Consider the following 115,343-nt stretch of genomic DNA (forward strand, 5'->3'; position numbering starts at 1 on the left):
CCACTGCTGCCTCCCGTAGGAGTCTGGGCCGTGTCTCAGTCCCAGTGTGGCTGATCATCCTCTCAGACCAGCTACGGATCGTCGCCTTGGTGAGCCATTACCTCACCAACAAGCTAATCCGACATAGACTCATCTGATAGCGCAAGGCCCGAAGGTCCCCTGCTTTCCCCCGTAGGGCGTATGCGGTATTAATCCAAATTTCTCTGGGCTATCCCCCACTACCAGGCAGATTTCTATGCATTACTCACCCGTCCGCCGCTCGTCAGCATCTAGCAAGCTAGATCTGTTACCGCTCGACTTGCATGTGTTAGGCCTGCCGCCAGCGTTCAATCTGAGCCATGATCAAACTCTTCAGTTTAAATCGCTTGCATCCCCACAGTCCGAAGACGGTAGAGAAGCGGCTCTATTACGCAAATTACTCTCAATAAATTGATGAGTCACTTGTTTAACAGAACAAAGTATTTTTTGCATTTCTTCATACTCACGAGGAGTGGAGAAGAAAGCTTCATCCTGCCAGACAAGCGCCCACACGAATTGTCTGAATTCTTTGTTAAAGATCACTCTTCATCGCATCTTGTGAAGAGGAAGACTTGAACTTGTTTCCAATCCGAGCTCTTTTTAAAAGAAGTTCGGGGCGCTCAAGCGAGGCCGCCATTTTACTGATGGCCCGATCACTGTCAAGTGGTTTGTTTTCGCTAACTTCTTAATAATCAATCAGTTAACTCTCACTCGACGAACCGAATCGTTTTCATTTCCGTTTCGGTTCCGTTGTCTCGGTGGTGACCGGTGACAACGGAGGCGCATTCTACTCAGAAGATTTTCATTGTCAATCAGCTTTTTGGATGTTTTTCAGCCTGATCAATGCAGATACGGGTCCGGACAGAGCATAGATCAAGAATCCGACCAGCAACACTCGGGGTGGATCGCTGAACACCACTGCAAAAACCAACACCAGGGCAATGATGACTATAAAAGGTACACGACCACGCAAGTCCAGCTGTTTAAAGCTGTGGTAACGGAAGTTACTGATCATCAGGATGCCAGCCATCCCCGTCATAACCGCAGCCATAAATGCCACTACGATACTGTCGCCCGTCACACCAAAATCACTGAATGCCCAAACCATACCCGCTACCAGCGCAGCAGCACTTGGGCTGTTCAGACCGGTGAAGTAACGTTTATCAGCGGTATCCGCCATGGTATTGAAGCGAGCCAGGCGCAGTGCTGCACAGGCGGCATATATAAAAGCAATCATCCAGCCAACCTTACCGAGACCGGACAACCCCCAACTGAAAGCCACCAGCGCCGGAGCTACGCCAAACGAAACCATATCGGAAAGACTGTCGTACTCAGCGCCGAACTTACTTTGTGCATTTATAAGGCGGGCAACGCGACCATCCAGACCATCCAGGATCATGGCTACAAATATAGCGATGGCAGCAGCGTCATAGTTGGGTTGCTCGGCAAGCACACTAACAATGGCATAGAAGCCACAAAACAGGGCTGCTGTAGTAAGCAGGTTCGGGAGCAGATAGACACCTCTCCTTTTTACCTTCTCACCACCCTCTGCCACTTCTTCTACATGCTCATCAACGGGAAGCAAAACATCCACGGTAGAAGACCGCTCTTTGTTCTGATCTTTATCCATTGCTATCAGCCATTCTTATTTGAAATTTTATTAGTTGCCTAACTCTACCACGAGTTCTGCTTTACCGTCGGCTAAATAGAGGCTTGCGAGGAGGGAATATAAAGGGGAAGGCCGGGATGCTTTACACATCCCGGCAGGACTTGCTTAGTTCTTGGACTTATCAACAATCTTATTGGAAGCAATCCAAGGCATCATCTCACGCAGACGGGCACCAACCTGCTCGATCGGATGTGCAGCATTATTACGACGACGCGCAGTCATGGATGGGTAGTTCATCGCACCTTCGGCAATAAACTGCTTGGCGTACTCACCGTTCTGGATGTTCTTCAGGCACTCACGCATGGCCTTGCGGGACTCTTCATTAATAACCCGCTCGCCGGTCACATACTCACCGTACTCCGCATTGTTGGAGATGGAGTAGTTCATGTTGGCGATACCGCCTTCGTACATCAGATCAACGATCAGCTTCAGTTCGTGCAGACACTCAAAGTAAGCCATCTCTGGGGCATAGCCGGCTTCAGTCAGAGTCTCAAAGCCTGCTTTTACCAGTTCAACCGCACCACCGCACAGAACAGCCTGCTCACCGAACAAATCAGTTTCGGTTTCATCTTTAAATGTGGTTTCGATGATACCGGTGCGGCCGCCACCAATACCGGAGGCATAAGACAGAGCAACCTGCTTGGCAGTGCCGGAAACATCCTGGAATACAGCAATCAGATCAGGAATACCGGCACCCTTAACAAACTCGGAGCGCACAGTGTGACCAGGAGCCTTTGGCGCGATCATGATGACATCAAGATCGGCACGCGGCACAACCTGATTGTAGTGAATGGCAAAACCATGAGCGAAAGCCAGAGTGGCACCCTGCTTCAGGTTTGGTTCAATCTCGGCTTTATAGAGCTGACCCTGAAATTCATCAGGCGTCATGATCATTACAACATCAGCATCAGCAACAGCGTCAGCAACGTCTTTCACTTTCAGGCCACAGGCTTCTGCCTTAGCGATGGAGGAAGAACCGGAACGCAGGCCAACGGTGACATCAACTCCGGATTCATTCAGGTTATTAGCGTGAGCATGGCCCTGAGAACCATAACCAATGATGGCAACCTTCTTACCGCGGATGATGGAAAGATCACAATCTTTGTCGTAATAAACCTGCATACCCCTGACTCCCGTGCAGCACTGCTGCTTCTGTTGTTTTGCTTTTACGGGAGCAACAATAGCTACCAGCCATCATTTCTAAAAGTGATTTATTTGCAAAACTTCATTTCATGAAGTGAAACACAATCTAATTACACCCTGACCCTGATTTCTTTTGCACATCAGCTGGCTGTTTCTTTTTAGCCTCCGCATCGGAAAGACGCTCATAGCGTTGTTTGGAAATAAAATCCCATCCGGCGGACATTGTGGAATAAGGCATGCTGTGCCCACGGGATTGCTCACACTCAATCACTTCATGGAATCCTCGCCCTTTCAGATAGGAGAGCAGATTTGCACTGGTATCGGCGAACTCAACAAGCGGAACCTTATCTTCCCCACGGGTACCGTAGGTGATGTAAGCACTGTAATAATTATTTTTCGCTCCCAGTGGCAGAGCCTTATACCAGGGAAGCTGACCACCGGAATAACTGGCAATGGCGGCTATATAGTTAGAGCGCAGCCGACCCATCGCAGCACTTTGCAGTCCACCAGCACTGAACCCCATGCTGTAGATGCGCCGGTTATCAATATCATATTGCTTCTCAGCACAGGCCAGCAGCTGATCTGCCAGCTGGAAATCGTTGTGCTTCCATACCGTAGCCGGATTCATTACATGCCAGGGCAGAGCAACCGGCGCTCCGGCATGGGGAGCGAAGATGATCCCACCCTGGCTGGTGATACGCCGAATAATGCTCGAACCCAGCACCCGGTAGACTTGCTCCCAATTTTCGTTTGACCCATGCCAGTAGAACACTACCGGTCCCTGCTTCGATGCGGCTTCCTTCTTATTTATAAAGACCTGGACCTTACGCTCTTTGAAAAAACCATATTCCATGGAGATTTCACCATCGGAAATGCCGGCACACTCATCGCGGGTACCGGGAAGCATCGGGCCGTTATCAATGGAATTGGTGTTGGCCTGCGCTGCGCTCTCAGGCTGGAGAGCAAAACCGTCCAGATGAATCCGTTGCCATACCTTAATTGCTGAGACGGCTTGCTCTATCGATAACTCTCCAGGCTGGCAGGGTAGAGCTCCACAGCTTTGTTGCAGCTGTCTGGCTAACTCTTCCAGATAGGGCGTTAACCTTTCTGCCTCATAGCCGGAGAGGTTATTCAGTACTAACTTCACCCGTTCTTTGTAATAGCTTTCGGTATCAATACCCTCTTCCGTTTCTGCCCGGGTGTGCCCCGCATAAGCCAGACTGAAACCCAGCCCGACAATACCCAGCCAGTACCAAGGCTCTCGCTTCGACTTTGCCATTTCCCTGCCTCACATAAATCCTTTGCGTGGCTATCGGCAGAGTCTGCCCGGTTCTGTATCATCACAGGCAACAATAAGGATCGAAAGCTATGGACTTCCGCCCGCTCAAGCATTTCCTTGCCCTCTCCGAGACGCTGCACTTTGGCCGTGCCAGTGAGCTATGCCATATGAGCCCGTCTACTTTGAGCCGCAGTATCAAGACACTGGAAGAACAGCTGGGCGTTGAACTCTTTGAGCGTGACAATCGCAGTGTGGTACTGACCAGCGAAGGCAAAACCTTCCTGGCCTATGCACGGGAAGCCCTGAGCCAATGGGAGACGTTGAGTCATAACCTCAAAACTGAGGCTCAGGAATTGAAAGGTGAGTTAAGTGTTTATTGTTCCGTCACCGCCAGTTACAGCTTTCTTTATGACATCCTCTATAACTTCCGTCAGCATCACCCAAAAGTGGAGATCAAGCTGCATACCGGCGCACCCGAGCAGGCGATAGCTCACGTTGTATCCGGCAAGGAAGATATTGCCATCGCTGCACGCCCCAGTACCTTGCCTGCCAATCTGGCCTTTCAGAATATCGCTGTTTCTCCACTGCTGTTTATTGCCCCACTGGATCTCGATCTCCCCAACACTGATGAAGAGTGGTCAACCGTACCGATGATTCTGTCTGAGGAAGGGGTGGCCCGGGAACGGGTTAATCAATGGTTTAGCAGCCGTGAGATCAAGCCGAGAATTTATGCGCAGGTGGCAGGCAATGAGGCCATCGTCAGCATGGTCAGCCTCGGCTTTGGTGTGGGTGTCGTGCCGCGCATAGTTCTGGATAACAGCCCACTGGCAGATAAGGTTCAGATCCTGAATGTGACTCCAACACTCCAACCCTATGATGTGGGTTTGTGTGTATTGGAGAAGAAGCTGAAAAGCCCGCTGATTCGAGCCTTTTGGTCACAGTCCTTCGGTAAAAAAGCGACCTTTTGACAGTCCTTTCACCTCAGAACACTCCTCAAACCGCAAGTATCTGATAGAGCAGCTAAATTGAGATAAAAGACAGGAATAAGGGAAGGTGATTGTATGCCAGAGGTCAGTCGCTCTGCTCCGAGTGGGCTTACTCAGCCTTATTTAAACAGCACACCGGAAAAGAAAGAATCACCGGCAACTCACTTCCCCAACAATCTGAGGCCCGGTAGTAGCAATGCTGTCGTTGCGATACCCAAACCTTATACCCCGGATACTAGCCAGCCATTTTATGAAGAATTAAAAAAGGCGCTGGATAATAACGTCAAGCTGGTAGCCTGCCTCGTCGATGCTTACGGTTGTAATACAACGGAGATTGGGGAGCTTGTTATATTTTGCAGAGACCATAACATCGAAATTCTTAATGTTGAGTTTGATATATATAGTGACCACGGCAAAGAAATTTCCGGTATCATTTCGTCAGAATTCCCCGAGCATACTCGTACTGCTATCAAAAGCACCCAGTCCATTTTTTCTTCCCCGCAAACCCACCATTTCCTGCGTCAGCACGCACCGGATGGCATAATCATCGCAGGTGAGCATTTCAACTCATGTATTCGTGCTACGACAGTAGGGATAAAAGAGGGTGATCCCAATCATGATATGTTTGGCGATGAATATGGTGCTCTGGAATATGGCTTCCCGGTATACACGCATTTTGGTTTGATTCGAGAGACGGGCTCGAAACAATGCCATGAAGAATACAAAAGCTTTACCAATGAAAATTATCACCGGTTTGAGGATGACAGCTGGTTAATGCGGGAATAATCATCCAAGGGAGCGCCTGCTCCCTCAGAATAACTATCGATCAAAGGCTCAACACCTTCTCACCTCGGGCAATACCCGTCACACCACTGCGCACGACTTCCAGCACCGATACTTCACCAACAGCGTCAATAAAGGCATCCAGCTTTTCGCCGGTACCGGTCAGCTGCACGGTATAGACATTACTGGTGACATCGACAATCTGGCCGCGGAAGATATCAGCGGTTCGCTTGATCTCCGCTCGCATAGCACCATGAGCTTTCACTTTAATAAGCATCAGCTCACGCTCAATATGGGAACCTTCTGTCAGATCCACCAGCTTGACCACATCAATCAACTTGTTCAGCTGCTTGGTAATCTGCTCAATGGTTTCCGGACGACCATCCGTAACTATGGTCATACGCGACAAGGTTTCATCTTCGGTTGGAGCAACCGTCAGACTTTCAATGTTGTAGTTACGCTGGGCAAACAGGCCAACAATGCGTGACAGTGCGCCCGGCTCGTTCTCAACCAGTACAGAAATTATACGACGCATCAGGTTCGCTCCGTCTTACTCAGCCACATATCACGCATGGATCCATCCTTGATCTGCATAGGATAAACATGCTCGTTGGGGTCTACCGCCACATCCAGGAAGACCAGACGATCCTTTAGCGAGAACGCTTCTTCCATTGCGGGGAGCAAATCAGAGGCCTTGGTCACACTCAGGCCAACATGCCCGTAGGCTTCCACCAGCTTTTTGAAATCCGGCAGAGAATCCATATAAGAATGCGAATAGCGGCTGTTGTACTGCATGGTCTGCCACTGTCGTACCATACCCAGAGCCTGATTATTCAAATTGATGATCTTCACACCCAGGTCATACTGCTTACACGTGGAAAGCTCCTGAATATTCATCTGAATACTGCCTTCACCGGTTACACAGGCAACTGTGGCATCCGGGTTGTGGAGCTTCACACCCATAGCGGCTGGTAGACCAAAACCCATGGTTCCAAGACCACCAGAGCTTATCCAGCGATTAGGCTTGTCATACAGATAGTGCTGCGCAGCAAACATCTGATGCTGGCCAACATCGGTAGTGATGTAGGCGTCATCATTCTTGGTCGTTTCGTATAAAGCCTGAATAACCTGCTGCGGCTTGATCACACCTTCAGCCTGTTCATACGGGAACAAACCACCACGACCGGTGCGCCACTCTTCAATCTGCTTCCACCAGTTTTCCAGTGCTTCCTTATCCTGAGAGGAAGAAATCTGGGCGACTTCATGGTTCAGTTCTTTCAGAACACTGCTGACCGGACCCACAATCGGAATATCAACCGGGATATTCTTGGCAATACTGGCCGGGTCAATATCGATATGAACGATCTTGGCTGTTGGGCAGAACTTGGAAACACCGTTGGTTACCCGGTCATCAAAGCGCACACCCACAGCAAGAATCAGGTCACTGTGGTGCATGGCCAGATTAGCGGTGTAGCTGCCGTGCATACCCAGCATACCGACAAACTGCTTATCTGAACCCGGGAAGGAACCCAGCCCCATCAGAGTATTGGTTACCGGTGCACCGGTTTGGCGAGCGAGCTGACGCAGTTCTTCAGAGCCATTGCCCATCACCACACCACCACCGGCATAGATCACCGGCCGACGGGCATTAACCAGCAGGTCAGCCGCTTTACGGATCTGACCACCATGACCTTTGGCTGGCGGAGAGTAGGAACGAATCTTGACCTTGTCCGGATACTCGTAAGGGTACTTCTTGGTCAGATCGGTAATATCTTTAGGCAGATCGACAACAACCGGGCCAGGTCGACCGGTCTGGGCAATATAAAATGCCTTCTTGAGCACTTCCGGAATATCTTCGGCCTTCTTCACCAGGAAGCTGTGCTTAACAATTGGGCGGGAGATGCCGACCATGTCGGTCTCCTGGAACATATCTGTCCCGATAAACTGGGAAGGCACCTGGCCGGAGAGTACGACCATCGGGATAGAATCCATATAGGCGGTAGCAATACCGGTAATGGTATTGGTGGCACCCGGGCCGGAGGTGACCAGCGCGACGCCGGCTTTGCCACTGGCACGGGCATAGCCATCAGCCATATGAGTTGCCGCCTGTTCATGGCGGACAAGAACGTGAGTTATTTTGTCCTGGCGAAAAATGGCATCGTAGACGTGCAGAAGTGCGCCGCCGGGATAGCCATAAATGTATTCAACGCCCTCATCTGCGAGCGCTCTTACAACCATGTCCGCTCCGGACAGAAGTTCGACCTGCTTACCCTCAGTCACGGAATCACCATTCTTATTGACTACTGCTTAAGAAACCCTGTGTTCAACACAGGTGTTCTGGGCAAAGTGAGATTTATTATCACTGCCGTCTATCGGTGGTCTGCTACCTCCGGATACCGGCAATTCATTTCTTCTATCTATTTTTATTAGGCTCACTTGTGTAAGCCGTACACTCCGTCGCAGGTTGTGCTTGGGAATGTTCTTCGGGTACTGCGGGTAAACTCTCCCGAAGCTAATAGACCGACAAACCTTTCTGCGTTTGTGGTCCGAAGCAATAAAATAGCTGCTAAAACTGCATTTTATCAGTGCAATCCAGCAGAATGAGGTCATTGTTGACCTTCATTTATGGGGAGTCAATAGCAGCTTTGGAAGCTGAGGCTACAAGCCTGCCAGATAGTGGAGTAAAGTTAGGCAAAACAAACAGAATCCGGGTGCATTATGAAGAAACTATCGTCCCTGCTCCTTGCAGCAGTGCTCTGCTCCGCAGGAGCCTCAATCGCTACAGCCAATGATACGGTTTATCGCTGGATTGATGACAAGGGCACGCCTCATTACAGCAAGCAGCCACCGGTTGGTGTGCAGTACGAAGTGATTAAAACCACCAAGGCCAGAGCCCCTCAGGAACAGGAAGAAACTCGGGAAGAAGATAGCAGATCTGCTGCAGCGGAGCCTCAGGACAAATACGCCGAGCAGCTTAACCGCCTTGCCCGTCAGCAGAACGAATCCTGCCAGCGCGCCAAGCAGAACAAAGAGCGTCTGCTGAACAATCACCGCATTCAAATCACCGAAGCCGATGGTTCCCTGCGCACGCTGAGTTATGACGAGAAAATGGAACAGCTTAAAAAGACCGACGAAGCTATCCAGGAATACTGCACCAGCCAGTAAGAACGGCTAAAGGGGGCAGCTAGCCCCCTTTTCTTTTGCCTTTGACCAATCTTTATAGATACATCCTTCCTCCCAACAGCAACACCCTTGAATTCCAGGGTAATTCCGTCACCTATTGTCAGTTGCACTGCCTTTCGGGATAGCAAACCTGACGGGATTACACATTCAGATGACACAGGCTGTCTACCATCCAAATGGCAATGACTGGCAAGGTGTCCCCATGGCTCACCCGTATGACAAAAGGTTAAGTGTTTCTTTCTCTAAGGGAAGCGACACCGTATCACTCAACCCTCCTTCGCCCTCTGAGACAGATAGAGAAGTAGCAACAACACCCGATCGAAGACGGGTTGAATCAAAACCCGAAAAGCGCCGCAGCTTGCCCCGCATCTCTGGGAGATTCGGCATACCCAAAGCAATGAGCCTGCTTAAGCGCAGCACTTCTCATTCAGAGGGCACGCCTGCGGTCCATAGCCCTGGGCAAACAACATGGTGGATTCCGGAGGAAAGTCACACGGCTGACACCTCTGACCCTAGTCGTCAGAACGAGGGGATCGATGACTTACCTCCCGTGACTCTCTATCCAGTCGCCCCTGATTCCCAAGATATCGAGGACAACAGAGTTGATTGCTCTGACGAATCTGATCAGGCGATGGATCGCTCGGACAAACAGCCCTCCCCAAGCGTCGAGAGGGAAGACACTTTGTGTGTTCGACAACTTCGCAATTCTTTTAAGTCGGCCTCAAAAGCTGCGACCAGCTTTCAGGCCGCGCGCAGGCGTACCGATACACTCACCGAACTTAAACGGCATTCTGATGAGGTCAACTCACTTTCAGACATTGATACCTCTGATAACCAGCCTGAAGCCACCGATATACCTGATGATGTTGTTTTGGCCTTGAGATCTGGCCTGCTCATCACCGACTCAAAAGCCATGCCGCAAGCATTGGCGGATTATGCTCTTGCTGTTGGCCGCTGTGTACGAGCCAAAGTCAAACTGACCCCAACGCAGCAGCGCTTGTTACGGAATGGTTATGTTGAACTCCTTGCCCATGACCAGGAACTGAACAATCCCTATGGGATTGTTCATAAGAAAACGGGAGGGATCTCCAGAGGCAAACTCGCCATTGCCATGCGCCTGGATATGCTGGAACAGGTGCGTGAATCTATCCGCAGCGGCGGGAGTGGCATGGCCACACAGATTTCTGGTGTTGCCAACCTTGGACCTCTTGAGGCCTTTAGAAGAGACATGCTGGGCTGCAAGAACCAGCCAGAGTTTGTCGATCTGGTCTTTTCTCAAGGCATGAATATTGATCTTTTCTGTATCTCTGGCCACCAAAAAGATATCCAGAAAGCGAACGTCACGGTGACCGACAAGACAGAGAAGCTGATCGCAGAGAAGACTAAGCCGTCGGCGCAGCAAAACGAGGAAGAAATCAGCCGCCTGGAATACTCAATCGCCACTGGTAAAAAATTCATTTCCGAAACACAGCAGACCCTGGATGAAAAACTGCGCACATTCAAAGAACACGCAACCTGCCACCTTGACCAATTATTTATTGAAGTTGCCACCTTGCAGGAGCAAATGCGCAGGGAATCTTTGCCCGGCGTACTAGACGAGATGGTGCAATCAACATCAGGTCGATCCAACAGGGAAAAATATCTTCACCCGGAGACTATCGTCAGCCACGCCCATGATGAATTGATGAAAGGCGCACGCCTTAAGGTTATGGGCCATACAACCGAGAATGCCTCCGATGTATCCGAGGCTCAGCTGCAAAAAAATATTGATACTGAGTTCCAGTCCCGCTCTCGCAAGGTCTGGCTGGCATGTCACGAGCTGCTACTGAACAGCCTTGGACTGGATCGCTATAAGGCACAAATATTTGAGAGCGGATTGAGCGACAATGACCGTATGACTTTACGGGATCATTTGATCAGCAACATTCCGGTCAACATTCCTCTGGCGCACAAAAAGAAGGTTCTGGAGGTGGGTCAGCGCAATGGCATCATCAGCCTGGATAGCTGTGACGAAGAGCAATTTCAGGATGATCTGGAATATGCATCCTCTCCCTTTAAACCGGATCTGTTGATTGCCTTGGCCGAACAGGAGCCGGAAACCTTTTCTTATCTGCTCAATGCTGTAAACCCCGATTATCTGACATCCGATGAGCTGGACGCGATCTATCAGGGCTGCAAGGCCTTGCTGAGCAACAGGCAGGTTGCACCACTGCTCACTCAGGGGCGTTTAAAAATCTATGGTGCACAAGCCGATGACCTGTACCCCGAATTGAAAAATACCCTTATTTATCAGGCTCAGGAGGGAATTAAGAAACAGCTTAAGACCATGCGAGGAGAAGGCGACACGGATATTGATTACACACCGGACGGTATCCAGTACATTGCCTTCACAAAATACAAGACGTTTGATCATGCCAACCCAGTCCATCAATTACTGCAGGCATTAAGCTACGGCCTCCATATACTCGCAGGAGTACAATCCAGTGCTGGCATGAAGGCTCGCTGTTCTGACAGCCTGCTATCGACCAGCGGAAAATTGACCATCTATAAAACCCGCCTGACCGCTTACGGACAAGAGCTGCTCAACAATACCCAGCCAGAGTTAAAAAACGGCACAGCCTCCCAGCGATTGCTGATCTGTGAAAACGGCTTGCCGGGGAAATGTGTTGTTAATACCGGCCCCTATCAAGTACGTGGTGCTCTGTGTCTGGATGCTCTTCTGGCATCAAAAGCCAAAGAGTCCAGTCAATAACAAGCATTGAAAAGGGCGCACAAGGCGCCCTTACAACAATCGGTATGCTATTACTGTTTAGCGCATGGCGATATCCAGTCTGGCAACCACCTCAAGGATCGCCTCTCGTCCCGATGCGATACCTTTGAGAGCTTCTTCCGCATAAGGATGCACTTGTGCCCCTTTAGGCAGGGCTGAGCCATGTTCAATCATGGCGCGCAGGCGAGGGATATAAAGCCATTGCAACCATTCCAGCACACTGAGCGTATCAATACAGAATGGTTCCTGGCTTGATAAGGCTTCAAAGGATGGCGTGATGGTTGTCCAGTGCCCTTCCTGACGGAGAACCTCTTCCAACTCTACCAGCAGGGCAGATACTTCCTGACTCAAAAGCTAACTCCAGCTTGTCATCAATATTAAATTGTTGAATTCCATTCTGATTGCTCCGTGCTGGCAATCAGCCGATCCAGATGCTCTCGTAGAAGCGGGTTATGGGCAAACGCCAGTCCACGGCGTGCCAGTGAGATAGCCTTGCCATACTCACCTTCTTCCTTACGAATGCGAGCCAGATAGTAATAAATCAGCCCATCATCCGGAGAGATACGCAGCGCCCGGCTGAACTTCTGAAGAGCCTCATTCAGATCCCCGTCCTGCCAGGCGATCCGTCCATCACTCAGCAGCTGCCCGGTTGCCGCGGGCCGGCCTTCCGCAGTCAGCTTTTCTAGATAGGCGTAATTATCTGTCTGAGACACAGAGGAATAAGGGTTAACGCTGGTGCCGCCAAACTGGCTACAGCCCCCCAGAGCAAGAATACCCACCGCCGCAAGAAGGCGTAATGATTTGCCAGCTGCCTGAATGTAACTCATCCGTTTGTGCCCATATTCAGGTTTCAGAGATTCAAAATACCGGCAGGAGGATAACAGCAGCTATAGCAGTTGACGAACAGAATCCACCAAATCCCCCATGCCAGCCTGAAGAGGGTCAACAACCGGGATATCGTATTCTTCCCGCAGATCCTCCTGGAAGCTGGAGAATTCGGACAGGTTCATACCTTCGGGAGTGAGGGTTATCGCTATGGGCTCGGAGTTGGTCAGCTTTCTGGTAAGGGCAATCTCATAGCGGATATCGGGCTTGGCAAACTCAGGAAAGCTTGCTCTGGCTTTACGCCCCGGTGAATCCTGCATGATGATAGCGTCAGGGCGACAGCCCTTCATAACCGCCATGCCGGTCATCAATCCCGGGTGGCTGGCTGATGCCAAGCCTTCTACCAAAATAATGTCTGGCCGCTGGTCTTCCCAGCACTTGATAATCAGCTGCTCAATACCACCGGCGGCGCTGTGTAGTGACCAGGCATCTGGACAGAGTCCATAACTCACGCCTTGCAGGATACCAGTCTCACTGGTGGCAACCATGGCACAGCTTACTCCACTCTCCTTCAGCGCCTGATATAAACAGTAGGTCGTGGTGTGCTTACCCTGATCACAGTCCGTACCGGTAATCAGTACCCGGCTTGCGCCAACATTTTCGACCGCACCGGAGAACAAGGGTTGTTCAGTAAGCGGCGGTGGTTTCTTAAGATCAAAGATCAGTCCATCAGCAGCAAAGCTTTTGAACTCTTCATCGTCAGAAAGAAAGTGGAACAGACCGGAGACAACGTGCAACTGCCGGGACAGGGCGTCCCGGATATATATACGTTCTTTGTCGGGTATAAACTCTTGAGACGGGAGTTTTCCGTAGATAAACCAGCTGATGCCTTTATGTGCCTGCATCACTTCGGCAAGGGTTCCATAAACAGGAATAGGCTGGCCGCCTTCTACTGTGGCATCAGCAGTAAGCCCATGCCAGTGGCTATCAATTACCGCACAGATATCGAAATAGTGTGACGTCCTGACCAGACCATTGGCGATCTTTCCTGCCCGCTTACCCAGCTCACCTTCACAGAAAACAACGGCTTTCCGGTTATCGGCATGAACACCAACCGCATGCATGGCCTACCTCGTTGGATACTTTCAAAATCCCTCCGCCGAGGTTAGCAGCCAGTACGCATTTCTGTTGTGATTATTGGCTATGACACCATTACTCCCAAAGAGCCTTGAACCAGTCCACAACGCCTTTTGCCGGTGAAGCTTTGGCGCAGGGTGCTTTCTGCAAAGGTTCCGAGCCTTTAATAAACGGCAGTGCCACATCATTCTGACAACCGGCTCCACCCATATGGCCGGTGGCTCTATCGATATTAAAGAAGGCAACCTTCGACGACACCGGCGGACTTAACGACTTAAGTGGACGCTGAGCCATAAAGTCAGACCAGATGCGCAACGCACCGGTTCCGCCGGTATAGCGGGCAGACTTGTTATCATCCCGTCCCAACCAGGTGACTGCGAGCGTGTCGCCGGAATAACCGGCAAACCAGCTATCCCGCAGCTCATCTGTTGTGCCGGTCTTACCAGCCACTCTTACAGACGACGGTATTTTTTTATAAGCCGATTTACCCGTCCCTTCCCACATAACCCGCTGCAGGGCATAGTTAATAAGGTCAACCTGCTCAGGCGGGAACGCTTCTTCAACCGACAGACTGTACTGCGTAAGTGGTTGGCCATGGGCATCGAGAACCGCATCGATAGCACGCAATGGCACACGGAAGCCGCCGGATGCCAGTGTCTGATACATGGCTGCCACTTCGACCGGCGTCATATCAATCGACCCCAACAGCAATGACGGGAATGGATTTACATCCCGGGTCAGCCCCATATTTTTCAGGGTGCTGACAACGGCTGGTACACCAACATCCATACCCAGCCTGATAGTTGCCAGGTTGTAAGACTTGGCGAGCGCCAGATAGAGCGGAACCTCACCATGCACCTTGCGGCTGTAGTTTTCCGGTGACCACTCCCGGCCATTGTTCTCCTTAAGGGTGATCGGTTCATCCTTAATACGAGTAGCCAGGGTATAACGGGATGGATCTGCCAGTGCAGTAAGGAAGACCGCCGGTTTCACCAGAGATCCAATCGGGCGGCGCGCATCCAGAGCACGGTTGAAGCCGGCAAAACCAGCATCACGCCCACCCACAATGGCCTGCACTTCGCCTGTACGGGAGCTGGTTACCACCATCGCACCTTCCAGCCCGGTGTCTTTACCACCATCCAGCTGCTTGATGCGTTTAGACAGGCTGTCCTGCGCCTGCTGCTGCACAATTGGATTCATATTGGTGAAAATGCGAAGACCTTCGCTGGTCAGATCTTCATTTCGGTAATCCTGGCGCAGCTGCCGTTTAACCAGATCAATGTAGGCAGGGAAAGCATTCGCCTGCAGACGTTCCCGAGATACCACCCCCAAAGACTGCTTCTGAGCCTGTTCAGCTTCTGCTGCGGTGATGATGCCCTGATCAGCCATCATATCCAGCACCAGATCACGGCGCTCCTTTGCTCGCTCAGGGTAACGGCGAGGGTTGTAGTAAGACGGCCCCTTCACAATCGCGACCATCAGAGCCTGCTTGGCCAGATTCAACTCACTGAGCGGTCGGGCAAAATAAAACTCGCTGGCCAGCGCAAAACCATGAACAGAACGCTGCCCCTGCTGGCCGAGGTAAACCTCATTCAGATAAGTCTCGAGGATTTCATCCTTGCTGTAATGCCATTCCAACAGCAGAGACATAAAGGCCTCTTCAATCTTCCGCGTGAAGGTTCGCTTGTTATTCAGATAGAAGTTCTTGATCAGCTGCTGGGTCAGGGTGCTGCCGCCCTGAACAATGCCACCGGCCTGGATATTGGCAACCATGGCCCGGGCAATGCCTTTCGGGGAAAGACCCCAGTGCTCATAAAAGTCCCGGTCTTCGACTGCGACCAGCGCCTTAACCATGGTTGCTGGAACGTCCTTGAGCTGAACCAGCATCCGATCTTCATGGCTGGCCGGATATATCCCGCCCATCATCTGGGGGTCGAGGCGGATAACAGGAACATCCCGGCCACTGGTGGTCTGGAGATTCCTCAGGCTGTTCCCGGAGAAATCGGCACGCAGAGCCATAGAGTCCCGTGGTCCATCAGGGAACCGGAAACCACGAACATAAATTTCAAAGGAGTCTCCAGCACGGGAGAAGGTACCCGGTCGGCTAATGCTTCTAACCGGCTGATAGCCCTGCCGGCGCAGCTGGCCCTGCAGAGTATCGGGATCCAGTGTCATGCCTTCATACAGCTCGACGGGCTGGGCATAGACCTTGGCCGGGATGGCCCACTTCTTACCATCGAAGGTACTGGTGATGACCGCATCGAGATAGATAAGCCAGGCACCCAGCACGACCAGACCACACAGGGCCAATCGGAAGAGCAGTCGCCAGGATGGCAGCCAGCGCCTTGTTTTCTTGACCGCTTTTTTCGGGGCCGGCTTTTTGGCCCGGGTCGTTTTTCTGGGTGATGCGTTCTTGGTCATGCCCGGATTATATGTGGCTACATAGGCTGGATAACAGAGTGAAAAAACCGAAGATCCAAAAGCGGCCAAGGTCTGCTCATAATGTCAGATCAGCCAACTTCTTTATATTCTTCGTCTATCATTACAATGTTGATAATGACTAACTGTTCTATCTGAATGCAAAAGGATTTGCCTTGATGGAGCTGATTGATATGAAAAATCTCGGCAAGACCTCTGTTCAGTGGTTAAAGGCCGTAGGTATACACAGCCCTGAACAGCTGCGCGCCGTTGGTGCCGCAGCAGCTTATAGCAAGGTTAAATCCCGGGGTTTTCGCGTATCAAAAGTGCTTTTGTATGCTCTTGAAGGAGCACTGCTGGATGTGCACTGGAGTGAGCTCAATGAAGACCATAAGAGCAAGCTGCTAAAAGATACACAGCAACCTCTCTCACCACCTACATAAAACCTAAGAAAAAATACGTATTAATACTTGCACATGCAAATGAGAACAATTATCATTTGTATTGCTAGCTGACTACTAGCACGTGTTCAAAAGAAAGCGGCTCCCAACCCTGCTCTCTTATGAGCACACCTCATCAGGCAATTCACGGCATTATTACCCCGGCTTCGGCCGGGGATTTTTTTGTCCGTCGTTTATGTGAAGGAGATAATTCCCCAAACGACCAAAGCGATAATGCCTGGTACAAAGAACCCGATCAGGGCGCCAGACTCCCGATCACCACCGCGTTTCTCGGTAAATTCACCCAGCCACCAGGTCAGCCCAACCCAACCACCTGTTCCTGCGGTAATACCCAGCCACTCCCAGAGATCGAAACCAGCCAATAGTGCCAATAAGTCCATACTGCCCCCTGCATCCCAAGTTTGCCAACCCTGATTGCCGGCCTGCTTGTTAACCAAAGGTCCGACGGGTTTATTGTGATTCCACACAGTATGGCAAAGGACGAAGATTCCACTTCCCAATCATGAAAACACCGCCTTATTTATGGCGGTGTTTTCCGTACTTGGGGTTAGACAGAATGAAGGGGCGAGAGTTCAGGGCTGGGCCGTTTCCGCTTGCTCAGGAGCCTTAGCTTTCTTAGACACAACTCCTTTAGACATGGTCCCGTTTTTGAACATAGCGCAGTAATCAGGACGCTCAACACCAGCAGTTGCCCAGACGATGTCATACTGCTGGCTGTTGGAAGCTTCCACCTCTGTGCTTTCTGTAAAGCCAAGAGCCAGGATCTTTGCATCGGGATCGTTCGCCAGCACATAACGCGGCACACCGATATCTTTACGGGCATGCCAGCTACCCGCCAGCAAAACTGTGCCTTTCATTTCTGTCAGGCTGGCAGCCATCCGAACATCACGGCCAACCTGAACACGCAGCATGGTTTCCGCACGGTCCGCTGGAATACTGCCGCAATGTGCCGCCTTGAACTGATCCTTGTGCATCTTCACACCTTCTTCACCCAGCAGCAGATTGCCGAGTCGTGCAGGGTTGGCACGAGCAGTGACCAGCTCACCCTTATCAAGGTTGGCTGACTTCAGGGGAACACCGTTGGACGTCGCCCAGCTGACAATCGGGCCATAGAGCTCCCAGTCCCAGCCTTTTTCCCAGCTCAGCATGGTATTGAGTTCGGTCAGATCAGAAACCCGATCCTTCACAGCAAGGTCAGCACCTGGCTGCTGGGAAGGTACCAGCATTTCCATAGCAACCTGCTTCAGCCAGCCGCGCTTATATAGCTCAACCAGGACCTCCTTCTGCAGGGCGTGGTGCTCAGGGTTATCATGTCGCTCACCAAGAATGACGTAATCGGCCTTCTGCAGCTGATCCGCCAGTTCTGAGACTGTTCCAATGGAATGCTCCGGCTGGGAATCCGTGGCAAACATAACAGCAGGCTTGGCTGCACAACCGGATAAAACTAACGCCGCAGTAGTCATACAAATATTCCTGATGAGTTTCGCTATAGACATGAAAAGTCCCTGATCATTGCGTCTTTTTACCAGCTCACTCCTTTCAGAATGGCAAGAGAGCCGCAAACTGTACAAATTACTAAAATGCCCGGTCTCAAAAATCTGTCCCAGCGCTGCAAAGGCAATAGCCGGCACAAGAAATATCCCAGCAATACACCGGGAAGTAATGAGAAGGATTGCTTTATTTCTGGCAGGCCATACTTACCTGTCCAGCTCAAAGCAAGCAGGCTGATAAAGCTGCCAAAAAGGAAAAAGCCCGCCATATTGGCGCGTAGATGCCCTGAAGCCTGGTTCTGCATCAGCAATGCCATGGGCGGCCCACCGACAGCCGTCGTGCTGCCAAATAAACCAGACACCATACCTGCGCAGAACATACTGACTTTCGTTGGTGCGATATTCACTTTGGAAACCGACACCACCACAGCCAGCAGAACAATTACACCAACAATGATCGAGAGCTGTTCGTAATTCAGGAAGGTCAGCAGCCAGATACCAACGGCTGTTCCCGGTATCCGCCCCACAAGCGCACTGACCAGACCTCTCAGATCAAGATCGTGCCGGTTGTGATAAACAGTCACCGACCCCTGAAGCATGGAACAAAAAATCAACGGCCCGGGAACCAGCTGTGGATCGAGCATGATCAACAGCGGTGCACATACAATAGCCAGACCAAAACCAAAGGCTGTTTGAACCGCAGCCCCCAGCATTACAGCCAGAGAAACCCAGAAATAATCCACTACTACAACGTCCTGTCACTTATCAGTCCCGATAAGCTTCCTTCGTGGACATGACTGGATTAAAAGGTTTTAACCAGCAACCACCAATGGATAGCCATCTTTCGGATGGCGCATGATACAGACTTCAATATCCAGCAGTCGTTGCAATAGGTCAGGTTTTAGCACGTCATCGGCTGTGCCATTGGCTTCAATACGTCCGGCACACAACATAACCAGACGATCGGCATACTGGCTGGCCAGGTTCAGGTCATGGAGGATCACCACAACCGCAACATTCTGTTTGGCAAACTCGCGGGCAATAGAAAGCGTTTTATGTTGGTGGGCCGGATCAAGGGCTGAGGTCGGCTCATCCAACAGCAGTACGCGCTGACCGTCTTCAGGCTGATCCCAAATCTGAACCAGGACTCGAGCCAGATGAACGCGCTGCTTTTCACCACCAGAAAGGTTGGTATAACTGCGCTCAACCAGATGGGAGGCATCAACCATTTCCAGGGCTTTATCAACAATAGCGTTGTTCTCTTCACGACTTGATTTGCATGGGGAGCGCCCCAGCAAAACAACTTCACGAACCGAGAACGGAAAGTTCAAAGTGGACGACTGTGGAAGTATGCCAAGAGTCAGGGCTTTCTTGCCCAGATCCCAGTCACCAATGGCAGTACCATTCAAAAGTACATGACCTTCATCAGGCGACATCTCGTCTGTAATCGCCCGGAACAATGTCGATTTACCTGCCCCGTTTGGTCCCAGCAAAGCAACAACTTCGCCGGGGCGAGCCTGGAAAGAGACATCATCAAGCAGCTTGCGGCCGCTACGAATCACGGTGACGTTTTTAACATCCAAAGCCAGATGGTCGGACAGTGTCTGGTTATTACTGGTCATATCCATTACCCGATCCGGCCTCTCTGTTTCCACAGCAGGGACATAAAGAATGGTGCACCCAACAGCGCAGTCACGATACCGATAGGCAGCTCAGCCGGGCTGACCACAATGCGCGCGAGAACATCAGCAATCAGCAGCAAAGAACCACCGAGCAATGCCGATGCCGGCATCAGGTAACGGTGATCCGGGCCAATCGTCATACGTACCAGATGCGGTACAACAAGACCCACAAAGCCAATCATGCCGGAGATAGAAACCGCGACACCAACACCCAAAGCGGTCATGGTGATCAGACGAATCTTCAGGCGCTGAACATGGAAGCCAAGATGGCGGGCTTCCGATTCACCCAGCAGCAGAGCATTCAGACCACGGGCGTGGGAGATCAGACCAACCTGCAAAGCCAGCATGATAGGAATAATAAAGACCAGCTGTTCCCAGCTTGCTCCACCCAGACTACCCATCTGCCAGAAGGTCAGGTTACGCAGCATAGTGTCGTCAGCCACGTAATTCAGAATACCCATGCCGGCACCACTCAAAGCACCTATGGCAATACCAGCCAGCAGCATGGTGGCAACAGAGGTGCCATTATTCGTGGTACCAATTTTGTAGACGGCGATCGTGGTTATAAAACCACCCACAAAAGCCAGGAATGGAACGGTATAAACCTGCAGAGTGGCAACCATAACCACCGGCAGCATACCTGTGAGAACAATGCCAACACCTGCGCCCAACGCCGCACCACTGGAAACACCGATAATGCTTGGATCAGCCAGCGGGTTACGGAACAGCCCCTGCATCGCACCGCCACAGGCAGCAAGCGTGCTGCCAACAATCACACCAAGCAGAGTTCTTGGTAAGCGAATAACTTCAACAACCATCCAGGCCTGCATCTGCTCTTCAGCATTGGCAACATCCATGCCCAGCCAGTTTTGAACCAGGCCAATAAAGTTGTCGAGGGATACCGGTACAGACCCTGTCACAATGGACAGGGCCATGGTGACAGGCAACAGGATAGCCAGCCCGAGAATAAACAACCGGACCTTGCGCTCTCTTTCCATTAGTCTTTCGCTACTTAACTGTTCTATTAACGGGCATCTATTAACAAGGGCCAGGACTGACTAGCGTAAATGCTTAGCGGGTATAGACGTCCTGGGCCAGCTTCAGCGCCACATCACCGATACGAGGGCTAAGTCCGCCCATCAGGGTTGTGTCATCAACAGCGATTACAGTGCCATTTTTACCAGCGGGTGTCGCCTGAATACCAGGAAGCAATTTCAGGATACCAGCCACGGAACCTGCGTTATTAAATGTGCTGTTACCAACAACAATAACATCCGGAGCCATGGTCAGCAGGGATTCTGCAGATACCGGCTTGTAACCAGGGAAGGAAACCTTGGCCGGGTTCTGGCCGCCAGCCAGTTCGATCAAAGCATTTGCAGCCGTGTTATTACCTGCCAACAGTGGCGTACCACCGTGAGCCATCATAAAGATGATTTTCTGAGGCTTGCCGGACTTATCCTTGGCCGCTTTGGCCAGATCAGCAGCTTCATTCAGCTTCTTCTCTACACTTGCCCAAAGTTCTTTACCCTTCTCTTCGGAAGCGAAGGTTTTTGCAAGTTCAGTAATACGGGCTTCCAGACCTTCCAGCTGGTAGCCACCCGGCAGAGTGGTTACGGCAACACCGGCTTTTTCCAGATGCTCCAGAACAACCGGAGGCCCCATATCGTCAGTACCGATAATCCGATCCAGTTTCAGGGACAGCAGACCTTCGGAAGACAGCTGACGGTGATAACCCACCTTCTTAATATCAGCTCCTTCGGTTGTCTTACTGGCATCATCCGCACCAATAATTTTGTCGCCCTGGCCAAGTGCATAAACAATTTCTGTTACGCCCGGACCAATGGTTACCAGTCTTTCGGCCTGCGCCTGCACTGCTGCAGCACACAGACAAAAAGTGGCCGCAATCTTGGTCATTTTTTTCATTATTCTTTCTCCATCAAGATACTGGCTGCCGGCCACTGCTGTCCCTGCAAAAAGCTGAGCAGCTGTACCAGACGTTCCATCGGTACGTTGCGGTCACCGGCAATAACAACTTGCAAATCCGGGTTTTCAGCACGGGCAGCAATCAGTTCTGCACTGAGCTCTTCCCAGCTGTTGTATGGTTTTCCTTCCAGTCCCCAGCCTGCGCCGTCATTCGTCAGAGACACAGTCACAGTTTTAGTTTCCTCAACAGCCTCGGCACGCTCTGCTCCCTGGGTCGGGAGGTCCACAGGAAGAGCCAGCGGTGCTACGTTGGCGCTGAGCATCAGAAACACCAGTACGATAAATATGACATCAAGAAGTGGTGTCAGATCCGCCAGCAAAGATGGCTGGCTGGCAGAATCATCAGAAACCCGGATCATGCTGCAATCGGCTCCCGGGGAGTGATGCTTTTCACATTCTTACTGTTGTCGCCTTTCTTCGGCTGGCTAAAGCTGCCATCGCCGGAATCAACGCCCTGAATCAGCAGATTCACGTGGTTCAGGACAAACTCCAGACGACCAATGTAATGGTTGGCCCAAAGAGTCAGGCCCTGGCTGGCACCCAATGCCGGAATAGCAATAATCAGACCGTAAGCGGTGGTGTACATAGCGGCAAACAGACCATCAGCCAGAACGGCCGGAGTTACCGGACCAGTGGTCACGGCCATACCTTTAAACATGGTGATCATACCCAGCACAGTACCGAGCAGGCCGACCATCGGCGCGATAGTTCCGATCAGCATCAGCACACGCAGACCGGCATGCATACGCTGACGGTGCTTCAGCAACCAGATGGAAGCGACTTCTTCACGAACACTCTTCTCGCAGTTGGCGTGACTCAGCAGAACACCAACGCCCTGGTGTAGGCAGTGCTTTTGCTGGCAGAAGCTGTCTGCCTTGCCCTGACAGCTGCACAGATCCTGACCAGCACGAAAATCCTGCAGTTCAGTAAACAACTGACGTACACGTGCCTTACCGATATTCGGCTGCAGAGTAAAAGTCACCAGACGTTCAATGATAATGGCCAGAGTAATCACCGACAGAATAATCAGTGGAATGCCCACAACGCCTAACTGACTAAAAATCTCTTCGAACATTTGCTTCTCCCGAAAGTCCGAAACTCTTTCTAAATTTATTGAATCGCTGATGATCAGCCATTCAATTCAAATGCGACGGGTACCTGGACCCTTGATTTCACCGCTCTTGCACCAACCAGACGGGGCTGAAAGTCCCACTTGGCCACGGCTTTGAGCGCGGCCCTGTCCAGCAGAGGAAAACCGGAAGATTCGAGAACCTTTATCTCCAGAATTTCGCCTTCCTCATCTACCAGCGCTTCAACCATAACCACACCCTGTTGATTCCGGCGCTGGGCTTTGCGCGGGTAATCCGGTGGCGATGGCGGATTCCTGAAAGCCGGCTCGGTAACGATTGGAATCTCATCCAATCCCGGTTCCGCCTGCTGTTGAGTAGAGGACGCAACCGGCGTCGGCTCTACTGGCTTTGGTTCAGGCTTAGGCTCCGGTTTTGGTTCAGGCTCCGGCTCTTTCTCGGCAACCTTTAACTCAGCCTTTTCTACAATTTCCGGCTCTGGGAGCGGTTTCGGTTCCTCTTTGGGAACGGGTTCCGGCTCTGGCTCGGGCGGTGTTTCCTCAACAACCGGTTCTGGCTGAGGCTCGGGTTCCGGTTGGGGAGCCACTTCTGCAAGCTGGGTAAAGCTCAGATTCACCGGTGCAGAAAATGATCCGCTGCTTAACGTCAGTTGGTCTTGCGGCTTCTCTGGCCAGAGCAGGACAGCACCTGCGTGAACCGCTATAGAGCACAGCACGACAGCCAAACCTTTTGCCCAACCGTCTTCAAATAAACGGGAAAAAACTCCAGACTGCTTCACTCTTGCTATGCTCATTTGTCCTTGAACAGACTGTCCAGCAGTCTAATTTTTGCGACAATATCAAAAATGAGAATGATTTGCATTTGACTTCAATCAAATTTTTCTCAATTGCGTTAACTGCGTAACTGACCGCCTTAAATATACAAACACAAATGCGAACGATTTGCATTTGTGTTTTTGTCTATTTATAGTTCGCGCCCAACAGGTTCTTTCGGTCGGGATAGCCGGAGTGCATGGATGCGGGCCTGTGTTAATGAAAAAGCTTCTAAAAAAAAGCACAAACACACAGGATTAAGAATGAACTTCCGGGCATCACCACTGGCAATCGCCATCACTGCGGCCATAAGCGCTACCCCTGCTATCGCTGAAACCACAGAACGTGATTCTGCAACGCTGCTTAACCAGGTGACTGTCACAGCTACCCGTACTGAGCAACAGTTGAAAGACGTCGCCAGCAGCGTAACTGTTATCGACAGCGAGCAAATTGAGAATCGCCACGTAAAAGACATCAGCGATCTGGTGCGTTATGAGCCTGGCGTTTCCGTATCTGGTGATACCCGTACCGGCCCTGGTGACTTCACCATTCGGGGGATGTCCGGAAACCGCGTTAAGATCATCACTGACGGTGTCAGCCAGGCAAACAATTTCCAGCTTTCCCTGACCCGTTATATCAATGCTGCCAGAAATTTTGTTGATACAGATTCGTTGAAAGCCGCAGAAATTGTGAAAGGTCCTGCTTCCAGCCTCTATGGTAGTGATGCAATCGGTGGTCTGGTTGCGTTTCAGACCAAGGATCCTGCAGACATTCTCAAGCGCGATGGTGATCTGACCGCAGGTTTTGCCAAGGCCAGCTATAGCAGTGTAGACAAGGGCTTCACCGAAACCGTTTCTGTTGCCAACCGTTCCGGTCAGCTGGAATCCATGGTGCTGTATACCCGTCGTGACTCCCAGGAAACCGAAACCTACATTACCAATCAGGGTGATGTTTTTGGTGCGACCAAACGCGGTGAAGCCAACCCCGCCGATAACCGGGTGAACAACCTGCTGACCAAGGTTCAGTACCAGCTGAACGACAATCATCGTTTGGGCTTCACCGGTGAATACCACGACACACTGTCAGAAGTGAAAGTCCGTGATGCTTCTGTAGACGGTACCACCTCCGATGACACCAAAGAGCGTTCGCGTATTGGCTTTGAGCACGACTGGGACAATGCCGGCCTTGCAGCCTTTGACAGACTGCACTGGCAGCTAGACTGGCAGAAAACCACTACTGGCATGAAAACACTCGTACCGGCCTATGTTGCTGATTACGGTTCTTTCCAGCGTCCGTACCCAGAGCGTGAGCAGGATTACAACTATGAAGAAAAAGGCTTCCAGCTGCATGCCCAGTTCAACAAAGAACTCGGCGCACATGGCCTGACCTACGGTATTCATGCGACTGATGACAAGGTAAGCAACAAGAGCGTTGAGACTAATCTGGAAGACGGCTCCATCAAGAACAAAGACTACATCCCTGAAGTTTCCCGCAATGTTTACGGCGTATTTATTCAGGATGAATTCCAGGTTACCGATAAGCTGACCGTGACTCCGGGCGTACGTTACGACAAGTACAGCTACAAGCCTTCCCAGCGCGTTGACGGTATGAACTTCGAGGACAGCAGCGACAGCGCTGTTACCGGTCGCCTTGGCTCCGTTTACAAACTGGACAACCAGTATTCTGTGTTTGCCCAGTTCAGTCAGGGCTTCCGTGCTCCGGATCTGATCGACATGTTCTACACCCTCGACAATGTCACTTATCTGATCCAGGGCAACCCTGACCTGAAACCGGAGAAGAGCAACTCCTTCGAGGCAGGTCTGCGTGGCGGCACACTGTACGGCGACTTTGAAATCACTGCCTTCTACAACCGTTACAAGGACTTTATCGACACGGTTGCAATTCAGGATCCGAAATACCCATGGGGCGTAACCCGTGCGGAAAACCTTCAGAAGGCCTGGATTAAAGGCGTGGAGCTGAAAGGTCAGGTGTTCCTGGATGAACTGGCTGATCAGCTGGACGGCTTTACTCTGAACGGTTCTGTTGCCTATGCCAAGGGTGAAGGTGAGGTGGATAACAAGAAGAATCCTCTGAACTCTGTTGCACCTCTGACTGCTGTGATGGGTCTTGCTTTTGAAGCACCTGCCGGCAACTGGGGCAGCGAACTGTTGTGGACTGTTGTGAAAGGCAAGGATGAGTCCGACCTTTCCTCCTCTACTTCCTTTGAAGCGCCGGGCTACGGCGTGGTTGACCTGACTGCACACTACAAGCCGACTGATGAAATCACTCTGCGTGCTGGTCTGTTTAACCTGACCGACAAGAAGTACTGGGCATGGGAAAGCGTCTCCAATGTTGCTCCTGGCAGCAATAACATGGATCGCTTCACCAAGCCTGGCCGTCACTTCAACCTCAGCGCCAAGTACGAGTTCTAAGCATTTAAGCTCAGAGCTTTTCTACCGCCCCGCTCTTATGAGCCGGGCGGTTTTCTCGTTATACTCGCCACATCAAAAGAACAGTGGCAGAGGGACTCCCATGCATAAGCTTTGTGCGGTCAGCGATATTACCGAACCAGGCAGCAAAGGTTTTAACAGCACACCCAAGGGGCCTGTCTTTGCCGTACGCTTTGATGGACAGGTTTATGTTTACGCCAATGTCTGCCCACACCTCAGCGTTAACCTGGAATGGCAGGAAGATAAGTTTCTTGATCAGGAAGACCGGCTGATTCAGTGCTGCATGCACGGTGCACTGTTCCGGATAGAAGACGGGGTTTGCCTGTTTGGGCCCTGTGAAGGAGATTCTCTGACCGCCATTCCCCATGTTGTGGAAAATGGCGATCTTTATCTGGCGGACTAAACGTTAACGGCCCTTAATAAAGCAGGAAGCCAATACCGGCGAACAGCGGCACCATCAAGGCAATAGGCAGCTTCCAGGTCACCATTAGCAGATAAGCCAACAGGGCCAGAGCGACATCCTGTGCATCCTTGATGGCAAAGGTCACAACCGGGTTATAAAACGCGGCAAGTAGAAGACCAACAACCGCTGCGTTAATGCCATTAATAGCAGCACGCAGTTTGGGCATGGTCTTCAACCGACTCCAGAACGGCCAGGCTGCTGCTAATAAAAGGAAGGAAGGCGCAAAAATCCCAAACAGTGCAGCCAGTGCATAGCTCAGGTTAAAACCGCCACCGTAGGTGCCTCCCAGGAATGGAGCCAGTGTGAACATGGGGCCAGGAACAGCCTGCGCGGCACTGTAGCCGACAATAAAGGCTTCCGGACTCACACCTCCCGCATGAACCACTTCCGCCTGTAGCATTGGCAACACAACGTGACCTCCACCAAAGACCAGAGCACCAGCCCGGTAGAAGCTATCAAATATGCCCAACACGCTGTTGCCGTCAGTCACAAACAACGGCAAGGCAAACAACCCTGCTAAAAACAGCACGCCACAAACCAATGCTGTAGTTTTGCCACCAATATGCTGTGTGGATGTCGGAGCCTGAACTGGCTGATTCCGATAAACCAGATAGCCAATCACCGCAGCACCCAGCACGATACCAACCTGCGTGAAAACATGCGGCAGTAGCAGCATAAATCCGGCAGCGACTATCGCCAGCGTGACCCGAGGTCGATCCGGACACAGGGATTTACCCATATTAATGAGGGCATCGGCGACTACAGCAACGGCAAACAGTTTCACGCCCTGCAGCACTCCCATGGCTGCCGGCATACCAGATACCTGCTCATAACCCAGCGCCAGCAGAACCATGATCACAGCCGATGGCAGGGTAAAACCAATAAAGGCTGCGATAGCGCCCAGGAATCCTGCCCGCCCATAACCAATACTCATACCGGTCTGACTGCTCGCCGGCCCGGGCAGCATCTGACATAGCGCCACGGTATCGGCATAATCCTGGTCACTCAGCCAGGCTCTCTTCTCAACAAACTCCTTACGGAAATAACCAATATGAGCCGTTGGCCCACCGAAGGCATACAAACCCAGCACCAGAAAGCGCCAGAAAACTTCAAATACACTGCTTTTCATAAACAGACTTCTTCTTTACACACATCTTATATATTCAGATATTTTTCTTAAGGCAGTCTTAATTGCAACTGTCGATTGAGGGTAATGTCTTCCGGCGTGATCGTGCATCCCCACACCATGACCTCTACACCATTATTAATGGCATGGCGCAGAGCTTTTCCGTAAGCGGGATCGATATCATCTGCCGGGCTTACAACTTCAATACCAGTATGCTGTACACAGAACAATAAAACCGCTCTATGCCCCTGAGCCACCATCTGCTCCAATTCCCGCAAATGCTTCTGGCCGCGGGTGGTGACAGCATCGGGAAACTCACCGAAGCCATTATCCGTGGCTAATGTGACACTTTTCACTTCGATGTAGCAATCTGGTAATCCGTCTCTGGTCAGCAGCAGGTCGATACGACTGTTCTCTTCGCCATACTTTACCTCTCGGCGAACAGTGTCGTATTCCGACAGTTCAGGGATGACCTTATTCTCAATCGCTTCCTGCACGACCGCATTCGCCCTGCCGGTATTGACGCAGGCCAAGGTCTTTGCAGTTTTTTCACCATAGCGAACCGGGATCTCCACCAGCTCCCAGGTGCAGGGCAACTTTCGTTTCGGATTTTTGGAATCAGAGAACCAGACCCTTGCCAGCTCTGGCTGACAGTTCTTCATAGAGCCGGTGTTCGGACAGTGGATGGTGGTTTCAGTACCATCGGGAAGGCGGATATCAGCCAGAAAACGCTTGTAGCGCTTAAGCAGAATGGCCGACTCCAGGGGAGGATCAAAACGCATATTCGTGCCCCTGACAGAATAAAAGCATTATAAATAGTTATCTAAAAAACTTTTTATATTCTAATTTACACTAATAAGGATAAAGACACTTTTGTCACCCTAGCTAGATTCATATAGATGTAGCGGTTTCAGCACCCGTAAAATTTCAGGTAGCATCCTTGATCGGGTTCTGGTAGCTTCTCCGCTCCTTGGCAAGTTGTAATTCGGAACGTACGGATTTTATACGTTCCACGGCCAATCCCGGGGCTCGGCTGAGTCTGAGCATGAGTATCCCGCAGGACGATGACTTGGATAATACGGGGCTGTGAGCATGTCAGCACAAAACACGCCAGAGAGTGGCAACCTCCTGAAATCCTTCCAACCCTACAAGGAGAAGAAGGGCGAGGAGTACATGAACGATCGTCAGATCGAGCACTTTATCCAGATTCTTCTGAACTGGAAAAAAGAGCTGATGGAAGAAGTTGATCGCACCGTTGGTCATATGAAAGACGAAGCGGCTAACTTCCCGGATCCTGCCGACCGTGCAAGCCAGGAAGAAGAATTCAGCCTGGAACTGCGCACCCGCGACCGCGAGCGCAAACTGATCAAGAAGATTGAACAGACCCTGAACCGCCTCGACGAAGGTGACTACGGTTACTGTGACAGCTGTGGCGTTGAAATTGGCATCCGTCGTCTGGAAGCCCGTCCAACCGCAACACTGTGCATCGACTGCAAGACTCTTGCAGAGATCAAGGAAAAGCAGCTGGGTCACTAATCCGACCTGGTCACAATTCCAACACATTGGGTAATTTGTACGGCCTTGCAAGTCTGCTCACCTTATACAGGTCGATTTGCCCCATCTCCGACCGGTCCTCTGCACTTCGGTTCCCTGATTGCCGCTCTGGCCAGTTATCTGGACGCCAGAGTCGCATCAGGGAGATGGCTGGTACGCATTGAAGATCTCGACCCTCCCCGCGAACAACCTGGTGCATCAGATCTTATTCTGAAGGCGCTTGATGCCTATGGTCTCCACTGGGATGGCGATATCCTTTATCAGCATGATCGCCTCGAAGCCTATCAGGATGTTCTTTCTGATCTGTTGAAAAACGGGCAGGCTTATCCGTGTACCTGTACCCGTAAAGAGCTGGCCGCGTATCTGCCGAGCTATCCCGGTTTTTGCCGGAGCAACACCGATACCTCGAAAGAGCATGCGATTCGCTTTAATGCGCGGGATCATAAAATTGTGTTTGATGACCGCATTCAGGGTCATCAGTCTTTCGATATGAAAGAACTGGGTGACTTTGTCGTATTCCGCAAGGATGGCCTGTTTGCCTATCAGCTGGCCGTGACCGTGGATGATGAGTTCCAGGGTATTACCGATATTGTCCGCGGTATCGACATCATGGATTCCACTCCGCGTCAGATCACTCTGCAGCAGGCGCTGGGCTATCACACTCCACGCTATGCCCATTTGCCAGTCATCACGAATGAGTTGGGTGACAAGCTTAGTAAGCAAAACAAGGCGGAAGCCCTCCCTCTGGATAACCCGGAGCCCACTCTGCTATTAGCCATGAGTGCCTTGGGCCTTCCCGTTGATGATCACGTTCGCTCATCCAGCCTGAACGATATGCTGAGCTGGGCTGAACAGCACTGGTCACTGCCTCCACTCCAGAACATCACAGCCATACCAGAATCTTCCCTGCTACAGAAGCGATGACTTCTACGCATACTCCGCCCCACCTTCGCCCCATAAAATAATCCTGTCTTCTACAGAGCCAATAACATGGTTGGCCTGTGGTCTGGTGTTTCAGATTTCGGAGTGAATGCGTGAGTCATCAGCAAGCCGGCGATATCCAGTCGCCACTGCGCAACATTGTTAACGACCCTAAGCTCAGTTTTATCCAGAAGGCACGCTACCTGTCTCTGCAGGCCGACAGCATGCTGGAATATCCAGAACTGCCAGCTCAGGTCAAAGCCGCTCTTGAGTCCCGTCTGATCTGCGATATGTTTGAAGGTCATGCGCCGTTCAAACCTCGCTATGTTCTTCCTGATTACCAGACAGCCCTGAAGAATGGTTCCGAGTACCTGGAGCTGCCAGCACCTCAAGACCTTGATGAAGCCATCAACTTCCTGCTGATTCTTTTCAACCACGTACCGTCCGTAACCGGTATGCCGGTCTTTATCGGTCGTATTGATCAGCTGCTGGAACCCTTTGCTGACGAAAGCATCAGCGATGAACAGCTCCATAAAAAGATTCGCCTGATGTGGCAGATGATCGACCGCACTCTGCCGGATGCTTTCCTGCACACCAACATCGGCCCGGAAGATTCCCGTGTTGCCCGTGCTGTGCTGGCTGTCGATCGCGAACTCAAGCAGGTCGCTCCCAACCTGACCCTGCGTTACGACCCGGCCATCACTCCCGATTCCCTGCTGCTGCAGGCCATCGAAAACATCACTATCTGCAATAAGCCGCACATCGCCAATGACGCCATGAACGTTGCGGATTACAAGGCACTGGGTGACTTCCGTGATTACGGTGTCGTCAGCTGCTACAACACCCTGCCTATGGCGGGTGGCGCGCACTCCCTGGTGCGTGTGGATCTTAAGAAGGCGGCCGAAGCCAGTGACGGAACCGTTGAAGGCTTCCTGAACAAGACTCTGCCGGAAGTGTGCGAGTGGACGTATCAGATTCTGCAGGCGCGCATTAATTATCTGGTAAACGAATCCAACTTCTACCAGTCCAGCTTCCTGGTGCATGAAGGCCTGATTGATCCTAAGCGTTTCACGGCCATGTTCGGTATGTTCGGTATGGCTGAGGCTGTTAACCACCTGCTGAATCTGGACACAGCTGAAGGCTACGGTCATAGCAAGGAAGCCCAGGCTCTCTCCCTGCGCATCAGTGAAAAGTTGGCAGAGATTGTCGAATCAACACCACTGGAACATTGCTGGCATAACCGTGCCATGCTGCACGCTCAGAGCGGTATCAATATGGATGTTGAGACCTCTCCTGGCTGTCGCATCCCTTACGGCCATGAGCCATCAAACCTTGAGCACATTCTGGCTGTTCTCCCGCATCACAAGCTTTATGTGGCGGGCATCAGTGATATCTTCCCGGTGGATGAGACCGTCAAAAATAACCCTCAGGCGCTGATGGCTATCTGCAAGGGCAGCCTGCAGCAAGGTCTGCGCATTTTCACCTGCGATATGGCCAACAACGAACTGATCCGTGTGACCGGCTATATGGTTCGTCGTTCCGACATCCAGAAGCATAAGGAAGAAGGTTCACGTCTGGACACCAGTGTTCTCGGTGCCGGTGCGGCAGAGAACTGCGGCATCCTGAACCGCAATGCCCGCACCATCAGTAACGAGAATATCGTCTGGGGTTCCGACCTGTCGTGAAAGGACTGGTAAGTCGCATTATTCCTTTCTCCTGCGTTGACGGGCCGGGCAACCGGTTCGTCATCTTTCTGCAGGGCTGCAACTTCGACTGCAAAAACTGCCATAACCCCCAAACCATTGGCCGCTGTGATGCCTGTGGTGACTGTGTCCCCGACTGTCCATCAGGCGCACTCACCCTCTCTGCGACCAGCAACACAATATTGTGGGACGAATCTGTGTGCCAAAGCTGTGATCGATGTATTGATCACTGTCCTTCCAGCGCCAGCCCAATGGCACAGGACATGAGCATTGATGATTTGCTTCAGCAAATGACTACTGCAGCCCCTTTTCTAACCGGCGTGACTGTCAGCGGCGGTGAATCCACCATGCAGCTGAAATTTGTACGTCAGCTGTTTGCTGCTATTAAGGCACACCCTCAACTCAGTCATCTGACTTGTCTGATTGATAGCAATGGCTATCTCTCAACCAATAGTTGGCGTGCCATGCTGGATGAGTTCGACGGAGCCATGATTGATCTGAAAGCCATGAACAATGAATTACATCAGTGGCTGACAGGTAAAGGAAACCAAAGGGTTCTGGATACCATCCGCTTCCTCGACCAGCACAACAAGCTGACGGAACTTCGTTTTCTTGCCATCCCGGAGATTACCGATACCCCGGAGGAGCTGTCTGCTATTCAGTCCTTTATTAAGGAACTGCGTTCCGACTTCACTCTGAAGGTTAATGCCTTCAGTAATAAAGCTGTGAAAGGGGAAGCCAGACAATGGAGCAATCTGCCGACTGAGCGCGCTCAAGACATCAAAGAACTCCTCATCTCCAGCTAATAATCCAACAGCTCAGCAATAAATTGCGCCAAACACCTACATAAGAGTAATATGCCGAGAGCCTGTTATTACCGCCTTGCATGTCGTGGAGACTGTGAATGTACCTTCACCGACTGGTACTTCTACTGGTTATCGGTATTTATCTTTTTTCTCCCGCTATTCTCGAGTGGTGGATCGAATCGCCTGAAGGCTGGTACCGCCCCTGGTTACTCTGGCTGTTGTTAATTATTGCCGGTTATCTGCTGCAACCGGGAGAGTCATCTTCCGAACAGGGTGATGGTCAGGGAGACAAGCCGTATGACGCTTGAGTTAAGCGAACTGGCCACCTATGGCATTGCTTATCTATCCCTGTTGTTTGGTGCAGCCTGGCTAACAGATCAGGGCTGGATTCCCCGTAAGATTACTTCACACCCGCTTGTCTACACCTTGGCTCTCGGTGTGTATGCCAGTGCCTGGGCGTTTTATGGCGCGGTGGGCATGGCGCACCAGTATGGCTTTGTCTTTCTCGCGTACTATTTAGGAATCTGCGGAGCCTTTCTTCTCGCTCCGGTTCTCCTCAGCCCCATACTCCGCATAACCCGGGATTATCAGCTGGGTTCACTGGCTGACTTGTTTGCGTTTCGTTTCCGCAGTTCAGCCGCCGGTGCATTAACAACCTTTATGATGTTGCTGGCCATGCTGCCGCTGGTTGCGATGCAGATACAGGCCGTTGCCGACTCCATTCATATCCTTGCCCGTGAAGGTTCTCCCGAACAGTTGGCCTTTGGCTTCTGCATCATTATTACCCTCTTCACCATGGCCTTTGGTACCCGTCGTATATCCAGCCGGGAAAAACACCATGGTCTCGTCTTTGCTATTGCGATTGAATCGGTGGTGAAGGTTGTCGCCCTTCTGGTGCTGGGTGGCGTGATTCTGTTCCAGATTTTTGGCGGCCCGCAGGAACTGCAGGAGTGGCTGCTGCAAAACCGGGAAGCTCTCAGCTCCCTGCGAATGTCTCTGGATGACGGTCCGTGGCGCACCATGCTGCTGATCTTCTTTGCAGCAGCGATTGTGATGCCGGACATGTTCCACATGACTTTTACCGAGAACCAGAACACCCGCAGCCTGAACAGTGCCAGCTGGGGTCTTCCTCTTTATCTGTTGCTGATGAGTCTGCCGGTGCCGCTGATTCTTTGGGGCGGCCTGATGCTCCCGGCGGCGACAACACCGGAATACTACGCACTGGGCATTGGTCTTGAGCTGCAAAGCCCGTTGCTGACTTTACTGGTTTATATCGGTGCCATGTCCGCATCGAGCGGCGTGATTATCGTCACCACCCTTGCACTGTCCGCCATGGTAGTGAACCACCTGATCCTTCCTGTTTATCAGCCACCTTCCAGTATTAATATTTACCGCTGGCTGAGCTGGACCAAACGCGCACTGATCGCCACCATGATCCTTGCAGCTTATGGCTTCTACCGTATGCTGGAAGCCGAACTCGATCTGGCAACTATAGCTGTAGTGTCGTTTGTTGCCTGCCTGCAATTCTTGCCCGGAGTGCTTTCAACCATTTACTGGACGCACGCCAACCGTCGCGGCTTTTTATCTGGTCTGATCGCCGGCTCTCTGGTCTGGTTTATCACCATGCTGATTCCGCTGGTTCTGGTAGATGATGTCTTCACTATCTTTGGCTGGACCTTTGAGCTGCAGGAAACCAACTGGCACGGCTCAGCCCTGATCTCACTATCGGTCAACATTCTGGTTCTGGTGGTCGTCAGTCTGCTTTCGGAAAGCTCACCGGAAGAGAAGAATGCCGCCAACTCCTGTTCGATACAGATGCTTGGCCGGCCTTCCCGTCGCTCCCTGCTGGCTTCATCTCCACGGGAGTTTCAGGAGCGCTTGTCCCGCCCTCTTGGTGCCTACACCGCACAGCGGGAGGTTTTTCAGGCTCTGAAAGATCTCAATATGCCGCTGGATGAGAAACGACCTTACGCCTTGCGTCGTCTCCGGGATCGCATTGAAGCCAACCTTTCAGGCCTGATGGGACCGAGTGTTTCCCGGGATATCATCAACCGCTACCTGCCCTATGGCCATGACAATGCCGGTGTGGCTGACATCAATTATGTAGAAAGTCAGGTTGAGGAATATCAGTACCGACTTACCGGTCTGGCGGCCGAACTGGATACCCTGCGTCGCTACCATCGCCAGACCCTGCAGAACCTGCCAATGGCTATCTGCTCGCTGGGCGTCGATGGAGAAATCATGATGTGGAACAACGCGATGACTGATGTTACCGGCATTGCCAGTTCCGCAACCGTTGGCTCGCGACTGAGCAGTCTTCCAGAACCCTGGCGCGATCTGCTGGTTGGCTTTGTCAGCGAGAAAGGTGAACCCCGGGATCGTCGTCAGATCATTATTGATGGTCAGCCGCGCACGCTGAATATTCATAAAGCACACCTTGGTTCTGCCGGAGGTACGGTTCTGATGATTGAAGATCAGACAGACTCCTTCCTGCTCGAACAAAAGCTGATCCACAGTGAACGTCTGGCGTCTATTGGTCAGCTGGCGGCAGGTGTCGCCCACGAGATTGGTAATCCGGTGACCGGTGTTGACTGTCTGGCACAGGAGCTGCGTAGCTTTGCCCAAGACGACGATACCAAAGAGATTGCCGAGCAGATTCTTGAGCAGACCAAACGCATAGCCAAGATCCTGCACTCTCTGATCAACTTTGCCCATAAGGGGCAGAGTAGTGATGAGTTGTCAGTAGAATCTGTAAGCCTGTCCCGCTGCACCAGTGAAGCGTCCAGCCTGCTGGAGCTGAATAAACAGAACCGCGGCATTCGCTTTATCAATAACTGCGGCCCGGATGATTTTATTATTGGTGACGGTCAGAAGATCACCCAGATCCTGATCAACCTGTTAAGCAATGCCCGGGATGCGTCGCCGGATAATTCAATTATTACCATCAACACATCAGCCTCCGAACACACCATTACTCTGGACGTCACCGACCAGGGCTGTGGTATTTCGGAAGACAACCAGAAACGTCTGTTCGAGCCTTTCTTTACCACTAAAGAAGCCGGTAAAGGAACCGGGCTGGGCATGGCTCTGGTGTACAGCATCGTCGAAGAACATTTCGGTACCATTGTCGTTCACTCTCCGGTGAACAAAGAGAAAGGCACGGGTACCAGAATCAGCGTCAGCCTGCCGCGTCATTTGGCAGAACTTGATACTGAAGTGAAAACACCTCAAGATGCCATCGAGCTTGTATAAGGTGGCGCACAAGATGAACGGGGGAAATAAATGAGTCTCGGTAAGATTCTGGTAGTGGAAGATGAGCCGGTAATCCGCTCTTCTCTGCGCAGGCTACTGTCCCGCAACGACTATGACGTTACAGAAGCTGAGTCTGTAGCGGACGCCTGTCAGCACGAACTGGAATCCTTTGATCTCATCATCTCCGACCTGCGCCTGCCGGGCGAACCGGGTACGGTAATGATTGAACGAGCCAGCCACACCCCGGTTCTGATCATGACCAGTTACGCCAGCCTGCGCTCTGCTGTTGATTCCATGAAGATGGGCGCTGTCGATTATATCGCCAAACCTTTTGATCATGACGATATGCTGCGCGCGGTTGCGGAAACCATCAGCCGCAAAGAACAGATCGCCGCACAGCCAGAACCTCCTAAAGCGTCCGTCACCAATATCGAAACGGCCCAGCAAAAGAACGGTAACCCGGCCGGTATTATTGGCCAGTGTCAGCCTATGCAGACGCTGTTCAATCGCATCAATCGCGTTGCTCCTACCGAAGCCACTGTTCTTATCCTGGGTGAATCCGGAACCGGTAAAGAGCTGGTTGCCCGTGCGTTGCATGAAGCCAGCAAGCGTAAGGATAACGCCATTATCTCAGTGAACTGTGCCGCGATTCCTGAATCCCTGATTGAATCCGAACTGTTTGGACATGAGAAGGGCGCATTCACCGGTGCCACTACCACTCGCAATGGTCTGGTTGAAGCTGCCGACGGCGGAACGCTGTTCCTGGATGAAATTGGTGAGCTGCCACTGGAAGCTCAGGCACGTCTGCTCCGTGTTCTGCAGGAAGGTGAAATTCGTCGGGTGGGTTCTGTTGAATCCCGCAAGGTGAATGTTCGTCTGATTGCAGCAACCCACCGTAACCTTAAGAAGATGGCTCAGGAAGGTACCTTCCGGGAAGACCTTTACTACCGCCTCAATGTGGTTGAACTGAACCTTCCGCCGCTGCGTGACCGCGGTCAGGATATAACCCTGCTGGCAGAAGCTCTGCTGGAGAAGACCAGCGAACGGATGGGCATGAGCGATATGCTGCTTTCGCCTGAAGCGCTGGTTGCCATCAGCCGTCACGCTTGGCCGGGCAATGTGCGGGAACTGGAAAATGCGATTGAGCGCGCTGTTATACTGAGTGAAGACGATATGATCACGCCGGATCTTCTGGGTCTGGAGTCTGCGATCTCTTCCACCCGTCAGTCCCCCCAGAACCTGATCGAAGACAGCAGCACCGAAGAGCTGTCCATGGAAGATTACTTCCTGCGGTTTGTGCTGGAACATCAGGATCAAATGAACGAAACCCAGCTGGCCCGCAAGCTCGGTATCAGCCGGAAGTGTCTGTGGGAACGCAGAAAACGTCTTGGCATCCCACGCCGGGAAGCCACAGCCTAAACGTCTCAACCAAGCCATTCCCGGCGAACTCTTCTACATTGAATAAAAGATGAAATGTTGAAGAAACCTCCGGGGATGGAACCGTGCATCAGTTCAGGGATCGAGTTAAAGCTCTTACATACAGCCTTTCCGCACTCCTTATTCTTGCCCTGTCACCAGCAGTTCTTGCCGACAACCATGTAAATCAGCATGCAAGCCAGCCTCTGACGCTTTGTGAAAAGATGCGTATGGAGCGCCAGCACGAAATCAACCGCAACCCCGATATTGATCTGCTGGTTCCCCTGCGCCAGAGCAGCGATGCCAACTGTTTCAGCCCTGCAGAGAACCTTTATTTTGTCAGTCTGGTAGCCGCCGAAGCCAAGCTCGGTCCCAACTCACCCTGGTATCAGACCATGGGAGAAGAGAATCGCGGTAAGGCCAAGCTGGCCTGTGAAGTGATGGGCTATGCCGAATCTCCCCAGACCATGACCATGGATGAATGCATCGCCGCCCGTTACAACGAGATGATGCAGCCCTATAACGACGAATACCGCAACGAATCCACCGACTACATCAACAAGCGCAATGCGCTGGGTGAGGAGCTGGTTGAGCAGTGCGTCACAGCGTTCTATCAGAACCTGCCTAATCTGCCGAGGCAGATACAGTTCCCGCTGGCCTACTATGACCGTAAGCTGCACGCCTACCCGGACTGGTATCTGGAAGCCCGCCTGAATGACAACGACTGGCTGATGAATATGCAGAAAACCATGGCCAGTCAGGTGATTGGTGAAGCGCTGGATAAGCAGTGCCCCGGCGATATGATCTGGTGGCTTTACCTTTCTACGTAACCCTCTATTCGAGACAGATCTATCTTTTACCCTGTCTCCTCACAGAGCCTGTGATAATATGTGCCTTTTGCTTTCATACTTATGGGACAGATATTCTGTTCATGGCAGTATTTAGAGATCATGGCACACTATGACTGGCAGGCGTAAAGGACTCATGGGATTCCTGTCCAGGCTGTTTACCAACAAGCCAACATCAACACCTTCTATTGAACGCAGAGTCATTTCCCGGGACGAACATCCTGTATCCCGGAAGTTGATCAGCGAGAATGCGCTCAAGGTTCTTTACCGACTGACCAGTCAGGGGCATGATGCCTGGCTTGTGGGCGGCAGTATCCGTGATATTTTGCTGGGCATTCATCCCAAAGACTTTGATATCGCCACCAGTGCCTCTCCGGAAACGGTGCGCGGGCTGTTCCGTAACTCCCGTATTATTGGCCGCCGCTTCAAGCTGATTCACGTGACCTTTGGTCGCGATATCATTGAGGTTGCCACCTTCCGTGCCAACCACGAAGACACCAGCGCCAAGAAGCACAAAGATAAATCACGCCATTCCGACAGCGGTCGCATCCTGCGCGATAACGTTTATGGCACTATCGAAGATGATGCTGTTCGTCGTGACTTCACCATCAATGCTCTCTACTACAACCCGGAAGACTTTACCGTCCATGACTTCTGCGGTGGCATGGAAGATATTGATAACGGTCTGATCCGCCTGATTGGTGATCCGGTTCGCCGCTACCATGAAGATCCGGTGCGGATGATGCGAGCCGTGCGCTTTGCCGCCAAGCTCGACTTCGATATTGAAGAAAGCACAGCCACGCCTATCCGTGATCTGGGCTACCTGCTGAAGGATATTCCTTCTGCCCGTCTGTTTGATGAAAGCCTGAAGATGTTCCTGTCCGGCTACGGTCTGGCCGTATTCCACAAAATGCAGGACTACGACCTGTTTGCCCAGCTGTTCCCGGCCACGGACTCAGCTCTGCATAACGATCCTAAAGGATTGCTGCTGCTGGAACGGGCGCTGGAAAATACCGATGCCCGCATCGCCAAAGACAAGCCTGTCACACCAGCCTTCTTCTTTGCAGCTGCGCTCTGGTCCCCTATGAAGGCCATGCGTGATGATCTGATTGCTCAGGGCATGCCGCCGGTTCCGGCCATGAATCAGGCCGCCATGCAGGTGATTGCCAATCAGTGCACCCATACGGCTATTCCCAAGCGCTTTACCATTCCTATGCGGGAGATCTGGGATCTTCAACATCGTCTGGAGCGTCGTCAACCCAAGCGGATTGAAGAGCTGGCTGCACACCCTCGCTTCCGTGCGGCTTATGACTTCCTGCTGCTGCGTGAAGAGTCCGGTGAGAACCTGAACGGTGCCGGTCGTTGGTGGACCAAATATCAGGAAGCCAACCCGCATCTGCTGCCGGACAACCATGACAACCGCAGCCGTCGTCGCAGCCGGGAGCGCTTTGACGATAATCACCAGCAGGCTGATAATGAGCGGGGCGAAAAGCGTTCCGGCAACAGAGACAACCGTCGCAACCGCCGGCCGCGTCGTCGCAAGCCAACCCGTAACCAGCCAGATTAATTCTTGATGCCACAATCCGTCTCTGTCACGGCCTATATCAGCCTCGGCAGCAACCTTGAGCAACCTGTACAGCAGGTGCTCAGGGCTGTTGAGGAAATTGCTGCTATTCCCAACACCACATTGACTGGCGCCTCCCGCCTTTACCGAAGCGCACCGGTTGGCCCGGGTGATCAGGATGATTACATCAACGGTGTTGTGCAGGTCAGAACCACTCTGGAACCTCTGGCACTGCTTGATGCCTTTCAGGCCATCGAACTCCTGCATGGTCGTGAACGAATTGTCCGCTGGGGTGCTCGTACACTGGATCTTGATCTGCTGCTTTATGGCGATGAAAAGATTGAGAACGAACGCCTGATCGTCCCCCACAAAGAGATGCACTGGCGTAACTTTGTGCTCTATCCATTGGCCGATATTGCTCCGCAGATTACTCTGCCAACTGGACAAAGCCTGCAAAAGCTTTTACAAACAGTGGGAGACGAAGGGCTTTCTGCTTTTGCGGATATCAAGATTCCTGATGCTGTTCCCGAATCAATAAGTGAGCCTGCCTAAACAATTATTTATGGCAAAGGACAGTCAGCATGGAAGCGATCGAGATACCCGAACAAGAGTGGACTCCTTTTGCCCTGCCTGATGATTTTCCTGAATTTATTGCCGTAGAAGGCCCGGTCGGTGTTGGTAAAACCACACTGGCCCGCAGACTCGCTGCCACGTTCAACTACGACGTTCTGCTTGAAGAACCGCCCCGGGAAAACCCTTTTCTGGAACGGTTCTATCGTCACCCTCGTCAGGTTGCCCTGGCCACCCAGCTGCACTTTCTCTTTCAGCGTGCGACACAGCTGCAGACCATCCGCCAGAACGATATGTTCGAGCCGGTACGGGTTTCTGATTTCTGTATGGACAAGGATCGTTTGTTCGCGGAAATGTATCTCGATCCGCTGGAGCTGGAACTCTATCGTCGCGCCTGGGATATGCAGACCAAAGATCTCCCCAAACCAGAGCTGGTGATTTACCTGCAGGCGCCGGTTGATGTTCTCAAGGATCGGATCCGCGAGCGCGGCATAGAAGCCGAGCGGTTAATTGGTGATGGATACCTGAATCGGTTGAATGAGGCCTACGCCCAGTTCTTCCACTATTACGATGCATCTCCACTGCTGATTGTGAACGCCGCCGAAATCGATCTGGTGAGTAACGAGCAGGACTACCAGTTACTGGTCGAGGAAATTCTTAGCTGCCGTAAAGGCAGACACTACTTTAATCCGCAATCTTCCAGCTTATGACTAGGGGCTGTTCACAATTAAACATCGAACTCAGCATTCCCAAAAATTTTCATGGTTAGACGCAGCTTTGCAGGAAGGCTGGTTGCCTTTCAAAAAGCTGCAACGCAGCCATGGAGATTTTTGGGAATGCCCTCCGGGTGGAGCTGAAAGCCGTCACTCGCTGCGTCGAGCTTGCTTAATGTAGGTCAACTACGATTTTCACAAGCTCTTCTAGCGTTTGACGGCTTTCAGTTCCACTGAGTCGCATGTTTAATTGTGAACAGCCCCTACCCTCTTACTACCTGTTTATCCGCCAATTAAGGGTAAGCAGGTAGATTCTGCACTGGAAAAGCAATTGAATTTCCACCAATATAGCGCGTCTCTGCATTATCAGGACAAGACTGCTCACTGTCCGGGATGCAGGCTGTGATGTACTAACCAGACAGCCGCTCGGCCTCAGAGCAGCCACAGAATATAAATTCAGGGTTCTATGGCTAAAACCACTCTCCACACGCTTCTCGAAATGAAGCAGACCGGTGAAAAATTCACCTGTCTGACATCTTATGACGCCACTCAGGCGCATATGGTAAGCAGCCAGGGTACAGATATCATTCTGGTCGGTGACTCCCTTGGCATGGTTGTGCAGGGTCGTGATTCCACTGTGCCCGTAACCATGGACGATATGGTTTACCACACGCGCTGTGTCGCCCGTGGTAATACCGATGCCATGATTATGGCTGATATCCCTTTTATGGCCTGCGCCACGATTGAGCAGACCTATACCAACGCAACAGCTTTGATGCAGGCCGGTGCCGAAGTCATCAAGCTGGAAGGCGGTCGCTGGTTGTGCGATACCGTTAAAGGCCTGTCTGAGCGTGGTGTACCAACCTGCCTGCACCTCGGCCTTACGCCTCAGTCCGTCAGCATGCTGGGCGGTTACAAGGTTCAGGGTCGTGATGAAGAATCCGCCAACCGCATGATTGAAGATGCCATCATGCTGGCAAATGCCGGTGCCAACATTATCCTGCTGGAATGCGTGCCAACCCCTCTGGCCCGTGAGATCACCCGTGCGGTATCTGTTCCGGTTATCGGTATTGGCGCTGGTCCTGACACTGACGGCCAGGTTCTGGTTGTCTACGATATGCTCGGCATGACCCACGGCCGCAAGCCTCGCTTCGTCAAAGATTTTATGGCGGAAGCGGGCACCCCGGCAGAAGCGGTTGCACAGTTTGTTGCCGATGTTAAAAGCGGTGCCTTCCCCGCACCGGAGCATGGATTCAGTAAATGAACACCGTCTATTCCGTTGAAGAGATTCGTGACTACGTTCGCAGCGTGAAGGCCGAGGGCAAAACTGTTGCCTTTGTCCCTACCATGGGCAATCTGCATAACGGCCACCTGACGCTGGTGACCAAAGCCCATGAGCTGGCTGATGTTGTGATTGTCAGCATCTACGTAAACCAGATGCAGTTCGGCCCGAACGAAGACTACCACAGCTATCCGCGCACCATGGCGCAGGACGAAGCTCTGCTGCGCGAACACAACGTGGATATGGTGTTTGCTCCCTCTGCCAACATTATCTATCCGGAAGGTCTGGACAATCACACCACTGTGAAAGTCGACTCCCTGGATGGCATGCACTGTGGCAAGACCCGTCCGGGTTTCTTCACCGGTATCGCAACAGTGGTGACCAAGCTGTTCAATATCGTACAGCCTGATGTTGCCGTATTTGGCGAGAAAGATTTCCAGCAGCTCAGCATCATCCGCAAGATGGTGAAGGATCTGTGCATTCCGGTTGAGATCGTCGGCGCTCCTATTGCCCGTGCTGATACCGGCCTGGCACTGAGCTCTCGTAATGGTTACCTCTCTCAGGAAGAGAGAGAACAGGCCAGCCTGATCTATCAGGAGCTGCTGAAGGCTAAAGAAGCCATCGTAGCCGGTAACACCAATTACGACATTATTCAGCGTGATGCGATTGCCAGTCTGGCCGGATATGGTTTCCAGCCAGACTACTTCAACATTATTCGTCGATCCGACCTGCTGCCTGCAGCACCTGGCGATAAGGAACTGATCATCCTTGCTGCGGCAGGCCTGGGCAAAGCCCGTCTGATTGACAACCTCCAGATCGATCTCTGATCGGTCTGGCGGAAGAGACAAAGTATTTAGAGGATCATCTCCATGCAAAATGTGATGCTCAAAGCCAAGCTGCATATGGCTGTTGTTACTCACGCTGTTCTGAACTACGAAGGCTCCTGCGCCATCGACGGCAATCTGCTGGATATGGCCGGTCTGCGTGAATACGAACAGATCCAGATCTACAACAAGGACAACGGTGCCCGTTTCACCACTTACATCATCCGTGGTGAGGAAGGTTCCGGCATGATCTCCATGAACGGTGCTGCGGCCCGTATGGTGTCCGAAGGTGATAAGGTGATCATCTGCGCTTACGCACATTACTCTGAAGAAGAGTGCGCCAAGCACAAGCCAGCGCTGATTTACATGAATCCGGATAACACTGTAAGCCACAGCGCTAACGCTATCCCGGTTCAGGTTGCTTAATATTTAAAGTAAACCGATACAGAAAGGGCGATGACCTTGCAGTCATCGCCCTTTTTATTTTCTGGTTCCCACGCTCAGCGTGGGAACCAGTATTGTTTGAAACTGATCAGCCGCCGGAACGTTTGGCGTTGTAACCCTGCTTGATCAGCTCAGCGACCATCGTGTCTACATGGTCGCCCTGCAGCTCGATTGCACCATCCTTAACGGCACCACCGCCACCACAGCGTTTCTTCAGCTGTTTGGCAAAACCTTTCAGATCATTACCGGACATTGGCAGGCCGGTGATCACTGTTACGGTTTTTCCGCCACGACCTTTCTTCTCCGGACGTACACGAACAACGCCGTCGGTTTCCGGAACATCGTCTTTGGCTTTTTCTTCCTTAACGCGGCCGCCAAGTTCAGTGCTGTATACCAGACGACTGCCGCCGTCATTGTCGGATGAGTATTTCGCCATAATAAGAGCAGTGTAATTACAGGAAAGATAAGATCTGCCGGATCAAAGCCTTTGGCTTTAACCCGGCAACGAGAAAGGATTAACCTTGGGTCAGCAGTGCCCGAAGGTCAATAATGGCCGCATTGGCACGGGAAATGTAGTTCGCCATAACCAGAGAGTGGTTGGCCAGGATGCCAAAACCGTCACCGTTCAGGATGATCGGGCTCCAGACAGACTGCTGGGTTTCCTGCAACTCACGAATGATCTGACGCAGGCTGACCAGAGCGTTCTTCTTCTCCAGTACATCAGCGAAGTCCACCTCAATGGCCTGCAGCAGAACAATCAGTGCCCAGGTGGTACCGCGTGCTTCATAGAAGACATCATCAATCTTGTTCCATGGCGTCTGAACCATCAGTTCATCAGACATTGGCGTGGACTGTCCGGCTTCTGCATCACCAGCCAGATCAGTGTTCAGACGATTCTTACCGACACTGGCACTCAGACGCTGGGATAGGGAACCAAGACGAGTTTCCACATCACGCAGCCACTGGGTCAGGTTATCTGCACGGGTGTAGAACTGGGCAGGATCATTGCTGTCAGACAGACGGGCAAGATAGTTATCAAGCTTATCGATGCCGCGACGGTATTCACCTTCACTGGAAGGCAGCGCCCAGCTCTTGGAGTCAAAGTTAAACTGCGGCTCGGCAATAGCCAGATCCACATCTTCCTTGGACTGGGATTGGGAACGGCTGAAATCTTTGCGCATGGCACGGGTGAAATCGCGCAGCTGAACCAGAGCACCGAATTCCCAATTAGGCATGTTATCGAGGTAAAGTCCCGGCGGCATAATATCGTTACGGAGATAACCACCTGGCTTGTCGAGCAGTGTTTCACCAATGCGGATTGCTGTCGCCGTTGAAGTAAAGCCTGTTACTTCCGGCTTGTTCAGAGCAGCAGCCTTTGCGGTTGCATTCTCCCGAACATTGAAAGATTCCGGTTCATTACTCCAGTACATGCCCAGAATAATAATCACGATCAGCAGAATGACAGTTGCGATGCCGGCCAGCTTTCCTAGCTTGCCACCACCTGTGCCATCCGAATCACCGGAAAACTTATCTTTTAGATCGTCTCTCCAATCTGCAAGGCCCATGACGTCCCCTTATGCCCAGCTAACTGCCTGTTAATTTGCTACTTGGAGCCTATTATGGGCAAAGCTGAGGGGAACTTATAGGCTCTTTCTCTATTAATGTGCTTCTTTACGGCCAAATTTCATTGTTGCGGGTTTTCTGTTGCAGAGCGACCCAGTGAGTCAGCCTTGAGGCATCACCAATTCTGCGCTCCTCATATCCACGTTCCAGCAGCCACAAACCCGTTCCGTTGAAGGAGTAGACCGGCTCCAGATCCTTACGGGTTTCCGGTGCCTTCATATTGTCGGTTAGATTATCCAGAACTATCTGTTCGCCATTATTTTTTTCTACGATCAGAACCATATGGGCCTGACGCAAAGTTAGCGAACGAACATAAGCCAGACGCAGACGATCATCCGACACACCCAGTCGGCGCAGAGTGATGTATTTGGCGATGGCGTAATCTTCACAATCCCCGATTCCCCGATTCAGGAACTCGGATGGCGAGGCCCAGTAATCCTCTTTACCCCAGGCAGCACGATCACTGCGAAAGGTCAGACTGTTAAAGAAGTTGTTCACCTCTTCAATGCGTTCGGACTCAGAGACGGACTGCAAACGTTTTACCAGCAGATCCCAGGCGCCAATTCGCTGCTCCTCGATCGAGCTGCGGGAAGGCTGGGATTGATTCAGTGGCAAACTGCTGGCACTGGCTGCACCACTGAAACCGAACAGGGCCACTAGCCCCGCGATAGGAAGAATCTTCATGAACCACACTCCCTGTGGACTACTCAACTGCGAGATTCACCGTGAACTATAGCAATGCCCGGTCCGGCCTCCTGCCGGGCTGAACAATCTATGTACTTTCACCTACAGCACCAGTACCATGCGCCTCCGAGATAAAGGTGATTGATGTTTTTTTGACCACACCGGGTTTGAGGTGAGGTCAGAGGAATTTCAGACTTAATAGGGAATCAGGTGCGATACCTGAGCTGTGCCCGCAACTGTGACAGAGGAGTTCTCACCAGCGCCGCGCTTTTGACGTTTTGGTTTGAAAGGAGGCGTTAATCCACTGGAAAACCGGGAAGGAGGGTGTGAATGATGATTCTGGAGCCAGGAGACCTGCCTTTATCTGTACACGGATAGCTGGGCGGGAATTATCACAGCTACCAGACCGCATTGCTGTATAGATATATTGTTGTCTTGCCGGTTTGACTGTACCTGCCTGAAGCATCCGTTTGTCGCACAAAAATAACGACAATTCATACGGACGCATATGAACCTCAACAACAAAACAACTCTTGTGCTCGCTCCTCTCACGCTTGCGCTGCTGCCACTGGCCTCTTCCATCCATGCAACGGATAAAGTTTATAAGCTTGAAGATGTCGTTATCACCGCCACCCGAACAGCCCAGACGGTTGACCAGACTCTGGCTCCTGTCTCTGTTATTACCCGTAAAGATATCGAACAGTCCCAGGCACAGAGTGTTCCTGAACTGCTGAAGATGCTTCCGGGTGTTCAGGTTTCCAGCAATGGCGGACCGGGTGCATCAACCGGGCTCTTTATCCGTGGTACCGCCACCAAGGAATCCATCGTTCTGATTGATGGCCAGCGTATCGGCAGTGCCACCCTCGGCGAAGCCTCCCTGCAATATTTTGATCCGGACCAGATTGAACGCATCGAGTTGGTTCGTGGCCCTAAAGCGAGCCTGTATGGTGCTGATGCGATTGGCGGTGTAGTGAACATTATTACCCGTGCAGCAGCTGGTAAGTCACAAATGTCGTTTAAAGCCGGTTATGGCAGCGACAAAACCCGTTCCGCCAGCGCTAATATCAGCGGCGTAAGCGACACCACCCGTTATCACCTGGGCTTCAGCCGTTTTATCACCGATGGCTATGACCGCACCGAGAATACCGTTGGTAATAACAGCGATGATGACTTCTACAGCAACTCCACCTTTTCGACCACAATCAGCCACGACTTCACTGACGATCTGACCTTTGCGCTCCGTGGTTACCAGAGTCAGGGCAACTCAGCCTATGACGATGCCTGGAATCCGGATACCTCACCTCGTACAACGTTCAAAGAACAGTTCCTCTCCAGCGAAGTCACTTATGTGATCAATAACTGGTGGCAGACAGGTTTGACGCTTTCCTACACTCAGGACAGCTCTGAAGCCAGAAAGACCGCCTCCCCGAACACCTATATGACCAAGCGTCATCTGCTGAACTGGCAGAATAATTTTTCCGTATCGGAAAACACTCTGCTGACCGCTGGCTTTGATACTTACAAAGACAAAGTTGATAGCACCGTTGATTACGACGAAACCTCACGCAGCAACCATGCAGTTTTCCTGCAAAGCCTGACCACTTTCGCCAGCAGTGATCTGCAATTGTCTGTTCGTAATGACGATAACGAGCGTTACGGCAACAAAGCCACCGGAAACATCGCCTGGGGTTATAACCTGCCAGCTGATATGCGTGTGATTGCCAGTTATGGCACAGCCTTCCGGGCGCCAACCTTCAATGAGCTCTACTATCCGAACTTTGGTGATCCCAACCTGAAGCCGGAAGAGTCTGAAAACGTGGAAGTGGAACTGCGTGGCAAACTGCAGAATGGGCAATGGTCTGTTGCCGTTTTCCAGAACACCATTGATAACCTGATCTCTTCCCAGCAGGATCGTGATGCCGGACGCGTGGTTGCCATCAAGGAAGCCCGAATTCGAGGTGTGGAGCTGACCGGCCGTTACCAGATTTTTGGTACCGATGTGAAAGCCGCAATCTCTCTGCTCGATCCGAAAGAGATTCGTAACAACCAGCCAGACCAGCTGCTGATCCGTCGCTCCAAGCAGGAACTGACTTTGGATATCAGCCGTCCGTTTGGCGACTTTACTATTGGCGCCAACCTGCTGGCTCGCAGCCAGTTTGAGGACTCTAACTACCCAAGCCGTGTTGATATGCCGGGATTCGGTGTCGTCGGTATCCGTGCTGCCTGGCAGCTGGACAAAACCATCAAACTGGAAGCCAATGTCCGGAACCTGTTTAACAAGGACTATCAAACGGCCTTTGGTTACAATGAGCCATCGCGCGGAGTATTTGCCTCAGTGACCTGGAGCCCTGAACTCTAGGGTCTGTTGGGTTTGATGATCGGACTCTGCAACCGGGTCAGTCTTGCTGATCCGGTCAGATGCAGCACTGCGTATGCAATCACTCCTGTTTGCAGTCATACACAATGAGGTTTCTATGACCAACAGCTCTGACGCCAGCTCCGATACAGGCACTGACGAGAAATACAAAAAGCGCATGCAGCGCAAAAAGGAACATATCGATCAGAAAATTGCCGAGGCAACGGAAGAGCGGGGCATTGTTATCCTGATTACCGGTAATGGTAAGGGAAAGAGCACCTCCGGCTTCGGTACAGTTTTACGCTGTGTCGGCCATGGTATGAAAGCGGGTGTGGCACAGTTCATTAAAGGCAAGTGGGACTGCGGCGAGCGTAACGTTCTGGAGAAACTGGGCGTTCCTTTCCATGTTATGGCTACCGGCTTTACTTGGGATACCCAGAACAAGGAACTGGATACAAAAGCGGCTCAGGAAGTCTGGGTAGAAACCAAAAAGATGCTGGCCGATCCGGAATTGTCGGTTGTTCTGCTGGACGAGCTGACCTATATCGCTCGCTACGGTTACATCGACACCGATGAGATTGTTGAAGCGATCAATAATCGTCCGAAAATGCAGACCGTTATTATTACCGGTCGTGGCTGCCCGAAAGGCCTCGAAGATATCGCGGATACTATCAGCGAAGTTCGCGATGAACGCCATGCCTACCGTGCGGGCGTGAAAGCCCAGAAAGGCGTGGACTGGTAACAGCTCTATCCCGCCAGAGTTCTGTTCCACAAGAGCTCCGGCGGGATTTCACATTGCTGTCGTTTATCCCAGAAACTCACGAATCAACTGTTCGGATGGCACTGAGCCTGAGTGCACCAGCTGACCATTCACAGAGACTCCCGGTGTTCTCATAACACCCGCCTCCATGATCTTTTCCAGATCGGTTACCTTTTCAACATTGATCTCCAATCCCAGCTCATGACCTGCAGCCAGAATACGCTCAGCAGTCACCTGACAGTTTTTACAGCCTGAGCCATACACGTTCACATTGATCATTGTTACTTCTCCACTAGAAAATATTGATGGTGTTAAACAGCCAGCCGACCAGACAGAAAGCCACCAGCAGGTAACCTGCGATTAAGGCCAACAACCGGAACTGCATCACCTGCTTCAGCATGGTGAATTCCGGCAGACTCACAGCCACCGCACTCATGCAAAAAGCCAGTGTTGTACCCAGCGGAACACCTTTTATCAGCAGGCTTTCCATCACAGGAACAATTGATGTGGCATTGACGTACATAGGAATTGCGATCAGAGCGGAAAGGGGCACAGTCCACCACTGTCCATCACCCAGGTGTTCCTGAAACCATTGCTCCGGAACAAAACCATGAATAAAGGCTCCCAGACCAACCCCCAGAATCACCCACTTCCAGATGCGCAGCAGGACGGTTTTGGCCTCGTCCATGGCAAAGTCATGACGCTGCCTGAGAGTCATCTTCTCAGCATGAAACTCCAGTTTTTCAGCATGGTCTGCACCTTCATACTGTTTGGCCAGAAACGGCACCAGCCACCGATGGGCTTTCAGTTGATCGATCAGGAACCCACCAACAATGCCCAGCAACAGGCCGATGGAGACATAAAGAATGGTGAACTTTAATCCCAGCATGGAACCCAGCAGGATAATTACCACTTCATTGATGATCGGGGACGTCAGCAGAAACGCCATAGTCACGCCCAAGGGAATACGGGCTGAGACAAACCCCATAAACAGGGGAATAGAGCTGCAGGAACAGAAGGGAGTCACCGCTCCCAGCGTTGAACCCATAATGTAACCGGCGAAGCGTCCCTGTCCCTGAAGAAATGCGCGGACACGCTCCGGATTCAAAGATGCACGAACGACAGCTATCGCATAGATAAGAACCACCAGCAAAACCAGAATCTTGCTGGTGTCTTCAACAAAGAAGTGAAGCCCCTTTGCAAGGGCCGTATCGGGTGACAGCCCTAACAGGGAATAAGTCACCCAGTCTGACAGTGATGTGAACCAACCCAACATGATTGCATTCCTTTTAACTCTCTCTGCTTCTAAACACGCAGGCGAAGAAAAAAGGATGCAGATTAATTAAATTATTTTTATTTATTCCGGACGGGGAGTGAAACCACAGACGCCACTGTCATCAAATTGAATCTGGCACTTCTTGATCATCTGCTTTCGCAGCTTTTGTCGCGCCCGCTGTATGCGAGACTTAGCGGCCACCAAGCTGAGATCCCGTTGCCGGGCATACTCTTTTTGACTCATTCCCTGAAGATCACAGGCATCGATAGCATCCCGATCCTGAGCATCGAGTTCCAGCAAGACCCGCTGCATACAGCGATCAAGCTCCATAACCCAGGGTGTTTCTTCATCCCGGGTTATCTCTGGCTCCTGCTCCAAAGGCATAGTGGTGCCTTCACGGCTTTGCCTGCGATAGCTGTCGATGGCGGTATTCTTTGCCATCACCTTCAGCCAGCTGCCAGCATCTTCCAGATCACAGAACCGCTCCTTGGTTTTCAGTGCCTTAATAAACAGATCCTGCAGCAGATCTTCAGCTTGATTACTGTCTCCGGTTTGGCTGATAAACCATCGTTTCAACCATCCTTCATTCTGCGCCCAGGCATCCATTAAACAATTCATAATCTATCCAGCCCTCAACGCTCTGGTCTCACATTTTACCCTCAGGTTTAAAACAACCTGATTGATATGAATTAATACTTATGACCTCTTCGATCTGATTGAAAAACAAGACATTATTGTTATTCTTTGCGGGTTTAAGGCTGGATCATCTTAGCTTCCATGCGTATAATCCAGCACCGCTGTGGGCCCTTAGCTCAGTTGGTTAGAGCATCCGACTCATAATCGGCAGGTCCTGGGTTCAAGTCCCGGAGGGCCCACCATATACAGCAAGGCGTGAGAGGTTAAGAACCACTCACGCCTTTTTGATTTTTAACACACCGCCCCCAGTTTTGCCCCCGCCTATCTGCTTGCTTCAAAGCTTAAGTCATCAAAACCTGAGCCTTCTTTGAAGGTTTACCCTTCGCTCAAAGGCGCAGATGAATTCGCCAATATTTTTGCAGATATAAAGTCACCTACTGGCTTCTCTCTTACCAAAGACGACATTGCTTCCATTGAGGGCACAGCTCTCACCTTCAAAAAGCCATTCGATGAACGTCTATGCCCATACTGCCGGACCGATGCTGTAGATTGATGCCCCATGATGTAAGCCACTTCAACAGCAGACAAACCTGAAGCTCTTAAGTTTGAGCCGAATTGGTGCCGCCAAGAATAAAGACTGTAGTGGGTTTTGCGGCGAGGAAATATAGCTCGACTGGCACGATATATACGCCTCTGAATTGCTCGAATTTCTTTGTCATCTCGAGCTGATATTTCCATCTGTGAAAGCACGAAATCACAGAAATTTTTAAATGTGTCCTCCCCGTTATCTAGAGCTATTGTTCTATCAAGCCCCCTCTGCAACTTCTCAGATTTCTTCGCCCCACTAATTGTGAAGCGGTGTTTCTCCCATAAAATCTTATTCAGCTCACATGGCCTAGCTCCGGTATACTTAACCAGTTGAATAGCACAGACAGCCAAATCGTCGCCCTTATTTTCAAGGTGCTCAATTAATCGCTTTTCATCTTCATCGTTAACTTTTCGCAGCCTCCTCATTTTCTTCTTTCTTTGGCCGGGAGGGCAGATATTCTGACATTGCGTAATACGATTGGCTGCTTCCAGATACCCGTTCTCTTTTAACAGCAGAGATAGCCCAATCCGTAGCTCACACCAATAAGCAGGACGATAATCATAGGATGCGCGCTGAAGGGAATGTGCCAACTCTTCTAACTTAAAGGACTCTTCCATTCTCGAGATGAGAAAAGACTCAGCTCTGTCTAAATAACGTTTTTTTGTAGACTCCAGCACCCAAAACTCCTCCCCACCGTATACTCAATTCTCAGAATGACAGGCCTGAAAGCCGGAAGAGAAGTCCTCTGGAATATGTACGAGGGCAAATACCGAGTTTTGATACCAAACTGTGAATTCGATCACGCGGTGTTTATTCTTGCCTTCGACTTAAAGCTATCAGCTGTTTACCTTTGGTTTGAGTTTTGGGCACGAAGGAGGAGTTAATCTTCGTCCTTCTGGATATTGGTCACTTTTTTCTACCCATGCCAGAGTCGACACAATTCCGTTAGGCGTCAAGCGGTAAGGAATATGATTATCTTCCAGCCAGCGCTGTAATCGTCCTTTTTGCTGGATTCCAGTCCACTCCATAAGATCGCTCTGTCCCAAAAGCATTATCGTTACCCCATGTGAAAACTGCCGCCAGCAAGTACAGCACGTTTTAACGCCAACAGGTCAGAAGATCTAAAGTTTTAAATCACACGATTTCCCCTTATACCACTTCCTTTTTTGGGGTATGGATAGTGTGGTTTCCTCTCTTTTTTAGGGTGTGCGAGGTGTGCGGTTTGGTGGGTCAGAATTAACCTGTTTGCGGGTTGGTTTTAACCTGCACAGATTAGCTGTCTTGGTGGGTGTCCGGATTGTTCGCTTACCCTCTTTTTTGAGAGTCCGCCTTGTTCGGTTTGCTGCTTGTGAAATGCCACTATTTGCAACTATCCAGAGAGCCAAAACGGAAAAGCAAAACCTTAGCATTCCTTAACATTTTGAAAGCTTGCTCAGGGTTGAGAATACCAACATATGCCAACATTCTGAGAGCCAGAGCTGAGAAGCAAAACGTTAGCATTTGTTAGCATTTTGGAAGGTTGTGGAGCCTGAAACGGTTATCAGGCTCCTCTAAGGTTGGTGGGTTATCGTGTGGGCTGTCTCAGACTCTCCCGGCCTGCGGACTTGGTAAGAGCGTCTATCCAGTCAGCAACTTCCTTACTGGTGGTGAAGTCTGCGGACAATGCTCCTTTGGTCTGCATAGATCGATACACACTCCGATTCCTGCCAGCTGTCGACATGCTGTCTAAGGCTCCTGCCGCCAACGTGCCCAACATAGGAACATTCGTTATCCGGTCTAACAGGAACTCAGCAACCTGCCTGTTAACCGTGTTGGATATGCGCCTGTTGCTGTAGCTCGTACCGGAAGCGTTAAAGGTCTTCTGGTCTGGCTGGATCCTTCTGAGATTGTTTGCAAACTTCGTCCACCTCTCAATCTCATTCTTGCCGTACAGAGCTTCGAGAGTTGTCCGGTTAGCTTTTACTTTGTCCAGGATACTCCGGGCATAATTCCCGCGCTTGAGCTGTATCCCTTCGTCAGTCAGGTCTAACGCCTTACCAAAGATATTCAGGTATCCGGCCTGCTTGAGTGCTCCAAACTCTTCACTCTCTTCTCCCAGTAACTGCTTGAGGTCGTTTATCGCCCTGGCATTTTTCTTTGTGCCGGTCGCCCCCATCAGCTGATCTACAACGCCCTCGGGTGTCGCCTTGCCATTCACAATGTCCTGAACAAGCTTTGTTCTAAGGGTCTGCTTTCCGTCCTTGTACGTACCTTCAACAATGCTCATGTATTCCCGGTTAGCGGCTCGGGCTTCCTTGAGTGCAGAATAGTTCGCCTCATCCCCAACAAACCGCCCATTATCAATCGCATCATCAAGCCAACCGTCATAGGCTCGCTTCACTTGAGAGAGTAACGCCTTGTCCTGCTTGTCACTGGAGCTGATAGCCGCGCTAAGTCTGCGTCTCAGGCTCTCAAAGTCTGTCAGGCTGTGGTAACGCTCGCCTACTGGTGGCAAGGCTCCCGGTAGTTCGTCAGCCTGAGCCAGTGCGCCCTGTCCGCTCATCAGGTTCTCTACTTCCTTGTAGAGTGAGTAAGCGTTAGGGGTTTCCGCTTGGCTGGCCAGTTTGATCTTTCCACCAAACCCGCCCCGGATCGTCTGCAATGCTTCCCGGTAAACACTCGGCTCAGCCATCAAACCGGCTTCGTCTACAGCCTGGTACGCTGCTGTCTTGTTTTGCTTGGCGGTATCTACTGCTGACTCAATGCCCTGGGTAAAACGTGTTGCCGGTGCTTGAAGGTCGGTTACCTCATCGAGTGGCCCCAACCGTGAGAATTGATCGGTCACGCTCTCGGCTAATATCCCGTCCCGCATCTTCTCAAAGCCTGCGGCCTGCTGTTGAGCCTCTGGCCCATACACGCCCATTTCAGCCTCTTTCTGTAAAGCCCAGTCTGAATAGTCGCTGTCGAGTATGCCCTTTCGCTCTGCCGGGGTTATGGGTACAAAGTCCCCCCCTCTGCTGCGGCTCACATCCTGTATAGCTGTCAGGGCTGTGTCGGTGTCATCCACTCCGCTCCCTAACCTGCGGTTAATCTCTGTCCTCATCGCCTGCCGGTAGTCGTCCGGAAGCTCTGCCGGATTTATACCGTTCTCCTCAAGGAACTTGTCGAGAGCCTGCGGGGTTGCGTGTTTGGCCTTGGTAAATCGCTTCACGGCACTGTTAACCAGATTGCCTGCCAATTCCCCACCAATGCCGAACAATGCTCCCATGCCTGCCTGCTTCGCCTTGCCCTCTATGAAGTCCTCAGAAAGGACCGGCGTAAACGCTGCAGTCTCTCCAGCTCCATACAAAGCCCCAAACCCTAACCGACCTGCGGTGCTCATCTTGGCAACATTCGCCCCCTTGGCAATTGCTCCCCCTGGTACAGCAAAGGTCAGAATATTGGTTCCAATATTTCCAACGGTTGCCGCCGTACTTCGGTCGGTAAGCTCCTGATACATGGCATCCTCTGCCGCCAACATTTTCCGATGTTCTTCAACTGCTCCAGGCTCAACCCATCCCAATGATTCGCCAGCCATCAAGCCGAGCTGCTTTACACCAGAGCCCATATCAGAAAACGCCTTACCTGCCCCAACAAGTACACGCTCTGTTGTACTCATGTCGTTAACCATATTGTCGAAGAGTGCTTCTCTGCCGTAAGGGTCGGTGTGCTGCAGTGTTTGTACTTGTGTCGGGTATGCTGGCTGGAGTGAGTGGGGGAGTTGCTGCCCAAACTGTGCCAACGGTTGCCCTGGCTGAATTTGTGGCTGTTGCTGGGTCTGTGCTTGTGCGCTCTGCTGTTGGGCCATCTGCTCCAGCTGCAAAGCATAATCGGCTAACTGCTGCGCTCCCTCTGTATCTCCGGAAGCGTCAGCATTGTTGAGAGCGTCGTAAACGGTCGCTAGTTCTTGTTGTAAATTCATATCAGCGGCGGCTCCTGTACTTGTTGATTAAGTCAGTAGGCCTGCCGGTGTTTTGGTTGCCGCCTTCGTTTCCTTCCTGCTTGGGTAACCACTCTTCCAGATCGTAAGGCGTACCCATTACCGCCCGCTCGTCAAAGCCGTAATGTTTAACGTTGTATTGGTAGTCTTCTCGGGCTCGTCTCTGGTCTTCTGCTGCAAGCCCCATCCATTGCCCTGTAAGGTCTAAAAACTGCTGCCGCGCTTCCGGTGGTAGCCTTGTACCATCCTTGTACTTCTCGAAAAGGTTACTCATGGCTGCGTATACGCCTGCGGCCTGCGCTCCCAGATCAAACTCAGATTCCCTTACAACAGATTGAGGGTCGTTAGCCTTCATAAAGTTAAATATGGCTGCAATGTCGCCAGCACCAGACGCAGACTCAAGAGCGGTTCTCAACTTCCGGTAATTCATAACCTGTGAGGCAAAACCCTTTTTAATCGTGCTGTACTCTTTGCTGAGTGCTCTCTCTTCTTTGTGGTCAACCTGTGGCGTATAAGGCACATCAGGGAATACAAGTGAACCGTCATCCACAAAACGATCTCGCCCGTCTGGCCCTTTAATTATCTGCCTGTTGCCCTGCTTGCCGGGTTCTGGTTTGGCATCAGGGAAAAGAAGCTCGCCTGTGTGAACGTTTCTTACCCTGCCGTTTACGTCCTTGGCTGTCTCGATCTTTTGAGGCTGTCCGGGGATCCCGTCCATCTTCTCGCTTCTGCCATCACGGTAAATGGCATACACGCCGTCAGCTGCCTGTACGTACTTAACAGGTTGCTTCTGTTGTTCCTGGTAACGTTTGTATTGCTGATTCATTCCCCGCGCCTGCATGTAAAGACTCATGCCGGAGTTTTGAATCTGTTGACCAGAAAGGGCGCGGCCAACATCCATTAACGTGCCAGCCCATAAAGCGTTCATAGGGTTTATGGGTTCAAAGTCTGGTGTCGTGTTAACAGTGACAGAGTTGTTGCCAAACCGGGGAGGGTTGCCGCCTTCTGCTAAAACGCCTGTTGGCTCAGCCAGTACGCCTAAGCTTTGTGGGCCTGCTTGGGGTGGTGCGAGTTGTGCGGTATGTACCGGCGGTACAGATTGCTCTTGAGTTAGTTGGAGTGCTCCAGGTGCTAAAGTCTCTTCGTCATTAAGTGACAATACACCCGCATTCTGTGAAAGAATCCCTTTCATTTAGAGTCAGCCTCTTTAGTTGGTTTGGTATAGCTGCTTGCATCGGTTCTCCCTCCGTTGCTCTCTTTTTGAACCCTTTTATTCTACTACTCCAGCTCACTCCCTCCCAGTTTAGGCAGCCCTTTTTATGGACTGCGGAAACTCAATAACTCCACTACTGACAGACCGAAAACGGTCAGACCGAAAACAGTCTCCTTGCCCTTGTTTTACCTCACCTGTATTTTTCAATACAGCTAAAGGCCAGCCATAGGACCGGCCAATAACGCTTTAAAACAGCCAGACTAATTGCCCAAGGCCATTAGCAGATGTAGCTATAGCGCCACCTGCCTTGCCCCCCTCGATAACTCTCCAGCTCTTGCGCCTCGCAGCCGCCTGCCGGTCGATCTTCTGCAAGCCGAGGTTCAGATAATACATCTCCTCCCCTTTGAACCACTGCCGCAAGTCCCAAGACCTTGGCCCCTCCACCACATCAAGTTTCACTGTAGCCATCAATCTCCCTCCTGATTGAATGCCGTTGCTGCTCATAGATTCGCCTAAGCGCCTCTAACTTCTCGGTGTTCTCTTGGTAGAACCTTGTTGCCTCTGGTCGTTCTACTCCTTCTGGAGATGCTTCACCAACAGCAACCAAAGCATCCATTAACCCGTCTTCTGCATGATCCCCTAAGAGATAGCCAAGGTTCATCATCTTTGCCCGGCTCTTCCGTGCCTCGTACCGATCGACCACAAACTCCGCCACATCATCGCAGATAGCTATATTCTGCTTTGTCCAGATCATGCGGTCTATGATGCCCCTGTTGACCTTTGGCCCCATCTCTAGCCATTGCTGGTGAGTTGCCCACTCATAAAGCCTGCTGTAAGCCGACAGAGCGTAAACAGCTTCTTCACTCGCCTCTCTGCTGTAGCCTAATGCCCTGGCTGCTTCTTCCAAATCCTGAAAAGATTGCCAGTTTTGACAATCCAGAGAGCGCTCACGCGTCAGCGTGTGTTGAGGGTGTTTTAGATTTGGTTTTAGATCTGTTTGTTTTAGATCTGGTTTTATATCTGTAACACATGGCGATTTCGCCCCTTCGATATGGCGATTTCGCTCCATCGGTGTGGCGAATTCGCCCTCTCGATGTGGCGATTTCGCCCCATCGACAACCACGGGGCTTACAGCGTATTTCAGCTCATCTAAGGAGTACCACGCTGTCTTGTCAAAACTGTTTCTGTTGTAGTTTCCTTTGAGCAAAATCCCGTGTTGTTCCAGCCTGAGAAAATGTCTTTTTATCTGGTCACGGGATAGCCAGGGGAACAGCTCAATGAACGAATCGAGGCTGTTATACGTCCACACTCTCCCATCGTGGATATTTTGCGCCTTCTCTTTGTTTACGGTCAGCCAGTGTCGCAAGTTGTAAACAATGGCCGCGGCATCAGCTGAACCAAACTCTTCAGCATCTTCTGTTTTAAACTTGTAGACAGGCATTACCCTCCCCCCAGCACGCTCTCGTCCGTCAGCGTGTCTACAACTCCGTCTGCCGTTTCCTCCATGCTAGTTGTCAGCAAGTGGAGAGCTGTTGCCAAATGTGTTCTCTCTTCCTCGTCGAGCCGAGTATTTAAACCGTTGTATTCCCCAAGAAGCTCATTGAGGAGCAGTTTCGATAGCCCTGCAGCAGCGTAGGCCTGCTCGTGGAGGCCTTGAGAAGTTTTATTAAGTTGAGTGATGATTTCCTTGTTCATGCGTGAACCCTCTCTGCTGGAGTCCAGGCACACACGACAGCATTAAGCTTCTGCGCTTCTTGGCGGGCTTGCTGGCGGCTCAGATAGGTATGGGTACGGTAAACGGTCACAGCCTTCTGTGAGGCCGTAGGTGCGCTGCCTTTCAGCAGGGCCATGCGACAGGTGATAGCCATTGTGCGGGCTCCTTCAAGTTTGGAGCCACCATACGAAACGCCAATTTCGGAAATGGTGGCCAGGTTGTCAGGGTTGGCGTAACCGGCCTTGAAGGATACCGGCGCATCCGAAGATGCCCCCAACAACCCGGCCATAGTCGGACAGGTGTGTTGATACTGCGCACAAAAAAACCGCTCTCGGCGGTTGTACGCCTTCAAGTTCAGCCGGACGCCAATCCGGGTTACAGATTTTGCTGTAACGGTTCTAACCATAGCGCAGTGGTTAACCGCTGGCAATGGGCAAATAGGCATAGAGGGTGCTTGCCCCTCATCTATGCCATTCATGTGCCCTTCATCTGGCGCCATCCCTTGTGCTGGATGGTTTATCTTGTGCCCTTGTCCTGTGTCCTTCATGTGCCCTTCATCAGGGTTATGGCAGGGGCTGGGGCTTTGTCGCTGTTCTATGTCGTTCCTTTGTTGCGCCTCGGGTTGCTCATCAGGCGCAATCTCACAATGTAGAGCGGCGGGCTTTGGTTGCTCCTTTGGTTGCTCCCATTGGTTGTTCCTTGGTTGCTCCTCGCCGGTGAAATCCACCAGCGGGCGGCATACTCTGTTGTTCTTCATGGCGTTCTGTCGTCCATGTGAAAAGCCGGGGCTTTGCCGTTTATTGGCTGTCGAGTAGTGGGAGACTGTAAAAGGCCATTCCCAAAAGCTGTTGGGGGAGAGCAATTAATGCCTCTCCCTAACCGGTCTTATCCTGAGTGACAGCTTCCGGGAATTGCTCCACCAACTGCCGGGCCAGATCATCAGACAGAGGTTCCGCATGGCGCCCAATGCGGTAGAGGTTCAAGCGGGCAAGGGTTAACCGGGCGGCAGTACGATCTTGGAGCCAGTAACGTTTGAAGTGAGCCTTATCACCAGTCTGGCGAATAAATGGGTCAGATTCGCGGGCAATCGTGATACCCATCTTGCCTACCCGGGAAACATCGGTATTTAAACAGCTTGACCAGAACTGCCCGGGGTCATGGGTAAAGGTATATCCAGTGTAAGGACTTGAGACTTCCAACTGGCGCAATCCTTCCCGGCCGGCATCCAGAAAAGCAAAGAGGCAGTTTTCTATTTTGCTGGGTTCGCTCATAATAATTATTCCGTGCTGTATCTGTACGGGCTTTCAGTGGAGGGACTGGGAGCCCGTTATCTTCCCTGCCTTATGCGGCGCTTACCTGGTTCTCTTCTGCCTCTTCTCGATTAGCTTCCCACTGCTCAAGGTCTGACAGCTTCCAGCGAACACAGCGGGGGCCAAGCTGTACCGGCATGGGGAAACGCACAGAGCTATCTTGGATCCAGCGGTAAAGGGTGGTGTTGCCGATGCCGTAACGGGCCAGCAGTTGCTTGCGGTTGAGGTATTTGACGGGTGTTGTTTTCATGTTGTATCCCTTGGGTTTTATTTGATCCCGAGAGACACCTTAAAAACGGAGAGACGCCCAAAATAGAGCGCCTGCTTGCTGACGTTATACGTCTGCCAGCAGACGTATAACGGTAGACGGTTATTCAGCCTGCTGTTTTTTGTATGCCCTTATCCATTCGGAAATAGTTCTTTCCTCATTCTCAACAGCCAGAGCGGGGATACCTTCCAGAGCTGCCCACTCACGCAGCTTTGGCGCTATATCTTTGGAGGCTCGACGAGCTGAAGGGTAGGTGTTCGCCTGGTACAGCTCCAATACTTTTTCTTTTAGCTTGCTGGTAGGCTCGTGCCGTTTTTTTGCAGCATACCTTCTGACCTCTCTAATCCGTCGACTCTCCTCTCTAACTCCATTCCTAAAACTAAACTCCCGCTGCTGTACGTACTTCTTTCTACTTTCCTTCCGCTTAAGGGATGCTTCACGCCACTCCCTATTACGAGCATATTCTTGCGATCTGGATAGTAGCCTTGAGGCCCATACCATGTGGCTACCGGCAAGTAATAGGCTGTCAACCTGACTGGTTTCTTGATGATCATCACAGGCACCTGAAAAGGCTCCATCAATTAAGCCTAATGCTTTTTTAAGCTCTCCATACGCCAATAGAGCATACGCTTCTTCGCAGTCTTCACCTGTGTAGTATCGCCAGACTACATATTCATTTCTTGATGTGTCATCGCTGAAGCTAGTATCCAGCTCCACACTTTCCAGAACATGAAGAAGGTTGTTCAGCATTTTTTGAACAGCTGTTTCATCCTTCCACCTCGCAACCCAAAGCACATGGGCGGTTTGCTTTATGATCAGCTCCCTTAACTGCTTCAAACGTTCTTGCTGCTCTAGCATTATCGCTCCCCAGCGAACCCCAATTAAATGGACCAGTCAGGGCAAGCGGGAATCCTGCCTTTTCGGGAGCTACCCTAGACTGGCCTGTTCTGTACTGATGGCTTTACCCTCAGCGATAAACCTCTTTACGGTGGCCCACCTTAACCACTTCAATAATCAGCCGGCCATTAATAACCTGATACACAAGACGGTAATCCCCCGCTCTTAGCCGGTAGGTATGCTCTGTGCCCGATAGCTTTCGGCATCCGTTTGGGTAGGGGTTGGCAGTCAGAGATTCAGCCAGTTCCACCAGCTTTAACACTGCGGCCGGTGGTAGCCTTCTCAGCTCCTTCAGGGCTGACCGCTTCCACCTCAGCTCGTAATTGTCCATGTACGCCCTCAGAGCTTCCCGTCAGCCTTCAGAGCGGCCAGTACATCAGCATGGCTGACTGTCTCCTCCTCCCGGCGCTCTGCTACGGTTGCGAGGTCTTCCAGATCTTCTATCAGTTCCTGGTACTCATCGACGGGCAGAACGACAGAGACCCGGTTGCCCTGATCGTCGGTTATGTACTGCGGTTTCGGTTGTGCGCTTGCCATGATGCTGTCTCCGTGGAGCTGGTGAAGGTTTAGACCCGATTTAAGCCTGTTCGTTACTGGTGGCTTGCCGGTATTCCTCCAAGTCCACCAGCTTTGCTTCCTCGCCTTTGAGGACCTTGCCTAACAGCGCGTCGTATCGCTTCAGGGCTTCCCGCTTTTCCGGGAGCCTATCGGAATGGTCATAGTGCTTGCTTTCAATGCTCCCATCCTCCCGACTTTGAAGCAGGAATCGCTGCTCTCTTGGAACGCGGCTTTCAATAAGCAGGTTGGTGGCAGTGCGGCGAATATCTTTGGGAGTAAACCTTTCTCGCTTTTCTTCTGCTTCGTCTGCCTCTTCCTTCGCAATACAGTATTCCTGTATGCGGTTACCAAGGCTGGATGTTCTCAATGGTGCTTTCCCTGTTACGCAAAAGGGCCATTCAAAATCACCTGAAATAGGTTTCAGCTCTTGGAGGATATCGAGGGCCCTTTGAGTAAGGGGCATAACGCGCCGCCTCTCTCTTCCAGATTTACCCTTGCGCTCAATAAACGTGAAGGTGCGTAAGTCCTCATTAAAATCTGACCATCGACATTGAACCAGCTGTTCAGGCCTGGTCCCCACTGTTGCCAGCATGAAACGAAGGAGAAGGAGGTAAACCGGGCTGCGGTTGGGTAAGGCATCAGAGAAGCCAAACCAAAGCTCTCGTATTTCATCGTGGCCAAGGAAGCGCTCTCTCACGCGCTCAAAAGAGGCTTGCCGGGGTACTGCTGCGACTGGATTTACTTGTATGTAAAAGCGCTTGCCATGCGTCACTTGTTCTAACGGATCGTTGTCCGCTTTCATCCCATACACAAAGGCCGCATGAAGATAGCTTCTGAGGCGATTACTGGTTGTTGTAATTCCCGCCTCGATCATGCGCCGGATAATATTTACAACATCCTCCACGGTAATATCCCGCGCCTTCGCGCTCGCCAGCTCAGGAAACGGTGTAAGAACGTACAGCTTGAGAGACTTCTCTACCTGATAAGAGGACTTCTTGCCTTTGCGCTTCAGGCTGCCAATGTAGGAGTTACACAAATCAGACAGGGTTCCTTGCTGAGCGGCCAGTGTCTCTTGCCTCTGCTTCTCCCTCTCCTGTTGACGGCGCGCTATTGCCTGCTCTTCAAGATAGGCCTTCAAATCTCCCCCACACTCCCGACGCAGGGTTGCCAACTCGGCTGCTTTGCTGCGGCACTCTGCCAGGGAGTAGCCCGCTCCATTCTTGGATTGTTTGTATTTACCGATCTTTATCAGGCAGTCCCGCTTCTCATAGGTATACCGGTAATAGGCCTCAATACTCCCAGAGGCTCGCCGCTCCATAAACAGAGCTCCATTACCTCGCCCCCCAAGCGACTCGGAAATACGCCTTTTCATATTGATAATCGTTAGGTGGTTCACTGCCTACCCCTTCAAATTTGCCCCCAGCTTCTCGCCAATTTGCCCCCGGCTTCTCACTGGTTGACCGATTCAAAATCGATTGGTTCCCAGCCCCCGGTTTTGCCCCCTGCTTTGGGCTGAATGTTACGGGAATATAAGGAACTATAAGGGATTGTGGCAACTATGACAAAATCAACAGGGGTAAGGCGAAGGGGGATTTATGGGATTTTATGGGGGCTAAAAAAAACAAATATTAAGTGGCTCATAATCGGCAGGTCCTGGGTTCAAGTCCCGGAGGGCCCACCATATATCCAAGCCGAAGTGATTCATCATCACTTCGGCTTTTTATTAATTTTTCGATTCTTATCACTCTATCTTGCCAACGATATAGGTCACATCGTCCAGATATCGCCCGGTCAGTGCTTCACTTTTAACGCGTATTATCCAGCCGTGATAGGGGTCTCTTATCAGGGCACTACTTCTATCATCACTAAAGCTATCCAGAATAATTGTGTGCCCGCCACCTTGTTCAAAATACAGGGACAACAACAGGGAACCATGTGAGATGATTTTTTCATTCAAAAAAGAAATGATTTCCGGAGGAGAGTACCCTCTCGGCACATCTTCAGTCTCACCATGAAAACCATATTGTCGCCATAGCGCAATAGCACTGTCAGGCTTGCTGAGCGAGGAAGTACAGGCGATGGTATCAGCCACATCGATACCCTTATCAAGAAGCAACATTCCGGCACAGCTATCGACGCAGGCCCTCTGAGCGGGCTGCTGGAAGATATGATGACCAGCACAATCTTTTGCATACCAATGTGCGCGGGGCAGGGTGTCATATAACGCTCTTGAAAACTCACCCGATTTTATTGGCGTATCCCTCAAGGCTTTCTGAAAGCCTTGCTGCCTGACTAACACCGAGAATTCCATTGGCGTCATACCTTTGGCTGGAGAATAAGGAGCAATAGATACCTCCAGAATTTCATCATCCCGAAAAACATCAAAAGACTCCGGCCGATCTTTACCAACGGTATCAATCATATTGTGAAAGGGGTAAAAACGGTTATAGCGACTCTCTGTTTTCGCTGGGTGTACCGAATGTCGCAGCACTTCCTGCAGTGCTCCCGGGGCAGGCCTGTCCGATGAACTGCTTGGATTAGATATAACCCATCCGCCATCAGAGCCACTCGCACCTTTTTTCCCGGTCAGCATGGCAACTGCCGGAGTGGACAATGCTGTGAGCAAAAGAAAGTTCAAGTATGCGTTCACGAGGCTCTATCATTCAAAAGAATGACAATAGACCAAACTGTGGCAGAACTTACCTGGCAGAGTGGAAGATATCCTTAATAGCATCCCAAATCCCCATATCGTTTCTGGGATTATGGGCTCCATCGCAAAAAGGCATCTCTGCGGACTTTGCACAGCCACAGATCCATTGCATGCTCTTTTTCGAGTAATTCAGGCGATGGGGCTCACATCGGCAGTTGTTCAGATCATGAAACGGTGGGCAGCGGGTCTGCCCACACTGACAGATCAGGTAATCCTTATCAGCTTCGCAGGTAATGACATAACAATCCTGCTTCTGAAACATCTTCATTGTTTTTATTGTTCTCACCAGTAGCGCTATAAAACCAAGAGCAACACTATAAATCCTTCAGTACCTGCTGCAGGCTATCCTTGGCATCACCAAACAGCATTCGGGTATTCTCTCTGAAGAACAACGGGTTTTCGACACCGGCATAACCCGAAGCCAGAGAACGCTTGAGAACAATCACAGTTCTTGCTTCCCAGACCCTCAGCACTGGCATACCTGCTATTGGCGAATCCGGTTTCTCCATGGCATCCGGGTTCACGGTATCGTTGGCACCGATAACCAACACCACATCGGTCTTGGCGAAATCATCATTGATCTCGTCCATCTCCAGAACGATATCGTAAGGAACATTGGCCTCGGCCAGCAGCACGTTCATATGCCCGGGCAAACGTCCGGCTACCGGATGAATACCAAAGCGAACCTCACAGCCATTGCTGCGCAATCTGTCGGTAAGTTCCTTTACCGCCTGTTGGGCATGGGCAACAGCCATCCCGAATCCGGGAACAATAATCACACTCTTGGCCTGATCCAACTCGCTGGCAACTTCCTGTGATGTGATAGGAACGGCTTCGCCTTCAATCTCGGACTCTCCACCACCGGAAGAACCATCGGTTCCGAAACCGCCCATAATCACGGAGATAAACGAACGGTTCATGCCTTTGCACATGATGTAGCTGAGAATGGCACCGGACGAACCTACCAGCGCACCTACAACAATCAGCAGATCATTGCCCAGCATAAAACCGGTAGCCGCAGCGGCCCAGCCGGAGTAACTGTTCAGCATGGAGACCACGACCGGCATATCCGCGCCACCAATAGCCGCAACCAGATGCAGACCAATAGCCAGAGCGATGACTGTCATCACCAGAAGAAAGAATGTCGAGAGTCCGGTATGCGGGTTGTTGACGAAATACGACAGCATCAACAGACAGAGCACAATGGCAATAGCGTTGAGTCCATGGCGAAACGGCAGCGTTAACGGCTTACCGGAAATATTGCCATTGAGCTTGCCCCAGGCCACCAGCGATCCAGTAAACGTCACCGCACCAATAAAAATACCCAGATAGATTTCTACCAGATGGATAGTCAGTGCGGCTCCGGTCTGGTGTCCCATTCCCGGATCAATATAACCACCCCAGCTGATCAATATGGCTGCCAGACCTACAAAGCTGTGCAACAAAGCCACCAGCTGCGGCATCTCGGTCATTTCCACAGCTTTGGCGCGCTGCATGCCGATATATCCGCCAATCGCTACGGCTGGCACCAGAATCCAGTAGCTGGTTACGCTGGGATCAGCGATCGTCGCCAGAATGGCAATCGCCATACCGGCCATGCCATAAGTGTTACCGGCCTTTGAGGTTTCATGGGAACTCAACCCTTTCAGGCTGAGGATGAAAAAAACGGCGGCCAGAAGATAAGCCATATAAACGACACCACTCATAACCTTTCTCCTTTACCGGCGGAACATGGCCAGCATGCGTTTGGTTACAAGGAAGCCGCCCACAATATTTATGGAGGCCAAAAGAATCGAGATAAAGGCGAGCACCGACACAATGAAAGACCCGGAACTCACCTGCAGCAAGGCACCGACCACAATAATCCCGGATATCGCATTGGTCACACTCATCAGCGGTGTATGCAGAGAGTGGGAAACATTCCAGATCACCTGCCAGCCAATAAAGATCGACAGCACAAACACCATAAAGTGATTAAGGAACGCAGGTGGAGAGGATTGCCCCAGCCAATAGAGCAGTGCACCGGCAACCACCCAATAAGCGACAACGGCTCGACCATTGCTGCCCTTCTCTTCCTTGGTAACCGGCTCAGCCTTTGGCTTTTCCGGTTCAGGCTTCGGTGGTGGTGCCGCAGTCAGTTTGGGCGGAGGAGGCGGCCAGGTGATTTCACCGTCTTTAACAACAGTGGCACCACGAATAGCCTCGTTCTCCATATCAATAACAGGCTGTCCGTCTTTTTCCGGAGTCATTTCAGCCAGCAGGTGGACAAGGTTCTGGGAATAAAGGCTGGACGCCTGCCCCGGCAAACGTGAGGCAAGGTTGGTATAACCAATAATGGTGACACCATCTTTGGTCACCACTTCCCCCGGCTCGGTCAGCTCGCAGTTACCACCCTGCTCTGCGGCCATATCAACAACCACGGAGCCTTCCTTCATAGCCTGGACAGCATCAGCCTGCCAGAGCTTGGGTGCGGGCTTGCCGGGTATCAGCGCAGTGGTGATAACAATATCCACCTCTCTGGCCTGCTCACGGAACAGAGCCATCTCCGCTTCAATAAACTCCTTGGACATTTCCTTGGCATAACCGCCGCTGCCTGCACCATCTTCCTGAATATCCACGGTGAGGAATTCTCCGCCCATGGATTCCACTTGTTGCTTCACCTCGGCACGGGTATCAAAGGCGCGGACGATCGCGCCCATGCTTTTGGCTGTGCCGATAGCAGCAAGGCCGGCAACACCGGCACCGATAACAAGAACCTTCGCAGGAGGAATTTTACCGGCAGCGGTAATCTGCCCGGTCAGGAAGCGCCCAAAGACATTGGCGGCTTCGACGACAGCGCGATAGCCGCCAATATTGGCCATGGTGCTGAGGGCATCCATCTTCTGTGCCCGGGAGATACGGGGCACAGAGTCCATGGCCAGGACATTGATCTTTTTCTCTGCCAGCTTCTTCAAAAGGTCCGGATGCTGGGCTGGCCAGAGGAAGCTGATCAGCATGGTGCCTTCTTTGAGGAGTTCCACCTCTTCCGGCAGAGGCCCATTCACCTTGAGCAGAACATTAGCCTGCTCAAACAACGCTGAACGTTCCTGAATAATCTCTGCGCCTGCCTGCTCATAAAGCGCATCAGTAAAACTGGAAGCGGCTCCCGCTCCCTGTTCGATACAAACTTCAAAACCAAGTTCTTTGAGTTTTCGCACACTGTCCGGACTGGCGGCTACACGACGCTCGTCCGGAGTAAGCTCCCTGGGTATCGCAATGATCATGGCACCCTCTCTCGCTCTCTTGGCAGGCCAGATGGACTGATTAGTTATAGAACGTGTTGTGAACTCCTACAGCAAAATACGATCAGACTTTTTGTATGGCTTTAAAAAGGCTTCCGATAAAGGAATACCTTGAGAGCACGATCCGGGTCAACATCCATAAACACTGCAGGGTTTTCAATCTGTCTGACAAATAACAGTTCCGGGCACTCTTCACGTACCTGCTCTTTCAGAAAATCACCCGGCAGCTCCGGGGCATTCAGGCACAGCAGAACTTCACCATTGGTGTTTAACAGCTCAGGCAGTTTTCTCAGCAGGCGAGGATAGTCCTTGGTGGCAACAAAGCTGCCTTTCTGGTTGCTTGGCGGATCAGCAATGATCAGATCGTAAGGCCCAAGTTTGCGCAGCTTGCCCCAGGACTTGAAGATATCGTGGCCCAGCAGACGATACTTGTCGTTCAGCCCATTGATCTTATGGTTATCCCGTCCAATCGCCAGAGCACCTTTGCTCATATCGATATTGATAACCTGCTCTGCACCGCCCTCTAAGGCCGCGACAGAAAAGGCACAGGTGTAGGAGAACAGGTTCAGTACATTCTTTCCGGAGGCATTTTCCTGCACCCAGTCCCGACCATTGCGCATATCCAGAAACAGACCATGGTTCTGACCACGCATCAAATGCACGAGGGACTTCCGGCCATTCTCTTCAACAATATGGTGTTCAGGAACACTGCCGGACAGCACATCCACACTGGCAATACCGGCGCCACGCTGCTGGAACACCAGGTTCATCTCATCCTGTCGCTGCCAGTGCCCGGTCCACAACATTTGCAGCATCTGTTCCAGTTCACCCTTGAGTTCCTGATCAACCGGTTTGAAAGCCGTCAACAACAGAACCGGTGGATACCAGTCTAGAGTAATCTGCTCAAAGCCTTCCAGCACGCGGCCCCGGCCATGAAACAACCGGCAAACTGCATCGCCCAGAGTGGTGGTGCGCAGACGTTCTGCCAGTAACTCAATTGCACTCATCGAAATATCTACTAACTTTTTAATAAGGAATAACAATAAAAAATGCTGAGCTGCTTCCCATCGACGCTCTTCCTCGATGCCCGCTCAGCCGCTACGAGAAGGGAATCTCTATGCGCCAGTCATCTCGCCAAGGGCTCACCGTCATACTTCTTACGGTCTGCATTCTAACGGCCAATCTGATTGTGACCAGAACTGAATCGTCATCCACAACAGCATCACAGCTTGCAGACCGAACCAGCAAGGTTCAGCCACTACTGCTCACACAACGGTGATCTAAGCTTTTTCTGATACCTCAACAACCGTCACAGGGATGTGATGTCTCGTTCATCCAAACTCTCAATCGAGCGCAAGCTGCGCTACGCCATGATGACCACGGCCGAAATCGGCCTGCTGGTCAGCCTGCTGGTATTTAGCGTCAGTGATTATATGAAGTCCCGGGATGCAATGCTTGAACGCATTCAGAATCTGGCTCAGGTGTTCTCCACCAACAGTCAGGCCTCGGTCTACTTTGAGGACAAGGCCGCCGCCACGGAGCTTCTGCAAGGGCTGAATGTTGTCTCCACTATTCAGGAAGCTCATCTGTTTCTGGCAAATGGCGAGAGACTGGCCAGTTACCCTAAGACCGATACATTTACTTTCAAAGCCCAGCCAACGCCCCCATCCGAACGAACCGCCCGGTTCAGCGATGATTATCTGGATGTCTCTCAGGCAGTCTATTTCGACGGCAAGCCGCTGGGCACCATCGTGATTCGTGCGAGTCTGGATTCACTCTATCAGCAGATCACCCTGAACGTACTTGCCGCTCTGATGATTACCATTCTGGCCATCATCATCACCTATATCTTTGCCTTCCGGATGCAGCGGCAGATCACCAAGCCCATTACCGAACTGGCACAGGCCATGAAGCAGGTTTCCATCTACCAGTTTTATGATCATGAGCTTGAGAAGAAGAGCAACGATGAGATTGGCCAGCTGTACGATAACTTCAATGAAATGATGAACCAGATCAGCAGCCGGGATAAGCAGCTGAATGAGCATAAAAAGGAACTGGAAAGCACGGTTGAGCTTCGTACTGAAGCCTTGAATCTGGCCAACACCAATCTCCAGACAGCCATTGAAGAAGCCAATCAGGCCAAGGAAACCGCACTGGAAGCGGCCCAGACCAAAAGCGCCTTCCTGGCCAATATGAGCCATGAGATCCGCACGCCTATGAATGGTGTGCTGGGTATGCTGGAGCTAATGAAGGATACCGAGCTGGATAAGGGGCAGAGGGATTATCTGAACACCGCTTACGGTTCAGCGGATGCACTGCTGCAGATCATCAATGACATTCTCGACTTCTCCAAGATTGAAGCCGGCAAGCTGGAACTGGAAACCATAGATATGAGCCCGTCGGCACTGACCGATGATGTCTGCGCTCTGCTGGCCGGCAAAGCCCGTGAGAAGACCATTGAGCTGGGCTGTTATACCGATGTGAATATGCCGGAATCGGTAAAAGGTGATCCTGTGCGGCTGCGTCAGGTGCTGACCAATCTCATAGGTAATGCCGTGAAGTTCACCACCGAGGGCGAGGTAATTGTTCGGGCTCTCTACAAAGGCAAGGATGGCTCCCGCCACAAGGTGCGTTTTGAGGTTGAGGATACCGGCATAGGCATCGCGGCAGATGTGATTCCCAAACTGTTTGAGCCGTTCTCCCAGGCCGACAACTCCACCACCCGCAAGTTTGGCGGCACCGGTCTTGGCCTTACCATTTCCCGCCAGCTGGTTGAATTGATGGACAGCCAGCTGCAGGTCACCAGTGAGCAGGGCAAGGGTTCCTGCTTTTTCTTTGAGGTGGACTTCGAGGAGAGCCATACCCTCCCGGTAAAAAGCCAGAAGCATATGGTGTTAAACGACATTTACGCTCTTGTGGTTGATGACAACCCGACCAATCGCGAGATCATGCACAAATATCTGGAAGCCTGGAATATCGACCACGCCTCTGCGGAAAATGGCATTCAGGCTCTGGAAAAGATGAAGGATGCGGTAACCGCCGGGCGACCTTTTGATCTGGTCTATCTGGATATGCAGATGCCGGATATGGATGGTCTGGAAGTTTCCAAAGCCATCGCTTCCGACAACAAACTGCACAGCGCCCGTCGTATTATGCTGACCAGTGCCGGACAACTTTCGATGCGCGAACAACGAGCCGCAGATCTGCATGGCTGTCTGGCCAAACCCTTCCGTCAGTCTCAGCTGCTTGATGCCACCATGGAAGTCATGAACAGGCACAGTGCCATTCCGGATGAAGTGCCCGAAGCACCTAAGAGTACAGAGAAGCAGTTTGGTGAGCAGATTCCGGTATTGCTGGTTGAAGATAATCCCGTGAATCAAAAAGTCGCCATCGCCATGCTGAAGAAGCTTGGCCTCAGCAATGTCGATATTGCCGCCAACGGTCAGGAAGCTGTCGATATGAGTGCCGGCAAGGGTTATACCTTTGCCCTGATGGATTGCCAGATGCCGGTTATGTCCGGTTACGAAGCCACCAATGTTATCCGCAAGCGGGAACAACAGCAGAAAGGTATTCACCTGCCGATTATCGCCATGACGGCTAATGCCATGGAAGGTGATCGGGAGAAATGTATTAAAGCCGGAATGGATGATTACATTTCCAAGCCCATCAAGGTCGACAGCCTCAAAAATATTATTTCTCCCTGGCTCTCCTGAGTCGTTTTATAACCCCGGTGACGCCTAACTAAACGTCACAGTTTTGCTTCCTGTCTCCTTCATCCTTTAAGATGAGGGCGCAAACACATTGCACAGACCGGAAAGACCATGAGAATAATAAAAAAATCCTGGCTTATGGCGGTGCCTCTATTGCTGACTCTGTCTGCTTCACCGACATCAGCTAATGGTCAGGATGACCTGTTAATGACCCTTTACCCGCAAGGAGGCAAGTCCCTCTACTGCGGTTCCAAATTCACCAAACTTGGCGGACGAATACGCAGTGCGTTGATCTATCCACTCAGCAGCGTCAGACAGACACTCGGGTGTGATACTGACAACCAGTGCCAATCCAACAGCCGCTACCAACGGATTTCGCAAGATCTCCATAATATTTATCCCATGCAAAACCGTGTAGCTCTGAAGCTGCGCAACAACTATTACGACACCCTGAGTAAAAACGACTTCAGGGAGCCTGTTAAAAAAGGCTGTGCGTTGAATATCTCCTTCCAGATTCTGGAACCTGCTGAGCATTTGCGTGGAGATCTGGCACGGGTTCTTCTCTATGTGGAAGAGGCCTACCAGATGCCGCTGCAGAGCAACCGCCAGACACTACTGGACTGGCATCGTGCCGACCCACCGGATGAGCAGGAACGGCAGCGCAACGATCGGGTTGAACAACTGCAGGGAACCCGCAATCCCTTTATCGATAACCCTGAGCGTACAGGCTCTTGATACCTGTTGAGCCTTAACTTGCTTAACCCCGATTCTGGCCGATAGCTTAGTATTCAAAGCCATCGGCCAGAGTTCATCATGCATCGTCTTCCCTCTCTGCTTATCACGGTTATTCTCAGCCTGTTCCTGAGTTCCTGTCAGGCGTTGCCCACCATTCCAGCCCACGACTCTGTCAGCATTATTAAAAGCCCATCAGACCCCAGGGATTATCGTTACCTTGTGCTTGAAAATGGGGTCAGAGTCATTTTGACGCACAGCCCGGATTCAGAAACGGCTGCGGCCTCGGTAGGTGTCTATGCAGGGAGTGAGCAGAACCCAGACAACTTTCCCGGCCTGGCTCATCTGCTCGAACATATGCTGTTTCTGGGCAGCGAGAAGTACCCGGAACCTAACAGCTTTGATGAATTCCTCAGCCAGCATGGCGGTTTCAGCAATGCCTGGACTGCTGATACGGAGACGATCTACTTCTTTTCCATCCAGAAAGATGCCCTGTTCCCGGCACTGGATCGTCTCGCCCAGTTCTTTATTTCACCGCTGCTCGCTCCTGAGCTTATCGATCGTGAGCGTCATGCGGTTGATTCCGAGTTCCAGATTTATAAGCAGCAGGATGGCTGGCGACAGGCCATGGTGAAGCGAGCCACCTTTAACCCCGAGCACCCGGCCTCACGTTTTGCAGTCGGCAATCTGGATACCCTGCCAAACACGCCAGAACTGCAGCAGGCTTTGCGGCGTTTCCACAATACCTGGTATGTCAGCCAGAACATGGCGATCTCTCTGGTCAGCAACCATTCGCTGGATGAGATGGAAGAACAGGTGAAACTGATGCTCGGGGGCATACCAAAGCGCAAAGCACCGGACAAACCCAATAAAACCCGACACTACACCGCCAAAGAGACAGGCATTCGGATTGATGTGCAGACCCAGACCCAATCTGATGGACTGCATCTGACTTTCCCGCTGGAGAGTGATCCGAACCACCTTACGCAAAAATCCAGCCTGTATGTTTCCCACTTTCTCGGGCACGAAGGCAAAGGTTCACTCAACAGTTTGCTGCTTCAACAGGGTTGGATTCAGGGGCTATACAGCTATGCCGTCGATACCGGCAACGAGGCCAAGCTGGAAGTCTATTTCAATATGACCGACAAGGGTCAGCAGCATATTGATGAAATTATTCGCCTGACCTTTGATTACATTCATCTTGTACAACAGGAAGGTGTACAGGATTCGCTGTATCAGGAGATCAGACAGACACAGGAACTGGCCTTCCGGTTTATGGAGATTGATTCACCGGACAGTCTCGCGACCGATCTGGTCGAGCGTCTGGAGATTCTTCCACCCGAGCAACTGATCGCCGCTTCTTACACTTTCAAATCCTATAACCCGAAGCGTATTCAGCACATTCTTGCCCAGCTGACACCGGACAATATGCTGGTAAGGGTCAGCAGTGACCAGAAGCCACCTGTTGAGGAAGCAGAGCTGAAAACAGAACCCTGGATGGGCATGACCTACAGCACCCGCAAGCTCTCGGAAGATCAACAGGCGTTCTATCTGTCACCTTCACCGATGGCAGATCAACTGGCCATTCCTCCGACCAATACCTTTTTGCCGGAAGATCTGACTCTCAATGACGGTCAGGAGAGCAAGAAGCCGAAACTTATTGTTAATAAGCCCGGTATGAAGGTCTGGAACCATTTTGACCGCAGCTTCGCCACACCCAAGACCCATGCCATTATTCGCTTTCAAACCACCTACACCGATCCGGACGTAGATAACGTTATGCGCTTCCGGCTCTATTCCATACTGCTCAATGAGATCTATCTGGAACCGCTTTATATGGCAGGGATGGCTGATCTGAGTTACAGCCTCTGGCATGACGATGAAGGGTTTCTGGTGGAGTTCTCCGGCTTTAACGATAACCTGCCCGGATTTATGGAGACCGTGCTTGGCTGGATGCAAACGGTTGAGTTTGATGAAACCAGGCTGACCCAGAAAAAAGAGCTGATGCGCAAGCACATCCAGAATATCGATTATATGGATCCATCACCATTACTGCGTCAGGCTCTGAAAAGAATACTGGTCCGCAGCGAGCACTCTCCCGAAGCTCAGCTGCAGGCCATGGAGAATATAACCGCCAAAGACCTTCAAGCCTGGAGCCAGAAGCTGTTTGATCGGGCACAGATCAGAATGCTGATCAGCGGTAATGCCAGCAGCAAGCAACGGGATCGGATGATCGCAACAGTGGCTCCACTAGCTAGCAGCAACGCCCCGATTCCAAAACCCATTCTGCCGGGTTATGTGCCAGCACAGCCCGCAGAGAATATTTGTTCGGTCAGTTATATCAATGCGGATGCTGCCGTCCTGGTGACGAATACCGCCCTCGACAAAGACCTGAAAACCCGGGCGACTTACAGCCTTCTGGCCAGCGTGCTGGAATCACCGTTTTACGCGCAGCTTCGTACTCAGGAACAGTTGGGGTATCTGGTTGGAGCCTTCTCTTCAGAAACCCAGCATTACCCATCCATGAGTTTCATTATCCAGGCTCCAGACAATACACCGGAGTTTGTGGGTGAACGCATTCAAACGTTTCTCTCTGGCTTCAAAACCACACTGGCAGAGCTTCCGGATGAGCAGCTCAATACCCTGAAAGAAGCCACAACAGCAGAGATACTCAGCCCTGAAAAAACCATGAGCGGGCAGGCATTCAAATTCTGGAACGATCTGGACGGCGGTTTTATCGACTTTAACCAGACAGAACTGCTGGCCAAAGCCATTCAGAGTATTAACAAACAAGATCTGCAAAAGCTGTTTGAAACAATTGCTGACGGCCAGCACACCATAACCCTTTATGGTTACCACCAGAACAAGCTTCCGGAGCAACTCCCTCCCGCCTGTAATGACCCAGGCTTTACCGACCAGATAAAACACAGAAAGGGCGCATAAAGCGCCCTTTCGTTGCTAGCTTTTCTAACTTCTTCGCTTAGAACTGATCAGCAGTCAGCTCGAACAACGGATCAGCACCGGAGCGAACGGCCGCAGCCAGACTCTCGATACGTGGCAGCAGACGCTTGAAGTAGTAACGACCGGTGGACAGCTTGCCCTGGTAGAAATCTGCCTCGGAACCTTCAACACCAGCCTGAGCAACAGCGGCCATACGTGCCCACATGTAGGCGTAGGCTACGTAACCGAAAGCGTGCAGGTATTCGACAGAGGCCGCACCCACTTCATTCGGGTTGTTCTTGGAACCATCGATCACGAAGTGAGTCAGTTCTTCCAACTTGCTGACAGCATCAACCAGAGGCTTGCTGAACTCTTCCGGTGCAGCACCACTGTTCGCAAACTCACGGATCTCTTCAGCAAACAGACCAAACAGCTTGCCACCGTTGGCAACAGTCTTACGGCCCATCAGATCCAGCGCCTGGATGCCGTTGGTGCCTTCATAGATCTGAGCGATACGCACGTCACGTACCAGCTGCTCCTGACCCCACTCACGGATATAACCGTGGCCACCAAACACCTGCTGGCCCTGAACACAGTTTTCCAGACCAAGGTCAGTGAAGAAGGCTTTGGCGACAGGCGTCAGCAAAGCAACCAGACCTTCCGCCTTAGCCTTGGCAACATCATCTTCAGCGTGCTTGGCCAGGTCGAGCTGCATGCCCACATAGGTGGAGAAGGCACGGCCGGCTTCGGTAGTCGCTTTGATGTTCATCAGCATCCGACGCACGTCCGGATGAACAATGATCGGGTCAGCGGCCTTGTTTGGCTCAACCGGGCCGGTTGCGGCACGGCTCTGCAGACGATCCTTGGCGTATTCAACAGCGCTCTGGTAGCTCATCTCGGAGCAACCCAGCCCCTGGATACCAATGGACAGACGCTCGTAGTTCATCATAGTGAACATGGCCGCCAGACCTTTGTTCAGTTCACCAACGAGATAGCCTTTGGCACCATCGAAGTTCATGACGCAGGTCGCGGAAGCCTTGATACCCATCTTGTGCTCGATAGAGCCACAGGACACCGCATTCTTCTCACCCAATGAACCATCCTCGTTCACCATGATCTTTGGAACCAGGAACAGGGAGATACCGCGAGGGCCGGCCGGAGCATCCGGCAGCTTAGCGAGCACCAGGTGAATAATGTTTTCGTTCAGGTCATGCTCGCCGCCGGTGATAAAGATCTTGGTACCGGTCACTGCGTAGGAGCCATCAGCCTGTGGCTCGGCCTTGGTGCGGATGATGCCAAGGTCAGTACCGGAATGAGGCTCGGTCAGACACATGGAACCAGACCAGACACCGGCATACATGTTTGGCAGATATTGGGACTTCAGCTCTTCACTGGCGTGGGCATTGATGGCCAGACAGGCGCCAGCAGTCAGGGTTGGATACAGGGTGAAAGAGTTGTTGGCGCTGTACATCATCTCTTCAAACTGTACGCTCAGCATCTTCGGCATGCCCATGCCGCCAAACTCAGGGTTGCCGCCAAGACCAACCCAACCGCCTTCGGCGTAGGTAGCAAAGGCTTCTTTAAAACCTGCTGGAGTGGTGACGACACCGTCTACCCACTTGGCACCTTCTTCATCGCCGGAGCGGTTCAGAGGAGCCAGCTCACGGCTGGTCAGCTTTGCACCTTCCTCAAGAATGGCTTCGGCAGTTTCAGAATCTACGACTTCAGCCAGACCCGGCAGGCCTGCCCACAGGTCACCAGCCTTGAAGACTTCGTTGAGTACAAACTGCATATCACGCAACGGGGCTTTATATTCGGCCATAGTCACCTCTGTACTTGTTATCTTGACGGCTATTTAAATCAATACCACTTCGGCAGATCAGGCGCACCGATCCACCGCCCTCTATTCGGCTGACACGTATAATACTCACAATTTGCCATAGTTCATACGCTCGTTTGAATTTTTCCCGAAGCGTGCAAAGCTTTCATCCTTATCCTGTTGTGCAGCTCGCCGATAGTCCTGAGTAATCCCGCACACAGGACGTCAAAACCATGGCTCAATGGATCAGAGCAGCAGTCATTACCCTTTCCGCCACTCTCTTTGCTTCCAGCAGTTACGGTGAATGGATTGATGGCATCATCATTTCCGGCGGGGAAGACTTCGCCAGTAAAGCCGAACTGCGCAGCTACCGGATTTCGGTATTCAAGGAGTGGGAGAGCAAGTGGTTTAACGATGGTGACTGGTATGTGGGCGGCTATTTTGATGCGTCGCTCAACCGCTGGAACAGCCGTCTTTCCAAACGCGCTCAAATCAGCAAGAAGGGTGAAGATCAAATCACTGCGGTCGCCTTCTCGCCGGTGTTCCGAATCACCCGCAAGTCACCCTGGTTCGGCAGCTGGACGCCCTTTGGCGAGGCAGGAATAGGCCTCGCTTACCAGTCCGGCAGCATGCTGAGAGCGAAAGACGAAGACCCCGTTGATATGGGGATGAAGTTACAGTTTGAAGATCGTATTGGCGTTGGCTTCACCTTTGGCAGCCGCCAGCAGTATCAGGTTATCCTGCGCGCCTTCCACTATTCCAATGCAGGTCTGCACAGCGAGAACGATGGCTTCAACCTGCATGAAATAGCGTTCGGCTACAGCTTCAAGTAATTACTGATCCGGCTGCACCAGCACCCAGGGTGCAGCCGCGACAGCCCACATCGAAGCATCCGCTTCAACCCAGGCTTTGGCATCGTCATCATCGGCTTTGCGAATCAGCTCTTTATCGAGCCAGCCCTTCACATCTTCAGCCTTATCATCAACAAAAGCGGCAGCAACTGTGACCAGGTCGAGGGGTTGAGACACGATCAGCACTACGCCCCGCGCATAAAGTCTTTGTAGCTCTGACCAGGGAATCCGGGCCGTTTCCATATTCAGCTTTTCTGCGGTGGTCAGCAGTTCGTCTTGAAGATCGTTTACATCTGTCATTTTTAATTATGCACCCAAGCCCTCTGGAACGGGCAGTCTGGCATATTTGCCCCACCAATAGAATACAACTCTGGCCTACAGAACTGTCCGGCAAAGCCGAAAGCCTCTGCAGTGAGTACCTGCAGGTGATGTTATGGACAGTCCTACGCTTCCTCATATTGATTCCGCCCGAGTTCAACTGGTTGCACAGTCAGACCGGAAGGCTCCCGCTGACCCCGATCTTTACCCCCAGACTGGCTCAGGCCCGGCGACGAACCACCAGAGAATCCAGCTCCGGGACGTAGAGGATATCTCTCTTTCTGATAATGCCAGAGAGAAGATTCAGACCTTATTCCGGATTTCCAACGAACGCCTCTCCCTGATGCCCCAGATGGCTGCCGCCAAGAAGGTTCTGGGTGACAAGGTTCATGATCCGGAACGGGAGAAGATGGTACTGGATGGTGCTGCGGCCAAAGCCAAAGCTCTGGGGCTGGACGAAGCGCTGGTTCGACGGTTTATTCAGGGCCAGATGGATGCTGCCAAGACCCTTCAGTCCATGACGCCAGACGATCCCAACGAGCAGATGAGCAAAGAGCAGGCACGAAGCCAAAAGGAAGAACTGCGCAAACGTATTACCGAGCTGACCGCAGAACTTCTGGATGCCCTGAAAGATATTGAAGAGAACCTCTACGCTCCGCCCTTCAAGGCCGCTGTAGCAACCCTGATTACCCAACAGGGCAGCAAAGACCCGCTGCATTATGGTCAGCTGCAAACCATCTTCCTGAACGCCCTCTACCCGCCGCAATAACATTCAGGCAGAAAACTTAGGCAAAAAGAAACGGGCTCATTCGAGCCCGTTTCGGTGTGTACAGAAGATTCGCGAACAACTTAGAAGTTGGCGGCATCCATAGCCATCAGGCTGTCTGCGCCCGCTTCAATGCAGGCCTTGTGCATCTGGGTACGTGGCAGAATCTTGCTGAAGTAGAAGTCGGCGGTCTGCACCTTGGAGGTGTAGAAGCCGTCTTCAGTGGTGCCTTCAGCCAGCTTGGTCTTGGCCAGACGAGCCATATCGGCCCACAGGTAAGCCAGGATCACGTAGCCGGAGTACATCAGGAAGTCGACAGACGCTGCACCAACCTCATCACGGTTCTGCATGGCCTTCATGCCAACTTTCATGGTGATCTCGCCCCACTCCTTGTTCAGAGCGGCCAGCTGAGGGATGTAATCCTTCAGGTCTTCGTTGTCAGCGTGTTCCTTACAGAACTTGTGAACAACCTTGGTGAAGGCCTTCAGAGATTCACCCTGGCTCATCAGGATCTTACGGCCCAGCAGGTCGAGAGCCTGGATACCGGTGGTGCCTTCATACAGCAGAGAGATACGGGCATCACGAACGTTCTGCTCCATGCCCCACTCGCTGATAAAGCCGTGGCCACCGTAGCACTGCACACCGTGGTTGGCGGCTTCAAAGCCGGTCTCGGTGATGAACGCCTTGATGATTGGAGTCAGGAAGCCGAGCATGCCGTCAGCGGCCTTGCGCTCTTCTTCGCTCTCGGAGTGCTGCATGATGTCAACGTACTTGGCCGCCAGGTAAGTCAGAGCCCGGTTACCTTCCGCGAAAGACTTGATGGTCAGCAGCATACGGCGAACATCAGGGTGTACGATGATTGGGTCAGCAGGACCTTCAGGGTTCTTGGGACCGCTCAGGGAACGCATCTGCAGACGCTCACGGGCATAAGTCAGCGCGCCCTGGTAAGCCACTTCTGCGTGAGCCAGACCCTGCAGACCAGTACCGATACGGGCCGTGTTCATAAAGGTGAACATGCAGTTCAGACCTTTGTTCGGTGGGCCGATCAGGAAGCCGGTTGCCGCATCAAAGTTCATCACACAGGTGGAGTTACCATGGATACCCATCTTGTGCTCGATGGAGCCACAGGAAACAGCGTTACGGTCACCGGCAGAGCCATCTTCGTTTGGCAGCTGCTTTGGAACGATGAACAGGGAGATACCCTTGGTGCCGGATGGAGCATCCGGGAGGCGGGCCAGTACGATGTGGACGATGTTCTCGGCCATATCGTGCTCACCAGCGGAGATAAAGATCTTGGTGCCGGAAATTTTGTAAGTGCCGTCAGCCTGAGGCTCGGCCTTGGTGCGTAGCATGCCAAGGTCAGTACCACAATGTGGCTCGGTCAGACACATGGTGCCGGTCCACTCACCGGAAACCAGCTTGGTCAAGTAAGTCTGCTGCTGCTCGGAAGTACCGTGGGCATGCAGGGTGTTCATGGCGCCGTGGCTCAGGCCAGGGTACATACCCCAGGACCAGTTGGCTTCACCGATCAGCTCGCTCATCACCAGATTCAGGGACTCAGGCAGACCCTGACCACCGAACTCAGGCTCGTGAGCCAGGGAAGGCCAGCCGCCTTCAACATACTGCTGGTAGGCTTCTTTAAAACCGGTTGGGGTCTTCACGCCATCTTCAGACCAGGTACAACCTTCCTGATCACCCACCTGATTCAGGGGAGCCAGTACCTGCTCACAGAACTTGGCACCTTCTTCCAGGATGGCATCAACCATGTCTGGAGAGGCTTCTTCCAGACCCGGCAGGGAAGCGTAGTGCTCTGGGAAATTCAACAGCTCGTCACGGACAAAGCGAATGTCACGAAGGGGGGCCTTATATTCTGGCATGATTTGTGACCTCAGTATTTATGATTCTGTTGGTCGGCAAAGCCGCTGATCCAGTCTGGGAAGGGCTCCCAGACAAATTAAAACAAGTGTTTGAAACTTACGTATGGATACGTAAAGTGTCAAGGGCTTTACCTATCAGATTTTTCACTTTTTCATGCCATAGATTGCGGCTAGATCGGCACTTTTCCCCTTAGACTCAGGGCGTTACGGAGCAAAAAAGCCTGATCGTTTACTGTCATTCAGGCCACTGACCCACTCGCCCACCGCCGTCTACTTTTTGACCATTCAATAACACTTCTATTCGCCCTAGAGTCACAATGTTGTAACTGCTGTGTCATTCACATACAGCAGGCTAACTCCCGCTCTAAAAATAAAAAAAGGGAAAACAATGAAATCGTTACGATACCTCTCGGCAGGTCTCGCCATCCTGGCGTCTGCCTCGTTTGCTGGTAGTGCCAGCGCAGAAGATAAAGTCTGTTTTTACGATCACCCCGAGTACGAAGGTGCTGAATGGTGTTACAGCACTGGCGATAACAGCTGGATTGGTTCTGAGCGCAATGACCGAATCTCTTCCATAAAGCTGTACGGCGACGCCTATGTCACCATCTATGAACACGGTAACTTTGGCGGTGCCAAAACCGTGGTGATGGGCAACACCTACCGTATGGATGATCTGGACGACGGAATCAGTTCGTTCAAGGTTGCCACCCGCAACTCCGGCAACTTTGCCTGCTTCTTTGAACACCCTGGCTTCCGGGGTACACCAATGTGTGCCGAAGCCGGTGGTTACTCTTCCGACCTCAATTACTACACACTGGGGCGCAATAAAGATTCATCACTGATGACTGTCGGTAAAGTTGATGTGTATGCCTATGAGTATCCAGGTTATCGCACTGACAAACGCTGGAGCATTCTGACCCGCAGTCATTCCAACCTTGATGGCTACAACGGCTGGATGGGTGACAACACCGACTCCTTCCGGGTTGAAGAGCGTGAGCCTTCCGCAGCCGAAATTGCTCTGGATGTTAACGAGGCCATTACTGCCAAGGCACCGCTGACCCAGTCCACAGTTATTGCCTCTCATAATGCCTTTAACAGCACCTCCTATTTTGGCGGGCAGCTCATCCCTGGCCCGAACCATCGTCGGTCAATGATTAAACAGCTGCAGCTGGGTGCCCGGTTCTTTGAACTTGATGTTCGCAAAGGCAATCGTCAAACCAAGGTTTGTCACTCCACAGACTGCGGCCGGAAAGACACAACCCTGCGTCGTATGCTGGGTGAAGTCGATTCCTGGCTGAAAGGTGCTGATGAAAACGATGTCGTGTTCTTCTTCCTGCAGGATGATATGGACGGCAACAGCGATGGCTACCGCCAGCTTAAAAACGATGTCGCCTGGATGGGTGATATGGTTTACACCGCTGAAGCATGTCAGAAAGTTCCTCTCGATCTGACGCTGGAGAAAGTGCGCAAGAGTGGCAAACGAGTGTTCTTCTATAAAAGTGGCGGCAGCACCGGCTGTGATATTGCCACCAACGTAATGGTTGGCAGTGGCTGGGAACGCAATATCGGTGTGGCCAGCATCAATGTAAACGACGACCATGTTGTATTGGATCGTTTCACCCGTTCTCAGGAGTGCGTCAATAACTTCTGTAAGGATGCTATCAGTGCCGATGATGCCCGCACCGGCATTGAGAACGGCGTAAATGCCTTTGGTCTGGATATGATTGAAGAGAGTGATCTCGACAGCACATCCGGCCGCATCAACAAGCAGCTGTGGGCTATTGGCCCCGAGAACACTTACAACGGCTATGCTCAGGGTCGTTCGCTGGAATTCTGGGAATATGGTGACCGGTTTATGCAGTTGTCCTACGGTGGTGAGACCCGCGCTTATGCCTGTCGTCTTGCCGATGGTAGCTGGGCTCGTACTGAGGCGAGTGGTGTTTCCTGGCAGGGGTCAGGAGCCTGTACTGCTGAGTTCCCAGGCTCAACCTTTGATGCGCCACTGAACGCAGCAGAAGCTAAGGCTCTTCGTAATGCGCTGGATTCCGGTGCCGTTGTTCACGTCAACTTCGGTGTAAAAGACGGTGAGTGGCAGGCAGGCCTCTGGGGGCAGCTCTCCGCCCGCTAACAAACTGTTGGTAGATCATCCCGGACAGGCCGTTCTGGCCTGTCCACCTAAAACCGGTTACGCTGCTAGTAAATAAAAAGAGCACGGTACAACCATGCCACACCTGACTCCTCATCTGTATTCACAGTCGAAGTCCGCCCAAAACAAGGAACAGGCTCACTTCCGCGCCTGTAATCTTTGCGAAGCCATGTGCGGCATTAAGATTACCCATAACGGCAGCCAGATTCTTTCTATTAAGGGTGATGCTGAAGATCCTTTCAGCCGCGGACATATCTGCCCGAAAGCTGTAGCCCTGCAGGATATTCACGAAGATCCAGATCGTATCCGACAACCTCTGTTAAAGACGGAGGATGGCTGGAAAGAGATTGGCTGGGAAGAAGCTCTGGACCGCGCGGCCGAAGGTATTCGCCGAACACAAAAGGCCCACGGCAAAGATGCTGTCGCCACTTATCTCGGCAACCCTAATGTTCACAATACCGGCAACCTGCTTATGGGGCGCCATTTCTTTAATGCCGTCCGCACCCGTAACCGTTTTTCAGCAACATCGGTCGATCAACTCCCCCACCATATTGTTGCCTGGAAGCTGTTTGGTCATCAGCTGAAAATCCCGGTTCCGGATATCGACCATACCACTCACATGGTAATTATTGGCGGTAATCCGCTGGCCTCGAACGGCAGCATTATGACCGTGCCGGATGTTCGTAATCGTTTGAAGGATATTCAAAAGCGCGGCGGCCAATTTATTGTTATAGACCCCCGTCGTACAGAAACAGCCGAGCTGGCTGATGAACATCATTTCATCAAACCCGGGACCGATGCCTTCCTGTTGATGGCGATACTGAACACGCTCTTTGAAAAACATTTGATTGATACCGGACGCTTAACCGCTTTTCTGGATGACTTTGATTCCATCAAGGATTACGTCAGTGGCTGGACACCGGAACGCGCCGCTGCAGTCACCGGTATATCAGCACAAACAATCCACCAGCTCGCTGTCGACTTTGGTAAAGCAGACCGCCCGGTGATGTATGGACGCATGGGCGTGTCGGTACAAGTCTTTGGGTTGCTGTGTCAGTTCTTGATCATGCTGATCAATATCGCGACCGGTCGGCTGGATGAACCCGGTGGTCTGATGTTTACCCGACCAGCGGCAGATATTTTAAAACAAACCGGTCGCGGTCACTTCGGCAAGGGGTTGTCCCGAGTGCGCAAGCTGCCGGAGTTTAATGGTGAGTTTCCTGTCGCGGCTATGGCAGAGGAGATGCTGGTTGAAGGCGATGGTCAGGTGCGAGGGCTGGTGACTGTTGCCGGTAACCCGGTTCTCAGCACGCCCAATGGCACACAGCTGGAGAAGGGGCTGGAAGGTCTCGACTTTATGGTTTCCATCGACTTCTATCTGAATGAAACCACTCGCCATGCTGATCTTATTCTTCCGCCTGTCAGCCCACTGGAACGGGATCACTACGATATTATTTTCCATCTGTTAGCCGTCCGGAACACAACCCGCTTTGCCGGACCACTCTTCCCGCCACCCGCAGGTGCAATGGAAGACTGGCAAATATTCAAGGCGCTGGAAGATCGTCTGCGTCCGGTCAAAGGCCTGACAGAAAAATTGGCACGCAAGTTCTCTACTCCAAGACGACTGCTGGATATTCTGCTGAGAAGCGGGCCACATGGTTGGTTCCGTAACCCACTCAAAGGCCTGAGCCTGAAGCGCCTTGCACGACACCCTCATGGTATTGATCTTGGCGAACTCAAACCTTCTTTGCCAAAAGCTTTGTACACCAAAGACAAACGTATCCACCTTCAGCCCGAGTTCTTTTTTAATGATCTGAAACGACTGGAACGCTTTGAGTCACAACTTAAGGAATCCGATACCCTCCTGCTCTTTGGGCGCCGCCATGTACGCAGTAATAACTCCTGGCTGCACAACAGCCATCGTCTGATCAAAAGCAAGAGTCGCTGTACGGTTATGATGCATCCAACCGATGCCAAGCAACGTGGCATCTCTGAAGTCGGCCAGGTTTCGGTTAGCTCACGGGTGGGCAATATTACTTTACCGGTAGAGATAACTGATGCTGTGATGAGTGGAACCATCAGCATCCCCCACGGCTGGGGACATAACCGTGAAGGTGTGCGCCTGCAAACTGCTGCGTCTGTGGCAGGCCAAAGCATTAACGATCTGACGGATGATCAGGATATTGATCTACTGTCTGGCAATGCGGTACTGAATGGCATTGCGGTGCGGGCTGTCGCGGTAGAGTCACAGGATGAAGCTGCACAAGAACAACCATCGGCTCAGGCTTTATCCTGAACCGATGATTTAAAGCTTAACGAAACTGACAAACCGGTACGCACATCTTGATGCAAATATTAGCTTCCGGTCTATGGCGGCAGGCGGACGCGCACGAATTCAGCACACCATCATGCTCCAGACACTGCTCAGCCGGCATAAATTCACACTCGTTATAGTCTTCCAGCCAGCGCCCTCCGGAGCTTAAACAAGCCAGCACATGGGCGGGCCCTGTGGCTGAAAACTGCTCAGGGGAGGATTCCATGATAGTCAGGTTACTGATCACACCCTGATCGGCCAGTTCACTCAAGCTCGCAGCATCCTGCGGGCTATGGGCAGTCCATTGTTCGGTGATCTCATCATTGGTATCCATGGAGACACAGCCGGCAGACACCAGAGTAAACAGTGCCAGACAGATAACCTGATAGAACTTACGCATGCATTCCCCCTCGCTTTTTAGAATTTAGGTAGTGTCAGATAGCTGGCCACGTTTTCCGGGGTTGGCTCATCCAGATGCGGTACAACACCCAGGCATGGTGCAGGCATCAATCCTTTTAAAGCGGTCAGATTCTCTTCAAACCGACTCATATCCGCCTCTGCACGGTTAGCGACCCAACCTGCCAGCTTCAGACCGTCCTTGAAAATAGCTTCTGCGGTCAGCACTGCATGGTTAATGCAGCCAAGCTTCATGCCCACCACCAGAATCACCGGAACCTCCAGCTTTTTAGGTACACTGGAATACATCTCCCGGGGGGAAAGCGGTACGCGCCAGCCACCGGCCCCTTCAATCAGGGTGAAATCTGCACCCTTCATCATTACCCCCCGGCAATAACCCGCCAGCTGTTCCGCAGAAACACGGCGCTGACTTTCCTGCAGGGCAATATGCGGGGCAATGGCCGGTTCCAGCGCCACCGGGTTGATCTGTTCATAGGGGAGAGTCATGGTCACTGCCGCCTGCAGAGCCAATGCATCACTGTTACGCAGACCTTCATCGGTCTGCTCGCAGCCTGACGCAATGGGCTTAATCGCTGCCGTCGTCAAGCCATCGAGCTTTGCCCGGGCCAGCAATCCGCAGGAGACAATGGTCTTGCCGGCATCGGTATCCGTTCCGGTCACAAACAGCGTCTGTTTCATAACACCCCACAGCAGAAAATTTCTGCCGCTAGGTTACCGCAGCAGCATTATTTTGCCAGAGCAGTATCTCTCCAGGCCTGAAGCTCTTTGGCTGTTGGCCTGTCTTCCGGCTTTTCCCGAACACAGGCCAGTGCCACCAGAAGAAGCTGCATCTGCCAGGGTTGATCCGCCCTGTAGTCTGTTAAAGGCACTTTGGCAGAGACATACCTATCAAAACTTTTCCCGGTAATACTGAGGCAATACTCTTCCAGAGGTTTACCATCGCCAGTGATCTTACGCCAGATGCCATGCAACTCGGGTACCGTGTAGCCTCTGCGCTGATGCTTCTCATCATCAGCGAAAAGATCACGAGGTGTCACCTGACCGGTCAAGGCCGCCAGAATAAATCCAAGCGACCAGATATCAGAGGCATAACTTAACTTCTGGCCAACCTCAGGCAATGCCTCTGGGGCAAGATAGGCATAGGTTCCCCGAGGTCCCTGATCGGTCTGAGCATCATCAACGGTTAAAGCCGCTCCCAGATCAGCGATTACCCAACGGACATATCCTGCCCGCTTACACCAAACAATGTTGTCGGGCTTGAGATCATTATGCAGAATCCTGTTCTTGTGCAGATAAGCGATCCCATCAACACAGTCGCTGACGCACTCAAATGCACTCTGAAGATTCGACAGATCATAGTTTTCAAGTGTCTGGTACAAATCCTTTTCACCACTCTCTTCTATCATCCAGCTGCGGCTTTCCTTTCGTCCCTCTACTAAACCCTCACAGGTTCCCGAGGCGATCAAACTGACAATATTCGGATGCTGCAACTTCTGCAGTAGTAGACTTTCCGCTGTTACCTGTTCAGCAGACACTTCCTTATCATTCTGCAATTTAAGAAACACTTTTCCCGGTTCACCTTTCCATCTGCCAAGACAAGTATGGGAAAAGGCACCCTGATGCCCGGTACTTTTGAGCATGAGCTGTCTACTGAGCTTGTAAAAGGGTCTATTGGAAGTAGATAGTATGCGCGGTGGATTCCATCCGCCGTTCAACGCTTCCTGTACTCCACGAAAAAGAAGTGGCACATCCTGCTTCAGCCGCCGCTCGAGCTTCTCTGAAGCATGAGCCTTTCCCATGTAAAGAATGGAAACCGAAGCATCCTCCTCGACTTTGAAATTAAATGTTGTCTGTTTTTTTCCCTGAGCCGTTGAGGGTTTGATATCCTTCTGCACTGTTACAGTGCTGCCCGGAACAGTTTTTTGTGATCCTGAACTGGTTACCACTGGGGGAGTGACACCCGTTCCCACTGCATAATCCTTACTACACGCCATGTTCTGCCCATCGAGTTACGTTTTAATTGGTCTTTGAGCACCGCCACGTTAGGAAGGTTTATCCTTTGTTAGCTATACGGAGCAGACTGTTACCCTTACAATCATTTGAATTTTCATCCTCACAACAAAGCCTAAAAACGTCAGGGGACATCTCCATGCCGCAAGGACGGGCAGCCGCTCAGCCGTTTAGCAATCATTGCAGCTGGCATTCAACATCACCGGCAAAATGGAACTGTGCCCACTGCCACAAACTGTTTGGTTCGTGTTGTTCACCAACGCCACCCGCTGCGATGGGTAAACGACAATGCCCTTTATGCCATAGAGAGCTGAAGTCTCTGGGCTCAGGCCATGCGGCACCGCCGTTCTGGCGACGACTAAACGACTTCTTCCTTTACCCGTTTAAAGTCCAGACCATGGCCTTCTTGCTGATTACTTCGCTGTTAGGGGTAACGCTCTCGGGGGGAAATATCTTTTCCGGGTTGATGAGCCTGGTGCTGACCGCCTGTATCACCAAGTACACCTATAAAATTATTGAAGTGATGAGCAACGGCCATTGGGAGCCACCTAGCGTTGCCGAAGCATTTACTGGTGATGGCTTTCATCTGTTCTTCAAACAGCTAGCCATATTTATTGTGATGGGTGCCGTTATCGGTGCGGCCGGCTTCCTCGGCGGCTGGGTCTTCCTGATTCCGACTGTGCTGTTTGTGGTTCTGGCACTGCCCGCCTCGGTAATGGTGCTGGCACGGGAAGACTCTCTGGTTGATGCTGTGCATCCGGGCAAACTGTTTGGCGTGATGACCGCTATCGGCTGGCCTTATCTGCTGTTGTTCTTCTTTATTCTTCTACTTTACGGGGGTTCCGGTGCTCTGCTGGCCATTCTTGGAACCAAGATCAGCGACAGTGTTCTCTTCCCACTTTCCCTGTTTTCGGGCAGTTACTTCACCTGTGTGATGTGCGCCCTCATGGGCTACTGCCTCTACCAATATCAGGAAGTGTTGGGCTACACCACAGAGGAAGCAATTGAAGAGAACCATCTGGACGAAACCAGCTGGTACTACCAGAAAGCTCTGGCAGACAGCTCAATCTTCTTTCAGGAAGGACGGATGATTGATTGCCGTGATGCCCTGAAAACCGGCCTGAAGCACAGAAAGAATGATCTCGAACTCACCAGACGACAGTTTGAGATCAATGCTATCGGTGCCGATGTAGAGCGCATGACCAAAACGGCAGAACACTATCTGCAACTCTTGTCCGAGAAAGGGCAGCTTTCTGCCGCAGCCAATGCTTACGGTTCTGTCTGCCTGCGTATTCCAAACTGGCAGCCCGAGAACCCGGAAGCCTGTTATGTGGCCGCCCGAGGTTTACTGTCACGTCGTCGCTTTAAGGAAGTGGTGGTACTGCTGAAAGGTTTGCATAACCGTTCTCCCGAATACCGAAAGCTTCCCGAAGCCTATCTGATGATGGCTCAGGCTATTTGCGATGGCCTGCGCCGTGAAGACCAGGCTTTGAAGGTGCTGGAATTCACCAAGAAGCACTTTGCCGAAATGACCAGCCCACAGACGGCTAAAGAGATCGATGAGCTGATGGCGATTCTGGAAAAATCTGCGCCGAAAACTGTCCCCGCTTAAGCGGGGACAGTTTCCTTGCCCGCCTGCTCCGGAATAAATTTATCCGCGTAGGCTTTGAAGTACTGACTCTTTTCTTTATCGATATTGCGCATCTGGCGACTTAGCGTTCTCAGTACCGGTCCAAACTGTTCCGCTTTATAACGCTTACGAGTCAGGTGTATGACCAGCTCCGTACATTCCTTCTGCCATTGCGGCTGCAGGAAACGCTCAGCTAGAGTGCAGCAGGTCTCATCACACTCAGGGAGAACATTCTTGGCCGCCCGATAATTGCGATACACCCGGGCAACAAACTCGGAATCACCTTCGGTAACTGGCAGACTCAGTATGCTGTCGACAACTGGCGAATAAAGCGCATGATCAGGCAGCTCTTCAAACAGGTTCCAGGCTGTCTGCAGGAAGTAACGATCCCCAGGGTATTTCTCAATCAGCTGTTGGCACAGTGACATGGCTTTGAACAGCTGAAGGTCCGTCATATACGACTCCAGCTGTCTGCGGTCTTTCTGGTAAGGGGTTTCCAGGTTTTCCGGCTCTTCTTCCGTGAGTGCAGTTTCCTGAATCACAAAGCCTTTCATCTTCATCAGATAAACCAGACCAAAGCCGCTTATCAGACCGCCGGCATGGGCCCACTGGTTGACGCTGTCGCCGCCAAACAGTCCGTACAACAACTCCTTACCAAGCCAGAACGGGAAAACGACAGCCGCGGGAGCCGAGAAATTATTGAAGTAGAAGCCTACGGTCATAAAAAAGCGGATTCGCTTTAACCCGTACACCGCCAGATAGCTGCCCATTAGTCCGGAGATTGCCCCGGAAGCCCCAACACCATAGGAGAAGCTATTCCATTCAACCAGCTGGTAAAGAATCGTGGCACCAAACCCGGTCAGCAGATAGATCCCGAGATAAGCTTTTCGCCCCAGCGTGGCTTCCAGACCGAAACCAAAGATAAACAGAAACAACATATTGCCGAACAGATGGCCAAAGTCCCCATGAAGAAACATGGACGTGATGGCATCAATAATCGAAGGATCGCTGGGTTTATAGCCAAAGCCGATATAGCTGATGGCGTTACGTTGCTCTTCTATCGTTTCACGCTGGGCCTGCCATTCGCTCCCTTCAAACCCGGGCTGCTCACGAACGGCTTCATCAAACGACAGATCATGCAGAAGGGAGACAACAATGGTTTCCGTATCGCCAGCATCCCTGCTCTCAAGCAGGGCAGCCCTCAGCCATGGCTCATAGCGTATATGCCTTAAATAAAGCTCTTCCTCATGTTCCAGCAAACCACTCTCTTGATAACTGCTCAGAGCCTTCTCGATGCGCTCATCATCGGGCAGCTGATAAAAGATGAATATCAAACAGTTGATCAATATAAGAAAAAGCGTCACCAACGGCGGGCGCCGCCAGTCTGGCTTTTGTTCTACCGGGATGATCAGCATGGGGCCTTGCCTGCCTTGGCTTAGTTATCGTTCGTTATAGATCGGGCATGATGTACGCTCTGCTAAACGCACTATAAAAGAGACGACACAGGTAGTGCAAAACTCTTTATTGCAAGCCCGCTGGCAGGTTAAAGGATATTGCAGCATCCAGTATTGTGGTCTCGGCTCTGCTCTCTATTCAGCCTCATCCTGGCCTGTGCCAGCCATTTACCCAGATCTTCTATTTTAGGTCGATATTGTGGGTTGGTTCTGATGCAGGCCAGCCCAACCAGGCGCAGCTGGATAGCCCAATCCCATGAATGAGGCTGGAAGGCAGTCAGGACAATCGGTTTATCCATAAACGATTCAAACGTGTGTCCGGTAATCCTTTGGCACCATTCTGATACCGGAGCCCCTCCGAAAACATTTTGTTTATGGGTTTCCAGCAATGATGCAACAGATTCATGCTTGAATACTTGGTTATAGGATTTGAAGTAAGGGTATAGATGCGGATTCTCCATCATCCCAGCCAGATCCATAAAGATAAGACCCAATGACCAGATATCAGATGCTTTGCTAAATGCCTGCCTGCTATCAAACGGAATAAACGCATAGTTACACTCCGGTGCCAGATATTCCGGTGAACCGGCATCAAAAGGCCAATCGGGAAGCTGATCCAAGGTGCAGCAGGAGCCAAAGTCCAGCAACTTCCAGATCGTCTCTTCCTGATTAACAACCTGTATAACGTTTTCCGTCTTGATATCCCGATGGACTTTGTTTGCGTTGTGCAGGTATCTCAGACCATTGATCAGATCTCCGGCGATAGCCAGAGACTGATCGACTGTTCGCAGCTTTGTTTTACTGAGCAGCGTAAACAGATCCTTCTTTCCGGGTTCGAGCAGCATCCATGTTCGCTCATCCCAAACACCCGCTGCATACAGTGTAATAATATTCCGATGCCCACCCGCCTGCTGTATCTCCGTCAGCTGCTGACTTTCATTTGAGCATTCGTAGTGCGCTTTACTGACGGCGCCTTCTGGCAGAGCTCTTTGGGATTTGCGCTCTATTTTCAGAACGACAGGATGGAACGGAAGGGTGCTTTGAACCCGAGCTACCAATGCCTGGGCACCGGCACCATCAACAGTCTGCAAACCAAAAGAAGCGTCAAACATTAGCATTCGTCCGCTCTGGTACCACTGGTTTTGTTTAGCTGTCTGCAAATATCCTTCAAAATCGGAAACCAGCTTTTCAATACTTGTGACCGAGTCTTTCAACTCTTCACAGAGGTAATGGCATTCCACAGGAGCTGGAGTTATCGATAGGTAGGACGAAGAGCTGGTGATAGACACCGTGTGGTCAGAGAACGTCTGAGAGCTGCGGTCTGAGGCATCATCCTGCGTCCACCCAATAGCGCCACCGGTAGTAAGTGGGACTGACAATGATCGTCTGGGTAGAAGTTCCATGGAAGCCCCACAGTGCAGATTGTGAAGCTTTGGAAGGGTGAGAGCAGGAACGGTTCCCGAATGGTCAGCCCTGCATGGTCAATTGTTAGGTACTCGTTATGACGCGCTTTTCCTTAAAACACCATAAATAACCTGATAACTCGCGGGCAGCCCCCTTTCGGATGAGAAACTGGCATAACCTTCGGAAAGGGATTTCAGCGTCCTGCGGCCGGACAAGCCACTCACTTCGCTGCCCACTACGGTGTTCGCCCCCAGAGACTTCATCTCCCGTAACAGGTGCATCACGGAAGGATAATAAAGCGTCTCCGTCTGCTGACGCAGTGAGCAGGTTTGAAACTCAGAGGTCGCAACCCGACGTTTCTGGCACTCAAAGGCTTCATAGCTGTTTACATGGGGTTTGCTGTCCACCGCCTGCCAGGCCTTTTCCAACTCGTAAAGGCTGCCTTCTGCCAGCGTGGAAAACACAAACCAGCCACCGGGCTTAAGTACCCGATAAACCTGGGCCAACACTTCCGAGAGCGACTCACACCACTGGATCGCAAGGCTGGAAAATACCAGGTCAAAATCTTCCGGCTCGAACGGCAGTTCTTCGATATCACCAACAATCCAGTGGCAACCATCCAGCTCTTTACGATCACGGGCATAGGCCAGCATACCGTCGGAAAGATCGAGGCCAGTAATATCAGCATCGGGATAGCGGTTACGCAGAGCTATGGTTTCCTTGCCGGTACCGCAGCCCATATCGAGTATTGCAGCATGGTCGCCCAATTCTGGAAGACCAAGCCGGGCACGTGCTGCCACTCGTTGCTGCAAAGTCGCTGCAGCATCATAGGTGCGGGCGGCTTTCCCGAATGTGTCAGCAACACGTTGTTTGTCTATGCGTAATGCAGACTCTTGAGGTAATGTCGGGGCTTGATTCATCACGCGCCGCCCTCTTTGTTCTTATTCCTGACTGTCGTGACTACATCTACGACAGCATCCGTATGATCAAGAAATATGGCATGGCTACCATCGAGAACCTTTACTGTCTGACCCGGCAACAACGCCTGCAGATCATCAGCGATTGATGCTTTAGCCAGAGGATCCTGTTCCGCCAACAGATGAACAGCCGGACACTGAACCTGTTGCCATTCTGAACGGGCATCTTCCGCCAGACGATTCAACAGATCGCACCAGTCTGTGTTTTGCTCCAGCGCCCATTTAGCGGATGCTCGCAATGCCCTGATCGTACCTTTCAGATCATGGCTGCCCCGGGCACAAACCGGAGCAAACTCTTTCATCGCACCCTGGATATTGGCAGCAACACCATCGGCAAACTGTTGATAAGCATCGGGATGTTTGCCCTGAGTCCAGCCATCGCGGGCAATAAAACTCGGTGTACTGCCCAGAGTGACCACACCGGAAACCCTGTCAGGATATTTGGCAGCAAAACGGGAACAGAGATTCCCACCCAGAGACCAGCCCACCAGCACAGGAAGACTTTGTCCGACCTTACTGTTCAGCAAGGTATAAAGGTCTTCCCAGGTTGAACCTTCAGCTTCCGCCAATGACACGGCTTGCACCTGCCAGCCACTTTGCTCCAAAGCCTGAGCAAGCGGAGCCAGCACTTCGGCAGACATTGCCCAGCCTGAAACGAGAACTACGGAATCAACGACAGTGCTCATGCTTTATCTTCCCTGGTAATCTCTTCCAATGCTGCCAGCAGGCGATCTATCTGTTCTTCCGTATGGCTGGCTGACAGCGTCACCCGCAGCCGGGAAGAACCTTTCGGAACCGTAGGTGGACGAATGGCTGTGACAAGGATGCCACGTTCTTCGAGCTTTCGGCTGAATGACAGAGCCTTATCCGCTTCGCCCATCACAATGGGCTGAATCGGCGTGCTCGAAGCCATCAGTTCCAATCCCAGCTGCTCGCAGCCAAGCCGAAAGCGCTGAATCAGACTTTGCAGATGCTCACGACGCCACTCGTCTTGTTCAAGAATCTTTAAACTGGTACGGGTCGCTTCCGCTACGCCCGGTGGAATAGATGTGGTGTAAATATAAGTACGGGCAAACTGGATCAGTGTTTCGATCAGCTCTTCACTGCCAGCCACAAAAGCACCGGAGGTACCGAAGGCTTTACCAAGAGTTCCCATCAACACCGGCAGCTCACGCATGCCCAGATCAAACAAATCAGCCACGCCTCGTCCGCCATGACCAACCGTACCAAAGCCGTGGGCATCATCCACCATCAGCCAGGCATCATGCTTTTGAGCAACGGCGGCATAATCTTTCAACGGTGCAATATTGCCATCCATACTGAATACGCCATCGGCTACAACCAGCTTTCGTGGTGCTTCAGTACGTGCCAGCTTCTGCTCGAGGCTGGCAGGATCACAGTGCAGAAAACGCTGAAACTTTGCGCCGGACAGTAAACCACCATCGAGCAATGAGGCATGGTTCAAACGGTCTTCAAAAACCGCATCACCTTTGCCAAGCAGTGCGCTGATCACACCCAGATTTGCCATATAACCGGTTGAAAACAGCAAAGCTCTTGGACGACCGGTAAAGGCCGCCAACTCCTCTTCCAGCTGTTGGTGTGCACGGCTGTGACCATTCACCAGATGTGACGCACCGCCACCAACACCATATTGGTTTGCTGCATTCTGAAAACTGCGAATCACCTCGGGGTGGTTGGCCAGCCCAAGGTAATCGTTGCTGCAAAAGGCCAGAACCGGCTTGCCATCTATAACGACTTCCGGCTGTTGTGGCCCTTCCAGTGTTCTGCGAGATCGGTAGAGGTTGTCAGCCTTGCGTTTCTGCAAGGCTGGCTGGAGATCGAAACCCATCGAGGATGCCCTTCCTAACTGGCTTAAACAGCCGCGGCATCTACAAACAGGTCTTCGTCCTGCTTCTTTTGTACCCGATCCAGAAGATCCGCTTCCTGCTGGTCATCGTCCTGTTTCACAACGCCACGCTCAGGGCGAATGCCGAGTCTCTCGAACAGCAGACGATCTTTGTGGGCTGCGGGGTTTGGAGTGGTCAGCAGGCATTCTCCGTAGAAAATGGAGTTAGCTCCTGCCATAAAGGCCAGCGCCTGTGTCTGCTCATTCATGGTTTCGCGACCGGCAGAAAGACGCACGTGCGACTGCGGCATCAGAATCCGAGCGATGGCAATACAGCGGATAAAGTCGAACGGATCCACATCATCCACATTATCCAGCGGCGTACCATCGACCTTCACCAGCATATTGATAGGCACACTTTCCGGGTGAACCGGCAGGTTGGCGAGATTCACCAACAGTCCGGCACGGTCACGGATGGTTTCGCCCATCCCAACAATGCCGCCACTGCAGATTTTCATGCCAGAGTCACGCACGTAGGACAGTGTTTCAAGACGATCGGAATAGCTGCGGGTGGTGATGATGTTGTCGTAAAACTCGCGGGAGGTGTCGAGGTTATGGTTGTAATAATCCAGTCCAGCCTCTGCCAGCTGCGCAGTCTGATCACGGCTGAGCTTGCCCAGGGTCATACAAGTTTCCAGCCCCATGGCCTTCACGCCTTTGACCATCTCCAGAACGTAAGGGAAGTCTTTCGCCGGCGGGTTTTTCCAGGCAGCACCCATGCAGAAGCGAGTGGCTCCGGTCTCTTTCGCCTGCTTGGCTTTATCGAGAACCTTCTGCACCTCCATCAGCTTCTCTTTTTTCAGACCGGTGTTGTAGCGACCGCTCTGAGGACAGTATTTACAGTCTTCCGGGCAGGCACCGGTCTTGATGGACAGCAGCGTACTGACCTGAACCTCGTTCGGATCAAAATGCGTACGATGCACACTCTGAGCGCGGAACAGAAGATCATTAAATGGCAGCTCAAACAGCGCTTCCACTTCAGCCACAGTCCAGTCGTGCCGGAGTGAATCGGTAGGCATTGCTTGGTTCTCCGAAGCGTGTGTATTGCTGGCTGCTATGGTCATTGCGTCTGTCCCAACTATTCTTCCAGGCCCTTACATGGGCAGGGCAACTTATTCGTACCGGATCTTCTGCCCGGATAGGTAAACTAAAACTTCGTTGATAATACCCCATGCCATCAACCAGTCAACTTAAGAAACTTAGCAAGGTTTACATCTGGTCAATATTTAACCACGCGAAAGTAGCCGCCTGTTTGTTGTGTCTGGATCGGTGCCATCCGGCGGATTCTCTATGCAGACAATGTCGTATGAACCTCCCAAAGCTGGGGCTGGCCTGTGATAAATGCCGGGAACCGTTCACATTCGATAACAAAATCACTGAGCAAACACACACAGAAAACCTGCTTTGCACTCGCTGCCAGAAAGGAAAGAGAGCATTTGATGACTGTGTTATTGCTTTGCAATATGCCTCACCGGTAGCCGAGATGCTGCAACGCATGAAATACAGCGGGCACTTATCCTATGTGAAGCCTCTGACTGAAAAGCTCACTTCAACACTGGAAGCTCATTACGCTGATAGCCCCTGGCCACAAGCCTTGATTCCCGTTCCCATGCATTGGTGGAAATTAAGAAAGCGGGGATTTAATCAGGCCGATATCCTTGCCCGACATGTGGGTAAACAGCTTTCGCTACCGGTGCTCTCCCGCTCTGTTACCAAGAGCTATCACAAACAGGCTCAGATGAGCCTGAATGCGAAGAAGCGCCGGCAAGAGATTCGGGGAGGCTTCAGAATCAGGCGGCCTATTCCCTTCCGGCATGTGGCTATTGTTGATGATGTTATGACAACCGGGGCAACCGCAGAGGAGTTATGTCATACCCTGCGCAGCCATGGCACGGAACAGATAGACATCTGGTGCATTGCCCGAACACCGCCCTATAGTTAGTTGAAAGAGTCAGATACACTCGTTCAACTAATTAAACAGCCATCTCTGACTCTATTTCCTTTACACCTCGGCGATATCCCGAATGTCCGCACATGATCACGCGCTGGATTCCGATCATGCCACCAGCATGAAGTCCCAGCCCATCAGCAAGTTGTTCTGGCGCTACACCCTCCCTGCCGTGATGGGCATGGTGGTTCAAGGCATCTACACACTGGTTGATGGTATTTTTATTGGCCACTACATTGGCGCTGAAGGCTTGGCTGCAGTGAATTTGGCCTGGCCGGTGTTTGCCGGCGTGACCGGTCTGGGACTGATGCTTGGCGTTGGTGCCTCGGCATTGTTTTCTATAGAACGGGGTGCAGAGCGTCTCGACAGGGCTCGCGAAGTTCTGGGCAATGTCTTTGTTCTGTTGCCGTTGCTCAGCATTCCACTGGCTCTATTAATGTACAACTGGGGCGACAACGGCATGCTGCTACAGTCAGCGACCGGCAATGTGCTCACCTACGGTACCGACTATCTGCAGATTATGGCTATCGGTTCTTTTGTGGCGATGGCTGGCGTGGCTTTGCCGATGCTGATCCGCAATGACGAGCATCCCAAGCTGGCAACAGGTTTGATGTGCCTGGGAGCTGTAGCCAATATTTTTCTCGACTGGCTGTTTGTTGTGGTGTTCAAGCAGGGTGTCGCCGGTGCTGCGATTGCCACATTGCTGTCTCAGGGAATTATCACACTGATCGGGATAGCGCACTTCTTCAGTAGCCGCGCCAACGAGCGTCTTTACCTCAGAAACCTGACTCTGCAGCTGCGGTTGTCTTTGCAAACCATGGCGACCGGGCTTTCCAGTCTGGTGATGTTCCTCTATTTCAGCTTTGTTCTGATTATTCATAACCGGCTGTTTATGGAATATGGCAACGTCACCATCCTCGCCGCCTTTGCCATCATCGGTTATATCCAGGGCTTCTATTACATGTTTGCCGAAGGCGTTGGCCACGGTATGCAGCCACTGGTCAGCTACAACAAGGGAGCTGGCAATAACAAGAATATCCGCGATGCCCTGATGCTGGCGACCAAAGTGGTTGTCGGCAGCTGCCTGGTCGCACAAGTACTTCTATTCGCCTTCCCTGAAGTCGTGGCATTGGTCTTCACCACGGATCAGGCGCTGGTTGAGGCGACAGCCATCGGTATTCGCCTGCACCTGTTCACCATGTTCCTGGATGGTTTCATTATGGTGGCAGCCTGTTACTTCCAGGCTTTGGCTAAGGCACATCTCGCCACATTTATTGCCCTCGGCAATATGCTGGTTCAGCTGCCCCTGTTGTACTTCCTGCCAAAGTGGATTGGCGTAACCGGCGTATGGATCTCGATGCCTGTCTCCAATATTTTTCTGGCGTCGGTGGTTATCGGCTTTATCTGGCTGGATCTCCGCGAACGGAAGATTGATCCTGAGAAGCTGCATCAGGCTGCGTAAATTACTCCCCATAAAAAACCTCGCTAATGCGAGGTTTTTTATGCTTTGAAATTACTGATTCTTCAGCAATGCAATGGGTTCTGGCATATCCACCTCCCACTTTTCATAAACAGTATCCAGCCAGCCGCTCTTTAGCAGCTCCTCAATACGCTTATCAAAGATATCAGCCAGCGGCTGGCTAATTGGGGAATCAGAGTACACCATGTAGTAGTACTCACCTGTCACGAACTCGGCAATTTCAAACTGGCTAAGGTCGATGCTCTTCTCCTCTGCACTGGCTTCCAGCTCAGTGAGCTCATCGACAACAACATCAACACGCTTATCAACCAGATGCTGCAGGCTGGTGCCAAGGGTGACAGCTTCCTTAACCTTGAACTTACCAAAGACCGGATTATCTAACAGGGCGTAGCCCTTTCTCATACCGACGGTTTTACCCGTCAGATCCGGTGTTTTTTCAAAGCTGGCGACTGCACCCTTGCGATAAGCAATGGCGAGGTACTCAGGCTCCAAAGGATATTTACTGTAGGTGATGTTGCTGAAGTCGGAGTTGTGACCTTCTCCGGGCACACCTTCGATTTTGCGTAGCTTGGTCAGCATCTTCATGCTGCGATTGAACGGCATATTTTGCAGACGAACTTTGAAACCCAGCGGGGTATAGACCTCCTTTAGAATTTCCCAATAAAGTCCGGTGCCGTCTTTGTGGGTATACCCTTCCCACATCGGTGCGGCAAACGAGAGGGTGCGCTTCCTGATACCCTCATTCAGCTCCTGCAGGGAAACTTCGCTCTCAGCCAGAACCTGCCCCGAAAACAACAGGGCTGCAACAACGCCAACCCACTTTCTTTTTATCCAGCTCATGCTCAAACCAACCCCTCAATGGTTCTATTTATTTTTGGGTATTGGAGACTACTAACTTCCGTCATCTAGCATTCTAACTACCAACTTTGTGAGTAAACAACCCATTGTCGTATGGCTTGTGCTGCAGCTCTCCCTTTCAATGCCCCCGAAAACCTGTAACTTTTTACAGGTGAGTCCCCTACAATAAGGCACCTTGGAAAGTGGAGACTGAAATGGTTGCCCAGCACCCCTATGAGGCCCTGACTCCGGATACAGTGATTGATGCTGTCGAGTCGCTGGGTTACCTGAGTGATGCCCGAATTCTGGCACTCAACAGTTATGAGAACCGGGTGTATCAGGTTGGCATTGAAGATGAGCAGCCGATCATCGCCAAGTTCTATCGCCCCGAACGCTGGAGCGATGAACAGATCAAGGAAGAACACACCTTTAGCCAGGAACTGGCTGATCTGGAAATCTCCGTTATCCCGCCTCTTGCGGACTCCCATGGCAAAACCCTGCACGAGTTTGGCGGTTTCCGGTTCAGCGTGTTTACCCGCAAGGGTGGCCATGCACCGGAGTTGGATAACCTCGATCACCTGTTCAGCCTTGGTCAGCTGATGGGCCGTATCCACAAGGTAGGCTCTGCGCGTACTTTCAGCTTCCGGAATGAGATGTCACTCCAGCACTTCGGGACAGACAATGTCACCTGGCTGCTCGATAACGACATGATTCCTATGAGCCTGAGAACCGCTTACGAAACTCTGGCCAAAGATATTCTCGATAAGCTTGAGGCAGTCGGCAGTCAGGTTAAAGATGTCGAAACTATCCGACTGCATGGGGACTGTCACCCAGGCAATATTCTGGTGCGGGATGATGTCTTCCACTTTGTCGACTTTGACGACTGTATCAATGGTCCGGCGATTCAGGATCTCTGGATGTTTCTGAATGGCGATCGCCAGAACAAGATGGCTCAGCTGTCAGAATTGATTGATGGCTACAACGAGTTCCATGAATTCAATCCGGCCGAGCTGAGACTGGTTGAATACCTGCGAACACTGCGACTGATCAATTACAGCGCCTGGCTGGCACGGCGCTGGGATGACCCGGCCTTCCCGATTGCCTTCCCATGGTTTAATTCCGAGCGTTACTGGGCTGACCATATTCTTGAGCTGCGTGAACAAATGGCCATATTGGACGAAGAGCCACTTACGCTTTTTTAGATCGTTTGCCTGTTTTCAGGGTAAACGAACTGTCCAGCCGAGCCTTATCGAGTTTATGCGCTTCCAGCATAAACTCGTTAAATTCGGCGAGCGCAGCCTTGTAGTTCTCTTTTGTGGGATCGTTTCGATAGGCTTCCAGTGACGTACGGATATTGAGAGAGAAGTCCTCATCACCTATCTCATCCAGACGCTTACTGAATTCACGGCTGATATTCTTGTCCGGGTCCACCATATTGCACAGTGTCTTTTTAATCTGGGAGGTATGGTTATGGATAAACTGATCCCAGTAATCCTCTCCCGCTTTCTCACCTTGCCCCGCCTGCCTTGCCAGTTCGGTATTCATGCTCGTCTTGCCGCCATCAGCCCAACCGTTATAGCGGGAAGACAGATAACTGAGCGTATTGTTGCCAACATATTCTTTAAGGCTCACCCGGGAGTGTATGGCTGCCTCGGCCTTCACCTTCACATCACCCCATGGCGCTGCGACAACAGGAATATCGGGCGTGGCACCACCAATTCCTTTCTCGCTACTGAAACGTAAATACTGCAGGCAATACTCACCACTCTCCTCACTTTTGATAAAGTGACACTCCACCTGTCCGGCCGAGTCCAGACCAAAGGTCATATCGGTGGGTAAAGAACTGGCAAACATCACGTCACCACCTGTTGAAAGCGCCTTGGGGAGTCCCGACTGAAGTGAGCCCAGAATGGCCTGCATATTGGCACCGGCATCAACCCGGAAGCTGACATTCAGATAGTCACCGTTCATATCATTATTGAAATGCCCTTCCACATGCTCCTTGCGAACGGCGGCAGACAACAGCAAAGGGGTATAGGGAATCTTGAGTTTTACTTCCCCGACATGATTGGTTTGGCTGGCCTTATTGGTACTGACGGCGGAGAGAGTGCCTTTGATCTGCTGATTACTCAGATTCATCTGCGGCATGCGATATTCCGCTTCCATTCGGCTGATAAGCTTGCCCGTCTCTTTATCTTGACCATCCGGCGGCAGGCCAGAACCAAATGAATTCTCATACACCTTGGCCAGTTGCGTATGGGTGGCACTGATACTACGCAGAAACTCGGCTCGGCCGTTACTGCCACGATTCTTTTCCAGCCTGTGCTTCAGATCACGAACACCATTGCTGATCGTTTTATCCTGCCCCTTGCTGTCATGATGGTTAACCGCCGCCGCGTAATGATCATATTCGGCATACAGGGATGCGATCGCCTCCTGCAGACTATCCCGAATCTGCCCAATCATGCCTTTCAAGGCTTCTGCCTTGGCTGGATCAGAATCGACAGATAACTGATACTCGGCTTTCAGGTTATCAAGCAGCTGGGCTGTAGAGGCTATCCACTGTCTTCCCTCAGCTCCGGTCAGATTCTGGCCTTTGGTAAAGACGGAGAAATAACGATCTGGCTCATTGTTCAGGAGTTCAGGGCTGCTGCGAAAAGCATCCTGAATCGGCGAATGTTTGCGAAACTCAGTGCGGGTATTGGTGAGGGTGTAACTGCCAGCCAGCATATCTTCCAGAGCGCTGATCTGTGCTTTAAAGGAACCACTCTTTTCCGAGAAGCTCACATAGTCCGGCCGAGCATTACCCGGCACCGTTAATTTATCTCCGGGGTTTAACACACCTTGGGCAATCAATGATTTCTCAAGCTGCGGTCGATTCGCTGTCACCTGAACATGTTGAGCATCGGACTTTCTGGCCTTCACAATACCAGCAGCATTCTTTGGCGCCTTACGACCAGCGCCCAATAACAGAGGAAGCAGATCATTGGCATGGTAGTCCACAAAGTCATCCAGATTGTTAAACACCCTGCCGGAACTACCGGAGAGTGAGCCCTGCAAATCAGCTCGTACAAAGTGACCATCACCCAGCACCAGATCAAGACTGCCGGTCACGGTGCTCCGGTCAACAATACGGGTGTCGTCTAAAGCCGTAGCATCAAAGGTGTAACGAATGCCGGCATTCATCCCAACGATATGCGCAGCAGCGACACCCAGCTCAAAGCCGATCACGATATCCTGTTTGGAACCGCCTTTCTCCAGAGAATCGAGCTGTTTCTTTAACTGCTCTTTAAACTCATCTCGTGCTGCGCTCAACAACTGTTCCGAGACATGAGCCTGCAGACCGTCCAGTAGTTCTTTGGCCGCTGGGCTGTTATGGTTTTCCTGCAAAGTCTTCAACGTATCACTGCAGGCCACCAGCTTTTTAGCATCGGTATCCAGAGATTCATTCCCTTCAAGCTGGCTCAATGCTTTAGCGTAAAAACTGGCTGGAATATTCTGCCCCTGGGACTGAGCCTGATTCTTCAGAGTGGTCAGCGTCTTCTCTACAAGGCTGGTCAGCTGCCCGGCAGAGGACATATCGACGCTATTGCCCAGCAAGGACGCAGCACGCCAAGCCAACGTGTGTTTAGGCGCGCCCTTCTCAATCTGTTGGGTGAGCTGCAGAGCCGCCTGACACAACATATCCAGATCATGGCTCTGCAAAGGTTCTCCGGCTTCAAGCCGCTGCTGCATCCAGGGAGTATCCATCAACAGAGCCAGTGACTCTCCACTCTGCTGCTGAAGTCGCTCGGCTTCGCCTGAATTAATCAGCTTGGAGCTCACTAACGGAGCAACCACATCCTGTGAGGTCACTGTTCGTTGTGACAGAAGCTTGTCGTTTATTGCGGAAGGTTGAAGCGACTGGGTGGGCTGCGCCGAAACTTTAGCGACGCTGTGGCCGAAGCACTCTTTGCTGCCTACTCTCAGGGCTTCTTTCGAGTCCTGCGAGTAGTCGGTTTTGACCGGAGTAACGTGACCCGTTCCCTGAATCGACGACATACCGATACCAGAAGTCCAACCTAAAGCCAGAGAGCGCCTTTTACGGCCTACACTTAATCTAGCAATCGAATCCTATAAATATTTGAATACACGGACGTTCTTCCGGCATGCGTAATCTGGCCTTTCTTGTTTTCCTGACTCTTTTCTGGAGCACCCAGCTCACCGCCAATACGCCTCCGAAACTGCCGACACAGGAAGCCATCTCCAAAGCCATCGAACAGATGCAGGCTCCCGAAAAACCCCAGACCGAGAAAGACTCTGAGCTTAAGGATATCTATAACAAAACCCTGACCTTCCTGCGTCTGGCCGCCACTGAGCAGGAACAGGTCAAAGTCTTAAAAAGACAGATCGACAGTGCGCCGAATGATCTGACCAAACTGCAAACCGAATTCGATACGCTACAAATCCCTTCAGACACCACTCTGCTGGAGAAGTACCGCCACCTGCCCGTGGAAGAGCTTCGCAAGGTGCTTGATTCGCGGCTGGAAGATATCACCGAGCTACAAAACCAACTGGCCCGTATTGCCAATCAGATCACCCAGATCCGTGCTCGTCCGGAAAAAGATCAGGCGACCCTGAGCAAGAACCAGGAACGACTGAAAGAGGTGAACTCGGAAATCAGCCTGCTGGATGTTGAGTCCAGCGCGACAGACCTCAAACTCAAAGAGCAGAAAAAGATTCAATTGCAGGCAGAAGCCAATGCCTTGCAGCAGCAGGATGCTCGTTTAACTTTGGAGATTCGTTCCAGCAGCACCCTGCTTGATCTGGAAACTGCCCGTCAACGCTTGCTCAGCCAGAAGCTGAAACTGTTGGAGCAGGAAGTTCTCTCCCTACAGACCATTATTGATTTCAAACGTCGGGCCGCCAGTGAGCAGGCCGTTGCCACGGCTTCACGCCTGAACAGAACCACATCCAGCAAAGCTTTACTGCAAAACCAGGCGGCTCTGAATATGGAGCTGAGCCAGCAGCTGCTTTCCATCTCCGACAAGCTCAGCCTGCTCAGTAGCAAAAGTACCGATGTGCGTACTCAGCTCAACAGTCTCAGCAACATCAGCCAGAGTGTTCGCCAGCAGTCTCTGTTACTGGGTGAGAACCAGGTGCTGGCCAAGATGTTGCGCAAGAACCTGCGCACGCTTCCCAACCTGCAGATTGATTCCAAGATTCCCGAACTGATTGCCCAGATTCGATTGCAGAAGTTTCAGTTTGATCAAAAGCGTCAGACGCTCAGCAGCCCGGATACCCGCGTCGAAGAGTTGATCGCACTTTCCGATGAACCGGCAAGCTATAACACGCAGGATAAAAAAGAGCTGCTGCGGCTAATGACCAATCGCCAAAAGCTGCTGGAAGATCTGTCCGAAGTCTCCGGCACATTGCTGAGTACAGCCACCAGCCTGGATATCGATCAGCAAAGTCTGGTGAGCCAGAGCCGGGAGCTTTCCGCCACTCTTGAAGAACGTCTGTTCTGGATGGCCAGCAACCAGTCTCTCGGCATTGACTGGATACTCGCCCTGCCCGAAACCTTGTGGAACCAGCTGATGACCATCCCGTGGGATGGCATCTTGTTGGCTCTGGTCGAGACGATTAATGAAAACTGGCTGATCTCAACCTTTATTATTGCCCTGAGTCTGCTGCTCAGAACCCGCCGCCGTATGTTTATGGCACTGCAGCGAACCCTGACCCGCAAGATGGGTAATGTTCGGCACGATACTCTTACCCTGACACCACTGGCCATTGTCTTAAGCATTCTTCAGGTGATGCCATTACCGGTTCTGATGGGTTTTTCCGGGGTGGCACTGCGTAGTGCCACTGGTGTTTCTATCGGTGTGACCAATCTCGGTTCAGCCCTGATTATTACTTCCTTTGCCTGGCTGCTGCTGTCACTGGCGATCAAGATTCATCGCCCCCACGATATTGCTGTGACTCATTTCCGCTGGCCGCCTAAACAATGCCGACAGGTACAGGCTCTGCTGATTCGGCTGCGCTATGTGATGGTGCCCCTGCTACTGGCTGTAAGCCTTGCCAATGATCAGCCGACCGACCTGAACCAGGATATTCTGGGAATGACTCTGCTGATGTTGGGTTCCCTACTGCAAGGCTGGATTTTGTTCAGCCTGATGCGGGCGTCCAGCAATCTGTTTGGCTCGAAGTTCCTGCATGTTCTGCTCACCCTGAGTCTGGTGCTGATTGCCTTTGCCCAGTTGATTCTTACCGCATCCGGTTACTACTACACCGCACTCCAACTGCAGTTCCAACTGGCCGGTACTCTTTATATGGTTGGCGCGGCGGTGATGTTACAGGCACTGGTGATCCGCAGCCTGAATGTTGCTGAGCGGCGTCTTGCCTTTACCCGGGCCCTCAAGAAGAGAGCCGCGAGTAAGGAAGGGGAAAGCGTTGAGGAACCTAACCTCGACCTTGCCACCGTAAACCAGCAGTCCTTGCGGTTACTGAATGCGCTAATGATTGTCGGGCTGTTTATCGGACTGTTCTGGTTCTGGAAGGAGCTGTTCAGCCTGCTGAATGTGCTGGATAACGTGACGCTCTGGGAACTGGCTCCTGACCAGGAGGATGGCAAGCCGTTCGCGGTTAAGCTCAGCCATCTGTTACTCAGCCTGATCGCTCTGGCTACCAGTTTTATCCTGGCCCGCAACCTGCCCGGCCTGTTAGAGGTTACATTGCTTTCCCGTATGAAACTGCGGGCCGGCAGCAGTTACGCGATAACAACGCTGCTCAGTTACACCATCAGCTGTGTTGGCTTTATAACCGCCCTCTCCCTGCTTGGCGCCAGCTGGGCCAAGTTACAATGGCTGATTGCGGCACTGGGTATCGGTATTGGTATTGGTCTGCAGGAGATCGTTGCGAACTTTGTGGCTGGTCTGATTATCTTGTTTGAACGGCCTGTTCGTATTGGTGACACCATTACCCTTGGGGAACTGCATGGGGAAGTCACCCGTATCCGAATCCGTTCCACAACAGTGACTGACTGGGATCACAAAGAGGTCATCATTCCCAATAAAATTCTGATTGGTGAAAAGCTGATTAACTGGTCGCTGACCAACACGATTGTCAGAATTATTCTTCCTTTCCAGGTAGCCCACGGCACCGATCCAAAGCTGGTGCACAAGATTCTTCATCAGGCTGCGGCAGAAAACCCACGCATCGTGAGCCAGCCGGACACGCTGGTGCTGCTGATGGAATATGGTAACAGTGCACTGAACTATGAGCTGCGCACCTTTGTTACCCACGTGGATGATCGTCTTCCCGTTCGGGATCAGATTAACGCGCGTGTTCAGGAACTATTCCGGGAGCATGGGGTCACTATTGCACACCCCAAACAAGACCTGTTTTTGTATCAGCAGGACTTGCGCTCACCGGGAGCCAACAATGCCTGAATGTTATTCCGAACAGCTCGCTCCAGATTTCCAGCAAACCGTACAGGACAGACTTTTGCCGCTGGGCTCGTGTATCCGTTTCTTTCGTCAGAAGGTTTTCGGAGAAGGGGCCTGGGTGACCGGCATCCTGCTTGATGCAAGCCGGGAACTGTTACTGTTACAAACCATCAGTGACCAGATTAACCTCGATGGTTACCAGGTGTTACGCCGTCGGGATATCAGCCATATCGAACGCCCTGCACCGCAGCAGGAATTCCTGATGAAGGCTTTGTCCCTTCGTAACCAAAAGCCGACTCACCCCGGACAGATCAACCTTAACTGTATGGAAACGGCACTCAAGTCCATCTCTCGTCTTTCGCCGCTGGTTACCATCCGGCAGGAGATTACCGACCCGGACTTCTGCTGGATTGGCCGGATTCATAAGGTGGATAACGAGTGTCTGTTTATGCAGAGTATCTCCCCGGAAGCCCTGCTGGAAAGAGGCAGCGACACCTATGACACCGAGCTGATCACCCGCGTGAACTTCGGCGGCGCCTATGAAGACGCCCTCTGGCAGGTGTACAGCAATCGCTGAGCCGTTATTATGGCGGCATGAAACTGCATAGCCATTTTGCCGGACTCGGAACAACCTTCTCTTCCCCCGTTCAGCCTCAGCCGCTGGACAACCCTGAACTGGTCAGCAGCAATCCTGTGATTGCTGACTTGCTGGGTTGCGGAAGTTTCTCTCAGGAACAACTCACCCGCCTCTGTAACGGAGAGTCTCTGGGTGACCAGAGCCCGGTCGCCATGGTTTATGCCGGCCATCAGTTTGGCTCCTGGGTTCCCCGCCTTGGGGACGGTCGCGCCATGTTGCTGGGAGAGGTTCAGGGAACCGATGGCAAGCTCTATGACCTGCATTTAAAAGGTGCAGGCCTAACGCCTTACTCCCGCAATGGTGATGGTCGTGCTGTGCTGCGCTCTACCATTCGGGAATATCTGTGCAGCGAAGCCATGCATGCGCTGGGTATACCGACCACCCGCCCCCTTTGCCTGATTAACAGCAGCACTCCCGTTTACCGCGAAAAAACAGAAACCGGCGCGGCCATGATACGGGTGGCGGAAAGCCATGTTCGCTTCGGCACCTTTGAATACTTCAGCTACTCACAACAATATGATGCCCTGCAGACGCTCGCAGACTACGTCATTGCACGACACTTCCCTGACTGGACGGATGATGCGGATCGCGTCGAGAAGCTGCTGGCACAAGCCATCCAAAGCACTGCAGAAATGATTGCCCACTGGCAGGCTGCGGGTTGGTGTCATGGGGTTATGAATACCGACAATATGTCGATCCTTGGTCATACCATCGACTATGGTCCGTTTGGCTTCCTTGATGGTTTTGATGCCGCACATATCTGTAACCATTCCGACTGGCAGGGTCGTTATGCGTTCAGTCGTCAGCCTCATATTGGTCACTGGAACTGTACGGCACTGGCTCAGGCTCTGTTGCCCATCCTTCCCGGTGGCAAAGAGAAAGCTGAACAGCTGCTCGAAGATTACCCTGACCACTTTGCCAAAAAGTACTCCCAGCTGATTCGCCGTAAATTTGGATTGGAAGATGGCGCGGAAGGGGACAGTGCACTTATTGATGAAATCTTCACTCTGATGCAGAAAGAGCGAACCGACTATCCACTGTTTTTCCGCAGACTTTCAGAAGGTCAGGCTGAAGATCTTTTTATTGATCGAGAGAGTTTCCAAAGCTGGTACAAACAATATCAGCAGCGCCTGCAACAAGAAGGTCGTGATGAAGCAACAGTACGAGAGAGTATGCTGGCAGCCAATCCTGCCTATGTATTGCGTAATCACCTGCTGCAAATTGCCATCGACAAGGCAGAGTCCGGAGATTACAGCGAAGTGAACAGACTTCTTGAAGCTATACAGCAACCGTTTACTGAACGGGAAGAGTTTGCCGACTATCTGCAGCTGCCACCGGATTGGGCAGAACATCTGGAGATCAGTTGTTCGTCATAGTATCTGCTTTTAACTATATAGCGTCTTCGTTTAGGTCTTACGTAGCCACGCTTTTCATCCTGTCTACAATTCCGTAATCTCAAGCGGCCTACAAAAACAATCACAAGCAGACATTATGAAAATCGAAACCAAAGCGATCCATGCGGGTTATTCGCCAGAGCCAACCACCAAGGCTGTCGCGGCTCCCATCTATCAGACCACGTCCTACGCCTTCGACAGCACTCAGCACGGCGCTGATCTGTTTGACCTGAAGGTTCCGGGAAATATTTACACCCGCATCATGAACCCGACCACTGCCGTACTTGAAGAACGCATGGCAGCGTTGGAAGGAGGCATTGGCGCTTTGGCTGTGGCTTCCGGTATGTCTGCTATTACCTATGCCATTCAGACCATTACCGAAGCGGGCGACAATATCGTCAGCATCAACAAGCTCTATGGCGGCACTTATAACCTGTTTGCTCACTCTCTGCCCAAGCAGGGCATTGAAGTCCGCATGGCACCACACGACGATATCGATGCACTGGCTGCGCTGATTGACGACAACACCCGTGCCGTATTCTGTGAATCCATCGGCAACCCGCTCGGCAATATTGTCGATATTGAAGCTCTCGCCAAGGTTGCCCATGCCCGCGGCGTGCCGGTGATTGTTGATAACACTGTGGCGTCTCCTGCCCTGCTGCGCCCGTTTGAGCATGGTGCCGATATCGTGGTGCACTCCCTGACCAAATACCTAGGCGGTCATGGCACGTCCGTAGGTGGCGTGATTGTTGATTCCGGAAAATTTCCCTGGGCGGAGAATGCTGAACGCTTCCCAATGCTCAACACACCGGATCCTTCCTATCACGATGTCGTGTACACCGAAGCCTTGGGCGAAGCGGCTTATATTGGCCGTGCACGAGTGGTACCACTGCGTAACACTGGTGCAGCTATCTCTCCGATGAATGCTTTCCAGATTATTCAGGGCATTGAAACGCTGGCTCTGCGTATGGAACGCCACTGCTCTAATGCTCTGTCCGTTGCTCAGACTCTGCAGAATCATCCGCAGGTTGAGTGGGTGAACTATGCCGGCCTGCCAGAATCTCCTGATCATGCACTGGCCCAGAAATATATGGATGGCCACGCCTCCGGCATTCTGAGTTTTGGTATTAAAGGCGGACAGGAAGCCGGAGCAAAATTTATTGATGCGCTGCAGCTGGTAACCCGACTGGTGAATATTGGTGATGCCAAATCACTGGCCTGTCATCCCGCTTCCACAACCCATCGACAGCTGAATGATGAAGAGCTGGTTGCCGCAGGTGTGAGCCGGGATATGGTACGCCTATCCATCGGCATTGAGCATATCGACGATATCCTTGCCGATCTGGAGCAGGCTCTGGAAGCCTCTTTGAAATAACGAGCTTCACTTGCCTTACAGGAATAAAACAGCCGGGTTGGGTCAACGCTCAACACCGGTTGTGTTCAATTACATAATGCAACAGCGTTTTCTTCTATCCGCAGGAAGATTATCTGGCTGAAATTCTGGTATCTCGACTTTTCTGACTTGAAAAGGTGTTGTTCCGGTGGCCAGATTGCATTTTTTGTGTTTCCAGTAGCCCCCTCTGACATCGCCAGACCAATCATTCATACAGACCCAGCAAAACTCGTAACCACATCGGCATGTCATATGATGACAACCTGTTTTATGTTCAACCGGAGCCTTGCATTCCGGACACAGTTTCATTGAGCCAGCCTTTATCTGAGACTTGATAAATTTGTAGGCGGCAAAATCTTCTTTGGTTGCCTTAGAGGTAATCTGGCCAAATCTTTTCCCTTTCTGATAGATAAAGGAAATGGGTTTGCGGCACCTCTGACAACATTCCTCTCTCAGCTCATCCTCTTGTAATTCCGGCCTGACTCCGATCTCGCCACAATCCTCACCCGGACACAGAAACAACTCATCACTTGTGCCTACCGCACTCTCTTTCTCTTTCTGGTAAAAACGTCGCCTTAAGACATCATCTCCCATGATCGTATCAATATCGTCATCAGTGTATTGCACATCACAGCTATCTCCCGGGCACATTTTTTTTCTACCATCTTCCAGGCAGCTTTTTAGATTACTTTGCAGACAGCCACGACAAAAAACATGATTTGGACAAGGAATAAACTGGGAAAGGTATTTATCTTCAAACGTTAATGGCAGGTAACACAGTTCACAGTCCCCATATTCAGCATCCCCCTCTGACTCCGGAACTTCCAGTTCACGAAATTGAATAGTCATTGGTAAATCTGGCTGTTTATTAGCGGGTTCTTCATTTCTTTCGATAGTTTCCGGATGCTCCAAGGTCTCGTAAGCATCCAGATTATTACCCTGATCATCTACGCCTTTGAGGACTTCTGTATCAAGATCAGCTATCCATTCCGGCTGATTACCCTCGCCTCCAATCAGCAACTCTCCAGACATGCATTCCGGACAATAAATATCCCGTGATTCTCCTTCAGGGATTTTTTGTATCACAACAGAGTGATGGCATTGACGAAAACAATAGGAAACATGCGTTTGCTGTTCATCTTCAGCAAGCTGTACAGCTTCCATTTTTTCACTCAGGCTGGTTTCTTGATATTGGGTCTCTAAATCTATCGCAGCAAGATTACATTCACACATTGGACAATAGATGATTTTGTCTGATGCGTATCTTTTCTCATAAAGATAATCCTGTACACACGTGTTACACATCGCACCTTCAGAACAGTTATGAATCAAACCTCCCGTGTCGTTAGGCATGTCCTGCCGACAACAGTGGCACTGATGTTTAAGCCGCTCACCACCCTGTTTAGCCGGAATGACCGGCACATCGGGATACTCTTCATCCTGCACATTGCCGTTCTCATCAACCGTTTGTTTGTCCTGAGCCGGATAGGTGACAACCATGTCACCAATAACTTCTAAAGTTCCCCGATATTTCTTCTGGCTTTCAAACCCCAGACGTAATGAGTGCATATACTCTGTATTTTCACGATCAAAGCGCGTGGAAGCCGCCCCTTTCACATATGTATATTTTTCACCTTCATCAATAGCCGAACCGGCATAAGGAATGCCTGTCACCATTGCGGATAACGAATAAGAGGCTAGCTGTCTTGGTGAAGGCAAAGGTTTATTCATACCAAATACCTGCATACAAAACGCCACGACCACACATGCAATAAAATGACACCGCCATCTTGCAGATATGATATGCCTATCCTCTTAGCCAAATGTGAATCGTGCAAAATTCGGCCACAAGCTTAATACATAGCGGCTGGTATGCCGCCCAAGGTGCTAACCGTCCATAGTATGGAGTGGAAACTCTGCTTTTCTCTGCCTACTTTCCTGTGTCTCGCTTACCTGCGGACACGCCCCGTGCTTCAAGAACAACAAGCCGACAATCAACCCGGAACCCTGAAACTGATAGGTATCTGCATGCTGGGCTGCATGCTCGAAACCTATGACTTTATGATTTATGCCCTGATGGCTCCGTATATAAGTGCCGTGTTCTTCCCTGAAGAGAGCCAGATTCATGGTCTTATGCTGACCTTCGCCACATTCAGCATTGGCTACCTGTCACGTCCTCTTGGTGGCTTTGTCTTTGGGCATGTGGGCGATCGCAAAGGACGAAAGAAGCCCTTCTCGTTCACCATTCTTCTAATGGCATTCAGCACCGCCTGTATCGGTTTTCTTCCCGGTTATGGATCTATAGGACTCACAGCCCCCTTTATTCTTTTGATTCTGCGTCTGGCGCAAGGCTTATCCATGGGGGGCGAAGTTGGTGGTGCACTGACGTATATTCACGAGGCAGTTCCTGATAAAAAGACAACAGCCTGTTCTGCCATTGCCTGCGGCATGATTCTGGGACTGGCTCTTGGGCATGCGATCCATGCAGTTTTAGAAGCCTCTTTCGATCAAGACACCATGCTGACCATTGGCTGGAGAACCGCTTTCTGGATTGGTGGCCTATTGGGCATACTTGGTTTCATTATTCGCAAAAGCTTTCAGGAAACCGCAGGCTTTCTCCAACTGCAGGAACAACAACGTATTCACCGAATACCTGCGGCCCACCTTTTCAAAAGCTACCTTCCCCAAACATTAACCGCGACACTCGCGATCATGGCCCATGGTTTTTGCGCCATTTTATTTCTGGTGTTTATACCCACATGGCTGGTGCGGCAGGGTGAACAGCAGAGTGTTGAGCTGCAGGCATTCTTAAGTGCCATCGCCAGTACCATTGCGGGGTTCTGCTGCATTCTTGCTGGGCTGATGGTTGACCGCTGGCAAACACGCTTTGCCATACCCACCTATCTTCTGATTGGTTTGCTCAGTATTCCCATGACCAGTTTTATTCTTACCGGTCCAACAATTGAGGCTCACTGCGCCTTACAGATGGGTTCCATACTGACCGGAATGGCTTGCGCATCCAGTCTCTGGATTTTCAATCAGCAGTTTCCTGCCGATGTCCGCTATACCGGCTCAGGGATTACTTACAACCTTGGCTTTGCGTTAAGCGGAGGGCTCACTCCCGTTTTAGGGACAATATTGGCGAGCAGCTTTGACTTTGAAGGGGCAATTGGCCTGATACTGGTCGCATCAGCTATTTGTGGTATTGGTGCGCTCGTTCTTAACCGATTGAATAAATCAATGTGATACCACTAAGGAATATTCACGGGCTGAAACTCTGGCAGCTGGACGTCTTTTTTCTTCAATGGCGTTTTCCCAGTCTCCATATCGCATCGGGTATGTGTAGAGTATCCCTCTATAAATCCACCCCAATCATTCATACAGACATAGCAGAATTCATAGTCACACGGGCATACTGTGTGCGGACAGCTGCCTTCTTTTTTCTCAATAGGAAGCTTGCACCTAGGGCAAGGCTTGATAAGGCCAGCTTTCTCCCTATCTTTTATATAGAGATAAGTCTCATACTCCTCTGCGGTCTGCTCTGTGGCAATCTGACCATATTGCTTACCGTCCTGCCGTACAAACACCATGTTATGAAAGCACGCTGGGCAGACTTCAATGATGACGGGAGCTTCCTCCATAACAGGACGCACCCAAATTTTCCCACAGTCCGGTGCCGGGCACTGGCATAGATCCTCACTGTGCAGTAAGGCACGCTCCATCTCCTTCTGGTAAAAACGCAGTCTCAAAACATCACTCCCAGTGATCGTATCGATATCACCATCGAGAAAGACCGTATGGCATTCGCGATCCGGGCATTGCCTCTCTTTGTTGTATTCCAGGCAGGATTTCAAATGTGACTTAAGGCATTCTCGACAATAGGTGTGCTTCTGGCAGGGAAGAGTTTGAGAGAGTGTGATGTCATCGGTGCTCAGCGACTCAAAGCAGATTTCACACTCGCCCCAGCTATCACCAAAATCAACGTTTTGATCTTCGTTCCCTGAAATATCAAGGCTCCGAAACCGGGAATGCAGTGATACTTCCTCCTGCAAGTCATCAGCCACAACACTGCTACTATGCAATTTAGAATCGCACGCAGGGCAATGTATATCACGCCCCGAAGCACCACGACTCTGCTCTTTGATATAGCCTCGCAGACATGCATTGCAAATAGCTCCACCTTGTGAACAGTGATGATCCAGAGAAAGGTATTCCGCTATCGGTTGGCTGCAGCTTCTACAGGAGAGAGCATGAGTAGAAAGCTCTTGTTTGGCAGGTGGTGAAGCTTCGGGATGCTCATACTCATGTTGCTGACTGGTGCCATAATTTGATGGAACTGTTCGCCTTAGACTTGCTGATCTTTCTCTGGAAACACCCGTCACCATCTGGCTGCTTTGGGGCTGGCGGACCTCTGTATATGAATATTGGTTATTCGTATCTTTTTTAGGCGACGCAAACTTGGTGGAAAAGAATTTATAAGGCCATAGCTCCTTAAGCGTATTCATACCAAAAGCCAACGGACTGAAGCTCAGCCATAGAATCAGTAAGACACAACTCCTTCGGCCGAGATTGATACCTTCACCCTCGTTATCGACGTTGTTAAGTGAACTTCAAAATCAGGAAGGAGCTTAATACAAAATAAGAAAAGAGGATGGCCTGATAGCGAATGTGTCAGGCCTGCGTCGCACTAGCGATTATTCTTAACCGGCTTAGTCGTCGTCAAAGTTACCGTAAGCTTCCGGCGCGAGATTCTCAAAGCGGGTAAAGCGACCGATAAAGGCCAGACGCACGGAACCGATCGGACCGTTACGCTGCTTACCGATAATAATTTCCGCCACGCCCTTATGTTCCGTATCCGGGTTATAAACCTCATCCCGGTAGATAAACATAATGACGTCAGCATCCTGCTCGATCGCCCCGGATTCACGAAGGTCAGAGTTAACAGGGCGCTTGTTCGGACGTTGCTCCAGAGATCGGTTCAGCTGGGACAGTGCAATGATCGGCGCTTCAAACTCCTTTGCCATTGCTTTAATGGAACGGGAAATTTCCGAGATCTCGTTAGTACGGCCTTCGGTAAAGCCCGGGATTTTCATCAACTGAAGGTAATCGATCATCACCAGACCGATCTCGCCATGCTCCCGGCGAATACGACGCAAACGGGTACGCATTTCCTGCGGGCTGATACCGGCGGTATCGTCGATAAAGAGCTTCTTCTCTTTCAGACTCTTTACCGCGTTGGAAAGCTTCGGCCAGTCTTCATCTTCCAACTTACCGGTCCGCACCTTACCCTGGTCAATCCGGCCAAGGGATGACAAGCTACGCATCATCAACTGTTCGGCTGGCATCTCCAAACTGAATACGACAACGCACTTTTCGGAGGCCAGCAGTGCGTTCTCGACAAGGTTCATCGAGAAGGTCGTGTTATGGACACAGAAATCTTCGGCGACAAAGTTGTGGGTC

General features: G+C 51.6%; 99 protein-coding genes, 1 tRNA gene, 1 rRNA gene and 1 riboswitch (1 of these 102 running past the window's edge). Of the genes, 40 read left to right on the forward strand and 61 right to left on the reverse strand.

Annotation, left to right across the window (positions count from 1 at the left end; translation table 11 throughout):
- The 4 genes from EHSB41UT_RS09155 to EHSB41UT_RS09170 all read right to left on the reverse strand — a co-directional run.
- A 16S ribosomal RNA gene (locus tag EHSB41UT_RS09155) occupies positions 1-358 on the reverse strand; the annotation flags it as partial.
- A gap of 468 nt (positions 359-826) precedes the next feature.
- Positions 827-1,648: a CDP-diacylglycerol--serine O-phosphatidyltransferase gene (pssA, locus tag EHSB41UT_RS09160; RefSeq protein WP_087109034.1), complete on the reverse strand. Its 822-nt coding sequence runs from the start codon at positions 1,646-1,648 to the stop codon at positions 827-829.
- Between the two features lie 144 nt (positions 1,649-1,792).
- Complete coding sequence (ilvC, locus tag EHSB41UT_RS09165) at positions 1,793-2,809, reverse strand: ketol-acid reductoisomerase (RefSeq protein ID WP_087109036.1); 1,017 nt, start codon at positions 2,807-2,809, stop codon at positions 1,793-1,795.
- 127 nt (positions 2,810-2,936) lie between these two features.
- Positions 2,937-4,109 (reverse strand): alpha/beta hydrolase family protein, encoded by a 1,173-nt coding sequence (locus EHSB41UT_RS09170; protein WP_087109038.1) that lies wholly within the window; start codon positions 4,107-4,109, stop codon positions 2,937-2,939.
- An 89-nt stretch (positions 4,110-4,198) separates the two neighbouring features.
- Here EHSB41UT_RS09170 and ilvY point away from each other — a divergent pair, with 89 nt between their 5' ends.
- Complete coding sequence (gene ilvY / locus EHSB41UT_RS09175; RefSeq protein ID WP_087109040.1) at positions 4,199-5,077, forward strand: HTH-type transcriptional activator IlvY; 879 nt, start codon at positions 4,199-4,201, stop codon at positions 5,075-5,077.
- A gap of 93 nt (positions 5,078-5,170) precedes the next feature.
- Entirely contained in the window at positions 5,171-5,881 is a 711-nt protein-coding gene (locus EHSB41UT_RS09180; protein WP_087109042.1) for a hypothetical protein, read from the forward strand.
- Between the two features lie 40 nt (positions 5,882-5,921).
- Here the strand turns inward: EHSB41UT_RS09180 and ilvN are convergent, their stop codons facing one another.
- On the reverse strand, positions 5,922-6,413 hold the full coding sequence (gene ilvN / locus EHSB41UT_RS09185) for an acetolactate synthase small subunit (RefSeq protein ID WP_087109045.1): 492 nt from the start codon (positions 6,411-6,413) through the stop codon (positions 5,922-5,924).
- The gene (locus tag EHSB41UT_RS09190) at positions 6,413-8,158 is read right to left on the reverse strand and encodes an acetolactate synthase 3 large subunit (RefSeq protein WP_278248147.1); all 1,746 of its coding nucleotides are present in this window, start codon (positions 8,156-8,158) and stop codon (positions 6,413-6,415) included. Before EHSB41UT_RS09190 ends, ilvN begins: the two co-directional genes overlap by 1 nt.
- 438 nt (positions 8,159-8,596) lie before the next feature.
- Between EHSB41UT_RS09190 and EHSB41UT_RS09195 the strand changes: the two genes are divergently transcribed.
- Together EHSB41UT_RS09195 and EHSB41UT_RS09200 are read left to right on the forward strand one after the other, a co-directional pair.
- Positions 8,597-9,043 carry a DUF4124 domain-containing protein gene (locus EHSB41UT_RS09195; protein ID WP_087109047.1) on the forward strand — a complete coding sequence of 149 codons (447 nt, stop codon included), beginning with the start codon at positions 8,597-8,599 and terminating at the stop codon, positions 9,041-9,043.
- A gap of 415 nt (positions 9,044-9,458) precedes the next feature.
- Positions 9,459-11,813, forward strand: a complete 2,355-nt coding sequence (locus EHSB41UT_RS09200; protein ID WP_133060454.1) for a hypothetical protein — start codon at positions 9,459-9,461, stop codon at positions 11,811-11,813.
- Between the two features lie 57 nt (positions 11,814-11,870).
- Here the strand turns inward: EHSB41UT_RS09200 and EHSB41UT_RS09205 are convergent, their stop codons facing one another.
- From EHSB41UT_RS09205 to mrcB, 4 genes are all read right to left on the reverse strand, one after another.
- The gene (locus EHSB41UT_RS09205; protein WP_207626607.1) at positions 11,871-12,182 is read right to left on the reverse strand and encodes a YqcC family protein; all 312 of its coding nucleotides are present in this window, start codon (positions 12,180-12,182) and stop codon (positions 11,871-11,873) included.
- Between the two features lie 26 nt (positions 12,183-12,208).
- Positions 12,209-12,658: a tetratricopeptide repeat protein gene (locus EHSB41UT_RS09210; RefSeq protein WP_087109051.1), complete on the reverse strand. Its 450-nt coding sequence runs from the start codon at positions 12,656-12,658 to the stop codon at positions 12,209-12,211.
- 60 nt (positions 12,659-12,718) lie between these two features.
- Entirely contained in the window at positions 12,719-13,780 is a 1,062-nt protein-coding gene (locus EHSB41UT_RS09215; RefSeq protein WP_087109053.1) for a DUF1611 domain-containing protein, read from the reverse strand.
- Between the two features lie 88 nt (positions 13,781-13,868).
- Positions 13,869-16,214, reverse strand: a complete 2,346-nt coding sequence (mrcB, locus tag EHSB41UT_RS09220; RefSeq protein ID WP_087109055.1) for a penicillin-binding protein 1B — start codon at positions 16,212-16,214, stop codon at positions 13,869-13,871.
- A gap of 176 nt (positions 16,215-16,390) precedes the next feature.
- Here mrcB and EHSB41UT_RS09225 point away from each other — a divergent pair, with 176 nt between their 5' ends.
- Complete coding sequence (locus EHSB41UT_RS09225; RefSeq protein ID WP_087109057.1) at positions 16,391-16,654, forward strand: TfoX/Sxy family protein; 264 nt, start codon at positions 16,391-16,393, stop codon at positions 16,652-16,654.
- Between the two features lie 191 nt (positions 16,655-16,845).
- Here the strand turns inward: EHSB41UT_RS09225 and EHSB41UT_RS09230 are convergent, their stop codons facing one another.
- The 9 genes from EHSB41UT_RS09230 to EHSB41UT_RS09270 form a co-directional block, all read right to left on the reverse strand.
- Positions 16,846-17,052 carry a hypothetical protein gene (locus EHSB41UT_RS09230; RefSeq protein ID WP_087109059.1) on the reverse strand — a complete coding sequence of 69 codons (207 nt, stop codon included), beginning with the start codon at positions 17,050-17,052 and terminating at the stop codon, positions 16,846-16,848.
- A 192-nt stretch (positions 17,053-17,244) separates the two neighbouring features.
- Positions 17,245-18,135 carry a ChaN family lipoprotein gene (locus tag EHSB41UT_RS09235; RefSeq protein WP_165767204.1) on the reverse strand — a complete coding sequence of 297 codons (891 nt, stop codon included), beginning with the start codon at positions 18,133-18,135 and terminating at the stop codon, positions 17,245-17,247.
- 59 nt (positions 18,136-18,194) lie between these two features.
- Positions 18,195-18,905, reverse strand: coding sequence for a sulfite exporter TauE/SafE family protein (locus EHSB41UT_RS09240; protein ID WP_087109065.1), 711 nt, complete (start codon positions 18,903-18,905; stop codon positions 18,195-18,197).
- A 69-nt stretch (positions 18,906-18,974) separates the two neighbouring features.
- Positions 18,975-19,790: a heme ABC transporter ATP-binding protein gene (locus tag EHSB41UT_RS09245; RefSeq protein ID WP_242667272.1), complete on the reverse strand. Its 816-nt coding sequence runs from the start codon at positions 19,788-19,790 to the stop codon at positions 18,975-18,977.
- Positions 19,790-20,842: a FecCD family ABC transporter permease gene (locus EHSB41UT_RS09250; protein ID WP_087109067.1), complete on the reverse strand. Its 1,053-nt coding sequence runs from the start codon at positions 20,840-20,842 to the stop codon at positions 19,790-19,792. The genes EHSB41UT_RS09245 and EHSB41UT_RS09250 overlap by 1 nt, the downstream gene beginning before the upstream one ends.
- 73 nt (positions 20,843-20,915) lie before the next feature.
- Positions 20,916-21,767 (reverse strand): heme/hemin ABC transporter substrate-binding protein, encoded by an 852-nt coding sequence (locus EHSB41UT_RS09255; protein WP_087109069.1) that lies wholly within the window; start codon positions 21,765-21,767, stop codon positions 20,916-20,918.
- A complete protein-coding gene (locus EHSB41UT_RS09260; protein ID WP_087109071.1) occupies positions 21,767-22,186 on the reverse strand; it encodes an ExbD/TolR family protein in 420 nt (139 codons plus the stop codon). The genes EHSB41UT_RS09255 and EHSB41UT_RS09260 overlap by 1 nt, the downstream gene beginning before the upstream one ends.
- Positions 22,183-22,902 (reverse strand): MotA/TolQ/ExbB proton channel family protein, encoded by a 720-nt coding sequence (locus EHSB41UT_RS09265; protein WP_087109072.1) that lies wholly within the window; start codon positions 22,900-22,902, stop codon positions 22,183-22,185. Before EHSB41UT_RS09265 ends, EHSB41UT_RS09260 begins: the two co-directional genes overlap by 4 nt.
- A 53-nt stretch (positions 22,903-22,955) precedes the next feature.
- Positions 22,956-23,708 (reverse strand): energy transducer TonB, encoded by a 753-nt coding sequence (locus EHSB41UT_RS09270; RefSeq protein ID WP_087109074.1) that lies wholly within the window; start codon positions 23,706-23,708, stop codon positions 22,956-22,958.
- Between the two features lie 282 nt (positions 23,709-23,990).
- On the opposite strand from EHSB41UT_RS09270, the gene EHSB41UT_RS09275 reads away from it, so the two are divergent.
- Both EHSB41UT_RS09275 and EHSB41UT_RS09280 read left to right on the forward strand, forming a co-directional pair.
- Complete coding sequence (locus EHSB41UT_RS09275; protein ID WP_165767205.1) at positions 23,991-26,159, forward strand: TonB-dependent hemoglobin/transferrin/lactoferrin family receptor; 2,169 nt, start codon at positions 23,991-23,993, stop codon at positions 26,157-26,159.
- Between the two features lie 100 nt (positions 26,160-26,259).
- Entirely contained in the window at positions 26,260-26,580 is a 321-nt protein-coding gene (locus EHSB41UT_RS09280) for a Rieske (2Fe-2S) protein (RefSeq protein WP_087109078.1), read from the forward strand.
- 13 nt (positions 26,581-26,593) lie between these two features.
- On the opposite strand, the gene chrA is transcribed toward EHSB41UT_RS09280, so the two are convergent.
- Entirely contained in the window at positions 26,594-27,769 is a 1,176-nt protein-coding gene (gene chrA, locus EHSB41UT_RS09285; RefSeq protein ID WP_087109080.1) for a chromate efflux transporter, read from the reverse strand.
- A gap of 47 nt (positions 27,770-27,816) precedes the next feature.
- Complete coding sequence (sfsA, locus tag EHSB41UT_RS09290; RefSeq protein WP_087109082.1) at positions 27,817-28,548, reverse strand: DNA/RNA nuclease SfsA; 732 nt, start codon at positions 28,546-28,548, stop codon at positions 27,817-27,819.
- Positions 28,549-28,858: 310 nt separating this feature from the next.
- Here sfsA and dksA point away from each other — a divergent pair, with 310 nt between their 5' ends.
- The 14 genes from dksA (at position 28,859) to panD (ending at position 43,645) form a co-directional block, all read left to right on the forward strand.
- A complete protein-coding gene (dksA, locus tag EHSB41UT_RS09295; protein ID WP_087109084.1) occupies positions 28,859-29,302 on the forward strand; it encodes an RNA polymerase-binding protein DksA in 444 nt (147 codons plus the stop codon).
- Between the two features lie 45 nt (positions 29,303-29,347).
- Positions 29,348-30,244 (forward strand): tRNA glutamyl-Q(34) synthetase GluQRS, encoded by an 897-nt coding sequence (gluQRS, locus tag EHSB41UT_RS09300; RefSeq protein WP_087109086.1) that lies wholly within the window; start codon positions 29,348-29,350, stop codon positions 30,242-30,244.
- A gap of 110 nt (positions 30,245-30,354) precedes the next feature.
- The gene (locus EHSB41UT_RS09305; RefSeq protein ID WP_207626608.1) at positions 30,355-31,926 is read left to right on the forward strand and encodes a YjjI family glycine radical enzyme; all 1,572 of its coding nucleotides are present in this window, start codon (positions 30,355-30,357) and stop codon (positions 31,924-31,926) included.
- Positions 31,923-32,750 carry a YjjW family glycine radical enzyme activase gene (locus tag EHSB41UT_RS09310; RefSeq protein ID WP_087109088.1) on the forward strand — a complete coding sequence of 276 codons (828 nt, stop codon included), beginning with the start codon at positions 31,923-31,925 and terminating at the stop codon, positions 32,748-32,750. Before EHSB41UT_RS09305 ends, EHSB41UT_RS09310 begins: the two co-directional genes overlap by 4 nt.
- A gap of 98 nt (positions 32,751-32,848) precedes the next feature.
- Positions 32,849-33,058 (forward strand): hypothetical protein, encoded by a 210-nt coding sequence (locus EHSB41UT_RS09315; RefSeq protein WP_087109090.1) that lies wholly within the window; start codon positions 32,849-32,851, stop codon positions 33,056-33,058.
- Positions 33,048-36,002: an ATP-binding protein gene (locus EHSB41UT_RS09320; RefSeq protein ID WP_087109092.1), complete on the forward strand. Its 2,955-nt coding sequence runs from the start codon at positions 33,048-33,050 to the stop codon at positions 36,000-36,002. Before EHSB41UT_RS09315 ends, EHSB41UT_RS09320 begins: the two co-directional genes overlap by 11 nt.
- A gap of 30 nt (positions 36,003-36,032) precedes the next feature.
- Positions 36,033-37,421, forward strand: a complete 1,389-nt coding sequence (locus EHSB41UT_RS09325) for a sigma-54-dependent transcriptional regulator (protein ID WP_087109094.1) — start codon at positions 36,033-36,035, stop codon at positions 37,419-37,421.
- A gap of 83 nt (positions 37,422-37,504) precedes the next feature.
- Complete coding sequence (locus tag EHSB41UT_RS09330) at positions 37,505-38,248, forward strand: hypothetical protein (protein ID WP_087109096.1); 744 nt, start codon at positions 37,505-37,507, stop codon at positions 38,246-38,248.
- A 154-nt stretch (positions 38,249-38,402) separates the two neighbouring features.
- The gene (gene pcnB / locus EHSB41UT_RS09335; protein WP_087109098.1) at positions 38,403-39,833 is read left to right on the forward strand and encodes a polynucleotide adenylyltransferase PcnB; all 1,431 of its coding nucleotides are present in this window, start codon (positions 38,403-38,405) and stop codon (positions 39,831-39,833) included.
- A gap of 6 nt (positions 39,834-39,839) precedes the next feature.
- Positions 39,840-40,382 (forward strand): 2-amino-4-hydroxy-6-hydroxymethyldihydropteridine diphosphokinase, encoded by a 543-nt coding sequence (gene folK / locus EHSB41UT_RS09340; RefSeq protein ID WP_087109100.1) that lies wholly within the window; start codon positions 39,840-39,842, stop codon positions 40,380-40,382.
- A 29-nt stretch (positions 40,383-40,411) separates the two neighbouring features.
- Positions 40,412-41,110 carry a deoxynucleoside kinase gene (locus EHSB41UT_RS09345; RefSeq protein WP_087109102.1) on the forward strand — a complete coding sequence of 233 codons (699 nt, stop codon included), beginning with the start codon at positions 40,412-40,414 and terminating at the stop codon, positions 41,108-41,110.
- 469 nt (positions 41,111-41,579) lie between these two features.
- Positions 41,580-42,377 carry a 3-methyl-2-oxobutanoate hydroxymethyltransferase gene (gene panB / locus EHSB41UT_RS09350; protein ID WP_087109104.1) on the forward strand — a complete coding sequence of 266 codons (798 nt, stop codon included), beginning with the start codon at positions 41,580-41,582 and terminating at the stop codon, positions 42,375-42,377.
- Positions 42,374-43,222, forward strand: a complete 849-nt coding sequence (gene panC, locus EHSB41UT_RS09355; RefSeq protein WP_087109106.1) for a pantoate--beta-alanine ligase — start codon at positions 42,374-42,376, stop codon at positions 43,220-43,222. The genes panB and panC overlap by 4 nt, the downstream gene beginning before the upstream one ends.
- Before the next feature lie 42 nt (positions 43,223-43,264).
- Positions 43,265-43,645, forward strand: a complete 381-nt coding sequence (gene panD / locus EHSB41UT_RS09360) for an aspartate 1-decarboxylase (protein WP_087109108.1) — start codon at positions 43,265-43,267, stop codon at positions 43,643-43,645.
- 106 nt (positions 43,646-43,751) lie between these two features.
- On the opposite strand, the gene yciH is transcribed toward panD, so the two are convergent.
- From yciH to EHSB41UT_RS09375, 3 genes are all read right to left on the reverse strand, one after another.
- Entirely contained in the window at positions 43,752-44,099 is a 348-nt protein-coding gene (gene yciH, locus EHSB41UT_RS09365) for a stress response translation initiation inhibitor YciH (protein ID WP_087109110.1), read from the reverse strand.
- 79 nt (positions 44,100-44,178) lie between these two features.
- On the reverse strand, positions 44,179-45,228 hold the full coding sequence (locus EHSB41UT_RS09370) for a DUF2333 family protein (protein ID WP_087109112.1): 1,050 nt from the start codon (positions 45,226-45,228) through the stop codon (positions 44,179-44,181).
- A gap of 106 nt (positions 45,229-45,334) precedes the next feature.
- Positions 45,335-45,970 carry a transglutaminase-like cysteine peptidase gene (locus tag EHSB41UT_RS09375; protein ID WP_087109114.1) on the reverse strand — a complete coding sequence of 212 codons (636 nt, stop codon included), beginning with the start codon at positions 45,968-45,970 and terminating at the stop codon, positions 45,335-45,337.
- A 153-nt stretch (positions 45,971-46,123) separates the two neighbouring features.
- A riboswitch (cobalamin riboswitch) is annotated at positions 46,124-46,346 on the forward strand.
- A gap of 132 nt (positions 46,347-46,478) precedes the next feature.
- Between EHSB41UT_RS09375 and EHSB41UT_RS09380 the strand changes: the two genes are divergently transcribed.
- Entirely contained in the window at positions 46,479-48,329 is a 1,851-nt protein-coding gene (locus tag EHSB41UT_RS09380; RefSeq protein ID WP_087109116.1) for a TonB-dependent receptor domain-containing protein, read from the forward strand.
- Positions 48,330-48,444: 115 nt separating this feature from the next.
- Positions 48,445-49,068 (forward strand): cob(I)yrinic acid a,c-diamide adenosyltransferase, encoded by a 624-nt coding sequence (gene cobO, locus EHSB41UT_RS09385; protein WP_087109841.1) that lies wholly within the window; start codon positions 48,445-48,447, stop codon positions 49,066-49,068.
- A 63-nt stretch (positions 49,069-49,131) separates the two neighbouring features.
- Here the strand turns inward: cobO and EHSB41UT_RS09390 are convergent, their stop codons facing one another.
- The 3 genes from EHSB41UT_RS09390 to EHSB41UT_RS09400 form a co-directional block, all read right to left on the reverse strand.
- The gene (locus tag EHSB41UT_RS09390) at positions 49,132-49,365 is read right to left on the reverse strand and encodes a thioredoxin family protein (RefSeq protein ID WP_087109118.1); all 234 of its coding nucleotides are present in this window, start codon (positions 49,363-49,365) and stop codon (positions 49,132-49,134) included.
- 13 nt (positions 49,366-49,378) lie between these two features.
- Entirely contained in the window at positions 49,379-50,362 is a 984-nt protein-coding gene (locus tag EHSB41UT_RS09395; protein WP_087109120.1) for a permease, read from the reverse strand.
- Between the two features lie 81 nt (positions 50,363-50,443).
- Positions 50,444-50,980 (reverse strand): sigma-70 family RNA polymerase sigma factor, encoded by a 537-nt coding sequence (locus tag EHSB41UT_RS09400; RefSeq protein WP_087109122.1) that lies wholly within the window; start codon positions 50,978-50,980, stop codon positions 50,444-50,446.
- 183 nt (positions 50,981-51,163) lie between these two features.
- On the opposite strand from EHSB41UT_RS09400, the gene EHSB41UT_RS09405 reads away from it, so the two are divergent.
- Positions 51,164-51,240: transfer RNA gene (locus EHSB41UT_RS09405), tRNA-Ile, on the forward strand.
- Between the two features lie 133 nt (positions 51,241-51,373).
- Here the strand turns inward: EHSB41UT_RS09405 and EHSB41UT_RS09410 are convergent.
- From EHSB41UT_RS09410 to EHSB41UT_RS09495, 17 genes are all read right to left on the reverse strand, one after another.
- Positions 51,374-52,264, reverse strand: coding sequence for a site-specific integrase (locus tag EHSB41UT_RS09410; RefSeq protein WP_133060455.1), 891 nt, complete (start codon positions 52,262-52,264; stop codon positions 51,374-51,376).
- Positions 52,265-53,151: 887 nt separating this feature from the next.
- Positions 53,152-55,527: a hypothetical protein gene (locus EHSB41UT_RS09415; protein ID WP_087109126.1), complete on the reverse strand. Its 2,376-nt coding sequence runs from the start codon at positions 55,525-55,527 to the stop codon at positions 53,152-53,154.
- Between the two features lies 1 nt (position 55,528).
- Positions 55,529-56,737: a hypothetical protein gene (locus tag EHSB41UT_RS09420; RefSeq protein WP_087109127.1), complete on the reverse strand. Its 1,209-nt coding sequence runs from the start codon at positions 56,735-56,737 to the stop codon at positions 55,529-55,531.
- A gap of 267 nt (positions 56,738-57,004) precedes the next feature.
- Complete coding sequence (locus EHSB41UT_RS09425; RefSeq protein WP_087109129.1) at positions 57,005-57,226, reverse strand: hypothetical protein; 222 nt, start codon at positions 57,224-57,226, stop codon at positions 57,005-57,007.
- A complete protein-coding gene (locus EHSB41UT_RS09430) occupies positions 57,207-58,199 on the reverse strand; it encodes a hypothetical protein (protein WP_087109131.1) in 993 nt (330 codons plus the stop codon). Before EHSB41UT_RS09430 ends, EHSB41UT_RS09425 begins: the two co-directional genes overlap by 20 nt.
- Entirely contained in the window at positions 58,199-58,453 is a 255-nt protein-coding gene (locus EHSB41UT_RS09435) for a hypothetical protein (protein ID WP_087109132.1), read from the reverse strand. Before EHSB41UT_RS09435 ends, EHSB41UT_RS09430 begins: the two co-directional genes overlap by 1 nt.
- Positions 58,450-59,229 carry an ash family protein gene (locus tag EHSB41UT_RS24980; RefSeq protein WP_207626610.1) on the reverse strand — a complete coding sequence of 260 codons (780 nt, stop codon included), beginning with the start codon at positions 59,227-59,229 and terminating at the stop codon, positions 58,450-58,452. The genes EHSB41UT_RS09435 and EHSB41UT_RS24980 overlap by 4 nt, the downstream gene beginning before the upstream one ends.
- A gap of 118 nt (positions 59,230-59,347) precedes the next feature.
- A complete protein-coding gene (locus EHSB41UT_RS09445) occupies positions 59,348-59,743 on the reverse strand; it encodes a hypothetical protein (RefSeq protein WP_087109133.1) in 396 nt (131 codons plus the stop codon).
- A 70-nt stretch (positions 59,744-59,813) separates the two neighbouring features.
- Positions 59,814-60,032 (reverse strand): helix-turn-helix transcriptional regulator, encoded by a 219-nt coding sequence (locus EHSB41UT_RS09450; protein ID WP_087109135.1) that lies wholly within the window; start codon positions 60,030-60,032, stop codon positions 59,814-59,816.
- 120 nt (positions 60,033-60,152) lie between these two features.
- The gene (locus tag EHSB41UT_RS09455; protein WP_087109137.1) at positions 60,153-60,908 is read right to left on the reverse strand and encodes a hypothetical protein; all 756 of its coding nucleotides are present in this window, start codon (positions 60,906-60,908) and stop codon (positions 60,153-60,155) included.
- Between the two features lie 109 nt (positions 60,909-61,017).
- A complete protein-coding gene (locus EHSB41UT_RS09460; protein ID WP_087109138.1) occupies positions 61,018-61,278 on the reverse strand; it encodes a type II toxin-antitoxin system RelE family toxin in 261 nt (86 codons plus the stop codon).
- 8 nt (positions 61,279-61,286) lie between these two features.
- Positions 61,287-61,484, reverse strand: coding sequence for a hypothetical protein (locus EHSB41UT_RS09465; RefSeq protein ID WP_087109140.1), 198 nt, complete (start codon positions 61,482-61,484; stop codon positions 61,287-61,289).
- Positions 61,485-61,524: 40 nt separating this feature from the next.
- Positions 61,525-62,823, reverse strand: a complete 1,299-nt coding sequence (locus EHSB41UT_RS09470) for a tyrosine-type recombinase/integrase (RefSeq protein WP_165767207.1) — start codon at positions 62,821-62,823, stop codon at positions 61,525-61,527.
- A gap of 423 nt (positions 62,824-63,246) precedes the next feature.
- Positions 63,247-64,098 (reverse strand): hypothetical protein, encoded by an 852-nt coding sequence (locus EHSB41UT_RS09475; RefSeq protein ID WP_087109143.1) that lies wholly within the window; start codon positions 64,096-64,098, stop codon positions 63,247-63,249.
- A gap of 431 nt (positions 64,099-64,529) precedes the next feature.
- A complete protein-coding gene (pntB, locus tag EHSB41UT_RS09485) occupies positions 64,530-65,921 on the reverse strand; it encodes a Re/Si-specific NAD(P)(+) transhydrogenase subunit beta (protein WP_087109147.1) in 1,392 nt (463 codons plus the stop codon).
- Positions 65,922-65,933: 12 nt separating this feature from the next.
- Positions 65,934-67,478 (reverse strand): Re/Si-specific NAD(P)(+) transhydrogenase subunit alpha, encoded by a 1,545-nt coding sequence (locus tag EHSB41UT_RS09490; RefSeq protein ID WP_087109149.1) that lies wholly within the window; start codon positions 67,476-67,478, stop codon positions 65,934-65,936.
- A 101-nt stretch (positions 67,479-67,579) separates the two neighbouring features.
- Positions 67,580-68,503 carry a class I SAM-dependent methyltransferase gene (locus EHSB41UT_RS09495; protein ID WP_087109843.1) on the reverse strand — a complete coding sequence of 308 codons (924 nt, stop codon included), beginning with the start codon at positions 68,501-68,503 and terminating at the stop codon, positions 67,580-67,582.
- Positions 68,504-68,818: 315 nt separating this feature from the next.
- Here EHSB41UT_RS09495 and EHSB41UT_RS09500 point away from each other — a divergent pair, with 315 nt between their 5' ends.
- From EHSB41UT_RS09500 to EHSB41UT_RS09510, 3 genes are all read left to right on the forward strand, one after another.
- Entirely contained in the window at positions 68,819-71,209 is a 2,391-nt protein-coding gene (locus EHSB41UT_RS09500; RefSeq protein WP_087109151.1) for a response regulator, read from the forward strand.
- Between the two features lie 108 nt (positions 71,210-71,317).
- Positions 71,318-71,941 (forward strand): endonuclease, encoded by a 624-nt coding sequence (locus EHSB41UT_RS09505; protein ID WP_087109152.1) that lies wholly within the window; start codon positions 71,318-71,320, stop codon positions 71,939-71,941.
- A gap of 78 nt (positions 71,942-72,019) precedes the next feature.
- A complete protein-coding gene (locus tag EHSB41UT_RS09510; protein ID WP_087109154.1) occupies positions 72,020-74,881 on the forward strand; it encodes an insulinase family protein in 2,862 nt (953 codons plus the stop codon).
- A gap of 37 nt (positions 74,882-74,918) precedes the next feature.
- Here the strand turns inward: EHSB41UT_RS09510 and EHSB41UT_RS09515 are convergent, their stop codons facing one another.
- Positions 74,919-76,700 (reverse strand): acyl-CoA dehydrogenase C-terminal domain-containing protein, encoded by a 1,782-nt coding sequence (locus tag EHSB41UT_RS09515; RefSeq protein WP_087109156.1) that lies wholly within the window; start codon positions 76,698-76,700, stop codon positions 74,919-74,921.
- A gap of 230 nt (positions 76,701-76,930) precedes the next feature.
- Between EHSB41UT_RS09515 and EHSB41UT_RS09520 the strand changes: the two genes are divergently transcribed.
- Positions 76,931-77,530 carry an acyloxyacyl hydrolase gene (locus EHSB41UT_RS09520; protein WP_087109158.1) on the forward strand — a complete coding sequence of 200 codons (600 nt, stop codon included), beginning with the start codon at positions 76,931-76,933 and terminating at the stop codon, positions 77,528-77,530.
- On the opposite strand, the gene EHSB41UT_RS09525 is transcribed toward EHSB41UT_RS09520, so the two are convergent.
- On the reverse strand, positions 77,531-77,848 hold the full coding sequence (locus EHSB41UT_RS09525) for a DUF2288 family protein (protein ID WP_087109160.1): 318 nt from the start codon (positions 77,846-77,848) through the stop codon (positions 77,531-77,533).
- A gap of 133 nt (positions 77,849-77,981) precedes the next feature.
- Between EHSB41UT_RS09525 and EHSB41UT_RS09530 the strand changes: the two genes are divergently transcribed.
- Positions 77,982-78,635 (forward strand): chorismate mutase, encoded by a 654-nt coding sequence (locus tag EHSB41UT_RS09530; RefSeq protein WP_087109161.1) that lies wholly within the window; start codon positions 77,982-77,984, stop codon positions 78,633-78,635.
- A gap of 80 nt (positions 78,636-78,715) precedes the next feature.
- Here EHSB41UT_RS09530 and EHSB41UT_RS09535 read toward each other — a convergent pair whose 3' ends face one another.
- Positions 78,716-80,509, reverse strand: coding sequence for an acyl-CoA dehydrogenase C-terminal domain-containing protein (locus EHSB41UT_RS09535; protein WP_087109162.1), 1,794 nt, complete (start codon positions 80,507-80,509; stop codon positions 78,716-78,718).
- Between the two features lie 388 nt (positions 80,510-80,897).
- On the opposite strand from EHSB41UT_RS09535, the gene EHSB41UT_RS09540 reads away from it, so the two are divergent.
- Positions 80,898-82,637: a phosphatidylinositol-specific phospholipase C domain-containing protein gene (locus EHSB41UT_RS09540; RefSeq protein ID WP_087109164.1), complete on the forward strand. Its 1,740-nt coding sequence runs from the start codon at positions 80,898-80,900 to the stop codon at positions 82,635-82,637.
- Between the two features lie 94 nt (positions 82,638-82,731).
- Positions 82,732-84,951, forward strand: a complete 2,220-nt coding sequence (locus tag EHSB41UT_RS09545) for a molybdopterin-dependent oxidoreductase (protein ID WP_087109166.1) — start codon at positions 82,732-82,734, stop codon at positions 84,949-84,951.
- Between the two features lie 16 nt (positions 84,952-84,967).
- On the opposite strand, the gene EHSB41UT_RS09550 is transcribed toward EHSB41UT_RS09545, so the two are convergent.
- From EHSB41UT_RS09550 to EHSB41UT_RS09560, 3 genes are read right to left on the reverse strand one after another with little or no spacing between them, the layout of a single operon-like run.
- Positions 84,968-85,369: a hypothetical protein gene (locus tag EHSB41UT_RS09550; RefSeq protein ID WP_087109168.1), complete on the reverse strand. Its 402-nt coding sequence runs from the start codon at positions 85,367-85,369 to the stop codon at positions 84,968-84,970.
- Positions 85,370-85,386: 17 nt separating this feature from the next.
- Positions 85,387-86,064 carry a dethiobiotin synthase gene (gene bioD, locus EHSB41UT_RS09555; RefSeq protein WP_087109169.1) on the reverse strand — a complete coding sequence of 226 codons (678 nt, stop codon included), beginning with the start codon at positions 86,062-86,064 and terminating at the stop codon, positions 85,387-85,389.
- 47 nt (positions 86,065-86,111) lie between these two features.
- On the reverse strand, positions 86,112-87,380 hold the full coding sequence (locus EHSB41UT_RS09560) for a protein kinase domain-containing protein (protein ID WP_087109171.1): 1,269 nt from the start codon (positions 87,378-87,380) through the stop codon (positions 86,112-86,114).
- Between the two features lie 155 nt (positions 87,381-87,535).
- On the opposite strand from EHSB41UT_RS09560, the gene EHSB41UT_RS09565 reads away from it, so the two are divergent.
- On the forward strand, positions 87,536-89,008 hold the full coding sequence (locus EHSB41UT_RS09565) for a DUF4013 domain-containing protein (protein WP_133060457.1): 1,473 nt from the start codon (positions 87,536-87,538) through the stop codon (positions 89,006-89,008).
- On the opposite strand, the gene EHSB41UT_RS09570 is transcribed toward EHSB41UT_RS09565, so the two are convergent.
- The 6 genes from EHSB41UT_RS09570 to bioB form a co-directional block, all read right to left on the reverse strand.
- Positions 89,005-90,441, reverse strand: a complete 1,437-nt coding sequence (locus EHSB41UT_RS09570) for a rhomboid family intramembrane serine protease (RefSeq protein WP_087109175.1) — start codon at positions 90,439-90,441, stop codon at positions 89,005-89,007. The genes EHSB41UT_RS09565 and EHSB41UT_RS09570 overlap by 4 nt on opposite strands.
- Positions 90,442-90,569: 128 nt before the next feature.
- Positions 90,570-91,859 (reverse strand): protein kinase family protein, encoded by a 1,290-nt coding sequence (locus EHSB41UT_RS09575; RefSeq protein WP_165767209.1) that lies wholly within the window; start codon positions 91,857-91,859, stop codon positions 90,570-90,572.
- Between the two features lie 120 nt (positions 91,860-91,979).
- Positions 91,980-92,804, reverse strand: a complete 825-nt coding sequence (gene bioC / locus EHSB41UT_RS09580; RefSeq protein WP_087109179.1) for a malonyl-ACP O-methyltransferase BioC — start codon at positions 92,802-92,804, stop codon at positions 91,980-91,982.
- Positions 92,804-93,547: an alpha/beta fold hydrolase gene (locus tag EHSB41UT_RS09585; RefSeq protein WP_087109181.1), complete on the reverse strand. Its 744-nt coding sequence runs from the start codon at positions 93,545-93,547 to the stop codon at positions 92,804-92,806. The genes bioC and EHSB41UT_RS09585 overlap by 1 nt, the downstream gene beginning before the upstream one ends.
- A complete protein-coding gene (gene bioF / locus EHSB41UT_RS09590; RefSeq protein WP_087109182.1) occupies positions 93,544-94,710 on the reverse strand; it encodes an 8-amino-7-oxononanoate synthase in 1,167 nt (388 codons plus the stop codon). Before bioF ends, EHSB41UT_RS09585 begins: the two co-directional genes overlap by 4 nt.
- A gap of 23 nt (positions 94,711-94,733) precedes the next feature.
- A complete protein-coding gene (gene bioB, locus EHSB41UT_RS09595; protein ID WP_087109845.1) occupies positions 94,734-95,786 on the reverse strand; it encodes a biotin synthase BioB in 1,053 nt (350 codons plus the stop codon).
- A gap of 287 nt (positions 95,787-96,073) precedes the next feature.
- On the opposite strand from bioB, the gene EHSB41UT_RS09600 reads away from it, so the two are divergent.
- On the forward strand, positions 96,074-96,709 hold the full coding sequence (locus EHSB41UT_RS09600; protein ID WP_165767211.1) for a ComF family protein: 636 nt from the start codon (positions 96,074-96,076) through the stop codon (positions 96,707-96,709).
- 82 nt (positions 96,710-96,791) lie between these two features.
- Positions 96,792-98,177: an MATE family efflux transporter gene (locus EHSB41UT_RS09605; RefSeq protein ID WP_087109186.1), complete on the forward strand. Its 1,386-nt coding sequence runs from the start codon at positions 96,792-96,794 to the stop codon at positions 98,175-98,177.
- 51 nt (positions 98,178-98,228) lie between these two features.
- On the opposite strand, the gene EHSB41UT_RS09610 is transcribed toward EHSB41UT_RS09605, so the two are convergent.
- Complete coding sequence (locus EHSB41UT_RS09610) at positions 98,229-99,035, reverse strand: substrate-binding periplasmic protein (protein ID WP_087109189.1); 807 nt, start codon at positions 99,033-99,035, stop codon at positions 98,229-98,231.
- 212 nt (positions 99,036-99,247) lie between these two features.
- Here EHSB41UT_RS09610 and EHSB41UT_RS09615 point away from each other — a divergent pair, with 212 nt between their 5' ends.
- Complete coding sequence (locus EHSB41UT_RS09615) at positions 99,248-100,234, forward strand: serine/threonine protein kinase (protein ID WP_087109191.1); 987 nt, start codon at positions 99,248-99,250, stop codon at positions 100,232-100,234.
- Here the strand turns inward: EHSB41UT_RS09615 and EHSB41UT_RS09620 are convergent.
- Positions 100,221-103,073, reverse strand: coding sequence for a hypothetical protein (locus EHSB41UT_RS09620; protein WP_133060458.1), 2,853 nt, complete (start codon positions 103,071-103,073; stop codon positions 100,221-100,223). The genes EHSB41UT_RS09615 and EHSB41UT_RS09620 overlap by 14 nt on opposite strands.
- A gap of 107 nt (positions 103,074-103,180) precedes the next feature.
- Here EHSB41UT_RS09620 and EHSB41UT_RS09625 point away from each other — a divergent pair, with 107 nt between their 5' ends.
- The 4 genes from EHSB41UT_RS09625 (at position 103,181) to EHSB41UT_RS09640 (ending at position 109,865) form a co-directional block, all read left to right on the forward strand.
- Positions 103,181-106,462 carry a mechanosensitive ion channel domain-containing protein gene (locus tag EHSB41UT_RS09625; RefSeq protein WP_087109195.1) on the forward strand — a complete coding sequence of 1,094 codons (3,282 nt, stop codon included), beginning with the start codon at positions 103,181-103,183 and terminating at the stop codon, positions 106,460-106,462.
- On the forward strand, positions 106,455-107,036 hold the full coding sequence (locus EHSB41UT_RS09630) for a hypothetical protein (RefSeq protein ID WP_087109197.1): 582 nt from the start codon (positions 106,455-106,457) through the stop codon (positions 107,034-107,036). Before EHSB41UT_RS09625 ends, EHSB41UT_RS09630 begins: the two co-directional genes overlap by 8 nt.
- A gap of 17 nt (positions 107,037-107,053) precedes the next feature.
- Positions 107,054-108,472 (forward strand): protein adenylyltransferase SelO, encoded by a 1,419-nt coding sequence (locus tag EHSB41UT_RS09635; RefSeq protein WP_087109199.1) that lies wholly within the window; start codon positions 107,054-107,056, stop codon positions 108,470-108,472.
- A gap of 115 nt (positions 108,473-108,587) precedes the next feature.
- Entirely contained in the window at positions 108,588-109,865 is a 1,278-nt protein-coding gene (locus EHSB41UT_RS09640; protein WP_087109201.1) for a bifunctional O-acetylhomoserine aminocarboxypropyltransferase/cysteine synthase, read from the forward strand.
- 69 nt (positions 109,866-109,934) lie between these two features.
- Here the strand turns inward: EHSB41UT_RS09640 and EHSB41UT_RS09645 are convergent, their stop codons facing one another.
- Entirely contained in the window at positions 109,935-111,614 is a 1,680-nt protein-coding gene (locus tag EHSB41UT_RS09645; protein ID WP_165767212.1) for an IBR domain-containing protein, read from the reverse strand.
- A gap of 237 nt (positions 111,615-111,851) precedes the next feature.
- Here EHSB41UT_RS09645 and EHSB41UT_RS09650 point away from each other — a divergent pair, with 237 nt between their 5' ends.
- On the forward strand, positions 111,852-113,129 hold the full coding sequence (locus EHSB41UT_RS09650; protein ID WP_165767213.1) for an MFS transporter: 1,278 nt from the start codon (positions 111,852-111,854) through the stop codon (positions 113,127-113,129).
- Between the two features lie 5 nt (positions 113,130-113,134).
- On the opposite strand, the gene EHSB41UT_RS09655 is transcribed toward EHSB41UT_RS09650, so the two are convergent.
- Entirely contained in the window at positions 113,135-114,388 is a 1,254-nt protein-coding gene (locus tag EHSB41UT_RS09655; RefSeq protein ID WP_087109206.1) for an IBR domain-containing protein, read from the reverse strand.
- 204 nt (positions 114,389-114,592) lie between these two features.
- A protein-coding gene (gene dnaB, locus EHSB41UT_RS09660; RefSeq protein ID WP_087109208.1) for a replicative DNA helicase crosses the window boundary here: on the reverse strand, positions 114,593-115,343 show its final stretch. It continues 2,150 nt past the right edge of the window; the window shows 751 of its 2,901 coding nt (coding positions 2,151-2,901); its start codon lies off the right edge, out of view — the gene reads right to left on this strand; it ends in the stop codon at positions 114,593-114,595.

This window comes from Parendozoicomonas haliclonae (assembly GCF_900174585.1).
In the GTDB taxonomy this organism is placed as follows: Bacteria; Pseudomonadota; Gammaproteobacteria; order Pseudomonadales; family Endozoicomonadaceae; genus Sansalvadorimonas; species Sansalvadorimonas haliclonae.

Bases quoted from the DNA above. Each gene is read 5' to 3' on its own strand.
- pssA (WP_087109034.1), bottom strand. From the start codon at position 1,648: ATGGATAAAGATCAGAACAAAGAGCGGTCTTCTACCGTGGATGTTTTG.
- ilvC (WP_087109036.1), bottom strand. From the start codon at position 2,809: ATGCAGGTTTATTACGACAAAGATTGTGATCTTTCCATCATCCGCGGT.
- EHSB41UT_RS09170 (WP_087109038.1), bottom strand. From the start codon at position 4,109: ATGGCAAAGTCGAAGCGAGAGCCTTGGTACTGGCTGGGTATTGTCGGG.
- ilvY (WP_087109040.1), top strand. From the start codon at position 4,199: ATGGACTTCCGCCCGCTCAAGCATTTCCTTGCCCTCTCCGAGACGCTG.
- EHSB41UT_RS09180 (WP_087109042.1), top strand. From the start codon at position 5,171: ATGCCAGAGGTCAGTCGCTCTGCTCCGAGTGGGCTTACTCAGCCTTAT.
- ilvN (WP_087109045.1), bottom strand. From the start codon at position 6,413: ATGCGTCGTATAATTTCTGTACTGGTTGAGAACGAGCCGGGCGCACTG.
- EHSB41UT_RS09195 (WP_087109047.1), top strand. From the start codon at position 8,597: ATGAAGAAACTATCGTCCCTGCTCCTTGCAGCAGTGCTCTGCTCCGCA.
- EHSB41UT_RS09200 (WP_133060454.1), top strand. From the start codon at position 9,459: ATGAGCCTGCTTAAGCGCAGCACTTCTCATTCAGAGGGCACGCCTGCG.
- EHSB41UT_RS09210 (WP_087109051.1), bottom strand. From the start codon at position 12,658: ATGAGTTACATTCAGGCAGCTGGCAAATCATTACGCCTTCTTGCGGCG.
- EHSB41UT_RS09215 (WP_087109053.1), bottom strand. From the start codon at position 13,780: ATGCATGCGGTTGGTGTTCATGCCGATAACCGGAAAGCCGTTGTTTTC.
- mrcB (WP_087109055.1), bottom strand. From the start codon at position 16,214: ATGACCAAGAACGCATCACCCAGAAAAACGACCCGGGCCAAAAAGCCG.
- EHSB41UT_RS09225 (WP_087109057.1), top strand. From the start codon at position 16,391: ATGGAGCTGATTGATATGAAAAATCTCGGCAAGACCTCTGTTCAGTGG.
- EHSB41UT_RS09230 (WP_087109059.1), bottom strand. From the start codon at position 17,052: ATGGACTTATTGGCACTATTGGCTGGTTTCGATCTCTGGGAGTGGCTG.
- EHSB41UT_RS09235 (WP_165767204.1), bottom strand. From the start codon at position 18,135: ATGACTACTGCGGCGTTAGTTTTATCCGGTTGTGCAGCCAAGCCTGCT.
- EHSB41UT_RS09245 (WP_242667272.1), bottom strand. From the start codon at position 19,790: ATGGATATGACCAGTAATAACCAGACACTGTCCGACCATCTGGCTTTG.
- EHSB41UT_RS09250 (WP_087109067.1), bottom strand. From the start codon at position 20,842: ATGGAAAGAGAGCGCAAGGTCCGGTTGTTTATTCTCGGGCTGGCTATC.
- EHSB41UT_RS09255 (WP_087109069.1), bottom strand. From the start codon at position 21,767: ATGAAAAAAATGACCAAGATTGCGGCCACTTTTTGTCTGTGTGCTGCA.
- EHSB41UT_RS09260 (WP_087109071.1), bottom strand. From the start codon at position 22,186: ATGATCCGGGTTTCTGATGATTCTGCCAGCCAGCCATCTTTGCTGGCG.
- EHSB41UT_RS09265 (WP_087109072.1), bottom strand. From the start codon at position 22,902: ATGTTCGAAGAGATTTTTAGTCAGTTAGGCGTTGTGGGCATTCCACTG.
- EHSB41UT_RS09270 (WP_087109074.1), bottom strand. From the start codon at position 23,708: ATGAGCATAGCAAGAGTGAAGCAGTCTGGAGTTTTTTCCCGTTTATTT.
- EHSB41UT_RS09275 (WP_165767205.1), top strand. From the start codon at position 23,991: ATGAACTTCCGGGCATCACCACTGGCAATCGCCATCACTGCGGCCATA.
- EHSB41UT_RS09280 (WP_087109078.1), top strand. From the start codon at position 26,260: ATGCATAAGCTTTGTGCGGTCAGCGATATTACCGAACCAGGCAGCAAA.
- chrA (WP_087109080.1), bottom strand. From the start codon at position 27,769: ATGAAAAGCAGTGTATTTGAAGTTTTCTGGCGCTTTCTGGTGCTGGGT.
- sfsA (WP_087109082.1), bottom strand. From the start codon at position 28,548: ATGCGTTTTGATCCTCCCCTGGAGTCGGCCATTCTGCTTAAGCGCTAC.
- dksA (WP_087109084.1), top strand. From the start codon at position 28,859: ATGTCAGCACAAAACACGCCAGAGAGTGGCAACCTCCTGAAATCCTTC.
- EHSB41UT_RS09315 (WP_087109090.1), top strand. From the start codon at position 32,849: ATGTACCTTCACCGACTGGTACTTCTACTGGTTATCGGTATTTATCTT.
- EHSB41UT_RS09320 (WP_087109092.1), top strand. From the start codon at position 33,048: ATGACGCTTGAGTTAAGCGAACTGGCCACCTATGGCATTGCTTATCTA.
- EHSB41UT_RS09325 (WP_087109094.1), top strand. From the start codon at position 36,033: ATGAGTCTCGGTAAGATTCTGGTAGTGGAAGATGAGCCGGTAATCCGC.
- pcnB (WP_087109098.1), top strand. From the start codon at position 38,403: ATGGGATTCCTGTCCAGGCTGTTTACCAACAAGCCAACATCAACACCT.
- folK (WP_087109100.1), top strand. From the start codon at position 39,840: ATGCCACAATCCGTCTCTGTCACGGCCTATATCAGCCTCGGCAGCAAC.
- EHSB41UT_RS09345 (WP_087109102.1), top strand. From the start codon at position 40,412: ATGGAAGCGATCGAGATACCCGAACAAGAGTGGACTCCTTTTGCCCTG.
- panB (WP_087109104.1), top strand. From the start codon at position 41,580: ATGGCTAAAACCACTCTCCACACGCTTCTCGAAATGAAGCAGACCGGT.
- panC (WP_087109106.1), top strand. From the start codon at position 42,374: ATGAACACCGTCTATTCCGTTGAAGAGATTCGTGACTACGTTCGCAGC.
- panD (WP_087109108.1), top strand. From the start codon at position 43,265: ATGCAAAATGTGATGCTCAAAGCCAAGCTGCATATGGCTGTTGTTACT.
- yciH (WP_087109110.1), bottom strand. From the start codon at position 44,099: ATGGCGAAATACTCATCCGACAATGACGGCGGCAGTCGTCTGGTATAC.
- EHSB41UT_RS09370 (WP_087109112.1), bottom strand. From the start codon at position 45,228: ATGGGCCTTGCAGATTGGAGAGACGATCTAAAAGATAAGTTTTCCGGT.
- EHSB41UT_RS09375 (WP_087109114.1), bottom strand. From the start codon at position 45,970: ATGAAGATTCTTCCTATCGCGGGGCTAGTGGCCCTGTTCGGTTTCAGT.
- EHSB41UT_RS09380 (WP_087109116.1), top strand. From the start codon at position 46,479: ATGAACCTCAACAACAAAACAACTCTTGTGCTCGCTCCTCTCACGCTT.
- cobO (WP_087109841.1), top strand. From the start codon at position 48,445: ATGACCAACAGCTCTGACGCCAGCTCCGATACAGGCACTGACGAGAAA.
- EHSB41UT_RS09390 (WP_087109118.1), bottom strand. From the start codon at position 49,365: ATGATCAATGTGAACGTGTATGGCTCAGGCTGTAAAAACTGTCAGGTG.
- EHSB41UT_RS09395 (WP_087109120.1), bottom strand. From the start codon at position 50,362: ATGTTGGGTTGGTTCACATCACTGTCAGACTGGGTGACTTATTCCCTG.
- EHSB41UT_RS09400 (WP_087109122.1), bottom strand. From the start codon at position 50,980: ATGAATTGTTTAATGGATGCCTGGGCGCAGAATGAAGGATGGTTGAAA.
- EHSB41UT_RS09415 (WP_087109126.1), bottom strand. From the start codon at position 55,527: ATGAATTTACAACAAGAACTAGCGACCGTTTACGACGCTCTCAACAAT.
- EHSB41UT_RS09420 (WP_087109127.1), bottom strand. From the start codon at position 56,737: ATGAAAGGGATTCTTTCACAGAATGCGGGTGTATTGTCACTTAATGAC.
- EHSB41UT_RS09425 (WP_087109129.1), bottom strand. From the start codon at position 57,226: ATGGCTACAGTGAAACTTGATGTGGTGGAGGGGCCAAGGTCTTGGGAC.
- EHSB41UT_RS09430 (WP_087109131.1), bottom strand. From the start codon at position 58,199: ATGCCTGTCTACAAGTTTAAAACAGAAGATGCTGAAGAGTTTGGTTCA.
- EHSB41UT_RS09435 (WP_087109132.1), bottom strand. From the start codon at position 58,453: ATGAACAAGGAAATCATCACTCAACTTAATAAAACTTCTCAAGGCCTC.
- EHSB41UT_RS24980 (WP_207626610.1), bottom strand. From the start codon at position 59,229: ATGAAGAACAACAGAGTATGCCGCCCGCTGGTGGATTTCACCGGCGAG.
- EHSB41UT_RS09445 (WP_087109133.1), bottom strand. From the start codon at position 59,743: ATGAGCGAACCCAGCAAAATAGAAAACTGCCTCTTTGCTTTTCTGGAT.
- EHSB41UT_RS09450 (WP_087109135.1), bottom strand. From the start codon at position 60,032: ATGAAAACAACACCCGTCAAATACCTCAACCGCAAGCAACTGCTGGCC.
- EHSB41UT_RS09455 (WP_087109137.1), bottom strand. From the start codon at position 60,908: ATGCTAGAGCAGCAAGAACGTTTGAAGCAGTTAAGGGAGCTGATCATA.
- EHSB41UT_RS09460 (WP_087109138.1), bottom strand. From the start codon at position 61,278: ATGGACAATTACGAGCTGAGGTGGAAGCGGTCAGCCCTGAAGGAGCTG.
- EHSB41UT_RS09465 (WP_087109140.1), bottom strand. From the start codon at position 61,484: ATGGCAAGCGCACAACCGAAACCGCAGTACATAACCGACGATCAGGGC.
- EHSB41UT_RS09470 (WP_165767207.1), bottom strand. From the start codon at position 62,823: ATGGAGCGGCGAGCCTCTGGGAGTATTGAGGCCTATTACCGGTATACC.
- EHSB41UT_RS09475 (WP_087109143.1), bottom strand. From the start codon at position 64,098: ATGCTGACCGGGAAAAAAGGTGCGAGTGGCTCTGATGGCGGATGGGTT.
- pntB (WP_087109147.1), bottom strand. From the start codon at position 65,921: ATGAGTGGTGTCGTTTATATGGCTTATCTTCTGGCCGCCGTTTTTTTC.
- EHSB41UT_RS09490 (WP_087109149.1), bottom strand. From the start codon at position 67,478: ATGATCATTGCGATACCCAGGGAGCTTACTCCGGACGAGCGTCGTGTA.
- EHSB41UT_RS09495 (WP_087109843.1), bottom strand. From the start codon at position 68,503: ATGAGTGCAATTGAGTTACTGGCAGAACGTCTGCGCACCACCACTCTG.
- EHSB41UT_RS09500 (WP_087109151.1), top strand. From the start codon at position 68,819: ATGTCTCGTTCATCCAAACTCTCAATCGAGCGCAAGCTGCGCTACGCC.
- EHSB41UT_RS09505 (WP_087109152.1), top strand. From the start codon at position 71,318: ATGAGAATAATAAAAAAATCCTGGCTTATGGCGGTGCCTCTATTGCTG.
- EHSB41UT_RS09510 (WP_087109154.1), top strand. From the start codon at position 72,020: ATGCATCGTCTTCCCTCTCTGCTTATCACGGTTATTCTCAGCCTGTTC.
- EHSB41UT_RS09515 (WP_087109156.1), bottom strand. From the start codon at position 76,700: ATGGCCGAATATAAAGCCCCGTTGCGTGATATGCAGTTTGTACTCAAC.
- EHSB41UT_RS09520 (WP_087109158.1), top strand. From the start codon at position 76,931: ATGGCTCAATGGATCAGAGCAGCAGTCATTACCCTTTCCGCCACTCTC.
- EHSB41UT_RS09525 (WP_087109160.1), bottom strand. From the start codon at position 77,848: ATGACAGATGTAAACGATCTTCAAGACGAACTGCTGACCACCGCAGAA.
- EHSB41UT_RS09530 (WP_087109161.1), top strand. From the start codon at position 77,982: ATGGACAGTCCTACGCTTCCTCATATTGATTCCGCCCGAGTTCAACTG.
- EHSB41UT_RS09535 (WP_087109162.1), bottom strand. From the start codon at position 80,509: ATGCCAGAATATAAGGCCCCCCTTCGTGACATTCGCTTTGTCCGTGAC.
- EHSB41UT_RS09540 (WP_087109164.1), top strand. From the start codon at position 80,898: ATGAAATCGTTACGATACCTCTCGGCAGGTCTCGCCATCCTGGCGTCT.
- EHSB41UT_RS09545 (WP_087109166.1), top strand. From the start codon at position 82,732: ATGCCACACCTGACTCCTCATCTGTATTCACAGTCGAAGTCCGCCCAA.
- EHSB41UT_RS09550 (WP_087109168.1), bottom strand. From the start codon at position 85,369: ATGCGTAAGTTCTATCAGGTTATCTGTCTGGCACTGTTTACTCTGGTG.
- bioD (WP_087109169.1), bottom strand. From the start codon at position 86,064: ATGAAACAGACGCTGTTTGTGACCGGAACGGATACCGATGCCGGCAAG.
- EHSB41UT_RS09560 (WP_087109171.1), bottom strand. From the start codon at position 87,380: ATGGCGTGTAGTAAGGATTATGCAGTGGGAACGGGTGTCACTCCCCCA.
- EHSB41UT_RS09565 (WP_133060457.1), top strand. From the start codon at position 87,536: ATGCCGCAAGGACGGGCAGCCGCTCAGCCGTTTAGCAATCATTGCAGC.
- EHSB41UT_RS09570 (WP_087109175.1), bottom strand. From the start codon at position 90,441: ATGCTGATCATCCCGGTAGAACAAAAGCCAGACTGGCGGCGCCCGCCG.
- bioC (WP_087109179.1), bottom strand. From the start codon at position 92,804: ATGAATCAAGCCCCGACATTACCTCAAGAGTCTGCATTACGCATAGAC.
- EHSB41UT_RS09585 (WP_087109181.1), bottom strand. From the start codon at position 93,547: ATGAGCACTGTCGTTGATTCCGTAGTTCTCGTTTCAGGCTGGGCAATG.
- bioF (WP_087109182.1), bottom strand. From the start codon at position 94,710: ATGGGTTTCGATCTCCAGCCAGCCTTGCAGAAACGCAAGGCTGACAAC.
- bioB (WP_087109845.1), bottom strand. From the start codon at position 95,786: ATGCCTACCGATTCACTCCGGCACGACTGGACTGTGGCTGAAGTGGAA.
- EHSB41UT_RS09600 (WP_165767211.1), top strand. From the start codon at position 96,074: ATGAACCTCCCAAAGCTGGGGCTGGCCTGTGATAAATGCCGGGAACCG.
- EHSB41UT_RS09605 (WP_087109186.1), top strand. From the start codon at position 96,792: ATGTCCGCACATGATCACGCGCTGGATTCCGATCATGCCACCAGCATG.
- EHSB41UT_RS09610 (WP_087109189.1), bottom strand. From the start codon at position 99,035: ATGAGCTGGATAAAAAGAAAGTGGGTTGGCGTTGTTGCAGCCCTGTTG.
- EHSB41UT_RS09615 (WP_087109191.1), top strand. From the start codon at position 99,248: ATGGTTGCCCAGCACCCCTATGAGGCCCTGACTCCGGATACAGTGATT.
- EHSB41UT_RS09620 (WP_133060458.1), bottom strand. From the start codon at position 103,073: ATGTCGTCGATTCAGGGAACGGGTCACGTTACTCCGGTCAAAACCGAC.
- EHSB41UT_RS09625 (WP_087109195.1), top strand. From the start codon at position 103,181: ATGCGTAATCTGGCCTTTCTTGTTTTCCTGACTCTTTTCTGGAGCACC.
- EHSB41UT_RS09630 (WP_087109197.1), top strand. From the start codon at position 106,455: ATGCCTGAATGTTATTCCGAACAGCTCGCTCCAGATTTCCAGCAAACC.
- EHSB41UT_RS09635 (WP_087109199.1), top strand. From the start codon at position 107,054: ATGAAACTGCATAGCCATTTTGCCGGACTCGGAACAACCTTCTCTTCC.
- EHSB41UT_RS09640 (WP_087109201.1), top strand. From the start codon at position 108,588: ATGAAAATCGAAACCAAAGCGATCCATGCGGGTTATTCGCCAGAGCCA.
- EHSB41UT_RS09645 (WP_165767212.1), bottom strand. From the start codon at position 111,614: ATGAATAAACCTTTGCCTTCACCAAGACAGCTAGCCTCTTATTCGTTA.
- EHSB41UT_RS09655 (WP_087109206.1), bottom strand. From the start codon at position 114,388: ATGAATACGCTTAAGGAGCTATGGCCTTATAAATTCTTTTCCACCAAG.